Origin of the sequence: Sulfurihydrogenibium sp. YO3AOP1 (assembly GCF_000020325.1) — a bacterium.
Classification (GTDB): Bacteria; Aquificota; Aquificia; order Aquificales; family Hydrogenothermaceae; genus Sulfurihydrogenibium.
This window is the reverse complement of sequence record NC_010730.1, coordinates 1,288,874-1,402,475: the sequence shown is the minus strand read 5'-3', so window position 1 is coordinate 1,402,475 and position 113,602 is coordinate 1,288,874. Positions and strand designations below refer to the sequence as shown.

The window sequence follows — 113,602 nt, the reverse complement described above, 5'->3', positions numbered from 1 at the left end:
GTTGTAGCAGATAAAATTTCTCAAGCTACCGGTCTTCCTATGAATATGTCTAAATTTGGTGGTATGTTTTGAATATAGTTCCGGAGACTATTCAGCAGGTTATATCGGAAATATCTAGACTACCAGGTTATGGAGAAAAGACAGCCCAAAGATTAGCTGTCAATCTATTAAAAATGCCCAAAGGTGAAGCGGTAGACCTTGTAAGACACTTGGCTTTAATGCTTGACAAAGTTCATCTTTGCAGAGAATGCGGAATTTTTACAGAAAAAGAAATTTGCGATGTATGTAGTGATGAAAGTAGAGATAGGTCTGTTATCTGTGTAGTTGAAGAGTCTTTTGATGCTTTTATGATTGAAAATACAGGCAAATACAGCGGACTTTATCATGTTTTAGGCGGAAGGCTTTCTCCATTAGAGGGAATAGGTCCAGAAAAGCTAAACATAAAATCTTTGATTGACAGAATAAAAAAATTAAATGTAAAAGAAATTATCTTTGCAACAAATCCAACAGTAGAAGGCGAAGCAACAGCAAATTATATACATAATTTGATAAAAAACTATCCTATAACCATCTCAAGATTAGCTTATGGCTTACCTTTTGGCGGAGTATTAGAAAATGCAGATGATTTTACATTAGCCAAAGCATTGGAAAATAAACAGATTTTGAAGTGAGAAGTATTAAAAGAAGTATCAGGACTTGATAAAAAGATGATGACTTTAACAGAAAATGGAAATTGGACGGTAAATTAGAAACTTTAAGAGAGAATATAATAAACCTAATGGATGTTAGGTTTGGAGCGGTTGATGAGACAATAGTAGAAAAGATTAATAAAACAAACAATATAGATACTTTAAGACAGATTTTAAGATTAATCGGAAGAAGTCAAAATTTAGACGAGGTTGTAGAAAAGTTAGAAAGTTTGTAAATCTTTTTTGAGTATATTTGAGAGTGCTTTAAAATTTTGATTAAGTCAAAAAATTAATTGACTTTCTGATCGTCCTTCTAAGCATAAGCGAAGAATCATCTCCCTTTTTTACATCTCACTTCTTATTTTCCCGGTTTTTAAAAAAAGAAATCCTTCGGACTAAGGTCCTCAGGATGTTCTATGTTAAATGTCAAGTACAAAAATTTTCATCAAATGGTCTTCTGCTTTTTAATACACCATATGCTTGCCTTAATAACTTATGTGCTACAGCCACTAATGCTAACTTTTTAGCCTTACCTTTACTTACTAATCTTTCGTATAATTCTCTGCAGTATTTGTTAAACCTTATTGCTGATAATGCTGCCATGTATAATATTTTCCTTGCATATGGATTTCCCATCTTCTTTATCCAGCCACTTTTCTTTACACATGCTGCACTTTCATATGGGCTTGGACTGATTCCTATAAAACTCGATATATCTTTTACACTCTTAAATCTTTCAAAATTTCCATATACTGATATTATCATTCCTATAGTCCTATCACTTATACCAGGTATGCTTTTTAAAAGTTTGTATTCCTCTTGATAATTCTTCTTAGACAATTCTTTTATCTCTTTCTCAAGTTCTTTTATGTTTTTTTCTATTTTTCTAATTAGCTCATCGTAATATTCTAAATTCTCTTTCAATTTTTTCATTGGTACATGACTTAATGATTCTCTTTGGGAGTTAAAATAATGTTGTGTCTAAATAAAATTATAAGGAGGAGTAGTAATGGATAAGAAAGAATACTTTGAAAAAATATTAGACAGATCTACCGAAGAATTAGTAAAAGAACTTTTCCCAAACGGTATAACAACTCAAGAAGAAAAGATAGGTATAAGAAAGCTTTTAGAATCTGTTGTGGAACTGATTATGAATCAGGAAAGAAATTTCTTCCTTGAAAATGATGAAGACAACAAAGCAAACGGATATTATGAAAGAAGCCTAAATACTGGTTCTTTCAAGCTTAACATAAATGTCCCAAGAGATAGAAAGGGTAAATTTAGACCACAAATATTACCTGACCCTTATAAAAGAGTTAATGAAGATTATATAGACCTTCTTATGAGTTTGGTATCCAATGGATACTCAGAAAGCAAGATAGATTCTACATTAAAAAGCTTGGGCTTAAACTACTCAAAACAACATATGGATGCAATCAAAAAACAGCTTATAGAAAGACTTAATGATTTTAAAACAAGAGAGCTTCCATCGGATGCATTTGTACTGTATATAGACGCATATCACTGTGATATAAAAGAGAAAAACAAAATCAGAAAGGCTTCTGTCTATGTAGTTCTTGGAATAGATTTACAAGGAAATAAAGATATATTTGGATTTTACACATTTTTCAGTAGTGAAAACAAAGCAGACTGGATAAAAGTATTCAATGATTTAATAGATAGAGGACTAAAAAGGGTAATGCTTATAGTAAGTGATGATTTTCCTGGGATAACAAAAGCCATAGAAACACTATTTCCTTATACAGACCATCAGCTATGTTTAGTCCATTTACAAAGAAACGTTAGAAATCAGATGGATAAAGAAGATTCACAAGTATTTAACAAAGAACTGAAAAACATAAAAGAAAACAGCTTAGATTATGAAGATGGATTAGAAAAATTAGATGATTTATGCGGTAGATTTAAGTCTAAATATCCAAGCTTTATAAAACATATTCAATCTAACAAAGAGAGATACTTATGTTTTTTAAAATATCCAGAAAATCTAAGAAAGCACATATACACAACAAATCCAGTTGAAAGTGTTAATAGCATGATAGAAAAGGTAAGAATAAATTTAGGTGGATATTTTCAATCTGTGGACATTCTTGAGATAAATCTGCTTATACAAAGAGACAATTTAAAGAATGGAAAATGGAAAAAGCCTATACCTGCTTTTAAAGGAGTCTCTTATGAAATTTTACAATTGTTTAATAAAAAGTTTTCAATCCAGACACAAAATTATTGACAAGTCTCTTCTCTTTTGTTTCTTAGCATTGTAAGCTGCTGTTGTAAGTCTTCCAATATCTTTAGTTTTACTTCTATTTCTTTTTCTACATCTGATTTTGGTTTATAAAGCTCTCCATCGAAAAACGTTCTTCCATACTCTGCTATAAAGAATGAATCAGCTTTATCTGTTTTAACTCTTGTCATTTTAGCTTCCATAAATTTCTTTATTGAAAATGGATTTACTACTGCTACTTTATAACCATTTTCATACAGATAATTAGCAAGCTTTAAATGGTAAACTCCCGTATGTTCCATTATGATAAGCATATCTGACTTTTTAAACTTCTTAAGGTAAGGCTTTATTTTCATTTCAAACTCAACCGGGTCAGATTTAACTTCAAAAGTTTCTTTCTTGTTATCATACAAAACTGTAGCAGTGAATGAGTTTTTAGATACATCAACTCCTATAACAATTTTGTAGCTGTTCATAATAGTACCTCCTTTCATAAAATACTTGACATGAAAGAAACTTCCTGATAACCTATCATCGTAGTTAAATACAGGCTTAAAAGCCTAATGTTCTGATTCAGGTTTTAGGAAGTAGAGGAAGGACAGTCTAAAACATCCTGATCGGTCTTAAAAGACCAATGACAGAAACTTGATCTGTCCTTCTTTTTTTCTCCCATGTCTATAATTATTATAAAACTTATTCTCTTATAGTTTAAAAAATTTTTAGTATATTTAATATACGATGACAAAGAAAGTGAAAGCCATACGTTAACAGTCCTCATATTCGTCATTCTGAGCGTTAGTGAAGAATCTCCTACCTTTCTAAATATTACTTCTCACTTTTTTGCCTCCTCACTTTTTAAAAGAGGAGAACCTTTGGACTAAAATCCTCAAGATGACGTAATGAAGATAAACTTGCTAAAATTTTAGAACATCCTTAAAGTCAATTTACATTTCCACATCCTAACATGATAAAATATTATCTTAAAATGATTGAGGTTGTTTAATGGAAAGAGCGATTTTAGCACTTGAAGATGGTCATTTTTTCTATGGTTATGCATTTTCCGGCTTTAAATTAAAAGAAACAGACGGAGAAGTAATCTTTAATACATCAATGACAGGATATCAAGAAATCTTAACAGACCCATCTTACAAAGGTCAAATTGTAGTTATGACAGGTGCAGAAATTGGAAACTACGGGATAAACGACGAAGACAGTCAATCTGACAGAGTTTGGGTTAATGGCTTTGTTGTAAAGGATGTCCCTGCTATTTATTCAAATTATAGAGCAAAAAAAAGCTTAAAAGAGTACTTGGAAGAAAGCAACGTAATTGGAATTTTTGGCGTAGATACAAGAGCTGTAGTTAGAGTTTTAAGAGACTACGGAGTAATGAAAGGATACATCGGCATTGGTGATATTTCACCCCAAGAAGCAGTAAGAAAAGCAAGAAGCATTCCGGATATTTCAGAGCTAAATTTAGTTAAGGAAGTATCAACATCAAAAGTTTATAGATGGACTCAAAAAAGTTGGAAATGGCCAGAAGGTTATACGGAGCAAACAGAATTTCATTATAAAGTTGCAGTAATAGACTATGGCGTTAAAAAAGATATTTTAAGACTTCTTGCCGATAGAAATTTAGAGCTAATATGTTTTCCTCACAACGTTTCAGCAGAAGAGGTGTTAAGCATAAATCCGGATGGAATTTTCTTATCAAATGGACCGGGAGACCCGGCGATTTTAACCTATCAAATACAGCAGATAAAAAAACTTATTGCTTCAGAAAAGCCAATTTTTGGTATATGTCTTGGACATCAGCTTTTATCTTGGGCTTTTGGAAGTAGAACTTATAAGCTTGAATTTGGTCATCATGGTGGAAACCATCCAGTCAAAAATCTAAAAACAGGAAAAGTTGAAATTACAGCACAAAACCACAACTACGCAACGGATGAATCTAAACTCCCTCAAGATGTTGAAATTACCCATATTAACTTAAATGATAACACAGTAGAAGGAATGAGACATAAAAATTATCCTGTATTTTCAATCCAGCATCATCCGGAAGCAGCACCGGGACCTCATGACTCATTCTATATTTTTGATGAATTTTACAATTTGATTAAAGCGTGTAAGAAGTAAGAGGTAAAAAATTAGAAAATGAATAACAATCATCACCAAACCTTAAAAGAGCGTTGGATACTTGGCTCTCTAACTTTAAATCTTTTTTTATCGATTTTAAAACTTGTTGTTGGACTTATCACAAATAGTCTTGGGCTTATTGCTGAGGCTATCCACTCTTTTTCTGACCTCATAGCATCTGTTATATCATTTATCAGCGTAAAGATTACAGCAAAAAAATCAAAAGATTTTCCCTACGGTCTTTATAAAGTAGAAAACATAGCAGCTGTAATAATATCTTTTTTCTTATTCTTTGCAGCTTATGAAATACTTAAAGAAGCATTTTTATCACATGAAAGCCATCAAGTAAAAAATCCAGAGTATGCAATCATTGTTATGTTGATTGCGATGGTTTTAACATTTTTCTATTCAAGATTCGAAAAGAAAGCCGGTGAAAAACTAAACTCTCCTGTTCTTGTTGCAGATGCTGAGCATATTTGGGCTGACTTTCTTTCTTCCATTATAGTTTTGATAGGTCTAATCAGTGTTTATTTTGGTTATAACTTAGATAAGTATGCAGCAGCAATCGTATCTGTATTTATTTTTAAAAGCGGATTTGAAATTTTAAAAGATTCAATAAAAGTTTTGCTTGATTATTCATTAGACTTAGATGAGCTTAATAAAATCAAAAATTTAATTCTTAAAAATCCGGCAGTAGTTGATATAAAAGAAATAAAAGGAAGAACTGCGGGAAGTTATAAATTTGTTGAAGCAGAAATACTTCTTCATAATATGTCTCTTAGAGAGGCACACAGAATCGTTGATGAAATTGCAGAGGAGATAAAACAAAAAATACAAAACATAGAATCTGTCGTAATACATTACGAACCGGCAAGACAGGAAGGTTTAAGAATAGGCGTTTTATGTGATGAAAATCAAAACATAAAAGATTTTGAAACAGCAAGAGTCGTATGCATTTACGATATTAGCCAAGATTTAGAAATTCTTAGCAGTTATAATATAACCATAGAAGAAAGCAGTCTATCTAAACTTCTTTCAAAGCTTGGATTAGATGTTTTAGTATCAAAAAATCATCCACTTGATTTTAAAGTAAGATTTTTACTATCAAAAAGTAGTATCATGGTATGGGAAACAGAAAAAAATAAAGTAGATGAATCAGTCAATGAAGTGGTAAAATCTTGGAAAGAATTTATAAAAGGAGAGGTATAGTCATGATTGGCAGAATTCTTGTTGGATTAGATGGTTCAAAAATTAGTAAAGTAGCAGGAGAATACGGAATTTATCTGTCAAAAAAATTAAAAAGACCGGTTGTAGGTATTCATATCATTGATATAAGACTATTAGAAGGACCTTTCTTATCAGATATAGCAGGCGGTCTTGGTTTTACTGTTTACGGAGATTTAACAGCTAAAATAAAAGAAGTTCTTGATGCAAAAGCAGATGCAATTTTAGATGAATTTGCTGTAAGATGTAGAGAAGAAGGCGGTGATTGTTCTATTGCATCAGCTTATGGCGTGGTTGTAGATGAGCTTATTAACATGGCTGACCCGGAGGATATATTGATAGTTGGAAAGAAAGGTGAGCATGCAGGATTTGCTCCACTTTTCCTTGGCTCTACAGCTGAAGCAGTAGCAAGAAAAGCACACTGCCCAGTGATGGTAACACCACCAGAATTTAGAGAAATAAAAAATATTTTACTTGCATTTGATGGAAGAGAAAAATCAGTCCATGCTGCAATCTATGTAAACTATTTAGCAAAAACATTACAAACAAATGTAAAAGTTATCTCTGTGTTTAAGGATAAAGTAGAAGACCAACCATTAGCAGAAAGCTTTAAAGAAAGGCTTGAGTCTATTCTTGAAGTTCCGTTTGAATTCATTGATAAATACGGCTTACCGGAAGATGTATTAGATGAATACATAACCACAAATAAAGACAATCTTGACCTTATTGTAATGGGTGCGTTTGGTGAAAGTGTCGTTAAAGAGCTTATTCTTGGAAGTACAACAAACTATATAATGTCAAGGTCTCCTGTCCCCGTATTGCTTGTTAAGTAAGAGGTGATACAGTGGAAAAAGATTTTGGTGGATTTAAGGGAATTTTAATCATTGGTCTTGGACTAATTGGAGGTTCTTTAGCCTTAGCATTAAGAAAAGAAGGTTATAAAGGCAAAATCTACGGGTTTGATTTAAATAAAAACAGAATAGAGAAAGCATTAGAGCTTAAAGCAATCGATGAAGGTTATGATTTTTATGAAAAGATTCCTTGGGAAAATATAGATTTTGTAGTTTTATCAACACCTGTTAAAACCTTTGAAAGCATAGCATTAAAAATAAAACCTTTTTTGAAAGATGATACAGTTGTATCTGATGTTGGCAGTGTAAAAGGTGATTTGGTACTAAGATTGTATGAGATACTAAAGCCACATGTTTTTGTAGGAGTCCATCCAATAGCAGGAACAGAAAAAGAAGGCATAGAAAATGCAAAGTATGATTTATTTAAAAATGCAAGATTGATATTAACTCCTGTAGGAGAAGATAGAGAGAAAATAGAAAAGGTTGAAAAGTTTTGGAAGGACATTGGCTCAAAAACAGAAATAATGGACCCACATTTACATGATTTTGTCTTTGCCAGTGTATCACATCTGCCCCATGCAATAGCTTTTGCACTTGTTGATAGCTTGATAGATTTATCAAAAGAGACAGGAATTGATTTATTTAAATATCCGGGCGGAGGATTTAAAGACTTTACAAGAATAGCAGCAAGCTCACCAACGGTTTGGAAGGATATATTCTTAGAAAATAAAGAAAATGTTTTACATACAATAGATGTTTTTCAAAAATCCTTAGAAAGGTTAAAAGAGGCTATCAAAAAAGAGGATGAGAAAGAGATTTTAAATATCTTGTCAGAAAGTAGAGAAAAGAGAATGTCGTTGGATTAGTTTTAGAAATGAAAGAGAGTAAAGGGTTTAAAGAAACTGAGATAGGTTTAATTCCAGAGGATTGGGAAGTTGTGAGATTGGGAGAGATATTAGAAGAGAAGAATGAAAAAGTCAAGAATTATGATTTTAAAAATATTGTAGTTCTTTCAATTACAAGTAAAGATGGACTTATTGAACAAAATAGGAAATTTAAGCATAGAGTTGCATCTCAGAATATATCAGATTATAAACTTGTTAGAAAAGGTGAATTGGTTTATGGATTTCCTATAAATGAGGGTGTAATAGCTTTTCTTTGGAGATATGAAATGGGTGCAGTTAGCCCAGCTTACTATACATGGAAATTAAAGTATCCAGAAAAAACTTATTATATTTTTTTAGATTACTTATTAAGAAGTCCTATTATCTTAAATTTATTTAAGCCGTTTATTTCAAATACAGTCCATAGAAGAAAAATTATAAAACCTCACGATTTTAAACAAATCCCAATCCCCCTACCACCACTTGAAGAGCAAAAAGCTATTGCTGATATTCTTTCTACTGTCCAAAATGCTATAGAAAAAACAGAAAAAGTTATAAATGCTACAAAACAGCTTAAAAAGTCTATGATGAAGCATCTTTTTACATATGGAGCTGTTGTAGTTGATGAGATTGATAAAGTTAAATTAAAAGAGTCTGAAATCGGATTAATTCCAGAGCATTGGGAGGTTGTGAGGTTTGGGGATATAGTAAATTTCAAAATTGGTAGAACTTCGCCAAGAAAAAATAAAGATTATTGGACAAATGGAAAGTATTATTGGGTTAGTATTTCAGATATGAAAAATCGATATATTAACAATACATCTGAGATGGTTTCCGAAAAAGCACATAAAGAAATATTCAAAGAGAAATTAACTCCAGCAGGAACGTTATTAATGAGTTTCAAGTTAACAATCGGAAGAACAGCAATATTAAACGTGGATGCTTACCATAACGAGGCTATTATCTCAATCTACCCAAAAGAAAATAAAGTTTTAAAAGAGTTTCTATTTTACTATCTACCAGCCGTTGATTACTCCAATTTGCAAGACAAAGCGATAAAAGGAAATACTCTAAATACTTCTAAGCTAAATAAAATCCCAATCCCCCTCCCACTCCTTGACGAACAACAAAAAATAGCTAACATTCTAACAACCATAGACCAAAAAATCCAAGCAGAAGAAAAGAAAAAAGAAGCTCTGCAAAACCTATTTAAAACACTACTACAACAGCTCATGACAGGAAAAATTAGAGTTAGATATCCATCTTGAAATAACTTAAAATTTGATAAAATTATCATTTCAAAAAATTCTTTAAAGGTGCAGCGATGATAGTAGAAGAAATAAAGACTAAATGGGAAGAGATAAAAGAGAAGTGGGATAATTTAAAAGAGATTTTAAAGCCAGAAAAGTTAGAAGAAGAGATAAAACAACTTGATGATTTAATGGCAGACCCTAACTTTTGGAACGATACGAAAAAAGCTCAAGAAATTTCATCAAGGAGAAACTATTTAGGAGAAAAATTAGAAGAAATTTTAACAGTTGATAAAAAAGTCAATAATCTTTTAGACTATATCACACTTCTTGAAATGGAAGAAGACCAAGAGCTTTATAACGAAGTTGAAAAAGAATTAAAAGAGATAGAAAAAGAAATCAGCAGATTAGAGCTTGGCAGTCTGTTATCGGATGAGATGGATTCAAAAAATGCAATTCTTACTGTTCAGGCTGGCTCAGGTGGAGTTGAGGCTTGCGACTGGACAGAGATGCTACTTAGAATGTACACAAGATGGGCAGAAAAGAGAGGTTATCAAGTTGAGCTTGTAGACTTTCAGCCGGATGATGTAGCAGGCGTTAAAAGTGCAACGCTGATTATAAAAGGACCTTATGCTTATGGGTATTTAAAGGGAGAACAAGGAGTTCATAGACTTGTAAGAATTTCTCCATTTGATGCAAACAAAAGAAGACATACATCCTTTTCAGCTGTTTCAGTAATTCCAGAAATTGATGAAGATATAAAAGTAGAAATAAACGAAGAAGACCTTAGAATAGATACATACAGAGCAAGCGGTGCGGGTGGTCAGCATGTAAACAAAACAGATTCAGCTGTTAGAATTACACATATTCCAACCGGTATTGTAGTTGCTTGTCAGAGTGAAAGGTCTCAGCTTCAAAACAAACTTAAAGCTACGAATATGCTTAAAGCAAAGCTTTATCAGTTAGAGCTTGAAAAAAGAAAAGAAAAACAAAAAGAGCTTGAAGGCGAGAAAAAAGACATCACATGGGGAAGTCAGATAAGGTCTTATGTTTTCCAGCCATATCAAATGGTCAAAGATTTAAGAACAGGATTTGAGACTGGAAATATAGAAGCCGTAATGGATGGAGAAATAGACGACTTTATAGAAAGCTATCTAAAATGGAAAGCAAAAGGCGGACAGTAAAATGTTAAAGAAAGAAAATATAATCGTTTTATTGTCCGGTGGAATGGATAGTGCTGTTTTACTATGGCTGTCAAAAACTATATTTAAAGATGTATATACTATATCTTACTCTTATGGACAAAAACACAGTATAGAGCTTGAATATGCAAAAGAACTTTCAAAAATTGCAGGCGTAAAGGAGCATTTTATCGTTGAAGTGCCACACCTAAAACAGCTTAAAGGAAGTGCTTTAACAGATGAGAATTTAGAAATTCCATCAGAAAACTATCCGGATGAGCCACCGATAACAACTGTACCAATGAGAAATTTAATATTTTTGTCAATAGCAGCATCGTTTGCTGATGTTTATGAGATAGAAAATATAGGAATTGGCATACATTCCTTAGACTCACCATATCCAGACTGCAGGGCGGAGTTTGCATCATCTGCAGAAGCGGTTATAAATGCAAGTTCTGTGATGGTAGCAAAGAAGAAAAACAGAATAAAGATTTTTACTCCATTCTTGGGCATGAGTAAAACAGATATTGCAAAACTTGGCAGGGAGCTTGGAGTTCCATTTGAAAAAACATACTCTTGTTATAAAGGAACCGTTCCACCCTGCGGAGAGTGTGCAACCTGCAGACAGAGAGAAGAGGCTTTAAGAGAAACTTTTTCAGATACCACAACTTAAATTAAAGATTGTTTCAATTTGTCATTCTGAAGCCGTGTAAAGAATCTTCCACCTTTTTACCTCTACAGTGTCATTCTGAGCGTCAGCGAAGAATCTCCTGTTTTAAAAAAAACATTAAAAGGAGTAGATCTTTCAGCTTTACAGCCTTAGGATAACGAAGAAAGGATGTCTCATTCTTAGCTATACCAAAATCTCAGATTCCACAGCTTAACTCATCATTTGGCTTAGCTTTCCTAACTTTTAACTTTAAACCTTCTACTTTTTCTATGATTACCGTTTCATCTTTCTTTATCTCTTCATCTGAGTAAGCAAACCAAAGCTCGCCGTGATACATCACCTTCCCGCATTCTTTATTAATGTCTGTATAAGCCACTGCCTTATCTCCAATCATAGCCTCTGAGCCTGTTTTTGGTTTTTCTCTTTGAATTTTTGCACCTTTGTATGCCACTAAAAAGAAAAATACAGCACTGAAAATTACCGTTGGAATGATTACTTGCAATGATATATCACCATAAGCTGAATCGGAAGGGATTAAAATAATAGACCCAAGAGCTAAGGATATAACACCGGCAACAGCAAGCCCACCAAACAACGGAGTTATCATCTCTAAGATAAAGAATAAAACACCTAAACCTATCAAAATCACACCAAGCCAGTTTGCAGAGATGATATTAAGAGAATATAAAGCCAGTGCAAGAGAGATTGCTCCAACCGTTCCGGGGATGATAGAGCCGGGATTGTAAAGCTCAAAGAAAATTCCATAAAATCCTATCATCAATAAGAAATATGCAACCGTTGGATTTGATAAAATTGTTAAAAGTTTTTCTTTAAAATTAAGCTCTACAAATTCAATCGGCTGATTTTTTAGATTAAGAGTAATCTCTTTATTATTTTTTATAACTTTTTTACCATCAAGCTTTAAGATTAAATCATTTAAATCTTCTGCTATTATGTCTATTATTTTACTTTTTAATGCTTCTTCTGATGTAAGGTTTATGCTTTCTGTAATCATTTTTTCTGCAATTTCTTCATTTCTTCCTTTTTCTTTAGCAATGCTTTTAACAAATGCTACCATATCGTTCATTACTTTCTTTTTCATTGTCTCTTCTATGTCTTTGCCTTCCATAGACACAGGGGATGCTGAGCCTATGTTTGTTGCCGGAGCCATTGCTGCTACATCTGCCGATATTGTGATGATAGCACCGGCAGATGCCGCCCTTGCACCTTTTGGATACACATAAACTATAAACGGAATATCTGTTTTTTGGATTGTTTTTATTATCTCTCTTATTGATGTCTCTAATCCACCGGGTGTATCAAGCTGTAGGATTATAGCCTTTGCTGATTTTTCTTCTGCTGTATTTACTATTCTATTGACATAATCTATCGTTGTTGGTGTGATTGGGTCATTCCATTTTCCAACTATGATAGTTGCATATGAAAAGTTAAAAATCATTAACAAAGCTGTTAAAATCTTAACCATTTTGTTCTCCATGTATTAAGTTATTGGTAATCATACTTTTTCTAATGAATGTATAATATATTTTAGGGTGAGAAATTTAACAAAAACATGAGATTCTTCGCTTCGCTCAGAATGACAAATAAGGTAATTGTTAGCATGCTTTTGCTTTCTATGTCATCCTGAGGCCATCCTGAGGCCATAAGGCCGAAGGGTCTCATTTTTAAATTCTATAAAAATCACTAATTTCTCACCCCAAAACATTGGTAATCACACTTTCTAATGTATAATGTTTTGAGAAGATAATCAAGGATTTTAGATTTATGTCAGAAAATGGGGGAAATATAGTTTTTAAATATGGTAAAAAAATGGGTGATTACTCAAAATAACCATCTCACTCCCTGCCGGACCGACGGGGGTTTTTTCAATCATACACAAAAACTTTTAAACTGCTATCTAAAATATTCAAAAATCTTTTTACAGTGTTTGCATGACCTTTGCCAATTAAAACAATGATTTTATAATCAGGATATTTTTTATATGTATCATATATTTTGTATGCCATGCCGTAGTCCCAGGCAAGCTGGATATCATAAAAAGCCTGCTTATTTTTAATGTTTTTATGCTCTTTAATTGCTTCATCAATAAACTTTATCTCCTCCGGTGTGTGCTTTGGAATTGGCTTTGGCAAATATGCAGAATCTATATTTTCCAATCCTTTCTTTCTAATTTCAGACAGTAGCTCAGACGGAATGTTTAAAGCAACGATTCTTATCTTGTTTTCTTTTGCAAACTCTAAAATATCTTTGTATAGATTAATATCAAAGCCCCATCTTTTTTTATACTCTGTTTTTTCTATAAGCTGGTTTAAATCTATCTCACCTTGAATATACTTATCCAAATACTCCTGAAAAGGTTGCTGGAACATCTCCATTGCAATGATGATTTTTTTATCATATTTATAATAATCTTTAATTACTTCAAGCTGCTTTTTATGGTCAAGCTCATCTGTGTGATTTTCTCCAACAATGATAATGTTATAGCTTTTAAACGTTGAAAATACTAAAATAAAACCTATCATAAAAACTGCTATTGGAGATAAATATAATTTCATAATCGTAGAATTATAACACAGTGAAGATGGACAGCAATTTAACATCGATGATAGCTCAGTATTATAAGATTAAAAATCGCCGGGTGAGAAATTCAATAAAACAGGAGATTCTTCGCCGGCTTCAGAATAACTATCAAAAAAAATTAACCAGTCTTTAGATTTAGTTAAAATTTGAAACACCTTTCATGTCTGCAAAATACTAATCAATCGTGATAAAATTAAATTTCTATAAATCTACGGAGGCAAAGATTGATTAATATGTTTGATGTTGATGGAGTGCTGATTGATGTTACAAAATCTTATCATTACTCAATAAAAGACACAGTTGATTACTTTTCGCAAAAAAACAACAATCTAAAAGATTTATTAGATATTAAGCTAACCTTTGGAATAAATAACGATTGGGACGCCTCTTTAGCTGGAATAATTTATGCTAAATCTGGTTTAGATTTAGAAAATTTTAAAAAACTTTTTACAGCCTACAGCACAAAGCTTGAAGACTTTTATAAACTTGCAAAAGAGTTAAACATAAATTTACCATCTTATCAAGAGCTGGTTGAATACTTTGAAGATAGGTATAAAGTCCACAGAGATAAAGAACAGCTCATTATTCCACATGAAGTTTTAAAACAAATAAGAGAACTTTCTGATGTTGTCGGGGTAATCACAGGAAGACCTTTTCAAGATTTAGATTACACGTTCAAATTATTTGATATTTATAAATACTTTGATTTTATCATTACAGAAGATGATATACCAAATCCACATCTAAGAAAGCCATCTTCCTATCCATTAAAAACATTCTTTAAAAAATTTGATTATAAAGAGCCTGTTTTTTACATTGGAGATACAATCGCAGATTTGATGATGGTTTATAACTATAACAGAGAAGAGGGTAAAAATGTAGAGTTTATTTTGTATCAGAATAATCATAATTACAACCTTCCTGCTAAGTATAAAATAAAACAACCACAAGAGCTTTTAAATATTATTAAATATTATTAAAGGAGTATAAAAATGATTATAGCCATAGATGGACCTGCAGGGTCTGGCAAAAGCACAATTGCAAAATTTTTAGCCAAGGAACTTGGATATACTTACATAGACACGGGAGCTATGTACAGAGCTGCTGCATTAAAACTTTTAAGATTAAACATCAATCTTGAAAATGAAGAAGAAATAATGAATGTTTTAGAAAATACTCAGATATTATTAAAAGACTCTAAAGTCTTTTTAGATGGTGAAGATGTTTCTGATATTATCAGAACAGAAGAGATTGGAAATATTGCATCAATCGTTGCAAGATATCCAAAAGTTAGAAAATGGATGGTTAGCAAACAAAGGGAGCTTGGAGAAATAGCAAAGAACGTTGTTATAGAAGGAAGAGATGCGGGGTCAAGGATCTTTCCCGATGCAGACTTAAAAATATTCATGACAGCATCACCGGAAACTAGAGCACAAAGAAGAGTTCAGCAGTTAAAAGAAAAAGGTTTTATGGTAGATTATAATCATATATTACAAAAAATAATAGAAAGAGATAAATTAGATTATGAGAGGAAAGAATCACCACTTAGACCAACAGAAGATTACATCATCATCGATACAACTGACAAATCCATAGAAGAGGTGATTAATTACGTAAAGAGTTTAATAAACAAATGAGTATAATAGCACTGCTTACAGATTTTAGCTTAAAAGACGGATTTGTTGGCTCAATGAAAGGAGTTATTTTGTCTATAAATCCAGAGGTTAAAATTGTTGATATATCCCACGAGATAGAGTCATTTAACATAATAGAATGTAGTATAGTTTTAAATGCAACTTACAGATATTTTCCTAAAGGTACAATTTTTGTGTCTGTGGTTGACCCCGGAGTTGGAACAGAAAGAAAGCCTATAATTGTAAAAACAAAAGATTACTTTTTTGTATGCCCAGACAATGGCCTGCTTACACTTGTTTTGAAAAAAGAAAGAATAGAAAAGATGGTAGAAATCAAAAATAAAGAATTTTTCTTAGAATCAGACACTAACACATTTCATGGTAGAGATATATTTGCTCCTGTGGCTGCTTTTTTAAGCAAAGGGATTAAGCCGGAAAAATTCGGTGATGAGATTAAGAATATAAAAACTAATGATATATTTGAGCCAAAAGTATTTGATGGTCGTATAATCGGAAAAATAATAAAGTTTGATAAATTCGGAAACGCTATCACAAATATTGAAAAACTGCCAGAAAGATTTGAAATTATATACAAAGACTATAGAATAACAAAGGTATGTAGAAACTTTTTAGAAGGAGAAAAAGGCAAGCCAAACCTAATCAAAGGAAGTTTTGGATTTTATGAGCTTTTCCTTCCAATGGACAGCTTTAAAGTTAAATTTAATGCAAGACTATTTGAAGAGTTTGAAATCTTAAGCAAATAAATTATACTCGTACCTTTTGCTTTTTTAACTTAATTTTAACAAATTCTTAATAGAAATTTAAAATTCTTGATATAAAATTATCATACCTTAGATGAGAAATTAGCAGTTTTTATAAAATTTAAAAAGAAGATCTATCGGACTTATGTCCTCAGGATGTCCTCAGGATGACAGCTAAAGATTGATTGATAAGCATTTTTTGTCATTCTGAGCGAAGCGAAGAATCTCATACTTTTATTGAACTTCTTACCTGGTTCAAGTTATCACATCAAAAAGAGTATTGGAGGGAATTAGATGGCAATTGACGAATTTGATAACCTACAAAAAGAGTTAGAGTCTATAAAAAAAGATATGCAAAAATTATTAGAGAAAAAGAAAAATCAAGAAAAAGACAGCAGGATGTCCATTTCACTGATAAAGACAAACAGATATTGATAGAATCTTTCGTTATCGGTGCTTTGATAGAAAACGTAATTACAAAGACAATCTCAAGATTAATATGATTGACCTAAAATTTGAAAAAATAAAAAAGTTCATTTCAGAGACATCTAAAGAAACTTCGATTTACATAGGTTCAGATTCAAAACAATATAGAGATTCAACAATCTTTGTGACGGCGGTTGTAATTCACATAGATTCTTGCAGAGGAGCAAAAATCTTTTATAGTTTAAAAAAAGAAAGAAAAATAAATTCTTTAAGAGAAAGGCTGATGAAAGAAGTTGACCTATCTGTATATACTGCTTTAAATTTACTTGACTGTATTGATGGTAGAAAATTAGAAATACATTTAGACTTAAATCCAAACGAAAATCATAAATCAAATATTGTAGTAAGAGATGCAATTGGATATGTCTTATCTCAAGGTTTAAAACCTGTTTTAAAACCTAACTCTATCGCAGCATTTTCAGTTGCTGACTACCTTTTAAAACATCTTTAAAGTTCAGATAAAACGTCAAGTATATATTTTAAATTTCCTTTTACTTTTACCTTTCCAGACATCAGATATCTAATTATGTTCGCTTTATTTTCTAAAGACTTTATCAACTGCTTGTATGAGATTGTTATATGATTCTTAATATCAGATTCTTTGTGCTTTAAATGTTTTAAAATCTTGACCCCATGTTTATTAATCTCAACATCTACTTTTGCATCATTACTTAAAACAACGGTTAAGAGAATAGGCTCGCTTACGTTATTCAGCTTATGTTTATGTTCGTTATTTATTTTTTCAACAAGCTCTTCTAAATGTTTTATCTCTTGATCAATCATATCTCTGTTTTAATTTGAACTATTTTTTCTTTTCCGGCTGTTAATCTTTGAATTAATCTTTCTAATTCTTCTTCTGCTGACTCTTCGGATAAAAAAATTCCAAGTATAGCAGGATTTAGAGGCTGGGGAAGATATGCGATTATCTCAAAGACTATTTGACGTTTTCCTTCTATTTCCATCTTTTCTTCTTCAATGGCAAACCCTATTATACTATCAAGCTTTAAATATCTTCCGCTTCTTGTTTTAATAAAAGTCATAACTCCCCCCAAGTATAAAACACAATCCTGTTAAACAAAAATGCTACTATACATTAAAAATTTACTAAAAAATTAACTATATGTCGCGTGAAAAATTCAATAAAAGTAGGAGATTCTTCGCCGGCTGCAGAATGACAAATAAGGTCACCCTTTCTCTTATGTTTATCATTCAGTCTTTCTCTGTCATCCTGAGGACTTTAGTCCGAAGAATCTACTTCTCACTTATTGCTGATTCTCTTCTTTCTTCTCTGATGTAGTTTGTACTTGATCTTCTTTTATTGCTTTTTTTACACCTTCAACTGCACCTGTTGCCGCAGATGTAACAACTTTTACGGCTTTTTCTGCAATTTCCATAGCAGTTTTAGCCACTTCTGATGCTGTATCTGTAACTTTTTTTACAACTTCAAGAGGAAGCTTAGTAATATCTTTTTCCTCAGACATACCAATTTTTTTTCTTAACTCTTCTAACTCAGCTTTGATTTTCTCAAGTTCTTGTTGTAAATTTTTCTCTTCCATAATAATTACCTCCTAAGATTATTTTTCTTTAAATATAGGCTTGATAGCATTTATTCCCATTAATACCGAAGCTCCATTGTTAATAATTGTTGACATAACAGGATTAAACACACCTGTAAGGGAACCAATTAATCCAATTGTATTTACAACTTTATTAATCTTGAAGTTTTGTTTAATATTATTCAATGCATCATCAGAAATTTTGAAAGCATCAATTAACTGATGCATGCTCTCACCAATCACAACGTCGGCTACTTCTATAGAAATATCAGCACCGCTTCTAATTGATATTCCAACATCTGCAACGGATAAAGCCGGAGAGTCATTTACTCCATCACCAACAAACGCAACCTTTCTACCTTCAGCTTTAAGTTTCTTAATTATTTTTGCCTTTTCGTCCGGAAAAGCACGACCGTAGTATTTCTTGATTCCTACCGCCTGAGCTATCTTCTTGACAGCATCCTCATTATCACCACTACATAATATTACTTCTCTTCCCATACTTTGCAATATTTTTACAACTTCTTTACTTTCCGGCTTTAACGGGTCTGATATTCCAAATAAAGCAACAATTTTTCCTTCTTTAACTAAATAAAGTACCGATTCACCTTTATCATGTAATTGATCTACGATTTCTTTAATTTTTTTGCTAACTCTTATATGTTTTTTCTCAAGAAGTTTAGAACTACCAAGCATTAAGTGAGTATCATTAACCTCACCTTCTACACCAAGTCCTATATGATAGTCCGAATTTTTTCTTGGGAGTATATCAATGCCTCTTTTAATAGCAGTTGCAACAATTGAACGAGCTACAGGATGGACAATACGCTGTTCTAATGACGCTGCAAGCTGCAGAGCCTCTTTTTCAGAAATTCCAAAGGTTACAATCTCGGTTAATTCTGGATGTCCTACTGTTAAAGTTCCTGTCTTGTCAAAAACCACAGTATCAACTTGATTTAAAATTTCTAAATGTCTTCCGGATTTAATCAATATTCCTTTTTTAGCCGCTAAGGATAGATGGGATAAAATTGATAAAGGTGTTGATACATGAATTCCTGTATGATAGTCGATAATTAGCGTAGATGTAACTCTGTTTATATCTCCTGTTAAAGCGTATGCTAAACCCGCCAAGCCAAAGGTTGGAATGACAAATTTATTAGCCTCTTCTTCTGCTTTTAACTGTGCTTCGATTGGTTGGTTTGCAGCTTCTTCAATAATTTTTACAATCTTAGCTAACGCTGTTTCATCCCCAACCTTTTCAGCCTTTATATAAAGCTTTCCATCTTCTACAAATGTACCTGCATACACAGGATCCCCAACCTTTTTATGAACCGGATTTGATTCTCCCGTTAATGATGCTTGGTTTACAAGAGCATCACCGTTAATAACTACTCCGTCAACAGTTATTTTTTGACCATCGTAAACTACGATTATATCACCCGGCCTTATCTCATTTACATCTTTTTCAACCACTGTATTTTCATCAACAACTACAAATGCTTTATCGCTTTTATAATTTAAAAGCTTTTCAATCTCTACATGAGCTCTTTGCTCTGTTTTTTCCTGAATTACATCACCAAGTGATAAAAGCCATGTCATAAGCAAAGACGAGAAATGGTTTCCATTGATAATGGATAATGCTATTGCTGAAGAATCAAGAGAATAAACATCAATCTTGCCTTTTTTGAGAGAGTTAAAACCTTTGTAAAATACCGGTAGTGCAAGACCAAAAGCTATACCCGATAAAACTCCGCCCGGCAACAACCCTCTTGCCATAAATGGTATAAAAGAGAGTGTATTTAAGAAAAACCATTTTTTTGGAGAGATTATATCTTCTTTTTCTTCTGCATGTGTTTTCTCAAATCCATTTGATGAAAGAAGAGAGAGTATTAACTCTCTATCCCCGTTTTCAAAAATAGAATAAAAATTAGCTAAATCAAATGAGGCAGGGTCATAGTAGATAGTCAGCAATCCTGCCTCTTTTTTTGCAATAACCTTATTAACACCTTTTAGACTGCCAAAATAATTAATAAAAGCTTGATTTGATACTGTTAAATATCTAAATAATTCGCTGTAAATCTTTATTTTTCCAATTCTTAACTCTTTTACTTTATAGGGGATAGCCATTTTTATCCTTCAACTTGTTCTTTTGCTTCTACTGGTGGTAATTTTTTTAATTCTAAAGCTTTAACTGCTGCTTCGATCTCTCTTTGCATTTTTTTCAATTTTTCTTTGCTCTTCTACTTTATTAACTATATATAGTCCTAAAACTCCAATTCCAACGCCGAGAGCAAATGAGAATGGATTAGAGCAAAAAACCCTTCCTGCAATTCCAAGTATATTCATACCTTCTACCTCCTTTTATAAAGATGATTTTAATTTTTCTAAAATTTCTTGTTGTTTTTGAAGAATTTCTAACTTTCTTTCAATTTCAAGTTTGTACTCATGCTTTGCTTCAGCTATCACATCTTCCCAAAATTCCTTTGATTCTTCTATATTAGAATTTAACCACTGTTGGAAAGATATAGCTTCTTTTGTAGCACTTACCAAAAACGGCTTAGAATTTCTTAAAAGTTGATTTAAAATTACGATTGCACCAACTGCACCAATACCGTAAAGTAAGCTGGTTGTTGAAATACAGCCGCCAATAGTTGCAGGAATTCTTAAACCTAACAAATTCATAATACAACCTCCTATAATTTATTTTTAACGAATGGGCTCACACCTAAACTGCATATTGTAAAAATGATAAAACCTCTTTTAGGTCCAAGCATTAACATATTCCAAAATGCTTTTGTAATGTTGTTTTTTATCAAAGGATTGATATAAAAAAATATATCTTCTTTGTCTAAGTTGTAATCTATTTTCATGCTTCTAATTGAAGGCATGATAAAGTTCTTTAAAAAATAATCAAATTGTGAATCTGCTTCAAATTTAATAGTTAGTGAATTAGCCGTTTCTTTAATATCTTCAATGCCTTTTAAACCATCAATATTTTTCACAAAGTTTCTTTTTTCAAGCTGATTTTCAAACCTAAATCTAACTCTTCCGGGTATATAAGATTCAACCTTCATTGCTGTTTCTTTTCATAGAAATGTATTTTATAAATTCTATATTTTCCTTAAATTTATCCAAAATTTCTTGGATTTTAAGTACTTCTTTTAGATTTTTTGGGTCTTCTAACAGGTATGTTAAAAGAATTCTTTTGTTTCTATGTAATGTTTTTTCTGTTTGAAGCAAATACTTATTTAATAAGAAACCGTCTTTATTTCTTGAAAATGTTTGTTTAATAAGATTTCTGTAATCTTTTACTAAGTCTTTAAAATTCACCAAAAATTGTTTAACAACCTCTTTCTCTGGATTTAAATCTTTAATCATTTGTAATATAAGAATATTATCTTGAAGAGTCTTTAAAAACATTTCACTAATACTTTCTTCTAAATCTTCCATATCTTCTATACTGATATCACTGAAAATCTTATTTAGCTTATGGACTATTCCTTCCAAACTTTCGATACTTTCAATTTCATGAATCAAATATAAGGTTGCATATAGATTTTGAACCGACTGATGTCTAATCATTTCCATTTTACACACCTCTAAAGTTGATTTATTATACTTTTATTTTAGCGATTTTGTGTTAAGGAAATATTAAGACTTTGTTAAAATTTATTAAAAATACCTTTGGTGAGAAATTAGCAATTTTTATAGAATTTAAAGAGGGATCCTTCTGACTAAAGTCCTCAGGATGACAGCGAAAGGTTGATTGATAGGCATTAGACAAAGGTGATTTTATTTGTCATCGTATATTAAATATACTAAAAATTTTTTAAACTATAAGAGAATAAGTTTTATAATAATTATAGACATGGGAGAAAAAAGGAAGGACAGATCAAGTGTTTGTCATTGGTCTTTTAAGACCGCTGTAGAATGTTTTAGACTGTCCTTCCTCTACTTCCTAAAACCTGAATCAGAACATTAGGCTTTTAAGCCTGTATTTAACTACGATGATAGGTTATCAGGAAGTTTCTTTCATGTCAAGTATTTTATGAAAGGAGGTACTATTATGAACAGCTACAAAATTGTTATAGGAGTTGATGTATCTAAAAACTCATTCACTGCTACAGTTTTGTATGATAACAAGAAAGAAACTTTTGAAGTTAAATCTGACCCGGTTGAGTTTGAAATGAAAGTAAAGCCATTTTTGAAGAAGTTTAAAAAGTCAGATATGCTTATCATAATGGAGCATACGGGAGTTTACCATTTAAAGCTTGCTAATTATCTGTATGAAAATGGTTATAAAGTAGCAGTAGTAAATCCATTTTCAATAAAGAAATTTATGGAAGCTAAAATGACAAGAGTTAAAACAGATAAAGCTGATTCATTCTTTATAGCAGAGTATGGAAGAACGTTTTTCGATGGAGAGCTTTATAAACCAAAATCAGATGTAGAAAAAGAAATAGAAGTAAAACTAAAGATATTGGAAGACCTACAACAGCAGCTTACAATGCTAAGAAACAAAAGAGAATCGTTAACCTATGTACCAATGAAAAAATTGAAAGAGAATTTAGAATATTACGATGAGCTAATTAGAAAAATAGAAAAAAACATAAAAGAACTTGAGAAAGAGATAAAAGAATTGTCTAAGAAGAATTATCAAGAGGAATACAAACTTTTAAAAAGCATACCTGGTATAAGTGATAGGACTATAGGAATGATAATATCAGTATATGGAAATTTTGAAAGATTTAAGAGTGTAAAAGATATATCGAGTTTTATAGGAATCAGTCCGGGTATACATGAAAGTGGAACGAGTGTAAAGAAAAGTGGCTGGATAAAAAAGATGGGAAATCCATATGCAAGGAAAATATTATACATGGCAGCATTATCAGCAATAAGGTTTAACAAATACTGCAGAGAATTATACGAAAGATTAGTAAGTAAAGGTAAGGCTAAAAAATTAGCATTAGTGGCTGTAGCACATAAGTTATTAAGGCAAGCATATGGTGTATTAAAAAGCAAAAGACCATTTGATGAAAATTTTTGTACTTGACATTTAACATAGAACATCCTGAGGACGTAAGTCCGAAGGATCACATTTTTTGATTTTTTTGATTTGAAAAGAAAAACAGGAGATTCTTCGCTTCGCTCAGAATGACGATGTTGATTTTTGGAATAGTCTCCATGTGTTAAAATAATCATACTATCAAGAGTATAGGTTTAGAAAATGTTAGAAAATGAAATTATAAGCATCTTTGAAGAAAGTGCTAATTTAAAAAAAGAGTTTGTTTATGAATATGCAGAAGATATTGTTAATTTAGGAATACTGATAGGAAAAAGATTAAAGCTTGGAAATAAACTATTAATTTGTGGTAATGGTGGGTCTGCTGCGGATAGTCAGCATTTTGCTGCAGAAGTAGTTGGAAGATTCGAAAAGGAAAGAAAAGGTTTTTCTGCAATAGCATTGACAACAGATACTTCTGCGTTAACAGCTATAGGAAATGATTATGGATTTGATAAAGTCTTTTCAAGACAAGTTGAAGCTCTTGGTCAAAAAGGAGATATACTGATTGGAATTTCTACAAGCGGAAATTCTAAAAATGTGATAGAAGCTGTCAAAGTTGCAAAAGGTCTTGGAATTTTTACAGTTGGTTTGCTTGGTAAAGACGGTGGACAGCTAAAAGACTTGGTAGATAAAGCATTTATAGTAAGGTCTAACAACACAGCAAGGATACAGGAAGTTCATATTACTTTCATCCATGCAATTTGTAGAGTTTTAGATTTATACTTAACAGGTGAGATAGAAGAATAAATGAGAACAGATGAGTTTTTAAAAAAAGCAAGTAAAGAGATAGAAGAAACAGAAAAAAAAGATATAAATCCATTAGTTGGTATCGTAAAAGAAGAGAAAAAATCAATAAAATTTAAAATAATAGTTATTTTAGTTATACTTTCTTATATCGTTATTGGCTATCTATTTTATGATTATCTAAAAAATAGGAAGTCTGAGATTAAAATTGTTGAAGATTTCATTAATTCAGATGTGTTAATAAATGAACTTAATGAAAAGTTAAAAAATATAGACATAGCCATCAATAATGAGATAAAAACAGATGAAGAATTAATAAAAAGTATACAAGAACAAAGCTTAAATTTGCCACCAATAAATCAAGTAGTAAAGCAGCCAATAAATTTACCGCCGATAAATTTGCCTCAACCTCAAACACAGGAAGCTAAAAATTCAGTCCAAACACCGATTACAAGTAAATATGACTTTTTTAAAAATAAAGCAATCGAATACGAAAATGTTGGCAACTATAGATATGCTATTTTCTTTTATTTAAGAGCTTTTGCTGAAAATCAAAGTGATTATGAACTTAAATATAAAATAGCAACTCTTTATTATAAGCTTGGACAAATACCACTTGCTATCCAATCTGCAAAAGATGCTCTTTTAATCAAGGAAGATTACATGCCTGCCATAGAATTTTTGATTTCTTTATATAATAGTGGTTATGAGATTGATGGATTAGAGAATATTTTAAAAAAAGCTTTAGAAAAATATCCAAATGATAGAAATATAATCTTAGCCCTTGCAAAAATTTATCAAAAGAATAACAATACTACTGAGTATCAAAAATTAATGGAGAAGTTGCAAAGTAGCAAATGAACTACATAGATGAATTATATTTAATCATTACAGATGAAAATTTAAAGATAAAAAGAATTAGTGAAAGTCTTTTAGAACTTCTTGGTTATGAACATTTTGACTTAATAGATGAAAATCTTAACAAATTTACAGATAGGAACATTAAAGAATTTTTAGACCAAAAAGAATTTGTAATATTTCTAAAAAGCAAAAGAGGAATTCAATTTAAAGGCTATTTTAAAACCACAGTCTTGTATGATTATTTCAACAATCCAAAAGGATATCTATTTCAATTTTTAGAAACAAAAGATGAAAAGATAGATGAAGATTTTATGGTCTTTAACACTCAAAACATAAAGATGAAAAAAATCTTAGAAAGAGCTTCTTTGGTAGCTCAATCAGATGTATCTGTTTTGATTTCTGGAGAAACAGGGACAGGAAAATCAAAACTTGCTAAATGGATCCATTTAAACAGCGTTAGAAGTAGGAATAATTTTGTATCGGTAAACTGTTCAGCCATTCCGGATACGCTTTTTGAGTCAGAATTTTTTGGCTATGAAAAAGGTGCGTTTACTGGAGCGGTTGGCTCTAAACCCGGTAAAGTTGAACTTGCAGACGGCGGAACATTATTTTTAGATGAAATTGGAGACCTTTCTTTAACTTCCCAAGCAAAATTATTAGTTTTTGTAGATACGAAAGAATTTGAAAGACTTGGTTCAAGCAAACCAAGAAAATCTGACGTAAGAATAATCTCAGCTACAAACAAAGACTTGATTAAAGAAATTCAGAATAAAAATTTTAGAAGTGATTTATTTTATAGATTGTGCGTCGTTAGAATAGAAATTCCACCATTAAGGGAAAGAAAGGAAGATATTCCTTTGATAGTAAATAGCATTTTAGCTAAGAAAAACAAAAGAATTTCACAGCAAGCTATGGATGCTATAGTTTCAAAAGATTGGTATGGTAATGTCAGAGAGCTTAGAGCTTTCTTAGAAGCAGTTAGCATTTTTACAGCTAATAAAGAAATTATAGACGTGGAAGATCTGAACTCTGAATTTGTTTATTTTTCAGAAGAAGGAGATGTAGAAATTTCAGAAGAAGTTCTTTTTAATGAAGAAAAAAGAATAATAGAAGCATTGAAGAAATCAAAAGGAAACAAAAGTAAAGCTGCTAAGCTTCTTGGAATTAGCCCTGCTACGTTGTGGAGAAAAATAAAGCAGTATAAGATTGAAGTATAGAAGCTTTAATTATAAAAATTATACCTTGAGTGAGAAATTAGCAATTTTTATAGAATTTAAAAAGGAGATCCTTCGGACTTACGTCCTCAGGATGACAGGAAAAGGTTGATTGATAAGAGAGAAAGGGTGACCTTGTTTGTCATTCTGCAGCCAGCGAAGAATCCCTTACTTTTACTGAATTTCTCACCCGACGTATTATTATAAATATAAAATCTTATTCATCTATAGTTTAAAAAAATTTTTTGGTATATTTAATATACGATGACGGAAAGGTCAAGCCTACAAGAATTTTTGAAGCAGCCTTTCGCCTTTATTCGTTTCTGCTTTATCCAAAATGATATAATATTTTTTTAACATTTCTTAATAAATCAAGGAGAGTTTGATGAAGAAAAGAGTTGTTTTAGCTTATTCTGGTGGGCTTGATACGTCTGTTATCGTTAGATGGCTTACTGATAGAGGTTTTGAAGTAATAACCTATACAGCTGACGTTGGTCAAGGAGAAGAGCTTTCTGAGATTGAAGAAAAAGCCAAAAGAGCCGGAGCTGTAAAAGCTATAATTGATGATATAAATGAAGAGTTTGCAAGAGATTACTGTATGCCACTTATGAGGGCCGGAGCTTTGTATGAAGGAAAGTATCCGTTAATCTCTTCTTTATCAAGACCATTGATTGCAAAAAAATTAGTAGAAGTTGCACATAAAGAAAATGCCCATTATGTAGCTCACGGTTCAACGGGAAAAGGAAACGACCAAGTAAGATTTGAAGCATCTGTTTGGGCATTAGACCCGGATATTGAAGTCCTTGCACCGGTTAGAGAATGGGAATTTAAATCAAGAGAAGAGGAGATAGACTATGCTCTAAAACACAATATACCGGTTAAAGCAACAAAAGAAAAACCTTACTCTTATGATAGAAACCTTTGGGGTGTTGCAATAGAAGCAGGATCACTCGAAGACCCATGGACTGAGCCACCGGAGGATGCTTTTGAGATTACAGTTTCTCCAGAAAAAGCACCGGATACACCAGAGTATATAGAAATAGAATTTAAAGAAGGAACGCCTGTGAAACTCAATGGCAAAGAGTATGACCAACTTTGGAAGCTAATTTGGGATTTAAATGAGATTGCAGGTAAACACGGTGTTGGAAGAATTGACATGATTGAAAACAGGCTTGTTGGAATTAAAACAAGAGAAGTTTATGAATCACCGGCCGGACTAATTTTAATTTCAGCTTACGATGAGATAGAAAGCATCGTTTTAGATAGATTTACCTATCACTATAAGAAAGACCATGTATCACATCCTTATGCTGAGCTTGTTTACGAAGGTTTATGGTTTTCAAAACTAAGAGAGTCTTTAGATGCATTTAACAATGAAATCGCAAAAATAGTAAACGGTACAGTGAGAATAAAATTATACAAAGGTTCATTTAAAATTGTTGGAAGAAAGTCTCCAAACTCACTTTACAGCGAAGATTTAGCAACTTACAGTCCAAAAGATGCATTTGACCATAAGGCGGGTGGAGCATTTACAAAGGTTTGGGCTTTACCATTAAAAGTGTTTGCAAGAGCAAACAAGAGGTAAAATATGCTAAAAGAGTATAACCACCAAGAAATAGAAAATAAATGGGCTGATATATACAAAAATTCTGAATATTTTAAAGCACAAACAGGCAAAAAACCTTATTTTTCTGTTGTGATGCCTCCGCCAAACGTAACCGGAAGCCTCCACATAGGACATGCCTTGAACGTGACTTTACAAGATATAATGGTCAGATACAAAAGAATGCAAGGATACAATGTTTTATGGCTTCCGGGATTTGACCATGCCGGCATTGCAACTCAATGGGTGGTAGTAAGGGAGCTTCAAAAAGAAGGAATAAGTAGATTTGACCTTGGAAGAGAAAGATTTATAGAAAAAGTCTGGCAGTGGGTTCCAAAATCAAGAGATAGTATAAAAAATCAGCTTATAAGAATAGGTGCATCTTGTGATTGGTCAAGACAAAGATTTACCTTAGATGAAGGATTTTCAAGAGCGGTTAGATATGCATTTGTAAATCTTTATAAAGAAGGTTTAATCTTTAAAGCACCTTACATAGTAAATTGGGATCCAAAAGAGAAAACAGCAATATCAGACTTAGAAGTTGAGTACCAGGAGCATAAAGGCAAAATCTGGCATATTAAATATCCACTGGAAGATGGTTCTGGTTATATTGTAGTCGCAACAACAAGACCGGAGACAATGCTTGGAGATACAGCTGTAGCGGTCAATCCAAACGATGAAAGATATAAAGATTTAATAGGTAAAAGAGTAAGGTTACCACTTGCACCTGAAAAAAGAATAGATATAAATGGTAATGAAGTCTCTAATCTAATTCCAATAATTGCTGATGAGTATGTAGACCCAGCCTTTGGTTCCGGAGCTGTAAAAATCACTCCTGCCCATGACCCAAATGACTTTGAAGTCGGAAAAAGACATAACCTTCCAATGGTCATTGTTATGGATGAATCTGCACACATCAATGAAAACGGCGGAGAGTTTAAAGGTTTATACAGATACGAAGCACGTCAAAAAATTGTAGAAAAGTTAAAAGAACTTGGACTGTTAGAAAAAGAAGAAGATCATATTCATAATGTAGGACATTCTCAAAGGTCTAAGGAAATAGTAGAGCCATACCTTTCAAATCAATGGTTTGTAGATACTAAAAAACTTGCAGATAAGGCTATTAAAGTTGTAGAAGATGGTCAGATAAAATTTATTCCGGAAGGATGGGTAAAAACTTATCTAAACTGGATGTATAACATAAGGGAATGGTGTATATCTCGCCAAATCTGGTGGGGACACAGAATACCAATCTGGTATTGCAAAGACTGTAATCATACAAACCCATTTAACGATGACAGCTATACTTCTTTAGAAGAAAAAATAATATTTAATCTTTATGCAGATGGAAAAATCGGACAAATTTTCTGCGTAGATGATGTTTTAAACATACTAAAAGACAAAAACTTTACACATCCGGAAAAAACAAATTTAGAATTTTATGAAAAAATAGTATTTGGAGAAAAAACAAGTCAGTTTGAAAGTAAAGATAGTTTAATTAAGTTATTGGAAAATTCAAATAAGTTTGAAAAAGTGTACAACGAAAGATATAAAATCAAGCTAAAATGTGAAAAATGCGGGTCTGAAAATCTTCATCAAGAAGAGGATGTGCTGGATACTTGGTTTTCTTCTGCATTATGGCCATTTGGTACCCTTGGCTGGCCATCAAGAAAAGATGATTTAGAAACATTCTATCCAACATCCCTTTTAGTGACAGGATTTGACATCATATTCTTCTGGGTTGCAAGAATGATAATGATGGGTACTAAGTTTACAAACGATGTTCCATTTAAAGATGTTTACATTCATGCACTTGTTAGAGATGAAAAAGGCGAAAAAATGTCTAAAACAAAGGGTAATGTGATAGACCCGCTTGAAATGGCTGAAAAATACGGTTCAGACGCTTTAAGATTTACCTTAGCATCATTGGCTGCACAAGGTAGAGATATAAGACTTTCTGAAAAGAGAATAGAAGGATATAAGCATTTCTCAAACAAAATCTGGAACGCATCTAAGTTTGTTTTAATTAACAGTGAAGATTACGACGGAAAGACAAATTTAGAAAGTTTAAGCTTGTCAATAGAAGACTACTGGATTTTAACAAAATTAAACAAAACTATCGAAAGCTCTACAAAAGAGCTTGAGAATTATAGATACAATGAGTATGCAAATATTCTTTACGACTTTTTCTGGCACGACTACTGCGACTGGTATATTGAACTTTCAAAAGAAAGAATTTATAAAGGTAGCTCAGAAGAGAAAAAAACAGCTTTAACAGTTTTAAACTTTGTATTAAGAGAATCTTTAAAACTTCTTCATCCTATAATGCCATACATAACAGAGGAAATATACAGCTACTTAAAAAATAAAGACTCCGAAGTTTTAGCAGTAGCACCATATCCAAAAGTTTTAGAGAGTTTTAAAAATGAAGAAAATTATCAATTCATCGAAGACTTAAAAAATCTTATATCTTCTGTGAGAAATGTTAGAAGCGACTTTTCAATAGAGTCAACCAGAAAATTAAACATCAAAATAAAAGCAAAAGATTTATCAGTAAAAGAAAAACTAAAATGGCTACAAAATCAGATAAAAACACTTATTAAAGCTGAAAGCTTAGAAGTTAGTACTGATATAGAAAAAACATCTACAGAAATAGCTGTTGTAAGCGACCTGGGGGAAGTCTTTGTAGACCTTCAAGGTATCGTTGACATAGAAAAAGAGATAGAAAGGCAGAAAAAAGCTTTAGCTGACATTGAAAAGTCTATAAAAATAGCAGAAGGTAAGCTGTCTAATGAAAATTTTGTAAACAAAGCACCGTCGCAAGTTGTAGAAAAAGAAAGACAGTTATATCAAGAATTGAAAGAAAAAAGAGAAAAGATTTTAAATCTTATAAAAATGCTTGAAAGTAGTAGGGTTTAAAAAGTCTTGAAAAATTTTTTAAATTGAATTATAATAACTATCCCTTTTGTGGAGGAGTGGCAGAGTGGACGAATGCGGGTGATTTGAAATCACTTGTGGGTTGACAGCCCACCGGGGGTTCGAATCCCTCCTCCTCCGCTTTTATATATTATTTATAATTTCTCAAAAAAATGCAACGCTTTCCCAGGCTGCAAATCCTTATCAATCGGTCTTAAAAAAGTTATTGCATTACACATTTTTTCATGCAAAGATTTTATTCCATTTAAATTCAACATCATAAAAATGAAAAAATTTATTTATTAAATATACCTTGGGGTGAGAAATCAGTAGTTTTTACAGGATTTAAAAAGAGATCCTTCGGACTTACATCCTCAGGATGACGAGGAAAGACAAACTTACAAAAATTCTGGAACAGTCTCTATTGAATATTAACGTATTACATCTCATCTTCTACCTCTCACTCCTCATCCCCTTACATACAGGTAGTTCATGAACTGTTCCAACATCCATCAATCTCTTACATTCTCACTTTTAACATTCTATAGCAGAGCGGAGAATTTTATATTATTATTTAAATTTTATATTATTATTTAAATTTTATATTATTATTTAAATTCTCACTCGACGTATTATTGTCATATTAGGTTAAAATAATACATAAGAATTACATAGGAGGAAACTGTCATGGCGGTTAAGTACACTGAATTGCTTGAAGAATTTATTAGAGACTCTGGGGCAGAGGGTGCTGTATTAGTAAGCGTTGATGGATTAGCTATTGCATCTGTACTTCCAAGTTCAGCAGATGAAGATAGAGTTGCAGCTATGGGTGCTGCTATATTATCCCTTGGTGAAAGGGTTACTTCAGAATTAAACAAAGGAAATCTTGAACAGTTATACATTAAAGGTTCTACTGGATATGTTATATTTACAGGAATTAAGGATGTTGCTGTTCTTGGAGTTCTTGCCCCAGTAAATGCAAAACTTGGACTGCTACTGATGGAAATTCAAAGAACAATTAAGAAGCTAGAACAAGAATTAAGTTAAAGTTAATTATTTATCGAAAAAGAAAAAATAAGGAGGTAATTAATATGGAGATTTTATTCGACAATGGAGTACACAAGAACATCTTATTAGAAGATTTTGGTCATGGAGAAATGGTTCAAGCAAACGTTCATTTGATTGTCGATAACGGCAAAGGCATGATTTTAGACCCAGGCGGTCATAAAGTTTTTAAACACCTACTCCAAGAAATAGGAATTTTAATAGGAGTTGATAATCTTCAATGGATATTTTTCTCACATCAAGACCCGGATATTGTTGCGGCTGCAAATGGATGGTTAATGACAACAAAGGCAACTGCCATAGCTTCAAAATTATGGCTTAGATTTATTCCACATTTTGGAGTAGATAGGCTTGTTGCAGATAGAATTAAAGGATTAGATGATGGAGGTACTATAATTACACTTGGAAATACGGATATGTATATAATTCCTGGCCATTGGCTACATTCCCCAGGAAATTTCCAAGTATACGATCCAGTATCTAAAATCTTGTATTCAGGAGACCTTGGTGCATCATTAGGACAAGATTATCAGTTCGTAAATGATTTTGAAGAACATATTAAATATATGGAAGGATTTCATAGAAGATATATTCCAAGCTCAAAAGCTTTTAAACTTTGGGCAAAAATGGTAAGACAGCTTGATATAGAAACTATCGCGCCACAGCACGGAGCAATCTTTAAGGGAAAAGAAATGGTTAATAAATTTATAGATTGGGTTAGTAGCTTAGAAGCAGGATTGGATATAATGGACGATGTTTATAAAATACCTACTAATAGGTTTGTAGTTTAATTGGTTGAGCATTATTCGGTCTTACATAAAGAAGTATTAGAATTTTCTAAGCTTATAGAAGGAGAAGTTTTTGTTGATGCTACTGTAGGGGGTGGTGGGCATTCATACCTTATTTTAAAGCAAAATCTAAACTTAAAATTAATTGGTTTAGATAAAGATGATTATGCATTAAAAGTAGCAAAAGAAAGACTTAAAGAGTTTGAAGATAGAATCACACTTGTTAAATCTTCATTTAAAGATTTAGATAAAGTTTTACAATCTCTGCAAATTAAAGAAATCAATGGAATCTTGTTTGATTTTGGGGTTTCAACCTTCCAGCTTAAATTAGAAAGAGGTTTTTCTTTTCAAAGAGAAGAGTTTTTAGATATGCGTATGGATACAACTCAAAAACTAACTGCCTATGATATAGTTAACTACTATAGAGAACAAGACCTTTACAACATAATAAAAACGTATGGTGAAGAAAAGTTTGCAAGCAAAATAGCTAAAAGTATAGTAGAGTATAGAAAAAAGAAAAAAATAGAAACCACAAAAGAGCTTGCAGATATAGTGTATAGATGTTATCCACCGAATTTAAGGCATGGAAAAATTCATCCAGCAACAAGAACATTCCAAGCTATAAGAATAGAAGTTAACAATGAGCTTAAAGATATTGAAGAAGGGCTTGAGAAAGCTATTAATCTACTGGCAAAAAACGGAATAATAATGGCAATCTCCTTCCACTCCTTAGAAGATAGAATCGTCAAAAATATGTTTAAAAAATATAAAGAATTAAAGTTTTTAGAAATTTTGACGAAAAAACCAATAACTCCATCAGATGAGGAAATTAAAGAAAATCCTGCATCAAGGAGTGCTAAACTAAGAGTTGGAAGGAGGATTTAAATGACAAGAAGTATAACAATAAATAGAGAAGAGCTGATTCAAGATATAAAAATTGGTTTAGGTAAATATAAACTTTATTTTGCAATCTTTTTCTCTTCTTTAATCATGCTTGTTGGATATAGTCAGCTAAATTATAAAATAGATAATGAAATCGTTCAGCTTAATCAAGAAAAAAATTACTTAATTGCAGAAAATTTTAAATTGAAAAAAGATATAGCTATATTATCATCGCCAGAAAGAATATCTCAATTGGCAAAAAATCAGCAAGGAATGAAATCTGTTGATTATAAGAGTGTTAAGTTTATTGAAAATAAACCTTAATGGATGAAAAAAGAACAAAAATAATCCTGTCCCTACTGCTTTTTGCATTTTTAATAGCAGGATTTAGAATACTTCAACTAAAACTTTTCCAAAGAGAAGAGTATCTTTCATACATTGAAAAACAATATTACACAGTAGAAGAAATTAACCTTCCAAGAGGCAGTATTTACGATACTAAAGGAAATTTTGTAGCCATAAGCGTTCCAACTCTTACCGTTTATGTAATTCCTAAATTTATCAAAGACAAAGAAAATGTAGCAAAACAACTATCTTTCCTTTTAAAAATTCCTTACGAAGAAATATATAACAAGCTAACATCAAGAAAAAACTATACAGTTATTTCAACAAATGTAGATAAAGCATTAAAACCTCAAATACTAAAATTAAGGTCGGATTTAAAAGAATGGAATATAGGTATTATTGATAATAGTATAAGGACTTATCCTTACGGACAAACAGCGGGTAGTACTATAGGATTTGTGAGTAAAAAAACAGGACTTGGTATGGAAGGGTTAGAAAGACAGCTTAACGACTATCTTGGTGGTGGTAAAGCAAAAATTCAGCTTTTAAAAGATGCTCAAGGTAATTTAATCTCTATAGAAAAAGTTGAATTAGGAAAATTAACATATAACGCGGTGTTGACAATAGACATGAACGTTCAATATATAGCTGAAGAAGCATTAAATGAGCTTGTAAATGAAAGAAATCCATTAGAAGCTGCCGTTTTAATCATGAACTCACATACTGGAGAAATTTTAGCTTCAGCTACATATCCAAACTACGACCCTAACAATTATGAAAAATATAAAACTTATAAAAATATAATTTTTCAGCATGCTTACGAGGTAGGTTCTGTAGCAAAGCCTATTTTTCTTGCAGAAGCCATTGATGAAAAAAAGGTTGATTTAAATGAAATAATTGACTGTCAAAATGGTGCTATTTACGTAGACGGAATTAGAATTAAAGACCATAAAAGATTTGGTTTATTAACACCGGTTCAGATTATACAGCATTCTTCTAACGTAGGTGCTATAAAGATTTCTTTAAGATTGGACCCGAAAAAAATATATCAGAAACTAAGAGATTTAGGATTTGGACAAAAAACAGGTGTTTTCCCTGGCGAGGCATACGGATTTTTAAGGGAGGATTTTAGACCTGTAAACATAGCCTATGCATCGATTGGACAAAACTGGACTGCAACCCCTCTTCAAGTTGGGTTAGCTTATTCAGCTTTTGCAAATGGTGGTTATCTTATAAAACCATTGCTGGTTAAAGGTCTGACTGATAATAGCGGAAACTACGTAAAAGTTTATCAGCCAGAAAAGATTAGAAAAGTTTTGAGTGATGAAAGTATACAAAAATTAAAACCGGTATTACAATTAGTTGTAGAAGATGGAACGGCTAAGTCTGGTAAATCTGATTACTTTACTATTGCAGGAAAAACAGGAACAGCTCAAAAATATGACCCAGCAATAAAGGCTTTGTCTAATTCTAAATGGTATACGTGGTTTGCAGGATTTTTTCCTGTCTCTGACCCAAAATTTACAGTTGTTATATTTGCAAATGAGCCTAAGCCAAAATTTCCGGGTGAACATATAGGTGGTGGTGTATCTGCTACAGTGTTAAAGAATTTAGTTGATAGGGTAATGTTTTATTATAAACAAAAACCAGATAAGGTCGTTAGTGAGAATAAGAAGTGAACTAACCCATCTTATGGAAGGAGGGGTTTTCCTGCTTCGACGCACGATGGCTTTTTTACGCTATAGGCAAGAATTGAAACATAAGTTTTTTATAAAGGATAATTTTTACGCTTTACGTTCAACATACACCTCACGTATCCCAAATCATGGTTCACAAACTTAAATTTTGGCTGTCCCATCCCCCTTCTCTATGTAAGTTTATAGATCTAAGTTTTCCGTTACCATGGCTTGGTTATGGTTAATAGTAGTTATGAATAATACGTCGGACGAGAAATTTAATAAAAGTAGAAGATTCTTTGCCGGCTTCAGAATGACAAATAAGGTTATCTTTTCTCTGATGTTTATCATTCAACCCTTAACTGTCATCGTATATTAAATATACCAAAAATTTTTAAACTATAAGAGAATAAGATTTTATAATAATTATAGACATGGGAGAAAAAAGGAAGGACAGATCAAGTGTTTGTCATTGGTCTTTTAAGACCGCTCAGGATGTTTTAGACTGTCCTTCCTCTACTTCCTAAAACCTGCAGTAAGAACATTAGGCTTTTAAGCCTGTATTTAACTACGATGATAGGTTATCAGGAAGTTTCTTTCATGTCAAGTATTTTATGAAAGGAGGTATTCTTATGAATGGCTACAAAATAGTCATAGGAATTGATGTATCTAAAAACTCATTTACTGCTACAGTTTTATATGATAACAAGAAAGAAAATTTTGAAGTTAAATCTGACCCAGTTGAGTTTGAAATGAAAATAAAGCCTTACCTTAAGAAGTTTAAAAAGTCAGATATGCTTATCATAATGGAGCATACAGGAGTTTACCATTTAAAGCTTGCTAATTATCTGTATGAAAATGACTATAATGTAGCAGTAGTAAATCCATTTTCAATAAAGAAATTTATGGAAGCTAAAATGACAAGAGTCAAAACAGATAAAGCTGATTCATTCTTTATAGCAGAATATGGAAGAACGTTTTTCGATGGAGAGCTTTATAAACCAAAATCAGATGTAGAAAAAGAAATAGAAGTAAAACTAAAGATATTGGAAGACTTACAACAGCAGCTTACAATGCTAAGAAACAAAAGAGAATCGTTAACCTATGGAGACTTATCAATAATTTTGTGTCTGGATTGAAAACTTTTTATTAAACAATTGTAAAATTTCATAAGAAGCTCCTTTAAAAGCAGGTATAGGTTTTTTCCATTTTCCATTCTTTAAATTATCTCTCTGTATAAGCAGATTTATCTCAAGAATGTCTACAGATTGAAAATATCCACCTAAATTTATTCTTACCTTCTCTATCATGCTATTAACACTTTCAACTGGATTTGTTGTGTATATGTGTTTTCTTAGATTTTCTGGATATTTTTAAAAAACATAAGTATCTCTCTTTGTTAGATTGAATATGTTTTATAAAGCTTGGATATTTAGATTTAAATCTACTACATAAATCATCTAATTTTTCTAATCCATCTTCATAATCTAAGCTGTTTTCTTTTATGTTTTTTAATTCTTTGTTAAATACTTGTGAATCTTCTTTATCCATCTGATTTCTAACGTTTCTTTGTAAATGGACTAAACATAGCTGATGGTCTGTAAAAGGAAACAGTGTTTCTATGGCTTTTGTTATCCCAGGAAAATCATCACTTACTATAAGCATTACCCTTTTTAGTCCTCTATCTATTAAATCATTGAATACTTTTATCCAGTCTGCTTTGTTTTCACAGTGGTATGCGTCTATATACAGTACAAATACATCTAATGAAAGCTCTCTTGTTTTGAAGACACTCAAGTCTTTCTATAAGTTGTTTTTTGATTGCATCCATATGTTGTTTTGAGTAGTTTAAGCCCAAGCTTTTTAATGTAGAATCTATCTTGCTTTCTGAGTATCCATTGGATACCAAACTCATAAGAAGGTCTATATAATCTTCATCAACTCTTTTGTAAGGGTCAGGTAATATTTGTGGTCTAAATTTACCCTTTCTATCTCTTGGGACATTTATGTTAAGCTTGAAAGAACCAGTATTTAGGCTTCTTTCATAATACCCATTTGCTTTGTTATCATCGTCATTTTCAAGAAAGAAATTTCTTTCTTGGTTCATAACTAACTCTACAACGGATTCTAAAAGCTTTCTTATACCTATCTTTTCTTGGGTTGTTATACCATTTGGGAAAAGTTCTTTTACCGCAGCATGTGTAAAGAAAAGTGGCTGGATAAAGAAGATGGGAAATCCATATGCAAGAAAGATATTATACATGGCAGCATTATCAGCAATAAGGTTTAACAAATACTGCAGAGAATTATACGAAAGATTAGTAAGTAAAGGTAAGGCTAAAAAGTTAGCATTAGTAGCTGTAGCACATAAGTTATTAAGGCAGGCATACGGTATATTAAAGAATAAAAGACCATTTGATGAAAATTTTTGTACTTGACATTTAACATAGAACATCCTTAGGACTTTAGTCCGAAGGGCCTCCTCTTTTAAAAAAGGTGAGAAAGTGAGTAAGTGAGAGGTGAGAAAGGACGGAGATTCTTCGCCGGCTGCAGAATGACGACGTGGATTTTTGAAATAATCTCTATCTACTTTACAATCTCTTTTGGATAAATTATTCTATCCCTGTAAACAAATACAGGCTTTAATTTCAATTCTAAATTTTCAATGTCTGTTTTATATTCTTGCATGATGAATTCATCTTTTAGTTTAAATGCTATTAAGTAGATTAGATATCTTGATAAGTCATCGTTTACAAGCTGAAACCATTTTATAGCTTCTGTATAGTGATTCTCATACATATGTTTTAAGCCCCTGTAGAACCATTTTTCTTTTGGCTCTACAGAGTTGTTTAACAATCTGTCTATTTCTTTTATGGTTAGCATATCATCGTCTTCTTTTAAAATTCTAATTTTAAGCTGTTTTAAATCCATCATCCAAAGTATTCTAAAAATCTTTCTAATCTAAATTTGACTCTTTCTATGCCTATAACTTCAACGAGTAAATCAAGCCCAACCCCGGAAGGTTCTCCCGTTAATGCGATTCTTATAGGATGGAACAAAGCCTTTCCTTTGTAGCCATACTCTTTTTGAATCTCTTTTGTGATGTTTTTAAAATCTTCTTTTGTAATAGCTGATAGGTTTTTAATTTTGTTATAAAAAATCTCTACAACTTTATAAACATTCTCATCAGATTTTACTTCATTAACTATCTCTTCTGTGTATGGAAATTCATCAACAAAGAAGACTTTAGCCCTTTCTTTGATTTCCATCAATGTTTCGATGCTATCTCTGATTGCAGACATAACTTTTTTGTAAAATTCATAGTCAGCTTTGTATCCAAAGCCTTCAAAAAAGGGAATAGCTCTTTTTGTTAAGTCGTCTAAATCAAGAATTTCTCTTATGTATACACCGTTCATCCATCTTAGTTTTGTTCTGTCAAATATTGCCGGAGATTTATTCACATCTTCAATTCTAAACTGCTTGATTATCTCCTCTTTTGATAAAATCTCTTTTTCTTCTTTTGGATGCCATCCAAGTAATGATAAATAGTTAAATACTGCCTCTGAAATAAATCCATCATCTTTTAATGCTCTAACAGATACAGCCCCATGTCTTTTTGATAGCTTTGTTCTATCTTCTCCAAGAATTATAGGCAGATGTGCAAATTGTGGAATCGCAAAACCAAGAGCTTCATATATTACTATCTGTTTTGGAGTGTTTGATAAATGGTCTTCTCCTCTAATTACGTGAGTTATTCCCATTAAAGCATCATCTATAACAACTACAAAGTTATAAACTGGCATGCCATCTTGTCTTACAATCACAAAATCTCCAAATTCCTTTGTATCTATCTCTACATGGCCTCTAATGATATCTTCAAATACCACCGTTTTATCCGGAACTTTAAATCTTATAACCGGTTTTATACTCTTACCTTCATAAAAGGCTCTTTCTTCCGGTGTTAGATTTCTGCATTTTCCGCTATATCTGTAAGGTCTTCCTTCTGCAATAGCTTTTTCTCTTTCCTGCTCTAACTCCTCTTCTGTACAGTAGCAGTAATAAGCATCACCTGACTTTAAAAGCTTATCAACATACTTCATGTATATTTCTAATCTTTCTGATTGTCTGTATGGACCGTGAGGACCTCCCGCATCCGGACCTTCGTCCCACTCAATCCCCATCCATTTTAAATCTTCCATAAGCATTTCTTCGTATTCTTTTTTAGACCTTTCTAAATCCGTATCTTCAATCCTGAGTATAAAAGTAGCGTTTTCATGTCTCGAAAATAGGTAATTAAAAAGTGCTGTTCTTGCATTCCCAAGATGTAAATAACCTGTTGGACTTGGTGCAAATCTAACTCTCTTCATTCATTCCTCCATTTATATTAATTCGCAAAAATATTTTATCTGTCGATATGTTGAGTAAGAAATTTAATATTCAATAAAAGTCAATATTCAATAAAAGTAGGAGATTCTTCGCCGCCTTCAGAATGACAAATTAGGTTATCCTTTCTCTGATGCTTACCATTCAACCTTTCTCTGTCATCCTGAGGCCGCAAGGCCGAAGGATCTCATTTTTAAATTTTATAAAAGTCTCTATTTTTACCCAACGTATTCATCAAAAATCAATCTTTATCCATCTTCTTGCGTAAACTGTGTCGGTTTAGAATATACTATATTTCTGTTTCTTCATCAAAAACAAAAAACAAACTTTGATACAAAATAAGCAGCTGCCATTCCAAGAACAAGGCTTATGATAGTCAATATTATTTTAGCACTTCTTTCTATTTCTTTCTTTTGTAGCTCTTGAATTTTATCTTTTTCATCATCAAAAATTTTTAAAATTTCAGATTTACTTAAGTTGTTTAAAATCTTTTTATCTTTTAAATCATATGTAGCATACAAGATTTTGTTAGAGTTAAACGGTTTTAAGTATAAATAAAGAATATCTTTTTCTATATCGCCTTCAATGGTTATAAATTCTATTATGTCTCTATATTCATCATAGATTGATTCACCAAGAATTTGTTTTAAGATTTGGTAAGGAATATAGTCAAGATTTTCTCCAAAAAAAGCATTTTTCATGCCTTAACACCAAACTTTTTACGTTTAGCTTGAATAAATTTTTTAATCTCGTTCCAGCTGTAAGTATTTAATATATCTTCTTTTTTTGCCCAGCCCCTTCTTGCATTTGCAACCCCTATTTTCATATAAGCAAAGTTTCCAAGATTGTGGCTATCTGTTGAAATTACTAATTTAACTCCATTCTCAACTGCTTTTTTTATCATCACATCCGGTAAGTCCATTCTTAAAGGCTGTGCGTTTATTTCAAGTGCGGTGTTTGTCTCTTTTGCAACTTTAAATATCTCATCAGATAAAGGATAACCTTCTCTAACACCGATGGTCCTTCCTGTTGGATGCCCTATTACACATACATAAGGGTTTTCCATTGCTTTTATAATTCTGTCTGTATTGTCTCTGTTAAAATGTGTATGAATAGATGCAACTACCCAATCAAGCTTTGCGAGTATCTCATCCGGCAAATCAAGAGAGCCATCAAGCATAATATCTACTTCTATTCCCTTTTTTATAAAGTCAAATCCAAGTTTTTTATTTATTTTATCTATCTCTTCAATCTGTTTTAAAACATCTTCTTCTGTTAGTCCATGGGCTACTCTTACGGCTTTTGAGTGGTCTGTAATCGCGAAATATTCATATTTATAGTTTTCAAGTAAAAATTTTGCTATTTCTTCTATTTTGTTAAATCCATCCGTCCATGTTGAATGACAATGCAAGTCTCCTTTAATATCTTCAAGCTCTACCAATCTTGGAATGCTCTTTTTTAAAGCAAGCTCAATTTCTCCTCTGTCTTCTCGCATTTCAGGGGGAATCCACTGCATTCCTACTATCTCATATACTTCTTCCTCAGTAGCTCCTGCAAGCCTTTTTTCTGTCTTTGCATCAAAAACACCATATTCACTGACCTTTAATCCTTTTTGCTTAGCTATTTCTCTAAAATGTACGTTATGCTCTTTTGAACCTGTAAAGTATTGAAGACCACTACCCCATTCTTCTGGTTTTAGTACTCTTAAATCTACCTGTCTATCTTTTTCTTTTATAATAACACTTGCTTTTGTATCACCTTTAGCAAGAACTTCTTTAACATCTTCTAAATTAACAAAATAATTTATAATCTTATCTCTGTCTTTATCATCACAGGATATAAGAATATCAATGTCTCCAATAGTTTCTTTCCTTCTTCTTAAACTTCCTGCAAGCTCAATATTTTTAATCTCTTTAAGCTGTTTTAATTTAGCTAATAATGTTTCTCCTATTTGTAAAGCTTCCCACAGTAAAAGTCTATTCTTAGAAGCTTCGTAAAGCTCAAGACCTTTTAGCATATTTTGAACTTTCTTTTCTCCAAAACCCTTTAGCTTTGCAACTCTTCCATCTTTTAATGCTTCTATTAAATCTTTTTTATTGTTAATACCGAGCTCCTCATAAATTCTTTTTAAAGTTTTTGGTCCAAAGCCAGGTACTTCCATAAGCTCTAAAAAATCTTCAGGTATTAATTTTTTAAGCTCTTCATATTTTTGTATTTTTCCTGTTTTGATATACTCTAAGATTTTATCGAAAGTATGAGAACCAATTCCTCTTATATCGTTTATTTTACCGGTAGCAATATAATTTCTAATATCATCAGGCAAATCTTCTAATATCTGTGCTGCTTTAACATAAGCCAATGCTCTGAACTTGTCGTCTAAAAATTCGTAAATGTGAGACATATTTTTAAAGATTTTTGCTAATTCTTTGTTGATGTTTTGATACATCTTTTTTACCCTTCTATAAACTCTCTTAACTTCTTTCCTACATCTGCTTCTTTCATTAAAGATTCTCCTATTAAAAATGCGTCAACTTGATAATTTTTCAACTCAAGCAGCTGTTGTCTGCTCTCTAATCCGCTTTCTGCAACTACAACTTCAGATCCGATCTCTTTTAGATACGGTGCAAGCTCTTTTGATAGATTTATATCAACTGTAAAATCTTCCAAATTTCTATTATTTATTCCAATAATTCTTGCTCCTGCTTCTACAGATTTTTCACCTTCTTCTCTACTGTGAACTTCTACCAATGGCTCCATGTCAAGCTCTCTTCCAAAATCTATAAGTCTCTTTAAACTTTCTTTATCCAAGACTTTTGCTATTAATAGATAACTATCAGCACCATATGCATAAGCTTCCAAAATCTGCCTTTCATCTATGATAAAGTCTTTTCTAAGCAATGGAATATTTACTTCTGTTGAAATTTGATAAAGATACGCAATATCTCCTTGAAAATACTGTTTATCTGTTAGTACAGAAATTGCTTTTGCTCCATTTTTTTCATAAGATTTTGCTATATCAACAGGGTCAAAATAATGTCTGATTATTCCTTTAGACGGAGAAGCTTTTTTAACTTCTGCAATAATATTGATACTCTTTCCGGAAATGGCTTTTTTAAAGTTTAAGACTTTTTTATTTCTTTCTATTGCCAGTTTTTCTAAATGTTTTAAATACTGAGAAGTGTAATTTTCAAGCTCTTCTCTTTTTGTCTGAATAATCTTGTCTAATATATTCATTTCCTACCTCAATACCATAAGTAGTATAAAATTCCTAAAATAATTCTATAAATACCAAAGGGAATAAATGAATGATTTGAAATAAATTTTAAAAGCCATTTTATCGCAAATAAAGCAGATATAAAAGCAACTACAAAGCCTACTATTAGATTTTCCCAATCTGAAAGATTAAAATTTGAACGATTTTTGTAAACATCATAAAAAGTTGCCATAAACATCGTTGGAACTGCAAGCATAAAAGAAAATTCCGCCGCTGTTTTTCTGTCTAATCCAAGAAGTAATCCACCTACAATAGTAGCACCAGACCTTGAAGTACCAGGAACCATAGCCAAAGATTGAAAAACTCCTATCAAAAACGCTTTTTGATATGGCACTTCATATATTGAGTTAATATCATAACTTTTATTTTTATGATAAAGTTCTATCAATATTAAAAGCAGTCCTCCAAAAACAAGCATGAAAACAACTATATAAGGATTAAACAAACTTTTGATGATTTTGTATAAAACAAATCCTAAAATACCCGTTGGAATAAATGCTATCAGTATTCTTTTCATTAAATTTGTATCTAAAAACTTCTTAAAGTATAAAAATACAACTGCCAATATTGAACCAAGCTGAATTGATACTTCAAAGGCTTTATGTTGTTCTGTCTGCTGTATTCCAAGCAGATTTGAAACTAATATTAAATGGCCTGTTGATGAGATAGGTAAAAACTCTGTAAGACCTTCCACTATTCCTAAAATAACAGCTTCTAAGGTTGTCAATAGATACTCCCAAATTAGTTTTTAATCAAATTTTACCATAATATCATGAGGAAGTGAGAAAATGAGTAGGTGAGTAAGTGAAATGTTTACCTCTTACCTTTCACATCTGGGGCTGCTTTAAAAATTTTTGTAAGTTTATCTTTATAACTTCATTGTGAGGACTTTAGTCCGAAGGATCACCTCTTTTAAAGAAGGTGAGTAAGTGAGCAGAGGCAATTCATGAATTGCCCATACATTGAATAAGAGAGAGGTAAAAGAATGGAGATTCTTCCCACGACTTTAGAATGACGATCAAAAGGTAATTAATTTTCAGACTTAGCTAAAATTTGCTTCTTATTCTTCACGTCTCACCATCTAACCACCAAAACTTTGGTTGTGATAGAATATTATTTTTGTTAAAGTTTTTTAATGAAGTTTTCTTTTTCTGAGTTAAATTTATTTTAAATTCATCTTTTGTAAGGAGTCTAAGAATGATTTTGATAAAGAACGGACATATTGTAGACCCACAAAACAATCTGAATGATAAATTTGATATATTAATTGAAAAAGGAGAAATTAAAAAAATAGAAAAAAATATTCAACCTTTTGCAGGTTGTGAGGTTATTGATGCAGAAGGAAAGATTATAACTCCATCTTTTACAGATATACACGTTCATTTTAGAGACCCTGGTCAAACTTACAAAGAAGATATAGAATCTGGCAGCAAAGCAGCTGTTGCTGGTGGATACACAACCGTTGTATGTATGCCAAATACTATACCTGCTATTGATGACGTACCAATCGTAAGATACATTATAGAAAAAGGTGAAGAAATAGGATTATGTAGAGTTCTTCCATCTGCTGCAATAACAAAAGGAAGAAAAGGAAAAGAGCTTACAGAAATGGCACTGCTTAAGGATGCAGGAGCTGTCTACTTTACAGATGATGGTGCTCCTGTCATGGATTCTTTCATAATGAGAAAAGCGATGGAGTATGCCGGCTCTCTTGGAACCTTTGTTGCTGACCACTGTGAAGACTTAAACCTTTCACAAAACGGCGTTGCCCACGAAGGAGAAATAGCAGCTGCACTTGGACTTCCACCACTTCCACCAGAAGCAGAAGATACAATGGTAGCAAGAGATTGCATATTATCCATACAAACAGGAATGCCAGTTCATATATGCCATATATCCACAAAGCTATCTGTTGAGATTGTGGCTTGGGCTAAAGCAATGGGAGCAAAAGTAACCGCTGAAGTAACCCCACATCACTTATACCTGACTGATGAAGAATTTTTAGATTTTTCTTGCATAGCAAAAGTTTCACCACCACTAAGAACCCATGAAGACATAGAAGCAACCAGATGGGCTCTTGCAAGCGGTATTATTGATTTTGTAGCAACCGACCACGCACCACATGCACATTATGAAAAGATGCAAGAATTACAGGCTTGTCCACCGGGAATGCTTGGACTACAATTTGCACTCCCTATAGTTTTAGAACTTGTTAAGAAAGACTACTTTGATTTAAACAGAATGGTTGAAGTAATGTCAATACAGCCAGCTAAAAAAATTGGATTAAAACCACCACAAATCAAAGAAGGCGAGATTGCCGAGTTAACTATCTTTGACCCATTTGAAACTTGGGAAGTTAATAAAGAAACAATATTATCAAAAAGTAAAAACACACCATTGCTTGGCAGAAAATTAACCGGCAAAGTTAAATATACATTCTTTAAGGGAAAAATCGTTTACAGAGATTAACTATGATAAACAAAATTTATGATTCATTAAAAGAAGTTTATGACCCAGAAATTCCATTAGACATTGTAAATTTAGGTTTAGTAAAGGCAATAGATATAAAAGATAATTGTATAAATATTGTCTTAATGCTTACATCTCCAACCTGTCCTCTTCAAAACGTAATAGTCTCTCAAGTAATTAATAAACTTAAAAATGATTTAAACATTGAAAACATTAACATCACTCTTGATTTTACAACGTCTTGGTCTACTTCTCTAATTACAAAAGAAGGTAAAGAAAAACTACAAAAACTTGGCTGAAGATTTAACAGAGAAAAATTCGGTCAATTGTTTATGAGTATATTGATTTAAAAAAATACCTTGGGTGAGAAATAAGTGATTTTTATAGAATTTAAAAAAGGAGATCCTTCGAACTTACGTCCTCAGGATGACAAAGAAAGTGAAAGTAGAGGCAATTCATGAATTGCCCTTACACATCGTACGTTAAGGTTGCTTATTTATCATTTTGCAGCCGGCGAAGAATCTCCTACCTTTACCCAATTTCTCACCCGACGTATTTTTAGAAATTCTCACCGGATGAATATCAATTAATGATATTAATCATAGAGTTAATTTCAGAATTTAAGATATATTTATCTTAAATTAATATCAGAGGCTTGATAATGTTTGAAAAAGAAATAGAAGAGTTGATTGATGAACATAAGGCAATTAATAAAGTTTTAAGAGAATTTGAAAAGAAGTTAGATAATTTTACAGTTTTAGATGCAGAAAATTTACTCAATTTTGTATTAACAGAAGTTGAAAATCATGCGAATAAAGAAGATGAAATATTCTTGCCGAAAGTCTTAAAAATTTATCCAAATTATGATGCAGAATCATTTTCTTTTGCACATTCAACTATTAGAGAAGAAGCAGATTATCTAAAACAAGCTATTAAAGATGTTAACCTTGGAAAATCTAAGGAAGATATCTTAAAGACATATGCCAAAAAGTTGATAAAAATGATTTACGACCATTTTCTTGAGGAAGAAAATTTCTTTTTTCCAGATATAAAAAGAATCAAAGAAAAAGATGGAAAATATATCATGGAAGAAATAGATTTAAAAGAAGAAAAAGAATGGCTGTAAAGGAGATAACATGAGTTTGATAATCTACAAACATAATTTTAATACCAAATTTTCTGATGAAAAGGTTGTCATAGAAAAAGTAGCAGATACTCAAAATGCAAGAATTTTACTATTCTTTTTAAAGAAAGGTCAGATTGTAAATTTACATCAATCACCATCTGATGTTATTTTAACTGTTTTAGAAGGTAATGGAAGGTTTTTTATTGGAAGTAAAGAAGAATACAGAGATTTAAGTACAGGAGAAACCATAATTTACGAGCCTAATGAACCTCATGGATTTGAAGCATTAGAAAATTTAGTTGTACAAGCTATAATTACACCTATTCCAACTAAAAAGATTAGCTTGTAATGTTTTACGTATCAAAGATATCAACTTACTTCTTTATCTTAGGATTTTTAAATTTATTTTTATCTTTGTATTACAAATATCAAGAGAATCTTTTAAACACTGCCATTATTTCTGTATTTGGTTTTATTCTTTCAATTATATTAGGCGGACTATATCAAATATTTCCAAACTCTCAAAATGTTAAGCTTAAATATGAAAAACTTTCTTATATTGTTTTATCGCTTTTAATTTTTTCAACCGTCAGTTTTGTATTAAATCAGATTAAAATAGCCGGATTTCTAATTTTATTTGGAATTTTGATTTTTTTATTTCAAATTTTTACAACTTTGAAAACTATTAAACCGCTTACTATAAGATTTATATTTACTGGAATTTTAAATTTATTTTTGTCAATTTTATTTCTTAATCTTTATTTATATAGCAACATTTTGACTCTCAAGCTTTCAATCCATACATTTACCTTAGGAGTTTTATTAAACCTTGTTATTGGTGTTCAATTTGCTTGGATACCGATGTTGACCATGAAAGTTTTAAATTTAAAATTAGCTGAAAAAGTTTTTTATTTATATCAGTTTTCTGTATTGATGACTATTATAGCTTTTTTCTATGGAGATTATAATTTAATAGCACTTTCTGGCTTTTTGATTTTAATAGGAGTATTTGGCTTTTTATATACCATTTATATTTCTGTTTTTAAAGGTGGAAAAATATTAAGCATTCCTGTTGTTATAAAATATTTTTTAACTGCATGGCTGATTTTCGTTATTGGTGGTGGAATTGGTGTATATTTGGCAAGTTTTGCTGATTTTAGTTTAATTTTTTATCATATTAATATAATGATTTATGGTTTTGCATATTTAACTATTCTTGGTGGCATTCTTCATTTACTGCCGAGAATTATTTGGAATTTAAAATATATAGAAAAAGCAAGACAGGGGAAAGAAGTTCCGCAGATTTCTAAAATGATAGATGAAAATTATGCTCTTTTATATCTAAAAATCTTTATCATTCTGTTAATTTCATCATTTATCTTGGAACTTCTTAATTTTAAAAATCTTTCTGTTTTAATCATAGGCTATTTAGTTTTAAGTAGCTTATTTTTATTTAAGAATGTTTTCAGATTCTATTTTATAGATTAGAATTTACTGATTGTTGATTTTAAGGAAAATTGAAATAATCTTTAAGTGACTTATATTTAAATCATCATATCAAACAAAAAGGCTTAAATAATGAATGAGAAAGAAATAATCAAAGAATATCTTAAGCTTTCTGAGATTGCTCTTCATAATGCAAATTTCATTTACTCATTACCAGCTCTGGCTAATATACTTGCTGGAGAAGCTTTTAAAAGTTATATGCTTGAAGAGATTTTAACAGAAGAAGAAGCAAGAATGCATAAAGAAGGTTGGTGGTATCAACATCAGTTAGCTTTACTCAGTCCTTATTGTCTTGGTTATTCTGCAAAGGATATTTCAATTTATGGAATTTCTTCCACTTCAAATGTAACTCCGAAATCAAGACCGGCTAAAAGATTAAAAACATTTCTTGATCAATGCTCAAATTTTATTTGTCTTATGGCTCAAGAGTTATCCGGTGCTGTTGCATTAAATGATATTATTACTATAGCAACATCTTATGTTTGGTATGAAGAAAATTTAAAAGATAGAAAGTACTCAGACGAAGATTTATACCATGCATTTCAAAGCTTTTTATATAATGTAAACCTTCCTTTTAGAAGTGGTAATAGCCCTTTTACAAATGTAACTTTAGAGTTTGGAAGACCAGCATATCATTTAAAAGATGAATTTATAACAATTGACGGAGAAGTACTTGATAAAACCTATTCAGAAATTCCTTCTGATTATTACAACAAAACTGTTTTAGGATTTCTAAGAGCAATGTGGGAAGGTGATGCAGAGGGAAGACCTTGGACGTTTCCATTAATAACTGTTCAGATAACAGATGATTTTGATTTTGAAAATCCAATATTTAAACAATTTTTAGACAACTTAGATAAACACGGTGGTGCTTACTTTGAAAACTTTATGAGTAAACCTTTTATTGAAGCTGGTTTAGAGCCAAGAGACCCTGCTTTACAAAGAAGTTTTTGCTGTAGATTTCAGATAGACATCAAAGATATTTTAAAAGTTTCCAATCTAAGGTCAATTTTTGGAAGTGTTTCAGGTGTTGGTTCTATTGGGGTTATTTCAATAAACTTTAATAGATTAGGCTATATTCACAGAGGTAATAAAGAAAAGCTTTTTGAACATTTGAAGGATATTTTGTCAAAAGCAAGAAATGTTTTAAATAAAAAAAGAAAGTTTATAGAAGAATACAAAAAACTTTATCCAACATTCTTTTACTACATCAAAGACTTATCAACTATGTTTAATACAATCTCTATACAAGGTGGTCATGAAGGATTAATAAACTTTGGTTTCGTAAAATATGATGAATCAGGTAAAATGATTGAAGAAGATTCTGGAATATTTCATCCGGAAGGCATTAATTTTGCAAAAGAAGTAGCCGATTTTATTTTAAAAACCTTGGATGAGTTCATGAAAGAAGACGGCATTCCTTGGAATTTTGAATATGCTCCTGGAGAAACTGCTGCTCCAGTTTTGGGTCAAAAAGATTTAGAATTTTATAATGCAATCAAATCGGGTGATAATTCTAAATTTTTGTTATATAAAAATTATCAAAAAATTCATGATTTTCCACCATTTGTAAAAGGAAGTCTTGAAGGCTCTGGAGTATTTTTAACTTCTGGATTTCAGCCACCTTTTGATGGTTCATCCTTAGCTAAGCAGATAGATGTGTCTGCAAAAACTCAAAGGTTTGCAACAGGTGGAAGCATCCAGCATATTTTCCTAAACGAAAAAACAGAAGGAGATGTTTTAGCAAGATTTATCAAAAATCTTTTCAGTAAAAGAACAATAATTTATATAACAATAACTCCAACACTAACAATATGCAATAATTGTGGCAGAAAAATAGTAGGTGAAAGATATGTATGTCCTTACTGTGGTTCTGAAGATACGACCATATATTCAAGGGTAATTGGTTATTACAGACCTATTGCGAGAAAAGTTATTAAAGCGGAAAAGGATAAATATCTTTTTGAAGGTGAGGAAAATTATTGGCAGGGCGGAAGAAGGGCTGATTGGATTACAAGAAAAAAAGTATTAGAGCCTGAACTTTTGGAGATTATGCAGTGGCTGGAATAAAAATATCTGGCTTTGTACATTCAACGAAAGATGTTCCGGGTAAATGGTGTTTAATTTTATTCCTTGCTGGGTGTAATTTTAGGTGCTTACATTGCTATAATTGGCGTGTAGTGCTTGATATTGCAGGGAATATTCCGATAGAAAGAGTATTGGAAGAAATTGAAAAAAGTCCATTTTTAGAATGTATAGTTATTTCTGGTGGCGAACCTACCATACATGAACCTGAAGAATTAATAGAATTGGTTAATACTATTAAGAAGGTTAATCCTGAGCTTAAAATTAGGATAGATACTAACGGCAGTAATCCAGATGTTGTAGAAAAATTAAAACCTTATGTTGATGGTTTTGCAGTTGATATAAAATCTCCTTTAGAAAATCCTGAAAAGTGGAAATTTACAACAGGCGTTGATATTGACCCAAAAGTAATAATTAGAACAATTACTCTTGTGGATGGAATGCCTTTAACTTTGTTTAGAACAGTTAAATATCCTTGGCTTTCTGAAGAAGATATAGAAAAAATAAAAAATTTTACGTCTAAATTAAAATCTCCTTGGTTTTTAAATCCTTTTTATGCGGTAGAAGACTGTCCATTTAATGAAAGGTTAAAGGAATAATTTTTTAGTATGTAACGGAAATGGTGACAAAGTCAATTCATAAGTTGTCCGTATTTAAAGAATTAGAAAGTTGAAGCCATATTTTTTAACTTAATTAAATAGAAATTCAAGGAAGATAAGAGTGCTGTAAAAATTTTCGTAAGCTTACCTTTCTGTGTCATCCTGAGGCTGTAAGCCGAAGGATCTCCTCTTTTGATTTTTTGATTTGAAAAGGAAAACAGGAAATTCTTCGCCGGCTGCAGAATGACGATATGGATTTTTGGAACAGTCTCAAGGAAGATTGCTTAAGAGGAAGAATAATTATTTTTATTTTTATTGTTAATTTTTAAAAGACTCTTCTACTGACCAGCGTTTTTAGCCAGCCAGAGAAGAATCTTTAAAATGTATTTAATCGTCTAATCCCATCTTTCCAGGATTTATTAAGTTTTCCGGGTCCCATGCTCTTTTGATTTTCTTCATCAATTCCATTTCTTGTGGAGAAAATTGTTTTCTCATAAATTCTGCCTTTGTTATACCAACCCCATGTTCACCAGTGATAGAACCTCTGTAAGATAATGCTAAGTCAAAAACTTCTTCAACAGCTTTTTCTGCTCTTGCTACTTCATCCGGGTCTAATCCATTTATCATAAAGTTAGCATGAACGTTTCCATCTCCAATATGTCCAAAGTTCACCATTTTTAAGTTATATTTTCTTCCAATCTCTCTAAGCTTTGGAAGTGCCTCTGGTAAATAGCTTCTTGGAAATACTATATCTTCGTTTATTTTTGTTCTTCCAAGTTTTGCAACTGCTGGAGATAAAGACCTACGAGCTTCCCAAAGTTTCTCTGCTTCTCTGTCTGTTTTAGCAACTTCAACTTTTGCACCGTTCATTTCACATATCTTAGCAACTTCTACAATCTCATCTTCAAGAGCTTTTGGATGACCGTCAACTTCTATTAAAAGTATAACTTCTGCGTCTCTATCTAATCCAAAATGCCCGAAATCTTCTACTGCATTTATTGCAAGATTATCCATAAATTCAAGAGCTGACGGTGAAATTCCGGCTTTAAATATATCTTTAACTGTTTTTCCTACAGATTCTAAGTCCATATATACAGCTTTTACTGTTTTCTTAGCTTTTGGTTTTGGAATTAATTTGACTGTTATTCCTGTAAATATTCCAAGCGTTCCCTCACTGCCGATTAAAAGTCTTGTTAAATCATATCCAGCAACATCTTTTAATGTTATTCTTCCTGTATGGATTGTTTCTCCTGTATAAATTACAGTGTCAAGCTCCATGATATACTCTCTTGTTACGCCGTACTTAACACATCTTGGACCACCTGCATTTTCAGCTACATTTCCACCCATCGTGCAGAATTTATAACTTGCCGGATCTGGTGGATAGAATAATCCTCTTTTCTCTACTGCCTGCTGAAGTCTATAAGTAATTACACCCGGTTGAACTTTTGCAACTGCGTTGTCCTCGTCAATCCATAAAATTTTATCCATCTTTTCAAAAGAGATTAATACTCCACCTTTTACCGGAATAGCACCACCGGTATAGCCCGAACCTGCTCCTCTTGGAGTTATTGGTATACCTTCTTCATAACAAATTTTTACTACTTTTTTAACATCTTCTTCACTTTCTGGTATTACAACCACATCCGGCGGAAAGCTTAATCTCGTTGCATCATATGAATATAACATTCTATCCATTTCATCATCTAATACATTATGCTCTCCAATTGCTTCTTTTAATGCTCTTTTAACCCTATCCGGTACCAGTATTTTTTCAACCTGTTTAACTTTAAACATGCCAACTACCTCATTTTAAAATTGTTTAAAGAATAATTTAGACTATGTTAACATAAATCTTCAATAGAGTAAGTCATAATTTTAAGTGAGAGAGTGAAATAAGCAATGTATGATTAGCAATAAGCAAAAAAACTGAGAGTAATGTTAAGTACGTAATTGATTTGACTCAAGCAACAAAGTAGTAAATATGTTTTACCTTTTGTGTCTGATGCTTTACATATCATGTTAATTATTTAAGAGTAATGTGAGAGTGTTCCAATTTGTAATTGACAATAATTTTTTAAGTTTACTTTGTCCGTCATCTTGAAGACATAAGTCTGAAGGATCTCTTTTTTTGAAGAGAAAAATAGGAGATTCTTCACTTCGTTCAGAATGACACCGTTATGGTATAAGGAGGAGATTCTTTGCTTCATTCAGAAATGACGATCAAAAAGTTAATTAATTTTTAGACTTAGTTAAAATTTGGAACGCCCTCTGTTGGTTTGCAAGCCTTAAATAAAATTATAAGATTAACTTCAAACCTTCTAATCCGCCAACTTTTAAAGAAACTGTATTAATATTAGTAGGAACATGATAATCTCTTGGATTTATTCTTATCAAAAATCCATTTAGTAATCTTGCTATTCTTTCACTTGTTAGCCTTACAGTTGGTACTGCCTTCCCGGCCCCAATTTCAATAATTACTAACTTTTGATTTCTATTTTGAACTTTTTCAAGCCATAGATTAAATCTAAATTTTTGTGCCTCTGTTCTGTGAGGAATCCATTGAAAATCATTAAACATCAGAACATTTGGTCTTGCCAAAGAGCCGCAATTTTTACATGTAGGTAGTGGTGGAAGAGCTTTAAAATTTTCCATATCAATATTAACATCAATTCCTTCAGCACTCCATATTTCATCGCTACAAGGTTCTATACATTGTAGATAATGAATACTGCCGTGAATTTCAACAATCTTATTTTCGTCAAAACCGGCTTTTTGAAATTGTCCATCAACGTTTGAAGTAAAGATAAAATAGTTTTCGTTTTTCTTTTTCACCAAATCTTTTAGAAGATAAAATCCTTGGTGTGGCTGTGTTTCTCTATATAGCTTTAATCTATGCCCATAAAATGCCCAAGCTAATTGGGGGTCTTGTTTAAACCATTTTGGATTTGCAAGCTCTTCAAACCTTAGTCCAAGCTTCTTGGCTATCGGATATGCTCTCCAAAACCCTTCTGTACCTCTAAAGTCAGGAAGTCCAGAATCTACACCCATACCTGCTCCGGCAGTAATCAGTACCGCTTCTGCCGCCTCTATTTGCTGCTTAGCTATCTTTATTTCTTCCATTTTAGAATCCTATCATAATCAAACCTCTAACTTTGGATATTTTTTCTCCCTATCTATTATATGTATGTCCTCTACAGCATATTTGTTTTCTTTTAGAAGATTGTAAATCTTAGCAGCATCATCTTTTGATTTTAAACCAAAGACAAGACCGCAATGTGGATAGATTTCTTTTGGAACTGGTAGCATTATAAAATTTTCAATGCCTTTGCTTTTTAAGAAATCTGCTGCTCTTAAGCCTTCTGCAACAGATACAAAGGTTATTAAATACTTTGGCTTGTTAAATGGAATGATATCAAGAAGATGTTTTATAAAGTGTAGCTTAACACCCAAGGAGATAAACTTTATTTTATCCCAAATACTTTCACCTTTAAAACCTTTTCCTCTTTCTATAACTGCAACGTAGTAGCCGTTTTCTTCTTTAAACTCCAAAAGCTTATTACCTGTTTCAAAAGCCCATATTTCTATATCTTTCTTAAATGCTTTATCATCTGCTAAAACTTTTAATCTTTCGCCTACAGGTATTTCTTTTAACTTTCTTGATACAAATGTCAGTGGCAAAGGGCAAAATAATCCTCTTGTATCAACTGTTTCTAATTCTTTATTTACAGATGAGTTTTCCAAGTGGCTCGCCTCCTAATAAATGCCAATGTGCATGAAAAACTTCCTGTCCTGAATCCGGACCTGAGTTTATTATCAGTCTAAACCCTGTTTTGTCTATTTCAAACATTTTAGCAATTTCGTTTGCTTTTAAGATAATATGACCGATTAATGCTTTATGTCTTCCTTCAAAATAAAGGTTGTTTGGTATATGCTCCTTTGGAATTATAAGTATGTGAACTTTTGCCTGTGGTCTTATATCATGAAAAGCCATTATCAACTCATCTTCATAAACTATTTTAGCCGGAATTTCTTTATTGACTATTTTGCAAAAAACACAATCCATGGTTTTCCTCCTTTTGTTTTGCATATTTTTTAAGTATATCAAAAAGTTTATCTATATTCCATCCTTTTTCTGCCGATATAGTTATGGTATTTTCCATCACATCTTCTTCGATCAAATCTTTTGATGGAACGACTTTGTCAATCTTGTTAAAAACTGTTATAATTGGTTTATCTTGAAGTTTTAACTGTTTTAATACGTTTTCAACGGTTGTTTTCTTTTTCATGCAATTTTTATCTGAAATATCAATTACATGAAGAATAACATCTGCATCTTCTATTTCTTTTAAGGTTGTCATGAATGCATCCATAATTTCAGATGGCATATCTTCAACAAATCCAACTGTATCTGTTATTAAAACTTTCTTTTTTATATCCGGAAAGTAGATTAAAGATGTTTTTGTGTCAAGAGTTGCAAAAAGTTGGTCAGATATGAATACATCTCTTTTTGTAAGTCTTTTTAAAAGTGAAGACTTGCCTGCGTTTGTATATCCTACAAGAGAAACTTTTAGTATGTTTGGATTATCTTCTCTTGATTTTCTCTGCTCTTCTCTTTGTTTTTCTATTTCTTTAAGTTGTTTTTTAATTTTGTTTATTCTGTCTTTGATAGTTCTTGTTTTTATCTCTCCGAGTTTTTCACCGGCTCCTTTTGTCTTCATACCACCGCCAATTCTTGAAAGCTCTTTTCCTTTTCCGCCGTAAACTCTTGGAAGCTGATGCTGCAGGTATGCAAGCTCTACTTGGAGTTTTGCCTGTTTTGTTCTTGCATTATTCAAGAAAATTTTAAGAATTAAATCTGTTCTATCAAGAACTTCAACATTTAATTCCTTAGATAAGGTAGATATTTGAACAGGAGATAAATTTACATTAAAAACAACAGTATCTGCTCCTATCCCTTCAACAAGCTGGGCAATCTCTTTTACTTTTCCACGACCAATAAAATAAGCAGGGTCTGGAGATTCTCTTTTTTGATACACTTTACCTGCAACAGTTCCACCTGCTGCCTCTACCAAACCCTCAAGCTCTTGAATTTTATATTCAAAATCTTCTTCTTTATCGTTTAGATTTACTGCTACTATAACTGCCTTCACGCTTACTCTACAACGATTGTACTAATTGCATGTTTATAGATTAGTTGCTGTTGTCCGTTGACATCAACAAGAATAGTAAATTGGTCTGCATCAATTATTTTTCCAACAATTCTCGTTCCTCTAATTAAGTAAATTGTCACTTCTTTACCTTCTTTTCTATACTCGTTTAAAATTTCATCTTGTACTGACATCTCTTACCTCCTGGTTATATTTTCTATAAATATAGTCTAACATTTCATTAACTTCAAATTTAGATGCTTCTATTTTTTCAAAATCTGTTTTATTTCTAAAGGTTCTGATTTGTCTTTTTGCAAAATCCTTAGTATTTTCTATTATACATTTTTTAGCATCTTCAAGTGAGATTTTTTTATCTAAGTAAGGTAAAATTTCCTTGTATCCTATTGCCTGCATTGATGTTAAGCTATCTTTAAATCCCATATCTACAAGCTTTTTAACTTCTTCAACAAGACCTTTTTCAAACATTTTCTCAACTCTTATCTCTATTCTATCCATAAGCTCCTGTCTGTCTCTTTCAAGAATAAAGCCTAAAAAGTTATACCTTTTTGATTTAAAGTTATGCTGATTTATGAAAAAAGAAAACGGTTTTCCTGTAAGGTAATACACTTCTAATGCTCTAACAATTCTTCTTTTGTCATTTACGTGTATTTTGTTTGCATACTCTGGGTCTACTTTTTGCAACTGTGTATAAAGCTCTAAATTAACTAAGCTGTATAATTTTTCTCTTAAAGTCCAATCACTTTCTGGTGCATCTGATAAGCCATATAAAGCTCCTTGAATGTATAGCCAAGTGCCGCCCACTACTATTGGTATTTTGCCTTTTTCTCTAATTTTTTGGACAGCTTTATCAAAATCTTCAATATAATCTTTTACAGAGTAGTTTTGAGAAGGTAAGACAACATCTATAACATAATGCTCAATTCCTTCTCTTTCTTCAACGGATGGCTTTGCCGTTCCAATATCCATATACTTATAAACCATCATGGAGTCCGCACTAATTACTTCTCCATCTAAAAGTTTTGCAAGCTTAATACAAAGCTCTGTTTTTCCTGTTGCTGTTGCTCCTGCTATAACTATCATCAAAGTTTTTTCCTTAGTTTTTGATTAATAATATAAGCTAAAACAATTAAAAATGGATGATTTTTATTTTAGATTTTACGTATTAAGTGGCTGTAGTATATAAGTTATTGAGGCAAGTTGATGAAAATTTTTGCACTGAGAGTGCTTTAAAATTTTGACTAAGTCTAAATTAATTAACCTTTTGAACGTCATTCTGCAGCCGATGAAGAATCTCCATCCTTTACGCCTCTATGGTGTCATTCCGCAGCCGATGAAGAACCTTCGTCCTTTATACTCCTTCCTGTCATTCTGCAGCCGGCGAAGAATCTCCATCCTTTCTTACCTCTCACTTACTCACTTTCTCGCCTTTTTTAAAAGAGGAGGCCCTTCGGACTAAAGTCCTCAGGAGGATGACAAAAAGGTAAACTTACAAAAATTTTAGAACACTTTCATTAGAGATAAATTTAGCTTTTAAATCATTCTGAACGTAGTGAAAAATCATATATGCTAATGTTTTTTTGGATTTTAAGTATTTGAGTTTGAGACTGTTCCAAAAATCCACATCGTCATTCTGAGCGAAGAATCTCCTGTTTTTCTTTTTAATCAAAAAATCAAAAGAGAAAATCCTTCGGCTTACAGCCTCAGGATGACACGGAAAGGTATGCTTACGAAAATTTTGGAACACTCTGATTTGACTTTTGACAGATTTTAAAGATTTATAAATTTTAATTGAACTCCCGAGATTTTAATCCCGGGAGAAAAATATTTTTTAATTAAGCGTTAGCTTTTTTTACTGCTTCTAAAACTTCGTCGTAGTTTGGTTCTTCTGTTATTTCTGGAACGATTTGTTTGTAAACAACTTTTCCGTCTTTTCCAACAACGAAAATAACTCTTGCAAGGATTCCTGCTAATGGACCTTCAGCTATCAAAACACCGTATTTTTGACCAAATTCTTTGTTTCTAAAGTCAGATGCACAAGTTAAGTTTTCAATTCCTTCCGTAGAGCAGAATCTTTTAGATGCAAATGGTAAGTCCATAGAGATTACAGTTACATCTACACCTGGAATTTGAGAAACCGCTTCATTGAACTTTCTTGTTTCTGTTGCACAAACTGGTGTGTCTAATGATGGAACTGAAATTAAAACTTGAACCACACCTTTTGCTCCACCTACTTTTTTCTCAGATAAATCTGTAGCTACAACTGTAACTTCTGGAGCTGCATCTCCTACGTTTACTTCGTTGCCTGTTAATGCTACTGGGTTTCCTTTGAGTGTTACTGTTGCCATACTTAATTACCTCCTAAGTTTTTTTTATTTTTTGACATAAAAATTTTACCTAAGCTTAAAAGGGTTTATTATGATTTTTTTCTTAAAGAATTTATGATTTATTTCAATAAAATTTGACGATTTATAGCTTTTAATAGCTTGCCTTTTGCTTACTTGATGTTCATCTATATCAAATTATTAACATTTTTTAAGCTTTATATTGATTATAATTATTTTTAACAAACGTTTTATTATAATTTTACAAGCCCTTTTTGGTATTGATTTTCTAAACAGATGCCGTGATTGGATAGAGAGATTGATCATAAATTTGCAAATTTAAAGATGTTTGATTTAATGCATACAGGATCCTTAATATGGTTCAGGACAATGAAAAATAACTTTTTAAAATAAAAAAAGCCGTAGGCTACAAGCCCACGGCGTTAGTTAACTTTTATGCAGTTAAGTATTCTAACTCTTCTTCTGGTATTTCGTGGAAGTTTAAGTATCTGTAGATTTCATCTTCTTTTCCAGCTATTTTCTTAGCCATGATGTTGTGATACTCTTCTAAGGTCGGAAGTCTTCCAAGGACAGCACATATCGCCGCAAGCTCAGCACTTCCTAAGTATACTTTCGCATCTTTACCCATTCTGTTGTCAAAGTTTCTTGTACTTGTAGAGAATACTACAGCTCCATCTTTTACTCTTGCTTGGTTACCCATGCATAAGCTACATCCGGGCACTTCTGTTCTTGCTCCTGATGCTGCGTAGATAGCATAGTATCCTTCTTCTATAAGTTGTCTTTCATCCATTTTTGTAGGTGGAACAATCCATAATCTTGTAGGAATTTGTCCTTCTCCTCTTAATATCTCTCCAACAGCTCTAAAATGCCCTATGTTGGTCATACAGCTACCAACAAATACTTCATCTATTTGTTTAGGTCTTCTTTCATCTGCAAGAACTTCTGATAATGTAGCAACATCATCCGGGTCGTTTGGACATGCAACAATTGGCTCTTTTATTTCATTTAAGTCTATTTCAATAACCGCTGCATATTCTGCATTTTCATCTGGCTCTAAGAGAACTGGATTATCAAGCCATGCTTTCATTTTATCAGCTCTTCTTTGAAGTGTTCTTGCATCTTGATAACCTGCCTTAATCATAGCTTCAATGAGTTTAATGTTAGATTCAATGTATTCAATTACTGGCTCTTTATCTAATCTTACTGTACATGCTGCTGCACTTCTTTCAGCAGATGCATCTGAAAATTCGAATGCTTGTTCAACTTTTAAGAATGGCAATCCTTCAATCTCCAAAATTCTACCGGCAAAGATATTTTTCTTTCCTTTCTTCTCAACTGTTAAAAGACCTTGTTTTATAGCAAAGTAAGGTATAGCATTGACAAGGTCTCTTATTGTAATACCAGGCTGGATTTCTCCTTTAAATCTTACTAATACAGACTCTGGCATTACTAATGGCATTGTACCTGTTACTGCTGCAAATGCTACAAGTCCAGAACCTGCTGCAAATGAGATTCCAATTGGAAATCTTGTATGGCTATCTCCACCTGTTCCTACAGTATCAGGTAATACCATTCTATTTAACCACGAGTGAATGATGCCATCTCCAGGTCTTAAAGATACACCGCCTCTACTGATAATAAATTGTGGTAATGTTCTGTGTAGTTTAACGTCTGCTGGTTTTGGATATGCAGCCGTATGGCAAAAGCTTTGAAGTACAAGGTCAGCACCAAAGCTTAAAGCAGAAAGTTCTTTTATTTCATCTCTTGTCATTGGTCCGGTTGTATCTTGGCTACCCACTGTTAAAGTTTGTGGCTCAACATACATACCCGGTCTTACACCCGGCATTCCACAAGCTTTACCTACCATTTTCTGAGCAAGTGTATAACCAACACCTTCTTTTTCTGGTGGTTGTTCTGATCTGATGAATATGTTTTCTTCTGGCATTCCAAGAGCTTCTCTTGCTTTTCTTGTTAATCCTCTACCAATGATTAATGGAATTCTACCACCAGCTCTAACTTCATCAGTAATTGTGTTTGGCTTTAATTTGAATGTAGATACAACTTCACCATTTTTAACGATTTTTCCTTCGTATGGATATATTTCAATAACATCCCCTGTTTCTAATTTTGTTACATCAGCTTCGATAGGTAATGCTCCAGAGTCTTCAAGTGTGTTAAAGAATATTGGAGCAATGATACCACCGATTACAATACCACCTGTTCTTTTGTTTGGAACGTGCGGAATATCCTTTCCTATATGCCAGATTAGAGAGTTGGCAGCGGACTTTCTGCTTGAACCTGTACCGACAACATCACCAACAAATGCAACTGGGTATCCAGATTTTTTGAGCTCGTTTATCTTTTCAATTGCATCTGGCATTTTTGCTCTGAGCATGCTTAATGCGTGAAGCGGAATATCACTTCTTGTTTGCGCTTCTGTTGCTGGAGAAAAATCGTCAGTGTTTGTTTCACCAGGAACTTTAAAGACAATTGCAGTTATTTTTTCTGGAAGTGGGTCTTTGTTTAAAAACCATTCTGCATTTGCCCAAGACTCTAAAACTTCTTTGGCATACTTGTTTGTTTTTGCAAGTTCAACTACATCGTTAAATGCATCATAAACAAGTAAGATATTTTTTAAAGCATTTGCAGCTTCTTGTGCAACTTCTTGGTCTTTATAGCTAATTGCGTCAATTAACGGCTTAATGTTATATCCGCCCATCATTGTTCCAAGGATTTGAACAGCTTTTTTAGGTGTGATAGCCGGTGAGTGGGCTTTTCCTTGAATGATATCATTTAAAAATGATGCCTTAACAAAAGCTCCTTCATCAACACCAGGGTTAACTCTGTTTTCAAGAAGGTCCATCAAGAACTCTTCTTCTATAATAGGAACTTGTTGCAGTAGCTTTACCACTTCTTTTACTTGGTCTGCTGTGAGTGGTAAAGGTGGAATTCCAAGCTTTGCTCTTTCTTCCATATGCTTTTTATACTCTTTCAAAAATCCCATTTTCTTCACCTCACTTTTTAGTATTAAATTTAGTATTAAATATATTATACATAAATGAATTAAAAAATCAAACAGTGTTTGATTATTAAAATGCTGATATTTATCAGAAATGTTTCATAGCCTATGCTTGAATGTACCCTTTAGCTATTGTAAATCTCTTACTGATTTATGCCTTCTTTTGCTTCTTTAATAGTTTATACTAACGGGATAAAATTTTTCAATTTTTGATTGCATTTTGCGAGGATGTTATAACGATTTTTTTATCTCCAGCAGCGAATTAAGAATCTCCTCTCAAAATGGAGAAAGATAAAAATGATACTTTACTCTGATACTTAGAATGACAACATTAAATAGTTTTGTCGTCCTAAGGTCTTTATTCCGAAGAATTTCTTCTTTTTAGAAGAAAACAAGAAGAGAAAGTTAAGAAAGGGAGGAAATTTTTCCCATTGTTGGTAGAATAACAATCGAAAGGTTAATTAATTTTTAGACTTAGTTAAAACTTTAAAGCACTCTCTATTAAATCTTGACTTTTACTTTCTAGCTTAATCACATTCCGATTATCTTTATAATAACACGCTTTGACCTTTGACCATCATATTCTACATAAAAAACCTCTTGCCATGGACCAAGGTCTAATTTACCATTTGTAATTGGAAGCACTACCTGCAAATGAGTTAAGAGATTTTTTAGATGTGCATCTGCGTTATCTTCACCTGTTAAATGATGTTTATAATCTTTTTTAAATGGTGCTAAGTTATCAAGCCAATTCCAAATATCCTCATGAAGCCCTTCTTCATCATCTTGAACAATTACCGAAGCAGTCAGATGCATTGCAGATACAAGACAAAGCCCTTCCTTAACTTCAGATTCTTTAACTGCTTTTTCTACTTCTTCAGTAATTCTTATTATTTCACGCCTGTTTTTTGTATTAAAAGTCAAATACTTAGTATAGCTTTTCATAAGCTTTATACCCTAATAGCCTTTTTCATAACTTCTATTGGTGCTGGTTTGCCAGTCCAAATTTCAAAAGATTTTGCCCCTTGATAGATTAACATAGGATATCCATTTTGATATTTAGCATTTTTTTCTTTTGCTTTTCGTAGCAGTTTAGTTTCTTTATAGATAATATCCACGACTGTATGGCTTGAATTAATAAGATTATAATCAAAAATTTCTGGGTCATCTTCATTTAAACCTACGGAAGTTGTGTTAACTATAAGTTCAACTTCGTTCAAAATACGGTTTATCTCCTCTAAACTAATTGGCTTTATAATCATTTTAACAATTCTATAAAAGTTGGAAAAATCTTCTATCAAATTCTCTGCCCGTTGGATAGTTCGGTTGGCTAAATAAATTTTTCCGGCTCCTTGATTTAACAGTCCATAAATAATTGCCCTTGAAGAACCACCTGCACCAATGACTAAAACTCGTTTACCGGCTATATCCGGCATGATTTCTTTTAAACCTTCAATAAATCCATACCAATCTGTATTGTACCCAATAAGATATCCATCAATATTTTTGATCGTGTTAACTGCTTTGATTACTTTGACTTCTTCTGAGATTTCATTAAGATATGGAATTACGTTTTCTTTATGTGGGATTGTGACATTGACGCCTTTGATATCTAAAACTCTTAAAGATTCTACCGCTTTTTCTATATCTTCCGGTTTTACTTGAAATGGAACATATACAGCATTTATACCAAGATGTTGGAATGCTGCTGTTTGAAACGTAGGAGACTTTGAATGTTTTACAGGATAACCAAATATTCCATAGACTAAGGTATTTCCGTCTAAAGTCATGTTATTTGATATTTTTCTTCTCCAATGTTTACAGCCTTAACCCATGGAAGAGATTCTTTTATAGTATAAATTACCAAATCTTTCATCGTCATATCAGCAACCGGGCATGTTTGGCATGTGCCGTATAATTTTAAAAACACTTCGTCGTTTTCAACTTTAACAAGCTCAATATTACCAGCATCCGCAAGTAAAGCAGGTCTTACTTTGTCTAAAATCTCTCTGACCTCTTGTTCTCTGTCAAAAGCCACCATCTTACTACCTCTTAATGTTTGTTTACTATTTTATAAAAATCTTGTATGATTTTTTCTTTTTCTTCTTCAGGCACGTTTAAAAGTTTTAACGCTCCAATTAAGCTCAACTTTTTAAAAAGTATTGCATCTAATCTTTCTTCATAAAAATATTTTAAATAAGGTTTATACCTATCTTCAAGCTCAGGAAATTCTTTAAAAATATCTGAAATTTTACTTTCTATTGTCAATCTCATTACACCTTCCTGATGTAAAAGTGCAATATTCCGTCTTCTTCTTTGTACCCTAAGAATTCATTTCCAGTGGTTTGACACCAAGCCGGTACATCTTGGATAGCTCCTTCATCGTCTGCTAAAAGCTCTATAATCTGACCTTTCTCTGCCTTTTTTGCTACTTTGGCAAGTTCTGTTATAGGGATTGGACAGTAAGTCCCTGTTGCATCATGGACTATGTCTGCTTTTATTTCCATTTAAGCTAACCCTCCATTGATTAATCGTTTCATCATCAAAAGGAAATCCGGTTAAAATTTCCTCTCTATCCATGAAAGAATATTTTACATCAATTTTACCGTCAATTGTCTTTGAATATCTTGCAATTATATTGGCAATTATTTGTTTATCATCCTCATCTAAGATTTCGCCGTTTATGGTTTTTGCAATTGCTACCGGACCTTTTCCAAGTGGTTCAAAGAAATGATAGTTTTTCTTAAATCCTGATAAGAAATTATTTTCTCCTTCATTTCTTGATACGATTAACTTAATTCCTGAGTCTAATCTAAAATGTCTTCCTACTGTAAATAAAACTAGATCATCTTGTGTAATCTTTCCTTCAATTTCCATTGTTTCTTTATACTTATAAGCATAATTTTCATCGGTAAGATAACAGCAACCACCAGCCGGTGATTCATACTCATCTATTTCAAGCTCTTTTGCAAGCTCTATTTGTCTTTTTCTGCTTCTTCCGACTATGCCTTCTAACTTTTCTCTATCTACCCATCCATTTATTTCTGGAATTGTTGGGGGAAGCTTTTTAGCTGATAATGGTCTAAGAATAAGACCCTCTAAACCTGACTCTTTTTCTATGATTTTTAAAGGAATAGATTTTTGACTTTTTGGTCTTTGTCCAAGAACTTCACCTGAAATTACAAAATCTGCTCCTACTTCTTGCATAATTTCTTTTGCTTTTTTAAACATATAGATTCTGCAATCTATACATGGATTGATGTTTGCCCCATATCCATATTTTGGATTTAGAATAACATCCATATAACCATCTGATATGTCCACTATTTCTAAAGGAAATCCGTATTTTGCAGCATATTTTAAGGCAGGATTCATATAGTGAGAGCCGTCTTCTTTTTTCTCGCCTCTCCTTCTTTTGGTTTCTGTTATACAGAACCCAGTGTAAAAGTGAAGTGCTAAGACATCAATACCTTGGTTTTGAACGAGCTTGATAGCAAGAGTACTATCAAGCCCACCGGAATATAGCGCTACCGCCTTTCTTTTCATTATCCCATATGCTCTAAGGATACTGCTTCTTCTTCATGGTCTTCTTCTATACAGTCAGGTATTTTGCTTGCCTCTTCCACTCTACCTTGTTTTAAAAGATAGTCTTTAATAGCTACATGAAGAGTTTCTAATCCTAAGTTTGTGCAGTGAATTTTTTGTGGTGGTAATCCGCCAAGCTCTTCAAAAATTTCTTTATAAGTTAAGTTTAAAGCATAATCAATAGGCTTTCCTTTTACCATTTCTGTTAAAACAGAAGATACCGCTATCGCTGAACCGCAACCAAATGTTTTAAACTTAACATCTGTAATCGTGTCTGTCTCTTTGTCTACTTTTATAGTAAAGAGCATAGCGTCACCACAAGATGGATTACCACATTGTCCTATTCCATCCGGGTTTGGTATTTCTCCTAAGTTTCTTGGATTCATAAAGTGATCCATTACTTTTTCTGTATATTCAAACATGTCTAAAACCTCCTAATAGATTTTAAATTAAAATAAGCCTATATTACTCTTATTCCAATGATATTAATCACGTAAATCGTGAAACTGTTCCAAAAATCCACACAGTCATTCTGAGTGAAGCAAAGAATCTCATATTTTTCTTTTCAAACCAAAAAATCAAAAGAGTAGATCCTTCGGACTAAAGTCCTCAGGATGACAAGGAAAGTAAAAGAGTTGCACGTTAACGGTAGCCTTATTCGTCATTCCAAAGCCGGCGAAGAATTTTCTACTTTTACTGAATTTCTTACCCGACGTATAAAATAAATAAACAAAACTTCTCATCTTCTTACTTAAACTTTGATGCTTTTTTTGTAAACTCTTCCCAGTTTTCTGGGTTAAATGGAGATATCTCTCTAAGTCTTGCAATTACCTTTGGATATTCTTCAATAATATAATCTATGTCCTCTTCTGTATTATCTCTTCCAAGAGAGAAAACGATAGAACCGTTTGATGCTTCCTTTTCTACTCCTATTGCTGCTAAAACGTGAGACTGTTTTAACGCATAAGATACACAAGCAGACCCTGAAGCTGTGTATGTCTTTTTAATATTTAACATTAAAAGCATTGCTTCACCTTCAATATACATAACAATCAACGAAAGATGGTTGGGAAGTCTTTTTTCCGGATGACCTGTAAATCTTATGTAAGGTATTCTTTCTTCAATACCTTTTTTAAGTTTATCTCTTAAGTATCTTAATCTGTTTACTCTGTCATCCATTTCTTTTATTGCAAGTTCAGCTGCTGCACCCATTCCTACAATTCCAGCTACGTTTTCTGTTCCTGCTCTTCTTCCACCTTCTTGTATTCCACCTTCTATAAGTGGTTTTAATCTAATTCCTTTTTTAACATACAATCCACCTACACCTTTTGGAGCATAAAAGTAATGACCTGTAAATGAAGCCATATCAAGACCCCATCCTTCAACATCAACAGGCATATGGCCAACAGCAGCAGCTATATCTGAATGGAAAACTACTCTTGGATTTTTTTCTTTCACTGCAGCAACCAATGCTGGCATATCTTGAAGGGTTCCTATTTCTCTGTTTGCAAATCCAACAGATACAAGAATAGTATCTTCTCTAACAGCAGCGGCTAATTTTTCTGGGTCTATGATTCCATACTCGTCAGGCTGAACTTCTGTAATTTCAAATCCTTCTTTTTCAAGTGTTTTACAAGAATGCAATATAGAGTGGTGCTCTATCGCAGAAACAACGATATGTTTTCCTCTTCTTCCAGGCGCTTTTGCATATCCTTTTATTGCAAGGTTATTGGCCTCTATAGCTCCTGAAGTAAAAACTATATCTTCCGGATTTGATACATTTAAAAGTTGTGCTACTTGCTCCCTTGCTCTGTTTATAGCTTTTTTTGCTTCTATTCCCATTTCATGAAGAGATGTTGGGTTACCAAACTTTTCTTTAAAATAAGGCATCATTGCTTCTATGGCTTCATCGCAAACTGGCGTTGTTGCTAAATGGTCTACATATATTCTTCTGTTCATAATTAATACCTCCTATTTATTAAGCTTTTCTACAACTTTTTTAGCAATATTTATAAATTCTTGTGCTGATTGTGAATCCTCCTTAGCAAATACTATTGGTATTCCTAAGTCTGAAAACTCTGCAACTTTTGGCTCTATTGGTATTTTCCCAAGCAGTTCCACACCGTAATTTTTTAACAATTCTCCCGTTTTGCTTTTTCCAAATATTTCATAAGCTTTACCACTGTCTGGACACACAAAATAGCTCATATTTTCTACCACACCAATTATTGGAATCTGAACTTCTTTAAACATTTGTATACCTTTTTTAACGTCAATCAATGCTACGTCTTGAGGTGTAGTTACAATAATAGCTCCATCTACTTCTGCCGTTTGTCCTATGGTTATTTGAACATCTCCTGTTCCCGGTGGTAAATCTATAACTAAGTAATCAAGTCCTTCTTCTCCCCAATCAATATCAAATAAAAACTGTGTTAAAGCTTTAAATAATACTGGACCTCTCCAAATTACAGGTGTATCTTCTGACGGTAATAAAAATCCAATAGACATAATTTTTACGCCGTGAGCTTCAGGTGCAATGATTTTATCTCCTTCTGGAGTTTGTCTTGCCATAACTTTTTTATCTTTAGCTCCAAACATGGTTGGACCACTTGGACCATACATATCAGCATCTAAATAACCTACGTTATAACCAAGTTTTTTTAATGCAGATGCTAAATTAACTGCAACAGTTGACTTTCCAACGCCACCTTTTCCAGAGGCTACCAGTATAACTTTATTAACATTTGGAATTCTTCTTCTTGTTTCAAAAGGATTAGCTTGTGGTGGTGGAGGTGGTGGTTGCTGTTGTTGTCTTTGAGGTGGTTGGTCTGAAAACTCAACGTTAACATTTTTTGCACCAATAGATTTTAATGCTTTTTCTATCTTTTCTCTTAAAAATTGATGATATCTTTCACTTGGAGAGAAAATAACTAAATATACATCATCTCCTTCTATTTTTAAATCCTTTAATAAATCAGCTAAAGAAAAACTAATGCCAATTTCTTCTAAAGTAGTCTTTTTTAATACATCCATTACACCTTGTAGAGCCATAAAATAACCTCCGTTTTTATTATGATATAATACTTAAATAAAATTATTATACTATGACACCAATCACTTTAAGGATTTAAATGTCTGGAATTATGAGATAGAGGTAAGAGGAAATGGAGCCATTTCAGGGAGCTGTAAACTTTATGCATAGCTATTCAGCGATGCAAGGAATAGTGCATTTTATTGGCTGGACGATTGCAATTATTGTATTGGTTTATATGTTTAAATTTATGAAGAAACATGTGCAAGAGGATGAAAGAGCTAAAAAATATCAAAACAGAAATATTTTAGAAGAATTAAAGAAGGAGGAAGAAGATCCCCCTTCTAACTAAGATTTTTAATCTGCAAAAAGTTCTTTTAAGTGTTTTGGTAAATCTCCGATAATATCTTCAATCTCTCCTTCAGTTACATGTTTCTTAAGAACTCTAAACACCGCTTTTATAACTTGTTTTGCATGTTCTTCATTCCCAAAATCTTTACCTGCAGACCTTTTGTCTTCTTCTAAAACTTCGCGAATAAAATCTTCTACTGTTTTGATTGATTTATCTGGAAATAGGGTAGGTTTCCATCCATCAACGTAAACAGCTTTAATACACATTGGTAGTTGTGCTAATAAGTCAAAAGATTCATCTAAACCTAACCTTCTTCTTAAAACATGTAAGACAGTTCTTAATACTCTGTAAGCCTTTTCTCTGTTTTCAGGCTCCCCAATTTCTTGAGCTAAATCCTTCAGAAATTCATTTCCTTTTGCTGAAAATTTTTCGAAGTGATGCATCTTGAATACCTCCTTATTTTATATTGATTTAAATTTAAATATACGTTAGAAAGAATTTTTTGCAAGTATCTTAAAATTTTCTATAATCTTATTTCAAAATAAAGTATATGCTTGATGTTTAGTTAAGGTATTGAAACAAACTTATAAACAAGGATACTGATTAATTAGAAAGTCGCTTTCAAAAAATTCAGTTATTGATTATTCTTTTATAAAAAATAACATTATTATCACTACTATGTAGCGCTACTATGTAGTAATAATATCAAGGAGGTGTTTTAAAATGAAGTCCTATTTATCAACTATTGCTTTATTATTAATTGGAATAGTTAGCTTTTCTTATTCGGATGAATTTAAAGTTAAACCTGATGTTTACAGAAATTGGCATCATGTAAAAAGTATGGTTATATTTGATGAAAAACATCCTCTGTACAACCCATTTAATGGTATCCATCACGTATACGTTAATGACAAAGGATTAAATTCAATTAAAAATCAAAACAATAGAAAATTTCCTGACGGAACAAAAATAGCGATTGTATTTTACGAACATGTAAATTCAAATGGAGCATTTATTGAAGGAGCGAAAAGAATTGAAGCATTTATGGTGAAAGATTCTAAAAAATTTAAATCAACTGATGGTTGGGGTTATTACGGATATGATGGCAATGGTAAAAATCTTATAAAAGATATGAGTAAAGATTGCCATTCTTGTCACATGCAGGCAAAAGATAAAGATTTTGTATTTTCTATTTGGACAAAATGATATGATAGGCCCTTCTCAAAGTGGGAAGGGCTTTTCTTCCATAAAAAGTTAATCTATATTTAATAGTTATTGGTCTCGTATTATATACTAATCTTTCTATCATTTTTATTTCCTCAAGCTCCTTTATTCTTTCATATAAAACTTTTTCTTTCAAACCATTTATTCTTGCTAATATTTCTTTTGGAGCAACTTCGTTATTTAACACTTCCAAGATATCTATAACCCATTTTTTTGATAAGACATCTATTAATCTATCGACAGGTAAATTTAAATTATAAAGAATCTCATTTATATCATTTACAAAATCATAATCTAATAATTTGTATTTCCATCTGAAGGATAAATGTTATTAGAATTTTTCGATTAAACCAATATCTATTAAAGCTTTGAGTCTATTGCATTAAATCCTTTCACTAATGCCATTAACTTCTTTTTTAGTTTACTTGATCTTTTTGGTAATTCTGAGAGGTTTAAAAGAATCATTTTAAATCAACTTTACAAAAAGTTTCTACTAATCAAAATCTATTATTACTATCTACAAAAAGATATTATTAAAAATTTCATTTCACTTCATGGATAAATCTGTTAAGAATAGCTTCAATATCTGATTTTCTTAAAATTCCAAGAAAAGTATTATTATCAATAACAGGAATTTCTTCTAATTTATTTCTTTTTAAAAGATTATAAACTTTTGATAACCTTTCTTCCGGAAGGACATAATATTTTATTGGTTTTACTATATCTTTTAAAGTCATCTCTTCTTGTTTAAAGTACGGAATTTTATCTAAGTCTCTTGTGTCTATAAATAAAATTCTTCCATCGGAGGTCAAGACAGGATATAAATAAGTCCTTATATAAGGTCTATAAAACATACTAAAATCTAAGATGCTTAGATTTTCATCTAATGGATTCATTGTATGCATAATATTAAAGACTTTAAGCTTGGATAATAAAACAGCTAATTTAGTATTAAATAGAGCATCCTTGGAAGCTTTTATTATAAAAGTTCCTAAGAATATAAGCCAAAAGCCGTTAATCAAGTTTCCATTGAATAAAGAGTAAATTCCAAAACCAATAAGCATAAAACCAAAATATTTTCCAAATTTAGAAGCTACTTCTGTTGCTTTTAGAATTCCATACTTCTTCCATAAAATGGATCTTAAAATACGACCACCATCAAGCGGAAATGCCGGGATTAAGTTAAACGCTCCAAGAGCAAAATTTACCATAAACATATAGTTTAAAAAACCATTGAAAATATCATCTATTGGATATAGACTTATTGCAGTAAAAAATATTAATGCTAAGAAAAAGCTCATAAGAGGACCGGCTATTGCAATTTTAAACTCTGTAGAAGGGGAGTCTGGTTCTTGTTCTATCATTGCTACCCCGCCAAAGATAAAAAGATAAATATCCCGAACTGGTATGCCGTGTTTTATGGCTACAAGAGAATGAGAAAGTTCATGAAGTAAAACGGATAAAAAAAGCATAATAGCAGAAACTGCTCCGGCTAATATATATTCAAATTGACTGAGATTTTTATAAAGCATAGGATAAAATCCTTGAGATAAAGTTAATGTTATCAAAGTAAAGGCTATAAACCAGCTATAATCTATATATACTTGAATTCCAAAAATTTTAAATAACGGTATAGCGTTCATTTTCTTTTTTTCCTTTTTGGTTTTAACTTTTTAAAACTACTATAAATTATATCTGTTAATATATGCACAAATTCAGCCAAAATTAGACCAAAGAAAAAGGATAAAAATGAGACATTGTTTAAAAAACTGCTTAAATCTAAGTTATCAAATCTTGAAACTTGAAAATTATTATCTGGAATTAAAAAGTTTATCAAAAGCTTTAAAAGAAACAAAAATATAAATGCTATAAAAGATAAGTAAAAAATTTTTGTAATTGTTCCATATATTGGAATATGAGAAATTCCACGATGGCTAAAAAGTTTGGTATAAGGTAGCCATATGAACTTTAAAATTTTCCATCTGCTATTTGGTTTAGAGAGGTATAAATCATTATCAGGAGTAAGAAAAAAAGTCCCGATAAAATAGCCAGTAGAAAAAGATATAAAATCTGATGGATGAAGGTAGTAAATAAGAGGAGGAAGAACGGCGAAATTTATTAAGTCATGCGTTCTTCCCTTTGCCAATCTATTCTGCCAAATTTATTATGTAAAATTCGGCTCTTCTATTTGTAAATCTATCTAATTCATTATTATTAGAAACAATGTATTCAGATTTTCCAACTCCGTCTATCATAATTCTATTTGGAGAAACACCAAGTTTAACTAAATACTGCTTGACAGTCTTGGCTCTTTTTAAAGCTAATTTATCATTATACTTTTTAGAACCTATATTGTCAGTATAACCTTTAATCTTAACTTTTACATCTGGATGGGTTTTTAGATACTTAGCAACTATATTTAAGTATGGCAAATACTCCTTCTTTATTTTTGAACTATTTAAGTAAAAATGAACTCTAACTGGTTGAGTAATAGCGTCTGTACTTTTATAAGTTTTTGGAGATTCTTTCTCTTTTGCGCCAATATCTAATTTCTCAGGTTTTTTGTTTTGAGCAATTTTTGCTTTTTCTATAGCATCAGGAATTTTTGGATTAAGACCAAGCTCTATTTCTTTATAGCATGGAATACCATCGTTATCTTTATCAGAATTTATATTTTTTTTTATTTTTGTTAATAAATCTTCTATTTTTGTTATAAGTCTCAATGAATCTACAGATTGATTGTTTTCAATTTTTATACTTTCTAAGTAACTTTCGAGTATTCCGTATTCTTCTGGAGAACATTCAAGAGCATGTTTTTCTTTTAATTTATCAAATCTTTCTTGAATTTTACTCATATCAACGTTTTGCTCTGCAAATACATTACTTGTAAAAGCCAAAATAAATGTAGAAGTAATAATTTTCTTTTTCATTTTGTCTCTCCTTGAGATACTTTTTCAATAGCTTTTAAAGAATATTCAATAGATTTTTTAGCTGCTTCGTTAGATTTATCTACATTAAAATTAGAAGATTCTTCAACAGCTATGTTATAGAATCCTTTTGCTTTCCCATATTCATAAGGTGCTTTTAAGTTTGCTCCAGACTCGTAAGCTGTTTTCAAAGCTGACCTTGCAGCATCTAAATACTCTATATTAGAATTATTTAAAACATCAGCTGCATTCGTTATTCCAATAAAACACAAAACAGTGACTAAAAATTTTCTTACCACGTTAAAGCCTCCACTAACATTTTATATACTCTTTTTCGTAAAAATTTAAATAAAGTTTAAAATATTATATAACTAAAATACGTTGATTGAGAAATTTAAAAAACGATGGGATTCTTCGATTTGCTCAAAATGACAAGAAAGGCTTTTCTTTTTGGTGTTTGATTATTAAGCTTGATTTGTCATCCTCAGGACGTAAGTCCGAAAAGATCTCCTATTTAAATTATAATTTCTTGTCAATCTCTCATTCGATGTATAAAGTTTAAAATTTATATCTTAAATACATCTTGGACTGCTCGTAAAATTTCTGTTTTACTACAGAAACATCCCGCAGTCTGAAACAAAAGCTAATTCCTTCTTGCCACCCTATCCCACGTCCCGCCAAATCATTAACGACTTCAGAGAGGAATAGTCTCTTACAAAAGACTTTCCAAGAATAGGAAAGACAAGGGCTATCTTCAAAATTTGCCAAGTCTTTTTAATCTATTTGGAATTCCTTCCATCGGCTCCCTCACAGAAACTTGACTCACTTTTAAGGCTTTCTATCTTCTATTTTTATATTCTCTAAACTCCTCTAAATAATCTGTTTGCAAATATTGCTGGAAGGCCTGCATTCAATATATCTCTTGCAGCCTTTTCAACATTATACACTACTCTATAAAATTCAACAACATTATCTTCAGAATCAAATATAATATAAGACAATCTTGGATCTTTATCTCTTGGCTGACCTATACTACCAGGATTGATCAGATATTTATTTCTTTTTTTTAAAAATATCTTATTATCTCTTTTATAAAAAACTTCATTATTTTCTTTCTCAAAAATTCCCGGCAAATGTGTATGACCATAAAAACACAAACTTTGATGAAAAGCGGAAAATGTATCGTAAGCTTCTTTGATTTTAGTTATATACTCCATACTACCAGGAATACATGGTTCATCATGAGTCAAAACCATTAAATCGTTTTCAAAATCTTTTGGAAGAGATCTTAGATATTCTTTATGTCTATCTTCTAAAACTTCCATGTTGTAATATGCAGCTTTTAGAGTGTATGGATTATGCATATCTATTGGTTCTGCTTTTGAAATTAAGGTGTCATGATTTCCTCTTAGTGAAAAATCTACATTTTCTATTACCCAATCAACAACTTCTTTTGGATTTGCTCCATATCCTACAATATCGCCTAAGCAGTATATGTAATCATAACTTTTATTTTTAAGCTCTTTATCTAAGGCTTCAACAGCATAGATATTACTGTGTAAGTCCGATATGAATACTATTCTCATTTTGTTCCAATTCCTTATTTATTTTTCCTAAAATACCGTTTACAAATTTAACAGACAACTTAGAGTTTGTATAACATTCTACTAAATCAAGTAAATCTAAGAATAATATCCTTATTTCTTTATCTTTTAACTCTTTGCTTTCTTCTTTTGAGTGTATAATTAAAAGCTCAGAAACACCAAGCCTTAATACTGCTCTTTCGATGTATCCAATCCTCTCAAAACGCCAATTTTTAAGATGGCTCTTGATAATGTCATCTATTTCTTGTGAGTTTTCATTGTAAAAGTTTACAACTTTTAATACATACTCTTTTATTTCTGGAGAAAATTTTTTAGTGTTTAGAAATTCTTCTAAAACATTGAATAGATCTTCTTTTCTAAAATCATATGCAAAAAGAATTCTCATAGATAAATCTCTTGCTGCTTTTAACAGTCTTTTTCTTAAAAATTTTAGACTCTTATTTTTCTTCTTCATTCTATCATCCTATACTTTTTAAAACATTTGCCATTTCTATTGCAACCATGGCTGCGTCAAATCCTTTATTTCCCATTTTTGTTCCAGCTCTCTCAACTGCTTGCTCTATTGTGTCTGTTGTCAAAATTCCATAGCCTATTGGCACTTCTGTCTCTAAACTAACTTGTGCTATTCCTTTTGTTACTTCATTGGCTACATAATCAAAGTGTGGTGTAGAACCTCTAATAACCGCACCTAAGCATATAACAGCATCATACTTACCAGACTTTGCAAGTTTTTTAGCTGTTAACGGAATTTCAAAAGAACCAGGAACTTTTACAATTTCTATATTCTCTTTACTGCCACCATGTCTTAAAATACAGTCAATAGCTCCCTCCAACAATCTTTCAGTGATAAAGCTATTAAACCTGCCGACTACAATACCAAACTTTAAACCTTCAGCTGATAGTTTGCCTTCTACAATGTTCATAACATCCTCCATTATAAACTTTATCAATCCCAATCTTTATGATGTTTCTCGCGTTTTTCCATTTCTTTCCAGAATTTTTTTTCAGCATTTCTTTCATGAATATACATCTTTCTAATTTGTCCAGGTGGTATTCTAAAAGGAGGTGGACCGTTCAAGATAATCCATGGACCCTCCCATCTTTCTGCTACATACCATCTACCATTATTAAACCAATACCATCTTCCTCTGAATTGATATACCTCTATCCTTGGGTCATCAACAATATATACATCATAATCTGGGATCAAAACGACCCTTGGATTTACAATAATTTTGTTTGGAGTATCAACCACAACAGCCCCCGGTTTGGTATATACTGCACAAGAAGATACCAAAGATACTAAAAACATTCCAAAAATAAGCTTTTTCATAGTTAAACCTCCTTAACAATTTTTTTAACAGTGCTTACAATATAATCTACTTCGCTTTCTGTTAAAGATGCATGAACAGGAATTGCAAATAGCTCTTGTGTGCAAAGCTCTCCAAATTTACAATTTAAATGTTCAGCGTTTCTTAACTGATGAAGTGTATATTCGTAGTATACTCTTGCTCCAATTCCATTTTCAATAAGCTTTTCAACGATTTTATTTCTTTCTGGATGTCTTAATGCGTATATATGATATACATGCTTTCTATCCGGCAATTCTTGCGGAAGGACTAATCCAGGCAAATCTTTAAACTCTTCGTTATAGATTTTTGCTATTTTTCTTCTTTTTTCATTTGTTTCGTCTAAGCGTTTTAACTGCCAGTATCCTATTCCTGCTTGAAATTCTGTTATTCTTAGGTTTAAAGCTGGATGGTCTCCAAATTCTATCCAGTTTGATATTTTTTCATCAATTTCAGGATTGTTTGTTAGAATTGCTCCACCTTCACCCATTGCAACGTTTTTAGATGCGTAAAAACTAAATGCTGATATATCTCCAAGACTTCCGGCTTTTTTTCCTTTAAACTCAGCTCCGTGAGCTTGTGCTGCATCTTCTAAGATTAAAACATTATTTTCTTTACATAAAGCTTTTATTTTATCCATATCAGCAGTTTGACCAAAGAGATGAACAGGTATGACTGCTTTTGGTTTGTATTTTTTAATAGCCTCTTCTAACCATGCAGGATCCATAGTATAGCTTTCATCAACATCTATAACTACCGGAGTACCACCGGCTAAAATAACTGCATCAATAGTAGCCATAAAACTCAGTGACGGGACGATAACAATATCTTCTTTTTTGGATATACCTATGGCTTTCAATGCAATATATAACGCAGCAGTTCCACTACATACAGTATGACAAAAACCTACACCTATATACTTTTTAAACTCTTCTCTAAACTTTAAAGTCCACTGACCTCTTGTAATTTGCCCACTTTTCATGATATCAAGGACTGTTTTTTCTTCTTCTTTTCCAAAGTAAGGCTTAATTATTGGTATCATTCCAACTCCTTTATATTTTAATTTTTTCTATTTCTTTAAGAATATTAATAGACCTTAATGTGCTATCATACGATGGCTTATTTAAAAACTCTTCTATCATAAGTTTAAGCTTGTCTTTGTTATCCTTTTCTTTTACCTCTCCGGAAGGATATATAATTTTATCCTCCGCAAAATTTAAGACTAGATCTCCATCACTTGTTTTTAAAATCCATTCCCTTCTTGTGAATGGGTTTAGCCATGCTACCTGTAGGTCAAATTCAGTATTTTCAGATTCTGCTTTAACTTTTGCAATATTATCTTCTACTTTCACATCTTTTATTTTAAAATTCCCAAATAAGTAATGAAAAATGTAAAGGTCATGCCAAGCAAGGTCAAAAAATGGATTTATATAACCTTTGCCAAGGTTTAATCTATATCCTTCTACAAAATTAACGTTTTTAACTAATGAAAGGTTTCTAACTGCGCTTGATTTTAACTCAATTTCTGAAACTGACAAATAAACATTTTTTTTGTATGCTAAATCAAGTGTCTCTTCAAGCTCTTTTCTGCTTAAAGATGGTGGTTTTTCTACCATTACATTAATGCCAGCATCTAAAAATTTTCTTGCTATTGGAAGATGCGATTGTGGAGATGTTGCTACAAAAACAGCGTCTAAATCCTCATTTAAAGCCTTTTCTATATCTTGATATTTTTTAACATTATCAGGAAATTTTGAAAGTTGTTCAGGATTTGAATCTATAAGAACATAATCCAGGTTTAACTCTTTAAATTTATTAACATACTTACTGCCCATATTTCCAATGCCAACTATTCCTACCTTCAAGACCGTCTCCAAATTTTTTTATAAAAAATATGCAAAAATTATACCTAAAATTTTAGATAAAATCATTTGAAAACTCAGTTAACCTTTTTTGATTTTTGCAAAATTGAGAAAAAATTTGGGATATTTTATTAAGAGTGTTCTAATACATGTCATCGTATATTAATATAATAATAACAAAAAATATGTCAGGTGAGAAATTTAATAAAAGTAGTAGATTCTTCGCACGGCTTAAGAATTACAACTTTACTTTCGTAAGGGCGATTCATGAATCGCCCCCTACTCTTACACTTTTCCACTTTATTTTTTATCCTGAGGACGTAGGTCCGAAGGATCTTCTTTTTAAATTCTATAAACCACTAATTTCTCATCCAAGGTGGGATATGGTAATAAGTAAATTGAAAAATATTAATAGTGTTTACCATTTATAAAGTTGATATAGACTTTATTTAAACAAACTTCTTACCTTTGAAAATTCTTTAATATACTATTCGTTATTCTACTGACCAACTCATCTAATTCAATCTCAATACCTTCATTGATTAAGGATGTTGCAACGTAACCATCTAAATTACATGGTTTTATTAGATTAAATTTATCTAAATCAACTGAATGATTTACAGCTACGCCGTGCAAAGAATAACCCTTGCTATACTTAAACCCTATTGACGCAAGCTTTCTATTTTCAATGTAAAATCCAGGATTTTTAAAATCATGATAAATTTTTTCACAAAGGGGTTTAAAAATCATATCAAAAGACTTAACTACTTTTTTATAAAAAACAATTGGACTTTTAACTTTAAAAATAAAATAAAAAATTGGCTGACCGGGTCCGTGAAACGTTATAGACCCGCCCCTATCTGTTTTTATCACATTTACAGGAAAATTTTTATTTTCATTTTGACCTACTGTATAAACATCATAATGCTGACATATCAAAAGATAGTTTTTATTATTCTCTAATGCTTTTTTGTGAAAATCTTTCATAATATTCAAACCATTTTGATAATCAATCAATCCAAGATTTACAATTTCTATCATAATTTTACGTTGCTAATTTTCCCTTGTTTTATATCTTCCACTATATCTTTAAGAGATGTATTAAAAAGATTATACAAATGATTTCTTTCAACAACCCATCTATTATGAATGGCACATGGATTTTCATCACTACATTCTTCAAACCCTAAAATACAAGATTTGAATAACCTATCATCATCTAATGATTTAATAATATCTATTATTTTTATGCTTTCTATTGGCTGTTTAAAAACTATACCACCCTTTGGACCTCTATAAGATTCAAGAATTCCAGATTTCACAAGTTTTTGAACGTTTTTTGCCAAATAATGAAAAGGAAGATTTAATTTTTCAGCTATTTCTTTTACGGAAACATAGTTTTTCTCTTGATTTATAGCAAGATAGATTAAAGCTCTTATACAATCTTTAACAGATTCTGATAACATTTTAACCCCCAAATCTCAATTTTGCTGCATAATAGATAATAACCACTCCAATTATGAGATTAATTATTCCAATAATTCGTGTCATTATCCTAAACTTTTCATTTAAATGGGATTTTGGACCAAAGTATAGGTCATGCAATACTGCTAAAAAGAAAGTTAGCAAGAAAAGATGAATTTTGTCATGAAGCGTTGATGCATACGCGGAAGTCCTGTTTATCAAATCGTTAAAAGAAATACCTAAATTATGCATATTTCCTATTCCGGTAATAAAAAGCAAAGGTAAACCTATAAACGTACCAATAATAGAAAATCTTTTTCCAACTTTTTGAAATACCTCAACACTGTTTGGTAGATTTCTGACGTATGGAGATAGTACAAAAACCATAAAAAGCATACCGCCTATCCACAATGTAGCTAAAATTATATGAATTGTTAAGACTAATTCTTTCATAGGAAACTCCTTAAAATTAAAGACAATTTTATCCTAAAATTAAATTCAATGCAAGAAGGACAAAAGGATGTTCCAAAAATCAACATCGTCATTCTGAGCGTCAGCGAAGAATCTCCTGTTTTTCTTTTCAAATCAAAAAATCAAAAGAGGAGATTCTTCGGACTAAAGCCCTCAGAATGATAGCGAAAGGTTGAATGATAAGCATCAGAAAAAGAATAAGCTCATTTGTCATTCTGCAGCCGTGGGAAGAATCCCCTACTTTTATTGAATTTCTCAACCAATATTAAATCATTAAACAATGAAAAATTTAGTAGATTCGTAGCTCAAGCTTCGTGAGGTATGGTTAACATTTATCTTATCTTTGTTACTTTTTACTTTACATTTATGATGTTTTGCATACAAAAGCTATTGAAATGATTGAATATATATTATATATTAAGTTGCAATAAGCCGCGGGGGTGGTTGTCTTAAAAAGACAGCCTGAGAATATACCCTTAGAACCTGATGCAGGTAATGCTGCCGTAGGGAAGCGGGCTTGAGAAAACCTCCAAGCCATCTTCCTTAATGCAGAATTATTTATTAAACTTGGAGGTTAAAAAACATGCGTGTATATGTATCAAAAAGGATCGGAAAGCCAAATGTTACTCAAATGCACTTTGCACGCCAAGGAATCATCACTGAAGAGATGGAGTATGTGGCCAAAAGAGAAGACCTTCCTGTAGAGCTGATCAGAGATGAAGTTGCTCGTGGAAGAATGGTTATACCTGCTAACATCAATCATATCAACTTAGAGCCTATGGCTATTGGCATTGCTGCAAAATGTAAAGTCAATGCAAACATCGGTAATTCAGCAGTAGTCTCAGACATAGAAGGGGAGCTTGAAAAATTAAGAGTTGCTCTTAAATATGGTGCAGATACTGTAATGGACCTATCGACAGGTGGAAATATTAATGAAATCAGAAAAGCAATTATAGAAAACTCTCCAGTACCTGTTGGAACAGTGCCTATTTATCAAGCTTTACAAGAAGTTAGAAGTATAGAAAAACTAACAGAACAAGATATTCTTGATATCATCGAACTACAAGCTCAGCAAGGTGTAGATTATATGACAATTCACGCGGGCTTACTTAGGGAATTTTTGCCACTTGTAAATCATAGACTTATGGGAATTGTTTCAAGAGGTGGCTCTATAATTGCTCAATGGATGGTTGTTCACGGAAAACAAAACCCACTTTATACAAACTTTGACAAAATCTGCGAAATCTTTAAGAAATATGATGTTACATTCTCTCTTGGTGATGGTCTTAGACCGGGATGTATAAATGATGCATCAGATGAAGCTCAGTTTGCAGAATTAAAAGTTCTTGGAGAATTAACAAAGAAAGCATGGGAGCATGACGTTCAAGTCATGGTTGAAGGACCGGGTCACGTTCCTATGGATCAAATAGAAATGAATATCAGAAAACAACAAGAATGGTGTCATGAAGCTCCATTCTATGTTTTAGGTCCGTTAGTAACAGACATTGCTCCTGGTTATGACCATATTGCATCTGCCATCGGTGCAGCTATGGCTGGATGGTATGGTGTGTCAATGTTATGTTATGTTACACCAAAAGAGCACTTAGGACTTCCAAATGCAGAAGACGTAAAACAAGGATTGATAGCTTACAAAATAGCAGCTCATGCAGCAGACCTTGCAAGACACAGAAAAGGTGCTAAAGAATGGGATGATGCAATGTCTAAAGCAAGATATGAATTTGACTGGGAAAGACAGTTTGAGCTTGCAATTGACCCAGAAACTGCAAGAAAATACCATGATGAAACATTGCCACAAGAGGGATATAAATCTGCTAAATTCTGCTCTATGTGTGGTCCTTCATTCTGTGCATACAGAATATCTCAAAACATTCAAGAAGCAGTTAATGAAGACTTTTTAATTCCAATAGAAGAACTTAAGAAGTAATTAATCCACCAAAGGGAGCTAAAGACTCCCTTTCTTTTTAGATTAGATTTTTCATTTATTTGTCAATTTTTTAAGATGGGTTGAAAGTGTTCTAAAATTTTTTAAGTTGTAGAATGTATATGTAGATATAACTTTACATTTTTCTCTCATTCTGAGAACTTTAGTCCGAAGGATTTCCTATTCTTTTAAAGAGAAAAACAGGAGCTTCTTCGCTTACGCTTAGAATGACATTGTAGAGGCAAAAAGTAGGAGATTCTTCACCGGCTGCAGAATGACAAATAAGTAAAAATAAAATGTTTCTTACAAATATAAAACGATAACATAACCCATACAATTATAAATCTTAAATTTTTTTAGTAGCACTCTTTTAAATTTCAATAATAGGAATAAGCTTATCATTCATAATTTGAACCATCTTATCAAACAGCTCTCTTGCAGTTTTTCCATCTTCTGGATAAGAAACTACTCCTTCTACAAAATTTATATCTGTAAATTTTTTTAATCTTTCTACCAATGTGCCGACTTGTTTTTTATCTGTTTCCGGTAAAAATAAGAAGACAAAATCTTCATCAACAGGTGAAATTACATCTACACTTCTTAAATTTTCTCTTAGTTTAAAGACTATATCAATATCTTTTGGTTTTTTTTCCATTAATAGATTTGTAATAGCTGGAAAATATAAAAAAGCTATAGAGAATTGTGATGATTTTTTGTATCTATTAATTCTTTCAATCTCTATTTCTATCAATGCTTTAAAAACTTCAAAATCATAGAATTTTAAATCTTTTTCCTTGTTCATAGAATATCCCCCATTAGCTTTTTAAAAGTATCTCCTACTTCTTCCCATGTGTATTCATCCGAATTAATTCCAAAATGTCCTTCCATAGAACATTTTCTATATTTAGGCTTTCTTAAATCTAACATCTCTATTATATCATTAACAGAAAATTTGTAAAGATTTTTTACAATTTTTTCATCTTCAAAATTCGAAATATTAACAACAATTGGATATTCCATACCTATTGCAAAAACCATTTCTACTTTACATTGTTCAGCTAATCCGTTTGCTACAATGTTTTTAGCTATATATCTTGCGAAATAGGAAGCAGACCTATCTACCTTTGTCGGGTCTTTACCGGAAAAGGCACTTCCGCCATTAGGACATGCTGTTCCATATGCATCTGCAGATATTTTTCTTCCAGTTAGTCCTGTATCTGCCATAGGTCCACCTATTATAAACTTTCCAAGTGGGTTAATGATAATATTAGTCTTATTGTCAATATAATTACTATACTTTAACTTTTTTATAACTTCTTCCATAATCACTTCTTTTATTTCTCTTTCTGTTATATATGGCTCATGTTGGACCATAACTGCTATGCTGTTTACTCTTTTAGGTTTTCCATTTTCATATTCAACAGACACAATAGCTTTACCATCCGGTCTTAAAAATGGGACTATATTTTCTTTTCTTAATGTATTTATTCTTTTTGTTATTTCATTGGCAATATTAGACGCAAGCGGCATGTAGTTTTCTGTTTCGTTGGTAGCATATCCTACAACTATACAGCTATCCCCGGCTTTATCTGAAGGAAGTCCAAGGGATAACTCCGGGCTTTGATCGTTTATGGTTGTAATTACTCCTGCCGTGTATCCATCAAATCCATACTCGGGTTTAGTGTAGCCTATCTCTATCAATGTATTCCTTACGATAGTTGGTATATCAGCGTATGCATCTGTTGAAATTTCTCCTGCAACATGTACAAGCCCCATCGTTACTAACACTTCTACTGATGCTCTTGTATAGGGGTCTTTTGAAATAAGGTCGTCTAATATAGCATCTGCTATTATGTCTGCTATTTTATCCGGATGTCCAAGACATACACTTTCTGCGCTTTGAATGGTTTTCATCTATCGCTCCTTAACTGCATTCATCGCTTAAAATTGCACCTTTGTTTGCCGATGTGACAAATTTAGAGTATCTTCTTAGCCATGGGCTTGGTATTTCTTTTTTCTTTGGTTTAAACTCTTTCATTCTTCTTTCAAACTCTTGCTCAGATATTAAAAGTTCAATTTTTCTATTTGGTATATCTATTAAAATTTCGTCTCCGTTTTGGACAATTCCGATAGGACCACCTGCTGCAGCTTCTGGAGAAACATGTCCTATACAAGCTCCTCTTGTAGCCCCAGAAAATCTTCCATCTGTGATTAATGAGACTTTATCTCCAAGTCCCATTCCCATGATTGTTGAAGTAGGAGCCAGCATCTCTCTCATTCCTGGTCCACCTTTTGGACCTTCGTATCTAATCACAACAACATTTCCTTCTTTTACCTTTCCGTTTGTAATGCCTTCTATTGCCTCTTCCTCACTGTCAAATACTACAGCTGTTCCTCTGTGGACTAAAATTTTTGGGTCTACTGCGGCAGCCTTTACAACTGCTCCATCCGGTGCAAGATTTCCAAACAATACTGCAAGACCGCCTGTTTCATTGTAAGGATTTTCTAAAGGTCTTATTACATTTGTGTCTTTTATTTCTGCATCTTTTATTGCTTCTCCGATAGTTTTCATCAAAACTGTTGGTCTGTCTAAATGTAGTAAATTCTTTTTAGAAAGCTCTTTTAAGATTGCATAAATTCCACCAGCTTTATCTAAGTCTTCCATATGATACTGGGAAGCTGGGGCTAATTTACAAAGAGTTGGTGTTTTTCGTGAAATTTCATCTATTTTCTCCATCGGAAATTCTATTCCAGCTTCATGCGAAATGGCAAGTAGGTGTAAAACAGTATTTGATGAGCCACCCATTGCAATATCAAGAGTAAATGCATTTTCAATAGTTTCTTGATTAACTATATCTCTAAATTTTAATCCAGCTTTAACAAGCTCTACTATTTGCCTTCCTGCTTGTTTTGCCAATTCTTTTCTTCTTGGGTCTATAGCAAGAATTGAACCATTTCCAGGTAATGCTATTCCAAGAGCTTCTGCAAGACAGTTCATAGAGTTTGCAGTAAACATTCCAGAACAAGAACCACATGTAGGACAAGCATGAGTTTCTATGTCTATCAATTGTTTTTCATCTATCAATCCTTTTTTTATTCCACCGACAGCCTCAAAAACCGTAGCAAGGTCTATTGGTTTTCCATCTGATGTATGACCTGCTGCCATAGGTCCACCGCTTACAAGGATTGTAGGAATATTGACCCTTGCAGCAGCCATTATCATTCCAGGTACGATCTTATCACAGTTTGGTATTAAGACTAATCCGTCTAATTTATGTGCTTGAACAACCGTTTCTACACTATCAGCTATTAGCTCCCTACTTGGCAGCGAATAAAACATTCCAGAGTGTCCCATTGCTATTCCATCATCAACGCCGATCACGTTAAACTCAAATGGAACTCCCCCTGCTTCTCTGATAGCTTCTTTAACGATTTTTGCAAATTCTTGAAGATGAACGTGTCCGGGTATTATATCTATGTAAGAGTTAGCAATGCCGATAAATGGTTTTCCAAAATCTTCTTCTTTAAGTCCACAGGCTCTAAGCAAGCTTCTGTGTGGTGCTCTTTCTATCCCTTTTTTAATCTCATCACTTCTCATGAAAAACTCCGTATTTCGTATTTTTATGTTAAATTTTAGCATAAATTCAATTTAACGGTGATGTTTATCGTTATAAAATTTCATCTAATAAAGTGAAAATGATGACTTTTAAATACTTCTCACCTTCCACCTAAATTACTATTTTTAAATCCGTATAAAGCATAAATAAGCAATCCGATAAAACTCCATATAAAAAATCTTAACCACGTATCCATTGGTAAACCTGCCATTATTAAAAGCAAGAATACAACGTTTAAAGGAAGGAGTAAATTCGGGGCAGGAACTTTGAATAATGGATTATAGTTTGAATCCTTTCTAACAACTATTGCTGCAATTCCTACCATGAAATATGCAAATAATGTCCCAATATTTACAAGCTCTGCTAAAACTTTTAAAGGCAAAATTCCAGCCAATATAGATAAAAATAAACCACCAACAATAGAAGCTTTATACGGAGTCCCAAATTTAGGGTGAACATCCGAAAAAGTTTTAAAGAAAAGTGCGTCTCTTGATAATGCATACATAACTCTTGTAAAACCAAGTCCCATAACAATCATTACACTTGTAATGGTTATGACCGCACCAATAGAAATAAAGTCAGCAACCCATTTTTCATTTACTTGATACATAGCATAGGCAAGAGAATCAGGCTTTCCTTCATAAGATTTATAATTAAGCATTCCTACCAGTACAAAAGAGACAGCTATATATAAAACAGTACTAATTCCAAGAGCTGTTATTAAGCCTTTTGGCATGGTTTTTTGTGGGTCTTTTGTCTCTTCTGCCAATGTAGAGATAGCATCAAATCCAAGATATGCAAAAACTATTAAAGACGCTGCAGTCCAAACACCTTTCCATCCGTATGGTAAAAAGTCAGAAGTGATATTTTCTAATTTTACATACTTAATTCCAACAATGATAAAAGCAATCAAAATTGCTAATTTAAGTATTACTATTGCAGAGTTTACTTTTGCACTTTCTTTAATTCCAATTGTCAGTAAAACAAAAACACCGATAACACCTAAGAAAGCAAATAGGTCAATAACAGTTCCTTTACTTGGATCAAAAGCACCTGTTAGTTCAACCGGTAGAGTAAATCCAAAGTTTTTTTCTAAAAAGGTTCGTAGATATCCAGACCAACCTGTAGCAACCGCCGCAGTAGCAACTCCATACTCCAGTAAAATATTCCAAGCAACAAGCCAAGCTATAATCTCTCCAAGTGTGGCATATGTATAACTGTAAGCACTTCCAGAAACTGGAAAAGATGAGCTAAATTCTGCATAGACAAGAGCTGTAATTCCTATAGCAATAGCAGAAAAAATGAAAGATAAAACAATTGCAGGTCCTGCATAACTTGCTGCCGCTTGTCCCGTGATTACAAAAATACCTGCACCTATAATTCCACCAACTCCAATAAAAACTAAATCCCAAAAGCCCAAACTTCTTTTTAATTTGGTTTCTACTTGTTTATATTCTTTTTTCCTTAGAAATTCCATTGCTTACCTCCTCTCGTATTTTGTAAAATTTTAACATAACTCTAAAATAGAGGAAAATTATGGACTTAAAAACATTTGAAAAAGCTTTTAAAATACTAAAAAAAGAAAGTAAAAATTGGAATGCACCTGTAGTTGCATTTATGGGTAGAAATGGAAATGACCCATTTAAAATATTGATTTCTACCATTTTAAGCCTTAGAACAAAAGACCAAATAACAGCTCAAGCAAGTGATAGACTTTTTAAAGTTGCAGATACACCAGAAAAAATTTTAAAACTATCTGAAAAAGAAATAGTAAAATTAATCTATCCAGTAGGATTTTATAGAAATAAAGCAAAGATTATAAAAGAGATTTCAAAAATACTTGTTGAAAAATTTAATTCTAAGGTCCCTGACGATTTAGAAACGCTTTTGTCTTTCAAAGGTGTTGGAAGAAAAACCGCAAATTTAGTTTTATCGGAAGGTTTTGGAAAACCTGCTATATGTGTAGATGTTCATGTTCACAGAATATCAAACAGGATTGGCTTAGTAAAAACCAAAAATCCAGAAGAGACCGAGTTTAAGCTGATGAAGATATTACCTAAAAAATATTGGAAAGATATAAATTTTGTTCTCGTTGCCTTCGGACAAACCATTTGTAAGCCTGTTAAACCTAAGTGTAAAGAATGTCCGATTGTAAAGTACTGTGAACATGATAAAAAGAGTTAAATGCAAAATGAAAATATTCAAGTAAAAACTTTAGTCCGACGGTTTTCTTTTTATATTTTGAATCAAGGCTTATTTAAAAGTAAGACATAAAAAAATGACTTCTAATTAGAAGAAAGTTTGTTTGTTTCGTTTTGAGCCTATTGTAAAGATTGGTAGTTGATTATTAAGTAGATAAATTTAATACATTTTAACTTAATTCTTAGAAAGCAAAGGGGGCTGTTTTTTTGCCCCCCATAAATCTAATTAACTGTTTTGAGTTAAAGCTTCCATTAATTCTTGTGTAGAGCCATCGAAAGCATAAACATTTGTGTATCCAAGAGCTTCTAAATATCCCATAACTCTGTTTGCAAATTTTACCAAGTTGCATGTAGTTATGATAACAGCATCTTTATTTTGTGGAAGTCTGTTTAAATGTTTTGTAAATTCTACTACTGGTATATACATAGCATTTTTAATGCCTGCTTCTTCCATAGTTTTTCCGCTTACTTTTTCTGGTGGTCTAACATCTAAAATGATTGCACCGTTATTGTAGAGTTCTTTTGCCTTTTCAAGGTCTATCATACCAAGATTTGGCTTTTGTTTGTCAGCCTCAATTGCTTTTTCAATGTTTTGAATTAAGTTTTCTACCATCCTACAACCTCCTTATAAAGTTTTTATAATTTTATGATATCAATGTTAAACTTTTATTAAAATGAGGTTAATCATTATTAACCATTATAACCAAATCTTGATTTTTAAGTTCAAAAACTTTTCCATCAACAGCCAAAATTGGATTTATCCATTTTTTATAATGAATATTTTCAAAGCTAATTTGATAAATAAAATCTTTTACAATGTCAAACTCTGATAAAAATTCATCTGAAAACTTTTCTCTTTTTTCTGTAAGTAAAACTTTATACTCACAGCCTTCTTTATTCATAATATTTAAAATCTTTTTTGACTCAAAATCTGCAAAAAGATAGCATTTTCCATTGTTTGTGAATAAAACTACTGGATAAACTTTATTTTCAAATAAATAGATTTTTGGAGATAAATCAGATTTACTGAAAATCAAAAATACAACTGCTAAAGCCGTAGATATTATAATCTTTTGAGTTTTATTAAATATTGTAAATTAAAATAAAAGTTAGTATAGCAAGATAGATAAAAATAAGCAATATGCTTGGGCTAAATCCTGTAAAGTAAAGTCCTAAGCTGCTGAAAAATTTCACTATCTGGATAAATACTACTGTGAAAAAGTCCATAATCTTAACTAAAAAAGAAATTTCAAATCCTGTAAGTAAATTTAAAACTGAAATTGTAAGTAGTGGATAAAGAGGTAGTGAAGCTATCGGCGTTGCAAAGATTGTTGTAGGTGAGAAATTGCCAAAGTAGTAAAGTATTATCGGCAGAGTAAATAGCGTTGCAAAAAGTGAAGAAATTAAAACTTTTTGCCAATTTTCTAAATCTTTAAAAACTTCAAAAGTTAGTATTATTCCAAACACTGCCAAAAAAGAGAGCTGAAAAGATACAGAAAATAAACTTTCCGGATTAAAGAAAACAAAGATAAAAGCAGTAAAAAACAGAATGTTTATACTGTTGTTTTTTAGATAAAAGAGCTTAGAAATTATGTAAAATAAACTCATAAAAACAGCACGGACGACCGGAATAGCAAGTCCTGTTAAAACTCCATAAACAGGCAAAATTAAGCCAAGAATCATAAGTCTTTTTCTTTCAGATAAAAAGAAAAGTATAAAGCTTAAAGATAAAAATAATATTGCAATATGAGAGCCTGAAATAGTTATTAGATGGGCTAATCCTGTTTGATAAAACGGCTTTTTAGCTTGTAAATCTAAATATCTGCTTTCACCAAATACTAGAGCCGAGCCAACCTGAAATGTTTCATAACTAATTGCATTTTGTCTATAATTACTAATACAGTTTTCACGATATTTTAAAATCGGATATAAAAAGTTGTCAGAATTATCAACTTTTAAAAAATATCTCGTAGGCATTAAAACTAAATTTCCGTCTTTTTCTTTAGCTCTCCCTAAGAAAGCAATCCTTGATAAAAAATATATATTCTCTTCATACTTTGCAAAAACTGGAAAAGTTTTACTTATAAGCTGTTTTTCTGATGAGTTTATTACTTTACAGTCAAACTTACTTCCAAATCTTGTATAATCAGGAAAAGAACTTACTGCACATTCTACAAAAATTGGTTGATTTGTCTGTACCATTGGTTTTTCTTTGTAAGAAATACTAATTCCAAGTAAAAATACTGCAAGGTTTAATACTAAAAATCTTATAATGCCATTAAAGACAAAGGATAAAATTATTACTAAAATTGATATTAGGGCGGAGATGTTTAAATTCAGATATTTGTTTAAAATTACAGCTAAGGACAGATTTATAAATAAAACTGCCAAAGGGTAAATCATTTTTTAATTGCTTTTACAACTGCCGGTAAGATCGAAATTATAATAATTCCGTATATAAATAAGCTAAAGTTTTCTTTTACAAATGGTAAATTACCTGTAAAGTATCCAAGAGTTAAAAACAGTGTAATCCACAAAAAACCACCAATAAAGTTATAGACAAAAAATTCTCTTTTGTCCATCTTACCAATTCCTGCAACAAATGGAACGAAGGTTCTAAAAATTGGTAAAAATTTTGAGATGGTTACAGCCTTTCCACCGTGTTTTTGAAAAAACTTTTCAGTTTGAATTATGTACTCTTTTTTAACAAGATTTTTCTCTATAAGCTTATTTCCAAAATAGTAGCCTATGTGAAAGTTAACTAAATTTCCCAAGATAGCTGCAATTAATAGCAAAAAATAAACAGTCCAAAAATTTAAACTTCCCTTTCCTGCAAAGCTTCCAACTACAAATAAGAGAGAGTCTCCGGGTAAAAATGGAGTAATTACGAAGCCCGTTTCAGCAAAGATTATAAAAAATAAAATTAGATAAACTAAACTGCCGTAATTTTGTATGATTAAGTCTAAATATTTGTCTATATGAAGAATAAAGTCCAAAAATTCCAAATTGGCTCCTTAAACTTTAAAATTTTAAATTTACATAGTCTCGTAAAGCAGGAGAACTGACCTGTTAACTACGCTATCCAATCCCCTTTTTGCAATAAGCTTAAATTAAAGTTTGGTATATATGATAAGATATTGTAGCATGAAAATTTAAGGTTATTAATCAAAAATGAGACTGTTCCAAAAATCAACGTCGTCATTCTGAAGCCGGTGAACAATCTCAGCCTTCATGCCCCTATTCTGTCATTCTGAGCGAAGCGAAGAATCTCCTCCTTTTTACCTCTTGCTTATTCACTTTCTCACCTTCTTTAAAAAAGAAGATCTTTTGGACTAAAGTCTTCATGATGACAAGAAAAAGTAAACTTACAAAAATTTTTCAACACTATTATCACCAAAAGCTTAACTTCTATTGTGATAAAATTATAATTTCTAATTTTTAAATGACTTAAGAGGTTAATCTTATGCCGGAGAGATTATATCAAGAAGAAAAACAAAAGGCTGTAAATGTTTTAAATGATTTAAAAATCAAACTATACAATAAAGGATTTTTTCCTGCAACAAGCGGAAATTTATCTTACAAGCTTCATGATGACCCGCTTATATTTGCAGTTACTACATCAGGTAAAGATAAGGGAACTGTTACACATGAAGATGTGATTTTTGTTGACAAAGATGGCAAACCTGTTGAAAAAACAAAAATGAAACCTTCGGCAGAAACGATGGTTCATTCTTATATATATCAAAAAACTGATGCTGGTTGTGTTATTCATGTTCATACGCCAGCAAACAATTTTATATCTTATGTTTACTTTGAAGATGGAAAAGTAAAAATAAAGGATTTAGAGATGATAAAAGCACTTGATATTTGGAAAGAAAACGCAGAAATAGAAGTTCCGATAGTTGATAACTTTTTTGATTTAAAAAAGCTTGCTGAAGAGGCTGGAAAAGCTATAAATCCGGATGTTCCGGCAGTATTGATTAAAACTCATGGAATTTATTGCTGGGGAAGGGATGAATTTGAAGCAAAAAGACATGTTGAAGCATTTGAGTTTATGTTTGAGCTGATGAAAAATTTAATTATATTTAAAGGTAGTAAAGATATTTGGTAAGAGGTAAAAAATGAAAACTTTAGCAAATTTAAAAGAGTTGTATGAGAAAGACTTTTATCAGTGGATTACAGAAAATATAGAACTTCTTAAAAATAAAGAGTTTGATTTGGTAGATTGGGAGAATGTGATTGAGGAGCTTGAAAGTATAAAAAGAAGTGAGCTTAGAAGCGTGATTAGTTTTATGGCTGTTATTTTAGAGCATTTATATAAATGGGAAAACTTTAAAGAAAATAATAGTATGGGTAATGGTTGGGTTAGAAGTATAAACACTTCAATAATTCAATTAAAAGAGCTGTTTGATAATAGTCCTTCTTTAAAAAGAAAAGCTAAGGAAGAAATTGATTTAGCATGGAAAAGTGCCGTAAGAAGATTGGTAAATTGGTTTGAGGATCCAGAGAACTTGTATTTAGCAATAAAATATTTTGGTAGAATTCCAACAGGAAAAGATTTTCCAGAAAGGCGTCCTTATACGATTGAGCAGATTTTAGACTATAAGCCGTGGTTAAAAGATTTGGAGGAGTAAAAAATGGGTACACAAATTGTAAACAAAGAAGAATTGAAACAGCTTTATGATAGAGATTTTTACCTATGGGTAATGGAAAACTTAGAACTTCTTAAAAACAAGGAGTTTGATTTAGTAGATTGGGAAAATCTTTTAGAGGAAATAGAGGATATGGGCAGAAGATATTTAGATAGTGCTGTCAGCTTTATAGCTATTGTTTTGGAGCATCTATACAAGTATGAACATTTTAGAGAAAATGAAAATATGGGAAATAGCTGGATTAATAGCATAGATAATGCAAGAGTTGAATTGGAATGGTTATTTAAAGAAATACCTTCCTTAAAAAGAAAAGCACAGCAAGAGATAGATTCAGCTTGGTATAAAGCTGTTAAAAAGCTGGTTAAATGGTTTAGAAAACCAGAGAATTACCATTTAGCTAAAAAATATTTTGACAAATTACCAACAGAAGAAGATTTTCCAAAAAAATGTCCATATACATTTGAGCAAATTTTAGAACATGAACCGTGGCTTGAAAATAATACTTAGGAGGTTTAGATATGGCAAGATTAGTTTTCAGAAAAAACGGTAAGGTAATAGAAAATCCCGAAGAGATAAAATCATTTTTGTCTCAGTATGGTGTAGTTTATGACGTTTGGGGCGTTGATAGACTTCCGGAAGATGTTAGAAAAAATTACGACATAGATGAAGAAAACTCAAAAGCCATAATCCAAGCATACGAAAAAGAATTAAAAGAATTGAAAGAAAAAATGGGATACATTACAGAAGATATAGTTGTTTTATCTGAAAAAACTCCAAATCTTGATGGTCTAATGGCTAAATTTAAAAGAGAGCATCACCATATAGATGATGAAGTTAGATTTGTAGTTGATGGTAGTGGTATATTTCCGGTAAAAATAGAAGATGATATTGTAGATATTCATGTAGAAGCTGGGGAGTTAATCGTTGTGCCGGCGGGAGCAAGACACTGGTTTGAGCTTGACGAAAACAGAAAAATAAAATGTATAAGAGTTTTCAAAACACCTGCAGGTTGGGAAGCTATTTACAATGAAAATGAAACAGCAACTATGAGGGACTAAATGACCCAGCAAGAGAGAGAAGAGCTAAGAATATTTGTTGGGAAAAATGCAGATTACTATATATCTAAATGGGAAGAGATTTCAGAAAATAAAATAAGCTGGAACTGGGCAGCTTTTTTCTTTGGTCTTTTGTGGTTTGGATATAGAAAAATGTATCCGCATGCTTTTGGGTTTATGATTTTCAGTCTTATACTTCAAACTATTCAAATAAAAATGAATACAGATCCTTTAATCATAGGTTTGACAAATTTAGCTATTTCAACATTCATAGGAATGTTTGGAAACTATTTATACTATGAATATGCAAAATCAAAGGTTCAAGAGATAAAAAGTAAAATAATAGATGAAAAAAATCTTTATATTGAACTTGCAAGACAAGGTGGAGCAAGTTATTTTACTGCGATCGGTATAGGATTGATGTATTTAGTAGCATCATCTATCATAGAATACGGAATGGAGGATAAAAGTGAAGATTTTAGAGAACAAAAAAGTATTGATCCTTGGAGTAGCTAACGATAAAAGTATAGCTTACGGAATAGCCAAGATTTTCTATGAAAACGGAGCTATACTTGGATTTAATTATCTTGATGAGAGGATAGAAAAAAGAGTTAGACCAATAGCTCAAGAGTTTAATTCCGACCTTGTTGTTAAATGCGATGTTTCTAAGGATGAAGAGATTAAAAGTTTGTTTGAAGCTGTTAAAGAAAAGTGGGGTAGCGTTGATATAATCGTTCACTCAATAGCCTTTGCGAACAAAGAATATTTAAAAGATTACTATTATACTGTTAATAGACAGTCATTTTTACAGGCTATGGATATAAGCGTTTACTCATTTACAGCCATAGCAAGGGAATTTTTACCAATACTAAATGAAGGTGCAAGTTTATTAACGCTGTCATATTACGGTGCTGAAAAGGTTGTTTATAATTATAACGTCATGGGCGTTGCAAAAGCAGCGTTAGAGGCATCTGTAAAATATCTTGCAAGAGATCTTGGAGAAAAAGGTATAAGAGTTAACTGTATATCAGCCGGACCAATCAAGACCTTAGCAGCAATGGGAATTTCAGATTTTAGCGAAATTCAAAAAATATCAGCTGAAAGAGCGCCACTTAAAAGAAACGTAAGCATAGAAGAAGTTGGGAAAGCAGCATTATTTTTATGTTCTGATTTATCGTCCGGCATAACAGGAGAAATATTACATGTTGACGCAGGTTATAACATCATAGGTATGTGAGGTGTTCGTATGAAGCTGTATATAAACGGCGTTTTAAAAGAGTTTGATAAAGAGCAGATGACAATATCAGAATTAGTAAAAGAGCTACAAATAAAAGCGCCAAATTTTGCCGTTGCAGTAGGCTTTGATGTAATTCCAAAAAGTGAGTATGATACATTTATTTTAAAAGATGGAGACAAGGTTGAGATAGTTCATTTTGTTGGCGGAGGCTAATGTTGGAAAAATTCCAAAAAATCAGAGGATTTCAGGATATATACGGAGAAAATGCAAAAAAATACAGATACATAGTAGAAACATTCAGAAAAACATTTTTAGATTACAACTTCCAAGAAATAATCCTTCCTTATGTTGAAGATATATCGTTATTCAAAAGGTCTGTTGGTGAGGCTACGGATATAGTTCAAAAAGAGATGTACATTTTTACAGATAAAGGCGGTAGAGAAGTTGCACTTAGACCAGAAGGTACAGCAGGTTGCGTTAGAGCTTACATAGAAGAAAAGATGTATGCAGAAGGTGGATACCATAAGCTATTTTATGAAGGAGCAATGTTTAGATACGAAAGACCACAAGCAGGAAGATATAGACAGTTTCATCAAATCGGAGCAGAAATATTCGGAGTTTCATCATACTTGGCAGATGTTGAGCTTATCAGCATGGTTTATAAAATACTTAAATATCTTAAAATAGATTTTAGACTTGAAATAAACACACTTGGCGATTTTCAATCAAGAAAAGAGTATATATCAAAGCTGATTGAATACTTAAAAAAATATGAAAACTCTTTATGTCAAGACTGCAGAAGAAGAATTCATGAAAATCCACTTAGAGTTTTAGATTGCAAAGTAGAAAGCTGTAAAGAGATAACAAAAGATGCACCAAAAATAACAGAAAGCCTTTCAAAAGAAGCAATAGAAAGATTTGAAAAGATAAAAGAAAGCTTAAAAGCTATCGGCGTTGATTTTATAGAAAATCCAAGACTTGTTAGGGGTCTTGATTATTACACACATACTGTTTTTGAGTTTATCTCTCAAGAAATAGGTTCTCAGGGAACAATTGCAGCAGGTGGAAGATATGATAATCTTGCAGAACAACTTGGAGGACCACCAACGCCAGCGCTTGGCTTTGCAGCAGGTATAGAGAGACTTATCTTATTAGTCAAAGACCTACCACCGGAAAAACCATTAATCGTAATCATTCCTTTAAACCAAAATTATTATATACAAGCTTTAAAACTTTCAGAAAAGACAAGAGAAAAGCATATTCAAACAGAGCTACTCTTAAAAGAAGGAAGTTTAAAATCAATGCTAAAAACAGCAAATAAATTTAATGCTAAGTATGTAATTTTTGTATCTGATAAATTAGAGCTTAAAGATATGACATCAGGCGACCAGGAGATATTTATAAACGAAGAAGATTTAATAGATGTTTTACTTTCTAAGTTGTAAAATATGGCGAAAGGCTGAGAGTGCCGGAAAAATTTTTGCAAGCTGTAAAATACATATATAAATATAACTTTACCTTGATTCCGTCATCGTATATTAAATATACTAAAAATTTTTTAAACTATAAGAGAATAAGTTTTATAATAATTATAGACATGGGAGAAAAAAGGAAGGACAGATCAAGTGTTTGTCATTGGTCTTTTAAGACCGCTGTAGAATGTTTTAGACTGTCCTTCCTCTACTTCCTAAAACCTGAATCAGAACATTAGGCTTTTAAGCCTGTATTTAACTACGATGATAGGTTATCAGGAAGTTTCTTTCATGTCAAGTATTTTATGAAAGGAGGTACTATTATGAACAGCTACAAAATTGTTATAGGAGTTGATGTATCTAAAAACTCATTCACTGCTACAGTTTTGTATGATAACAAGAAAGAAACTTTTGAAGTTAAATCTGACCCGGTTGAGTTTGAAATGAAAGTAAAGCCATTTTTGAAGAAGTTTAAAAAGTCAGATATGCTTATCATAATGGAGCATACGGGAGTTTACCATTTAAAGCTTGCTAATTATCTGTATGAAAATGACTATAATGTAGCAGTAATAAATCCATTTTCGATAAAGAAATTTATGGAAGCTAAAATGACAAGAGTTAAAACAGATAAAGCTGATTCATTCTTTATTGCAGAATATGGAAGAACGTTTTTCGATGGAGAGCTTTATAAACCAAAATCAGATGTAGAAAAAGAAATAGAAGTAAAACTAAAGATATTGGAAGACCTACAACAGCAGCTTACAATGCTAAGAAACAAAAGAGAATCGTTAACCTATGTACCAATGAAAAAATTGAAAGAGAATTTAGAATATTACGATGAGCTAATTAGAAAAATAGAAAAAAACATAAAAGAACTTGAGAAAGAGATAAAAGAATTGTCTAAGAAGAATTATCAAGAGGAATACAAACTTTTAAAAAGCATACCTGGTATAAGTGATAGGACTATAGGAATGATAATATCAGTATATGGAAATTTTGAAAGATTTAAGAGTGTAAAAGATATATCGAGTTTTATAGGAATCAGTCCGGGTATACATGAAAGTGGAACGAGTGTAAAGAAAAGTGGCTGGATAAAAAAGATGGGAAATCCATATGCAAGGAAAATATTATACATGGCAGCATTATCAGCAATAAGGTTTAACAAATACTGCAGAGAATTATACGAAAGATTAGTAAGTAAAGGTAAGGCTAAAAAATTAGCATTAGTGGCTGTAGCACATAAGTTATTAAGGCAAGCATATGGTGTATTAAAAAGCAAAAGACCATTTGATGAAAATTTTTGTACTTGACATTTAACATAGAACATCCTGAGGCTACAAGCCGAAGGATCTCCTCTTTTAAAAAAAAGTAAAGTGAGTAAGTGATAGGTAAGAAAGAGAGGAGATTCTTCACTTCGTTCAGAATGACGATCAAAAGGTTAAATTAATTTTTGGATTTAGTTAAAATTGGAACACCTCAGCGAGAGATGAGGAGATGAGAGGTAATATTATTGCTATTCCGCAGTCGGCTAAGAATTTTATTATTTTAATAAAAATTTATAAAAACGGAGGTTAAAGCTGTTTAAGTTTGAGCTTTTAAAAGAAGATGGCAACGCAAGACTTGGAAAGATATACACACCTCACGGGGAAATAGACACACCTATCTTTATGCCGGTAGGTACCCAGGGAACAGTTAAAGCTATAACTATGAAAAATCTTGAAGAGATAAACGCACAGATAATTCTTGGAAATACATACCATTTATATTTAAGACCGGGCCTTGAAGTTTTAAAGAAATTCGGCGGACTTCATAATTTTTCATCTTGGCAAAAACCGATTTTAACAGACAGTGGAGGGTTTCAGGTTTTTTCTTTAGCAGCCGGAAAGGAGAAAGAAGGTAAACAAAAGGCACAGGTTGTAATTACAGAAGAAGGCGTAAAGTTTAAATCTCATTTAGATGGTTCATGGCATTTTTTCACACCAGAGTTTGTCGTTGAAATTCAAGAAATAATCGGCAGTGATATCATGATGCCTTTAGATGAATGCCCACCTTATCCTTCCAGCCATCAATACGCTTTAGAAAGTCTTAAAAGAACTATCAGATGGCTTGAAAGGTCAAAAAAAGCAAAGAAAAATCCAAATCAAGCATTATTTGGAATAATTCAAGGGTCAACTTACGAAGATTTAAGAAGAGAAAGTGCACTTAGGACTGTAGAGCTTGATATGGATGGATACTCTATCGGCGGTCTATCTGTTGGTGAACCAAAAGAATATATGTATGCAATGACCGAGATAATAGCACCACTTCTTCCAAAAGACAAACCAAGATACTTAATGGGTGTTGGAACTCCGGAAGATTTGCTTGAAAGTGTAGATAGAGGCATTGATATGTTTGACTGTGTAATGCCTACCAGAAATGGCAGAAATGGAACGCTTTTTACTCATTTTGGAAAAATCAACATAAAATCAGCAAAATACAAACTTGACGAGACGCCAGTAGACCCATTATGTGATTGTTATACATGTAAAAATTTTTCAAAAGGATATTTAAGACATCTTTACAATGCAGAAGAGATAACAGCCTACATACTCGGAACCATCCATAATTTAAGATTTTACCTCAGGCTAATGGAAGATATAAGAGAAGCTATAAAAGAAAATAGATTTAAACAGTTTAAAAAGGAGTTTTTAGAAAGGTACAATGGGCAGTCCGTTTAAGACCGCCCTTTTTATATTTTAAACTTTTACTTTTAAAGCATTTTCAAATCTCTGATTGATCACATCCCAGTTAAGATTTTTGAAAAATGCATCAATATATGGTGGTCTTTTATTTTTTTGGTCTACATAATAAGCATGTTCGTATACATCCAGAACTATCAATGGAATAGAGCCAACAAACCCATATTGATTGTGAGCATCAAAACCGTTTACAAATAACATTTTGTTGTACAAATCATAAGATAAAGTAGCCCAACCTCTGCATGCTATACCTGTAGCTTTAATTTCATTTAAGCAGTTATCAACCGAACCAAACCATTCTTCTATAGCTTTTCTAAGCTGTTCGCTTGGCTCACCTTTTCCACCACCGATTAAGTTTTCAAAATAAAGTTCATGTAAAATAACCCCCATATAGTTAAAGCTTTCCTCAACTTTAAGAGCTCTGTATTCAGAGTAGTTTTGATTAGCCTTAGACCTGTCCGCAAAATTAGATGCTAACTTCTCTTGAATTTCATTGTATTTTGCTACATAACCTTTGTAATGAGCTTCAAAATGAACCTCAATTTGCTCATCTGATATTCCTACAAGACCTTTTGGTTTTAAATGGTCCTTTGGCTGAAGTTTCATAACTTTCATTTTCTTACCTCCTGATTTAGGTTTTTCTTCTTTTTCTAAAATTTCCATTGCTAAAATATTTGTGCTTGAAGCTAAAATACTGATTCCCGACAATTTAATAAAATCTCTTCTGTCCATTTAATCCTCCTATTATTGATAAAATTAATTTCAAATTCTCCTACATCTATGACTGAAATCACAAAAATATAATGACTCCTATCATTAATAAAACTCTGTTTTATAATGTATACTTCAATAATCAAAACTCATAAAGGAGGAAGAAAAATGCCAAAAGTTAACAGTTATGTAGACATTTCACAAATCGACAAAGAAGCTAAAAGAGATTTTATTGACAGACACTCTCCATTTGTACATGTAGAAGGTGAAGCTGTAAAAGGTCAAAAATTAAAAGTAAAAGTGAGAGTTGGAAACGAATACGTTCATCCAGATGATTTTGACCACTATATCGCTTACGTTCAATTATGGGATGGCGATACTTTACTCGGACAAGCTACATTTACACCGGGTTCTCTTGGAAACAAGCCAAACCAAGCTGAAGTAGATTTTTATATTGTTCCGACAAAAGACAAATTAAAATTAAACGCAATGAGTTACTGCACAAAGCACGGTTTATGGCAAAGTGAAACTGTTGAAATAGACGTTTTATCACCAGAACCAGCTACAGCATAACATAAACAAAGGCACCTACAAGGTGCCTAAATTCCTCAAACTGCAAATATATAAAACATTAGAAAATAAGTGATTTTTACAGAATTTAAAAATGAGTTCCTTCACTACATTCAGGATTACAAAATAAAAATCTATCATTCTGCAGCCGGCGATGAATCTCATACTTTTATTGAATCTTTCATCCGACACATACTCTAAACAAATACATAAAAACATATTCTGATAAATTTAGGATTACGAAACTTCTTGCTACGGTATAGTAAATAAATTCCTAATTTTCATGAGACATTTTCATTCGTACTCGTTCCACTCCCAAATTGACTTGCATATATGCCAATAAAGCTTACCAATTCATTTGCTTTTAGGACTATTCTTTATCCTTCTTATTTAAATCCTTTAACACAAAGCTAACGGGTTGTTGTGGTGAGCAACAACTTTTTATATTAATATTCATTCTGTTTATAATTTCATTATAAGCATCTATGAAGTTTAAAACTTTACCGCCAAAGCCTTTTGAAAATTTTTCTGCATCATCTTTATTTATAAATGGAATAACACTTGGACTGCAACATGGAACTGCAGAACTTCCTACTACATAATAAGCATCAAGGGCGTTAATAGGCTTTTCTGTTATGAAATCGTAAGTTAATGCAGATACATTCTTTTCTGCATAATTTTGATGAAGCATTAATCCGCAGTGTTCACAGCAAGCTTCTACAATCTTACTACCTTCAACTATTATTTTATAAGGATGAGACCTTGTAATAGGCTTTTCACAGATTGGACAGGATTTAATAGGGATAGTTTCTTTATTTTCAACTGTATTTAAAGTTACAGAACCATGCTTTCTCTTTACTTCCCCTTCTCTTTCAAGCTCTCTTATATCACGGTAAATAGTCATCGCAGAAACGCCAAATATATGACTAAGCTCTTTAACTGTTACTTCCTTTTTTTCTCTAAGTATTCTTAATATCTCTGCCTTTCTTTCTTTATCTGTTAGCATCCCTAAATAGCTCCTTTTGTTGATGGAACTTCCAATCTTCTTGGGTCTATTAATACTGCTTCTTTTAACGCAATTGCAAAAGATTTTGTTAAACATTCAGCTATGTGATGAAGATTATGACCTGTCAAAGCTTTTAAGTGCATGGTTACTCCGGCTGAAAGTGTAAAACCTTTAAAGAATTCTCCCATTAGTTCAAAATCAAAATTGGTTATCTTACCTCTTAGTCCAAAATCATCATAAAAAAGTAATGGTCTGCCAGAAAGGTCAATGCTACACATTGCCAATGCTTCATCCATTGGAATTATACTATATCCAAATCTTTTTATGCCCCTCTTATCCCCAAGTGCTTCTTTTACGGCAAGACCTAAGACTATACCAACGTCTTCTACTAAATGATGATGGCTAACATGAACATCTCCTGTTGCCATGATTTCAAGGTCTATCATGGAATGAAATGAAAAGCTTTCAAGCATATGAGATAAAAATCCAACTTGCGTATCTACTTTATGTTTACCTGTACCATCTAAATTTATTGATAACTCTATCTGTGTTTCTTTTGTCTCTCTTTTGATTAAAGCTTTTCTGCTCATTTCTTACCACCTTTCCAAAATTCTTTAAACGGACTTTTTCTTTGGTCTTCTCCTTCAACCTTTATAGGAATACAAATCTCATTTAATCTTGATGCTATACCTTTTCCAAATTTACTTTCAATACTATCTACGATTTCTATCTCATCTTCTTCATCTAATGATATATTAGATGTTATTATAACAGGAAGTTTATCGTTATATCTACTGATAATTATATAATGCAAAATATCCTTCGCCCAGTCAGTAAGCCTTTCGCTTGCCAAATCATCTAAAACCAAAATTGGAGCTTTAATCACACTATCTAAAAGATATCTTGTACTACTGCTTCCTTCAAACGTAGATTTTAAATCGTATAATAGTATTCTTGTATCATAAAACAAACCTGTAATACCCCTTTTAAAATAAAACTCTTTTAAAATACTAACTGCTAAATGTGTTTTTCCTACGCCATGCTTTCCATAGAAGAAAATTCCCTTTCCTTCTAAATAATCATCACTATAAATATACTCTTTAATCTTTGTTAAAATAATATGATGTGAAGGATGATTTGGGATAAAATTATCAAGGTTTGCATGGTAATATTTTTTTGGAATATTAAGAGCTTTATTTAATTTTTCTGTATTTTTAAAAAGCTGACATTCACACCTAATAACTTCATTATCTTTAAAAATCCAGCCGATATCATTACATATCGGACATTTTATCTCTTCTTTAACTTTTTCCATGAAGACCTCTCGCTAAGATTTTAAAATAATAGAAAATTAAGCCAAAGATATTATATAATAAAGATATATAAGTTCAATATGACATTGAAACCATGTTGTTAGAATTTTTAAAATGTGATCTTTCGGACCAAAGTCCTCAGGATGACAATATAGGTGAGAAGTTTGAATTCTAAGCAAAACGAGGATCTCATAATTATGTTAAATTTTTTGCTCATAATATATAATCAATAATATAATCAATATTAAAAAACTGAGGGACAAGGTGTTAAAAAAACTTATTTTTAGTTTTTTAGCAGTCATAAACATAGCCTTTGCAGAAGAAATAACCATTATTGGTGATAGTTTAACCGTTGGTGCTGAAAAGTATATTAGATACTATATTCCAAATGCTGTAATAGATGCAAAGGTAGGAAGGAAATTTCAAGAAGCAATGGATAGAATATTAGATTTAGAAAGCAAAGGATTATTAAAAGATATAGTAGTGATAGCCCTGGGTACAAATGGCTATTTTACAGTTGAAGAGGGTTTAAAAGTTATAGATTATCTACAAAGTAGAAATAAAAAAGTGGTTTTTGTAAATACAAAAGTTCCTCGTTGGTGGGAATCGGATGTTAATAATACTTACGAAAAGTTAAAAAGATTAAAACCAAATATTATAATAATTGATTGGAAAACAATAAGTAATGTAATATGTTTAAGAAATGATATCCCAGAATGTTTTAGAAAGGATGGTTATCATCTAACAGACATGGGAAGTTATCTATTTTCATTGCTAATATACAAGTATACACATGAATAAGCTAACTAAGATTGACGGTTTAGATGGTTTCAGAGGAATTTTAGTCCTTTCTGTAATTGTATTTCATGCTTTTCTGGTCTTTTCTCCAGAAAATTTATCCAAGTTTAACGGTGGATTTTTAGCTGTAGAGTCTTTTTTTGTATTATCAGGCTTTCTGATCACAAAGTCATTGATAATAAAAAATAAAAAATTAAATAATTTTTTTGAAGTTTATTTGGACTTTCTAAAATCAAGACTTTTAAGATTATTTCCAGCTTTTATACTTCTTTCTATTATTGAAATATCTTTTATTCATCTATTTTTTCCAGAAAAACTAAAAAATCTCCTAAATGAATTACTTTTTGGCTCTCTAAATGTTTATAACTGGTGGCTAATAAAAAGAGAAGTTCCATATTTTGAAAGATTTCAAGAAACTTTATTTAATCTTCATTTTTGGTCATTATCAATAGAATGGCAGTATTATTTAATTTGGAGTGTTATATTTTTAATTCTACTTAGATTTAGCAAAATAGTTGCAATAATATTTACAATTATGCTTGCTTTACTTTCAGTATTAGATATGTACATCTTTTATAAAATGTATGAAAACATAGATAGAATTTATTTTGAAACAGATACAAGATTCTCTTCTTTTATGATTGGCTCACTTTTAGCTTTAGCTGAAAATAAGATTGAAAAAAGAAATTGGATATTTTTAACCACAGGAATTATTTCTTTATTTCTTTTATTAGCATCCTTTTTTTTACTTAACAATTACGAAAGCTATATGTATCCATTTGGATTTTTAGTAGTTTCAATTATTTCAGCTTTATTTATATTATCGGTGTTAAAATCGGAATATTTTGACAAATTATTGTCTTTTTATCCGCTTTCTTATGTCGGTGTAAGAAGCTATTCACTGTATCTTTGGCATTTTCCAATATTTTCTTTTTTAAGTTTGTTTTATGCAAAAAATATTCAAGAAGCTGTAATTTTAGGTTTTATTTTAAGCTTTTTAATCTCAAACATTAGTTATCTTCTTATTGAAGAACCTTTTAGAAGGTTAAATTTCTTAAGTTTATATGATTTGAAAGTTGTTTTAAATCTTTCTATCAGCTCTGTTTTGTTAGGTTTGGTTTTTGGTTATTTATCTTTTTCTACAGATGCAAATCTTGCTAAAGAAAGAAATGTAGAAAAAGCTGCATTTTTATCTATAAGCAATGATAAAGTTGTATCTGAAGAGGTAAAAGTTAGCGGTATAGATAAAAAATCTCAAAAAGATAATACTAAGGAAAATGAAGAAAATCCTTTGGAGGAGATAAAAAATATTGAAGTTGGAAATCTAAATGGGGAAGTAATCTTGATAGGAGATTCTGTTTTACTTGGTGCATCAAAGTATGTTCAAGATTTTTTAAAAAATGCATATATAGATGCTAAAGTAGGAAGACAGTTTAAAGAAATTTATTCTTTATTAGAAAGCGGAAAGTTGGATAAGTATAACAAAATTGTCATTGCTCTTGGCAATAATGGTTATGTTAGTAAAAAAGATTTAGAGAATGTGATAGAAAGACTTAAAGATAAAGAAATATACTTAATTACTTTAAAAGTTCCAAGACCATGGCAAAATCAGGTTAACAATACATTTAAGGAAATTGCATCAGAATATAAGAATGTTAAAATCATAGATTGGTATAGCTATAGCAGAGAAAAGGAGGAATTGTTTACAACAGATAAAGTCCATCTAAATAACAAAGGTGCTAAATACTTTGCAAGTTTAATTGCTAAAAATTTAGGAATAGAATACAAAAACTATAAACCACAGCAAAAGACAGATGACGAGCAAAAATATGATAAAGTTGAAGCAAAAATCAATAAAAAAGAATCTTTAGATAATAAAGAATCAGATATTTCTGAGAAACTTTCAAATAAAGATAAAGAGACAAAGGGTAAAAATGTGGAAAATATTATTCTTAAAGAACAAAACAACCCAAATGATGAAATTGAAAATTTAATCTTATCTGCTCCTGGTGAATAATATAATTAAATAAAAAGTCATCAAGCATCTATCTAAGACTTAGGAGAGTGCTTTCAAATTTTAACTAAATCTAAAAATTAATTAAACTTTTTATAGTCTTCCTAAAGCCATACTAAGAATCTCTCTGCTCTTTTTGTCTTCCTTTTAAAAGACATTAAAAGAGGAGATCCTTCACTTCGCTGCTGGATGACAGAGAATTTTCAAAAGTGTCATTCTGAGCGTTAGCGAAGGATCTCAGCCTTACAAATCTTTTGAAAAATCATTGAAGAATAAGATCTCAAGAATAAGATTTTACTTATTGGATGATGAACAAAGATAAAGTTATATCTACATAGACATTCTACAGCTTACAAAAACTTTATTCATTCTGGGAGCAGTTTGGGCTAATTATTCTAACTCGCTCCCTAATTTATTAAAAATACTATCTAAAATTAAATACGATGCCCTCTCTTTACTTTCTGCCTTAATCTCTATTTTTCCGCCGTCTTTAAAGATTATATAGCCTTCATATATATCTTTGCTAAATACTTTAACAGGATTGGCAATGATTACATCAAGATTTTTTCTTTTTAATTTATCTATTGCATTTTCAAAAATGTTTTCACTCTCTGCCGCAAATCCTATTAAAATCTGATTTTCTTTTTTATTTTCTCCTAAGAATTTAAGGATATCTGGATTTGGCTGTAATTCTACTACTGGATTTTCTTTTGTTTTTTTAAGTTTATTTTCACTGTAAGCTTTTGGTCTAAAGTCTGCAACCGCTGCATTCATTATGATTATATCAAAGTCTTGGTAGATATCTTTTATAGCTTCAAACATATCAATTGCAGTTACTACATCTATTTTTTTGATTTGTGAAGGTAATTTTAAGCATGTTGGTGCAGAGATTAAAGTAACTTGGCTTCCAAATCCGTAGACTTCCTTTGCGAGAGCATATCCCATTTGTCCTGAAGATGCGTTTGATATGTATCTAATAGGGTCAAAAAATTCTCTTGTAGCTCCTGCTGTAATTAATACTTTTTTACCTTTTAAGAATTTTGGATATAATGCATATTTTACTGCAAGCTCTATATCTTCCAAATCAGCAAGCTTACCGCTTCCTTCTTCTCCACAGGCTAACAATCCTTCACATGGATTTACAAAAATATCTCCTTTTTCTTTTAGAATATTTATATTCTTTTGGGTTATTGGATTTTCTAACATTTTTGTGTTCATTGCAGGTGCTATTACTAATGGCTTATCATAAGCTAACGCTGTGGAAGTTAAAAAGTTGTCTGCCATGCCGCTAGCAAGCTTTGCTATAGTGTTTGCTGTTGCCGGTGCTATTAAAAAAACATCCGCCCATCTTGCTACATAAATATGCTCTAATCCTGTTTTACCATCTTTCCAAGAAGAATAAACTTCACTGTTTGTTAATGCTTGAAATGTAAGCTTTCCAACAAAATCTTCTGCTTCTGGTGTCATACAGACTTTAACTTCCATTCCTTTTTTCTGAAAATGTCTCACTATCTCACAAGCTTTATAGCTTGCTATTGAACCACACACTCCAACTAATAATCTTTTCCCTTCAAGCATAATTTTTCTCTTTCAAAATTTTTATTCTTTCTTTTATAAATTCCCTAGGTAGAACGCCCGTTGGAAAGCTGTTTATAAAGTAAACTCTGCAGTTATAAGTAAACCCTTCCGGTTTTTCCATCGTGTAAATATCATATCCATTGTATAAAATAGTTGGTGAGCCTTGGAAATTTAACTCCTTAGCTTTTTCAGGACTTTCTACATTAACTATTTTAATTTCTTCTGAAATAAACCCTTCGTCTTTTAAAGATATTAGATTTTTAAGAGTTTCATCTGCATTGGGACAGCCTTCAAAGTATTGAAATTCTATCATTTTATCTCCTATCATTCAAAAATTTGTCTAAAAAATCATACAGATATGTCTTTAAATTAGGAATATAAATCTCAGCGTCTTTGATTATCTCATCAGGGTTTAATTTTTCTTCTAAAATCTCGTCTTTATACTCTTGTATCCATTGTTTTATCATATTTTGCGAAACTTCTATATGAAACTGTAGCCCTACTGCATTTTTACAAATAAATCCTTGGTTTGTGTATATATCGTTGCTAAAAACTAACTGTGCATCCTTGGGTAAATCAAACGTGTCTCCATGCCACTGAAAAGCTTTAAAAACTTCCGGAAACCCTTCAAAAATTTTATTGTCAGACACTTTTTTAATGTCATAAAAACCTATTTCTTTTCCATTTTCTCCTTTATAAATTTTTGAACCTAAAACTTTTGCAAGCATCTGACACCCAAGGCAAATTCCAAGTAAAGGTATCTCTTTCTTTAAAGCTTGCTCCATTATTTTAAACTCATAACTTAAAAATGGATACTTACTTTCTTCATAAGCACCCATGTATCCTCCAAGAACGACAATAAACTGATACTTATCTAATTCTCTTTTTAAAAGTTGACCTTCCGATGTATCTACATAATCAATCTCAAAATTTTTTTCTTTTAAATAATTTTCAATCAGCCCTAAATGCTCTATCTTTACATGTCTAATTGCCAATGTTCTCATTGTCTTTCCTCCTTATATCTCAACTCTAACAACAACACCATGAACTTTTTGAGCCGGTAGTTTATAAAACTCTGCAAAGTTAGAGAATATTCTTTTTATTAAACCAAAGATTTTCCAAATAATATTATCAGAGTAAACATTGTCTACGCCATAGAAAACAACCCTTTCGTTTATGTCTAAATTTCTAAGTTCTTTTTCAACGTTTACAATCTCTTGATATCCATATTCTATAACTGCGTATTTAATGCCTGGACACAAATCTTCTGCAAAATAGCTTCTAATACCAAAAGGTCGGTCTAATTTTTTAAGCGAAAGGAAAATATTTTCTTCATAAACTATACCATGCTTAATCATTGTTTCAACAATATAAGGCGGAATTCTCTCAATGCTTCTAACAAGAAATACTGCTGAACCTTTTATATGACATTTTTTAGGATAGATTTTATTGAAATTCTCAATAAAGTTTTCTTTTGGCATAAATTTACCAACTTTACCAATTCTACTTTGACCTATTGTATAAAGAGAAATTATGAATATAGGCGGAATTGCAAATAAAATAGGCCAATAAGCACCATGAGGAATCTTTAATGTATTTGATGATAGGAATGTTAAATCTATCAATAACAACAATATACTTCCTAAGAAATAACCGTATTTTTTCAAATTAAAATAGATATAGATTAAAAATAAGCTTGTGATTACCATATCAATATTTACAGCTAAACCATAAGCTGATGCCATCTTTTCCGATTCTCTAAAAATGAAAAACATGATAAGGACGCCGATAAATAAGAAAAGATTAACTATTGGTATAAATATTTGTGTACTTATTTCTGTTGAGGTATGTCTAACAAGAAGTAATGGAACCAATCTTGCGTTGATTGATTGAAAAATTAGAGAGAATACACCGCTAATAAGTGCTTGAGATGCAATAATGCCGGCAATTGTTATTAAAATTAAGAAAAGAATGTATAAATCATTTCCAAGCAACAAATTAGCTCCATGGAAAAATGGATTATCTTCTTTTATGTTTCCTAAAAGTATAGAAGCTTGACCTAAGTAGCTCATAACTACTGCAAAAAATACAAAGACCCAAGCTGTTCTTATTGCATTTTTACCGATATGACCCATATCTGCATACATTGCTTCTCCACCTGTTGCAGCCAGAATAATTTCAGATAAAGCCAAAAACGCAACAAATGGATGGTTAGAAATAAAATTTATAGCTTCTAATGGATTAAAAGCTTTTAAGACTATTGGATTATGTGAAATATAATAAATTCCTATTGATGCAATGGTTATAAAATATAAAGTCATTATTGGTCCAAAAGCTATACCAATTTTACCTGTTCCATATCTTTGAATAAGAAACAACATTGTTGTTATAAAAATAGCAATACCTAAAATAATTTCCTGACTTAAACCTTCCAAACCATGAATTAACCTTAAACCTTCTGTTGAGCTTAAGATAGTTATGGCAGGTGTAATAATTCCATCTCCAAGTAAAAATCCAATACCAACTATTGTTAAAGCACGATGGATTAGCCTTATCTTAGGATTTTTAGTTATAGACTGGGCAATTTCTCCCAAAACTATAATACTACCTTCACCTCTTAAACTAAGATTCATCGCAAACCAAGCATACTGGACCGTTGGAATCAATATTAACGTCCATATTATTAACGATGCAATACCAAGAATTTCATCTGGTTTTGGCTTTGTTACTAAAACTATAACGGCAAATGTATAAAGTGGGCTTGTTCCAATATCTCCAAAAACTGTCCCTATAGCTCGAATAACATTACTTAAGCTTACTTTATCACTATTGGCAGACACTTTTAATCCTCCTGCATTATCTTTAAATTTATTATACAACCATTTTTTAGCTGTGTTATAATTTTTTGATTATGAAAAAACTAACATTCATCTTATTATTTTTGATATCTTCTTTTTTATTCTCAAATGCTGAAGTAATCACAACGTTAAAAACAGATGATAAAGTTGTTGCTCTTACATTTGATGCCTGTGAGACTAAAACACCATCATATTTAGACCATAAAATAATTGATTTTTTGGTTTCTCAAAAAATTCCTTTCACACTGTTTGTAAGTGGAAAGTTTATTGAAAGAAATTTTCAGGATTTAAAAAATCTTTATAATACTGGTTTGGTCTCGATTCAAAATCATTCTTACAATCATAACAATCATATGAACCTTCTAAACGAAGAAGAGATTAAAGAAGATGTACTGAAAAATGAAAATTTAATCATTGGGATAACGGGAATTAAACCAAAATATTTTAGGTTTCCTGCTGGCAATTATAATGAAAGAGCTTTACGCTTAGTAGAAAGTTTAGGTTATAAAGTTATTCATTGGACTTTTCCAAGTGGCGACCCGGATAAAAAAATAACAAAAGAGATGTTGATAGACCATGTGATAAGAAATACAAAACCTGGCTCTATTTTAATATTCCATGCAAATGGTAGAGGTTACAAAACAGGCGAAGCTTTACCCGAGATTGTTAGAATTTTAAAGCAGAAAGGTTATAGATTCGTTAGATTAGAAGATTATTTATAGTTAAATTATATGCGGGTGAGAAATTCAACAGATTACACGTTTCTTCAGACCGATGTTAAAAGTGAGAGGTTGATGTTGGGGCAATTCATGAATTGCCCGTACATGTAGTAATTAATGAAATGTCATTACTTAGCGGACGTTCCTGTGATAGAATAGGAATTTTGGAACAGTCTGAAGCCCACCAATTTTTCACCCGATGTTTTAGAAGATTATTATTGTTTTTAGTGAGAAATCAGCAAAATGAATATATCCTTACACACTGACTCTCTAATCCTCAACCACTTCAACCGCTTTCATCATAGCCTTTGCTTTGTTTACTGTCTCAAGCCATTCTTTTTCCGGCACTGAGTCTGCAACAATTCCAGCTCCGGCTTGGATATACACAGTATCGTTCACTACTACCGCAGTTCTGATTGCTATCGCTGTATCAAGATTGCCATCAAAGGATATATATCCTACTGCCCCTGCATATACTCCTCTTTTCTCCGGTTCAAGCTCTTCTATTATCTGCATTGCCCTAACTTTTGGAGCTCCACTAACAGTTCCAACAGGAAAAACTGATTTTAAAACATCAAGTGGATGTAAATCCTCTCTTAAAATTCCAGAAACATCGGAAACTATATGCATAACATGAGAATAATTTTCTATATACATAAATCTATCTACTTTAACACTACCTTTAACAGCTACCTTGCCTACATCATTCCTTGCAAGGTCTACAAGCATTAAATGTTCTGCCCTTTCCTTTTCATCACTGAGTAAATCTTCTTTAAGTTTTAAGTCTTCTTCTATAGTCTTTCCTCTTGGTCTTGTGCCGGCTATAGGTTTTGTAAGTATTTTTTTATCCTTCACTGTAACAAGTATTTCGGGAGAAGATCCGATGATTTTTAAATCTTTAAAATCTAAATAAAATAGATACGGAGAAGGGTTTATTACTCTTATAGCTCTGTAAATGTTTAATGGGTCTGTCTTTATCTTCTTTGAAAATCTTTGAGATAGTACAACCTGTATAATATCTCCTTCTTTTATGTAATCTTTTGCCTTTAAAACTACTTTTTCAAAATCTTCTTTTTTAAAGTTAGAATTCCAGTTTTCAAGGTTTACTTCTTTTTCTTTTAATGTTAATCTTTTTTCTTCTATTGTTTTATTAAGCCTTTCTTCAATCGCATTTAGTTTACTTACAGCTTTATCATACTGGATTTTTAAATCTTCATTTTTGTTTATTATTGCACATACAATTATTTTGATCTTGTTGGTAAGATTATCAAAAGCGATAACTTCATCACTTAAAAACATAAATAAATCTGGGATTTTTAAAGTGTCTATTTTTACGTCTGGAATAGGTTCGTAAAAATGGATAACATCATAGCCTATATACCCAACGAATCCCCCATAAAATGGCGGTAAGCTTTCATCTTTATATGGCTTAAATTCTTTAACTAAGTTTTTTATTTCTCTGATTGGGTCTGTTGTTTTTTTATACTCTATCTGTCCTTTGTTGTAAATTTCAACTGTATCCTTTTTTGTTCTGATGTAAAAGTTTTCCGAAGAGCCTATAAATGAATATCTGCCTATCTGCTCTCCTCTTTCTACACTTTCAAGAATAAAATTAAATCTATCCGGTGATGAAATTTTAAGATAAACAGACAATGGTGTATCTATATCAAGTAAGATTTCTTTGTAAATTGGAATTACATTAAATTCTTTTGCTAATCTTTCAAATTCTTGGAAGGATATTAAACCCATTAGAGCCTCACAATTTCAGATATAAAGTTTTCTTTATCTAAAATATCGATGGCTTTGTGATCTGTAAGGTCTAATCTAATTGGTGTTATAGATACATATCCATCTTTTACTGCCGTGTAATCTGTGCCAGGTGAGCATTCTTCCAATAGTGCTTCTTCTCCACCTATCCAGTAATACTCTTCCTTTGAAGGCGATAGATACTTAACGATTTCCTCTTTATAAGCTCCTCTTCCTTGTTTTGTAAGCAAAAATCCTTTTATTTTTTCTGCTGGAATTGTTGGAATGTTTACGTTGAGGAATGTTCCTTTTGGAAGGTTTTTAATAAGCAATGCTTTTACTATTTTAACAGCTACTTTTGATACATCTTCAAAGTTTGGATTCTTAGAAGAACCTACAGAAAAGGCTACAGATGGAATGCAAAAAAGTGTTCCTTCTCTTGCCGCTCCAACCGTTCCAGAATAAAAAACGTCATTGCCTATGTTTGGTCCAGTATTTATACCGGATATTAATAAATCCGGCTTTTGATTTTGAAGAATTACATTCAATCCAAGATGGACACAGTCGGCAGGCGTTCCATCTACGATATAGTAAAAATCTTCTTCAATTTTTTCTATTTTTAATGGTCTTGTAAATGTTAATGAATGGCTTGTTCCGGACATGTTTCTATCCGGTGCTACTGTAATTACTCTAAAATTTTCTTCTATCAATCTATTTCTTATTGCCTGTAATCCTTTTGACTGATAACCGTCATCATTTGTAAGAAAAACTATTTTTTTCACTATTTTCTCCTTTTACTTCTCACTATCTCACATACAAGTCGGAGCGACCCGATTCGAACGGGCGACCTCTGGCCCCCCATGCCAGTGCGCTACCACCTGCGCCACGCTCCGATTATTTATTTTGAATTAACTTTTTTCTTTAAAAGCTTGCCAGGTTTAAAAGTTATGCCAAGCCTGTCGGGAATCAACTTCTCTTCACCGGTTTTTGGATTCCTGCCGATTTTACTTTTTCTTTTTTTAATGACAAACGTCCCAAAGCCTGAAATCATCACTTTTTTTCCTTCATGTATATCATTTGTTAAATAGTCAGAGATTAAGTCAAATGTTTCATTTACGATAGTAGCTATCTCTTTTTTATCTAACGTTATTTTTTCATTTCTTGCTATTTTGTTAACTATGTCTGCTCTTTTCATCTCCTACCTCTCTACCATAGTATTTTTTATCTCTTTCATCTACAACTGTGTTGTTTTTACTCCAATATACCATCAAACCAACAATTACTAACGCTGCGATAATAAAAATTACAATTGCAAGTAAAAGCTCAAACGTTTCATTCATCCTAATCCCTCTTCTAAATAGCTATTTTTATATTTTACATAATTTTCAGCAGATTTTTCTAACCAAGCTATCTCTTCTTCTGTTAATTTTCTTACAAATTTAGCAGGAACTCCGGCCCACAAAGAGTAAGGCTCTATAACTTTACCGGGTGTGACCAATGCTCCTGCTGCAACTATTGAGTATTTTCCTACAATTACACCATCCATAACAGTTGCAGACATCCCAATTAAACAGTAATCTTCTATCGTGCAGGCATGAAGCATAACTTTATGACCCACTGTCACATTATTACCTATTATCGTTGGATATCTTTTATGGTCTACGTGAATAATAGTTCCATCTTGAATATTTGTTCTTTCGCCAATTCTAATGTAATTAACATCACCTCTTATAACTACATTATACCAAATGCTTGAATCTTTGCCTATCTCAACATCTCCAATGATTACAGCATTTTCAGCAATAAAAACTGTTTGGTCTATCTTTGGATAGATTCCTTTGTATGGCTTAATGATTGCCACCTTTTTTCCTCCACTTTTTTATAAACTTAACACCAACAAAAAAGTATAAACTTGTGAAGATTAACATAATAAATATTCCAGGTAAAAGTTTTATTATTTCCAAATACTACTCACCTTTATAAGTTGCTTTACCTGTTGCTGTTTCCCAAAGTGTGATCTGAACTACTTTTATATCTTCCTCAAGATTTGCTTCTTTAAGCTTTTGAACTAAATAATCATAGAAGTATTTAGCCATTGCTTCAGCTGTTGGACAAAAATCAACTTCGGTAATCTTTAAGTCTTTAAAATGCTCTTTAAATATTGGGTAAAGTGGGTCGTTTATGTCTATTATAAAAGAATGGTCAAATACG

Annotated in this window: 126 protein-coding genes, 2 tRNA genes, 4 pseudogenes and 1 riboswitch (2 of these 133 cut by a window edge); of the genes and pseudogenes, 55 read left to right on the top strand and 77 right to left on the bottom strand. The window is 31.8% G+C overall.

Going from position 1 to position 113,602, the window contains the following annotated elements; translation table 11 throughout:
- The 3 genes from SYO3AOP1_RS07030 to SYO3AOP1_RS07020 form a co-directional block, all read left to right on the top strand.
- On the top strand, positions 1 to 72 hold the final stretch of the coding sequence (locus SYO3AOP1_RS07030) for a YbaB/EbfC family nucleoid-associated protein (RefSeq protein WP_012460031.1). Its footprint begins 261 nt before the window's first position; 72 of the gene's 333 nt are visible here — the last part of the coding sequence; the start codon falls outside the window, past its left edge; it ends in the stop codon at positions 70 to 72.
- The gene (gene recR, locus SYO3AOP1_RS07025; protein ID WP_012460030.1) at positions 69 to 671 is read left to right on the top strand and encodes a recombination mediator RecR; all 603 of its coding nucleotides are present in this window, start codon (positions 69 to 71) and stop codon (positions 669 to 671) included. Before SYO3AOP1_RS07030 ends, recR begins: the two co-directional genes overlap by 4 nt.
- 62 nt (positions 672 to 733) lie before the next feature.
- Entirely contained in the window at positions 734 to 925 is a 192-nt protein-coding gene (locus tag SYO3AOP1_RS07020) for a hypothetical protein (RefSeq protein WP_012460029.1), read from the top strand.
- 190 nt (positions 926 to 1,115) lie between these two features.
- On the opposite strand, the pseudogene SYO3AOP1_RS07015 reads toward SYO3AOP1_RS07020, so the two are convergent.
- Positions 1,116 to 1,652 (bottom strand): annotated as a pseudogene (locus SYO3AOP1_RS07015) (IS110 family transposase); the annotation flags it as partial.
- A gap of 46 nt (positions 1,653 to 1,698) precedes the next feature.
- On the opposite strand from SYO3AOP1_RS07015, the gene SYO3AOP1_RS07010 reads away from it, so the two are divergent.
- The gene (locus SYO3AOP1_RS07010; RefSeq protein ID WP_012458828.1) at positions 1,699 to 2,937 is read left to right on the top strand and encodes an IS256 family transposase; all 1,239 of its coding nucleotides are present in this window, start codon (positions 1,699 to 1,701) and stop codon (positions 2,935 to 2,937) included.
- Positions 2,938 to 2,945: 8 nt separating this feature from the next.
- Here the strand turns inward: SYO3AOP1_RS07010 and SYO3AOP1_RS07005 are convergent.
- Positions 2,946 to 3,407 (bottom strand): annotated as a pseudogene (locus SYO3AOP1_RS07005) (transposase); the annotation flags it as partial.
- Positions 3,408 to 3,933: 526 nt separating this feature from the next.
- Between SYO3AOP1_RS07005 and carA the strand changes: the two are divergent.
- From carA to queC, 7 genes are read left to right on the top strand one after another with little or no spacing between them, the layout of a single operon-like run.
- Positions 3,934 to 5,064, top strand: a complete 1,131-nt coding sequence (gene carA / locus SYO3AOP1_RS07000; protein WP_012460028.1) for a glutamine-hydrolyzing carbamoyl-phosphate synthase small subunit — start codon at positions 3,934 to 3,936, stop codon at positions 5,062 to 5,064.
- A gap of 18 nt (positions 5,065 to 5,082) precedes the next feature.
- A complete protein-coding gene (locus tag SYO3AOP1_RS06995; protein WP_012460027.1) occupies positions 5,083 to 6,273 on the top strand; it encodes a cation diffusion facilitator family transporter in 1,191 nt (396 codons plus the stop codon).
- Between the two features lie 2 nt (positions 6,274 to 6,275).
- A complete protein-coding gene (locus SYO3AOP1_RS06990; RefSeq protein ID WP_012460026.1) occupies positions 6,276 to 7,121 on the top strand; it encodes a universal stress protein in 846 nt (281 codons plus the stop codon).
- Positions 7,122 to 7,132: 11 nt separating this feature from the next.
- Complete coding sequence (locus SYO3AOP1_RS06985) at positions 7,133 to 8,005, top strand: prephenate dehydrogenase/arogenate dehydrogenase family protein (protein ID WP_012460025.1); 873 nt, start codon at positions 7,133 to 7,135, stop codon at positions 8,003 to 8,005.
- 8 nt (positions 8,006 to 8,013) lie between these two features.
- Positions 8,014 to 9,291: a restriction endonuclease subunit S gene (locus SYO3AOP1_RS06980; RefSeq protein WP_012460024.1), complete on the top strand. Its 1,278-nt coding sequence runs from the start codon at positions 8,014 to 8,016 to the stop codon at positions 9,289 to 9,291.
- Positions 9,292 to 9,347: 56 nt separating this feature from the next.
- A complete protein-coding gene (prfB, locus tag SYO3AOP1_RS06975) occupies positions 9,348 to 10,457 on the top strand; it encodes a peptide chain release factor 2 (protein WP_012460023.1) in 1,110 nt (369 codons plus the stop codon).
- 1 nt (position 10,458) lies between these two features.
- Entirely contained in the window at positions 10,459 to 11,127 is a 669-nt protein-coding gene (gene queC / locus SYO3AOP1_RS06970; RefSeq protein WP_012460022.1) for a 7-cyano-7-deazaguanine synthase QueC, read from the top strand.
- Between the two features lie 193 nt (positions 11,128 to 11,320).
- Here the strand turns inward: queC and SYO3AOP1_RS06965 are convergent, their stop codons facing one another.
- Both SYO3AOP1_RS06965 and SYO3AOP1_RS06960 read right to left on the bottom strand, forming a co-directional pair.
- Positions 11,321 to 12,610 (bottom strand): nodulation protein NfeD, encoded by a 1,290-nt coding sequence (locus SYO3AOP1_RS06965; protein WP_012460021.1) that lies wholly within the window; start codon positions 12,608 to 12,610, stop codon positions 11,321 to 11,323.
- A gap of 400 nt (positions 12,611 to 13,010) precedes the next feature.
- Positions 13,011 to 13,700: a ChaN family lipoprotein gene (locus SYO3AOP1_RS06960; RefSeq protein ID WP_049751928.1), complete on the bottom strand. Its 690-nt coding sequence runs from the start codon at positions 13,698 to 13,700 to the stop codon at positions 13,011 to 13,013.
- A 258-nt stretch (positions 13,701 to 13,958) separates the two neighbouring features.
- Here SYO3AOP1_RS06960 and SYO3AOP1_RS06955 point away from each other — a divergent pair, with 258 nt between their 5' ends.
- The 5 genes from SYO3AOP1_RS06955 to SYO3AOP1_RS06940 all read left to right on the top strand — a co-directional run bounded on the left by SYO3AOP1_RS06955 (position 13,959) and on the right by SYO3AOP1_RS06940 (position 17,057).
- On the top strand, positions 13,959 to 14,705 hold the full coding sequence (locus tag SYO3AOP1_RS06955; protein ID WP_281340837.1) for an HAD-IA family hydrolase: 747 nt from the start codon (positions 13,959 to 13,961) through the stop codon (positions 14,703 to 14,705).
- Positions 14,706 to 14,717: 12 nt separating this feature from the next.
- Complete coding sequence (gene cmk, locus SYO3AOP1_RS06950; protein ID WP_012460018.1) at positions 14,718 to 15,362, top strand: (d)CMP kinase; 645 nt, start codon at positions 14,718 to 14,720, stop codon at positions 15,360 to 15,362.
- The gene (locus SYO3AOP1_RS06945; protein ID WP_012460017.1) at positions 15,359 to 16,123 is read left to right on the top strand and encodes an S-adenosyl-l-methionine hydroxide adenosyltransferase family protein; all 765 of its coding nucleotides are present in this window, start codon (positions 15,359 to 15,361) and stop codon (positions 16,121 to 16,123) included. Before cmk ends, SYO3AOP1_RS06945 begins: the two co-directional genes overlap by 4 nt.
- Positions 16,124 to 16,414: 291 nt before the next feature.
- Positions 16,415 to 16,555: a hypothetical protein gene (locus tag SYO3AOP1_RS09370; protein ID WP_012460016.1), complete on the top strand. Its 141-nt coding sequence runs from the start codon at positions 16,415 to 16,417 to the stop codon at positions 16,553 to 16,555.
- Between the two features lie 64 nt (positions 16,556 to 16,619).
- A complete protein-coding gene (locus SYO3AOP1_RS06940; protein WP_012460015.1) occupies positions 16,620 to 17,057 on the top strand; it encodes a ribonuclease H-like YkuK family protein in 438 nt (145 codons plus the stop codon).
- Here SYO3AOP1_RS06940 and SYO3AOP1_RS06935 read toward each other — a convergent pair.
- The 8 genes from SYO3AOP1_RS06935 to SYO3AOP1_RS06905 form a co-directional block, all read right to left on the bottom strand.
- Positions 17,054 to 17,389 carry an SCP2 sterol-binding domain-containing protein gene (locus SYO3AOP1_RS06935; RefSeq protein ID WP_012460014.1) on the bottom strand — a complete coding sequence of 112 codons (336 nt, stop codon included), beginning with the start codon at positions 17,387 to 17,389 and terminating at the stop codon, positions 17,054 to 17,056. The two genes, SYO3AOP1_RS06940 and SYO3AOP1_RS06935, sit on opposite strands and share 4 nt — an antisense overlap.
- A complete protein-coding gene (locus SYO3AOP1_RS06930; RefSeq protein ID WP_012460013.1) occupies positions 17,386 to 17,646 on the bottom strand; it encodes a hypothetical protein in 261 nt (86 codons plus the stop codon). Before SYO3AOP1_RS06930 ends, SYO3AOP1_RS06935 begins: the two co-directional genes overlap by 4 nt.
- Positions 17,647 to 17,868: 222 nt before the next feature.
- The gene (locus SYO3AOP1_RS06925; RefSeq protein ID WP_012460012.1) at positions 17,869 to 18,162 is read right to left on the bottom strand and encodes a hypothetical protein; all 294 of its coding nucleotides are present in this window, start codon (positions 18,160 to 18,162) and stop codon (positions 17,869 to 17,871) included.
- A gap of 18 nt (positions 18,163 to 18,180) precedes the next feature.
- A complete protein-coding gene (locus SYO3AOP1_RS06920; RefSeq protein WP_012460011.1) occupies positions 18,181 to 20,289 on the bottom strand; it encodes a heavy metal translocating P-type ATPase in 2,109 nt (702 codons plus the stop codon).
- 60 nt (positions 20,290 to 20,349) lie between these two features.
- Positions 20,350 to 20,508, bottom strand: coding sequence for a hypothetical protein (locus SYO3AOP1_RS09365; protein ID WP_012460010.1), 159 nt, complete (start codon positions 20,506 to 20,508; stop codon positions 20,350 to 20,352).
- A gap of 15 nt (positions 20,509 to 20,523) precedes the next feature.
- Positions 20,524 to 20,844, bottom strand: a complete 321-nt coding sequence (locus tag SYO3AOP1_RS06915) for a hypothetical protein (protein ID WP_012460009.1) — start codon at positions 20,842 to 20,844, stop codon at positions 20,524 to 20,526.
- A gap of 11 nt (positions 20,845 to 20,855) precedes the next feature.
- Entirely contained in the window at positions 20,856 to 21,236 is a 381-nt protein-coding gene (locus SYO3AOP1_RS06910) for a hypothetical protein (RefSeq protein ID WP_012460008.1), read from the bottom strand.
- Positions 21,226 to 21,750 carry a hypothetical protein gene (locus SYO3AOP1_RS06905; RefSeq protein WP_012460007.1) on the bottom strand — a complete coding sequence of 175 codons (525 nt, stop codon included), beginning with the start codon at positions 21,748 to 21,750 and terminating at the stop codon, positions 21,226 to 21,228. The genes SYO3AOP1_RS06910 and SYO3AOP1_RS06905 overlap by 11 nt, the downstream gene beginning before the upstream one ends.
- A gap of 478 nt (positions 21,751 to 22,228) precedes the next feature.
- Here SYO3AOP1_RS06905 and SYO3AOP1_RS06900 point away from each other — a divergent pair, with 478 nt between their 5' ends.
- From SYO3AOP1_RS06900 to SYO3AOP1_RS06840, 13 genes and pseudogenes are all read left to right on the top strand, one after another.
- Complete coding sequence (locus SYO3AOP1_RS06900; RefSeq protein WP_012460006.1) at positions 22,229 to 23,215, top strand: IS110 family transposase; 987 nt, start codon at positions 22,229 to 22,231, stop codon at positions 23,213 to 23,215.
- A 174-nt stretch (positions 23,216 to 23,389) separates the two neighbouring features.
- On the top strand, positions 23,390 to 23,974 hold the full coding sequence (gene gmhA / locus SYO3AOP1_RS06895; RefSeq protein ID WP_012460005.1) for a D-sedoheptulose 7-phosphate isomerase: 585 nt from the start codon (positions 23,390 to 23,392) through the stop codon (positions 23,972 to 23,974).
- On the top strand, positions 23,975 to 24,832 hold the full coding sequence (locus SYO3AOP1_RS06890; protein ID WP_012460004.1) for a tetratricopeptide repeat protein: 858 nt from the start codon (positions 23,975 to 23,977) through the stop codon (positions 24,830 to 24,832). It begins immediately after the preceding gene.
- The gene (locus SYO3AOP1_RS06885; protein WP_012460003.1) at positions 24,829 to 26,049 is read left to right on the top strand and encodes a sigma 54-interacting transcriptional regulator; all 1,221 of its coding nucleotides are present in this window, start codon (positions 24,829 to 24,831) and stop codon (positions 26,047 to 26,049) included. Before SYO3AOP1_RS06890 ends, SYO3AOP1_RS06885 begins: the two co-directional genes overlap by 4 nt.
- 382 nt (positions 26,050 to 26,431) lie before the next feature.
- Positions 26,432 to 27,631 carry an argininosuccinate synthase gene (locus SYO3AOP1_RS06880; protein WP_012460002.1) on the top strand — a complete coding sequence of 400 codons (1,200 nt, stop codon included), beginning with the start codon at positions 26,432 to 26,434 and terminating at the stop codon, positions 27,629 to 27,631.
- A gap of 3 nt (positions 27,632 to 27,634) precedes the next feature.
- The gene (locus tag SYO3AOP1_RS06875) at positions 27,635 to 30,568 is read left to right on the top strand and encodes a valine--tRNA ligase (RefSeq protein WP_012460001.1); all 2,934 of its coding nucleotides are present in this window, start codon (positions 27,635 to 27,637) and stop codon (positions 30,566 to 30,568) included.
- Positions 30,569 to 30,618: 50 nt separating this feature from the next.
- Positions 30,619 to 30,706 (top strand) — tRNA-Ser (locus SYO3AOP1_RS06870).
- Positions 30,707 to 31,252: 546 nt separating this feature from the next.
- Complete coding sequence (locus tag SYO3AOP1_RS06865; RefSeq protein WP_012460000.1) at positions 31,253 to 31,612, top strand: roadblock/LC7 domain-containing protein; 360 nt, start codon at positions 31,253 to 31,255, stop codon at positions 31,610 to 31,612.
- A gap of 44 nt (positions 31,613 to 31,656) precedes the next feature.
- Positions 31,657 to 32,421, top strand: coding sequence for an MBL fold metallo-hydrolase (locus SYO3AOP1_RS06860; RefSeq protein WP_012459999.1), 765 nt, complete (start codon positions 31,657 to 31,659; stop codon positions 32,419 to 32,421).
- Positions 32,422 to 33,303 (top strand): 16S rRNA (cytosine(1402)-N(4))-methyltransferase RsmH, encoded by an 882-nt coding sequence (gene rsmH, locus SYO3AOP1_RS06855; RefSeq protein WP_012459998.1) that lies wholly within the window; start codon positions 32,422 to 32,424, stop codon positions 33,301 to 33,303.
- The gene (locus SYO3AOP1_RS06850; RefSeq protein ID WP_012459997.1) at positions 33,304 to 33,624 is read left to right on the top strand and encodes a septum formation initiator family protein; all 321 of its coding nucleotides are present in this window, start codon (positions 33,304 to 33,306) and stop codon (positions 33,622 to 33,624) included.
- Entirely contained in the window at positions 33,624 to 35,324 is a 1,701-nt protein-coding gene (locus SYO3AOP1_RS06845; protein WP_012459996.1) for a penicillin-binding protein 2, read from the top strand. Before SYO3AOP1_RS06850 ends, SYO3AOP1_RS06845 begins: the two co-directional genes overlap by 1 nt.
- Positions 35,325 to 35,953: 629 nt before the next feature.
- Positions 35,954 to 36,427, top strand: a pseudogene (locus SYO3AOP1_RS06840) (transposase); the annotation flags it as partial.
- 9 nt (positions 36,428 to 36,436) lie between these two features.
- On the opposite strand, the gene SYO3AOP1_RS09765 reads toward SYO3AOP1_RS06840, so the two are convergent.
- The 3 genes from SYO3AOP1_RS09765 to SYO3AOP1_RS09755 are packed head-to-tail and all read right to left on the bottom strand — an operon-like array spanning position 36,437 to position 37,428.
- On the bottom strand, positions 36,437 to 36,631 hold the full coding sequence (locus SYO3AOP1_RS09765) for a hypothetical protein (protein ID WP_281340554.1): 195 nt from the start codon (positions 36,629 to 36,631) through the stop codon (positions 36,437 to 36,439).
- A 13-nt stretch (positions 36,632 to 36,644) separates the two neighbouring features.
- Positions 36,645 to 37,118, bottom strand: coding sequence for a transposase (locus tag SYO3AOP1_RS09760; protein WP_281340617.1), 474 nt, complete (start codon positions 37,116 to 37,118; stop codon positions 36,645 to 36,647).
- Positions 37,048 to 37,428 carry a transposase gene (locus SYO3AOP1_RS09755; RefSeq protein ID WP_343122254.1) on the bottom strand — a complete coding sequence of 127 codons (381 nt, stop codon included), beginning with the start codon at positions 37,426 to 37,428 and terminating at the stop codon, positions 37,048 to 37,050. Before SYO3AOP1_RS09755 ends, SYO3AOP1_RS09760 begins: the two co-directional genes overlap by 71 nt.
- A gap of 82 nt (positions 37,429 to 37,510) precedes the next feature.
- Here SYO3AOP1_RS09755 and SYO3AOP1_RS06830 point away from each other — a divergent pair.
- Positions 37,511 to 37,759 (top strand): annotated as a pseudogene (locus SYO3AOP1_RS06830) (transposase); the annotation flags it as partial.
- Between the two features lie 148 nt (positions 37,760 to 37,907).
- On the opposite strand, the gene SYO3AOP1_RS06825 reads toward SYO3AOP1_RS06830, so the two are convergent.
- From SYO3AOP1_RS06825 to SYO3AOP1_RS06800, 6 genes are all read right to left on the bottom strand, one after another.
- Positions 37,908 to 38,255 (bottom strand): hypothetical protein, encoded by a 348-nt coding sequence (locus SYO3AOP1_RS06825; RefSeq protein ID WP_012459995.1) that lies wholly within the window; start codon positions 38,253 to 38,255, stop codon positions 37,908 to 37,910.
- Positions 38,252 to 39,688 carry a glutamate--tRNA ligase gene (gene gltX / locus SYO3AOP1_RS06820; protein WP_012459994.1) on the bottom strand — a complete coding sequence of 479 codons (1,437 nt, stop codon included), beginning with the start codon at positions 39,686 to 39,688 and terminating at the stop codon, positions 38,252 to 38,254. Before gltX ends, SYO3AOP1_RS06825 begins: the two co-directional genes overlap by 4 nt.
- Positions 39,689 to 40,012: 324 nt before the next feature.
- Complete coding sequence (locus tag SYO3AOP1_RS06815; protein ID WP_012459993.1) at positions 40,013 to 40,405, bottom strand: hypothetical protein; 393 nt, start codon at positions 40,403 to 40,405, stop codon at positions 40,013 to 40,015.
- A complete protein-coding gene (gene polX / locus SYO3AOP1_RS06810; protein ID WP_012459992.1) occupies positions 40,402 to 42,150 on the bottom strand; it encodes a DNA polymerase/3'-5' exonuclease PolX in 1,749 nt (582 codons plus the stop codon). The genes SYO3AOP1_RS06815 and polX overlap by 4 nt, the downstream gene beginning before the upstream one ends.
- Positions 42,151 to 42,155: 5 nt before the next feature.
- Positions 42,156 to 42,938 carry an indole-3-glycerol phosphate synthase TrpC gene (gene trpC, locus SYO3AOP1_RS06805; RefSeq protein ID WP_012459991.1) on the bottom strand — a complete coding sequence of 261 codons (783 nt, stop codon included), beginning with the start codon at positions 42,936 to 42,938 and terminating at the stop codon, positions 42,156 to 42,158.
- 8 nt (positions 42,939 to 42,946) lie between these two features.
- Positions 42,947 to 43,705 (bottom strand): undecaprenyl-diphosphate phosphatase, encoded by a 759-nt coding sequence (locus SYO3AOP1_RS06800; RefSeq protein ID WP_012459990.1) that lies wholly within the window; start codon positions 43,703 to 43,705, stop codon positions 42,947 to 42,949.
- A gap of 470 nt (positions 43,706 to 44,175) precedes the next feature.
- On the opposite strand from SYO3AOP1_RS06800, the gene SYO3AOP1_RS06795 reads away from it, so the two are divergent.
- The 7 genes from SYO3AOP1_RS06795 (at position 44,176) to SYO3AOP1_RS06765 (ending at position 50,763) form a co-directional block, all read left to right on the top strand.
- Positions 44,176 to 45,447, top strand: coding sequence for a dihydroorotase (locus tag SYO3AOP1_RS06795; RefSeq protein ID WP_012459989.1), 1,272 nt, complete (start codon positions 44,176 to 44,178; stop codon positions 45,445 to 45,447).
- Between the two features lie 2 nt (positions 45,448 to 45,449).
- A complete protein-coding gene (locus SYO3AOP1_RS06790; RefSeq protein WP_012459988.1) occupies positions 45,450 to 45,746 on the top strand; it encodes a metal-sulfur cluster assembly factor in 297 nt (98 codons plus the stop codon).
- A 362-nt stretch (positions 45,747 to 46,108) separates the two neighbouring features.
- Complete coding sequence (locus SYO3AOP1_RS06785) at positions 46,109 to 46,573, top strand: hemerythrin domain-containing protein (RefSeq protein WP_012459987.1); 465 nt, start codon at positions 46,109 to 46,111, stop codon at positions 46,571 to 46,573.
- Between the two features lie 10 nt (positions 46,574 to 46,583).
- Positions 46,584 to 46,922 carry a cupin domain-containing protein gene (locus SYO3AOP1_RS06780; RefSeq protein WP_012459986.1) on the top strand — a complete coding sequence of 113 codons (339 nt, stop codon included), beginning with the start codon at positions 46,584 to 46,586 and terminating at the stop codon, positions 46,920 to 46,922.
- Positions 46,922 to 48,061, top strand: coding sequence for a hypothetical protein (locus SYO3AOP1_RS06775; RefSeq protein WP_012459985.1), 1,140 nt, complete (start codon positions 46,922 to 46,924; stop codon positions 48,059 to 48,061). The genes SYO3AOP1_RS06780 and SYO3AOP1_RS06775 overlap by 1 nt, the downstream gene beginning before the upstream one ends.
- Positions 48,062 to 48,151: 90 nt before the next feature.
- Positions 48,152 to 50,149 carry an anaerobic ribonucleoside-triphosphate reductase gene (nrdD, locus tag SYO3AOP1_RS06770; protein WP_012459984.1) on the top strand — a complete coding sequence of 666 codons (1,998 nt, stop codon included), beginning with the start codon at positions 48,152 to 48,154 and terminating at the stop codon, positions 50,147 to 50,149.
- On the top strand, positions 50,137 to 50,763 hold the full coding sequence (locus SYO3AOP1_RS06765; RefSeq protein ID WP_012459983.1) for a radical SAM protein: 627 nt from the start codon (positions 50,137 to 50,139) through the stop codon (positions 50,761 to 50,763). The genes nrdD and SYO3AOP1_RS06765 overlap by 13 nt, the downstream gene beginning before the upstream one ends.
- A 387-nt stretch (positions 50,764 to 51,150) precedes the next feature.
- Here SYO3AOP1_RS06765 and SYO3AOP1_RS06760 read toward each other — a convergent pair whose 3' ends face one another.
- From SYO3AOP1_RS06760 to SYO3AOP1_RS06675, 18 genes are all read right to left on the bottom strand, one after another.
- The gene (locus SYO3AOP1_RS06760) at positions 51,151 to 52,560 is read right to left on the bottom strand and encodes an FAD-linked oxidase C-terminal domain-containing protein (protein WP_012459982.1); all 1,410 of its coding nucleotides are present in this window, start codon (positions 52,558 to 52,560) and stop codon (positions 51,151 to 51,153) included.
- A 501-nt stretch (positions 52,561 to 53,061) separates the two neighbouring features.
- Positions 53,062 to 53,886 (bottom strand): Sir2 family NAD-dependent protein deacetylase, encoded by an 825-nt coding sequence (locus SYO3AOP1_RS06755; protein WP_012459981.1) that lies wholly within the window; start codon positions 53,884 to 53,886, stop codon positions 53,062 to 53,064.
- 18 nt (positions 53,887 to 53,904) lie between these two features.
- Positions 53,905 to 54,507 (bottom strand): sulfurtransferase TusA family protein, encoded by a 603-nt coding sequence (locus tag SYO3AOP1_RS06750; protein ID WP_012459980.1) that lies wholly within the window; start codon positions 54,505 to 54,507, stop codon positions 53,905 to 53,907.
- On the bottom strand, positions 54,485 to 54,829 hold the full coding sequence (locus SYO3AOP1_RS06745; RefSeq protein ID WP_012459979.1) for a histidine triad nucleotide-binding protein: 345 nt from the start codon (positions 54,827 to 54,829) through the stop codon (positions 54,485 to 54,487). The genes SYO3AOP1_RS06750 and SYO3AOP1_RS06745 overlap by 23 nt, the downstream gene beginning before the upstream one ends.
- Positions 54,798 to 55,916 carry a GTPase HflX gene (gene hflX, locus SYO3AOP1_RS06740; protein WP_012459978.1) on the bottom strand — a complete coding sequence of 373 codons (1,119 nt, stop codon included), beginning with the start codon at positions 55,914 to 55,916 and terminating at the stop codon, positions 54,798 to 54,800. Before hflX ends, SYO3AOP1_RS06745 begins: the two co-directional genes overlap by 32 nt.
- A gap of 2 nt (positions 55,917 to 55,918) precedes the next feature.
- Positions 55,919 to 56,107: an RNA chaperone Hfq gene (gene hfq, locus SYO3AOP1_RS06735; protein ID WP_007546292.1), complete on the bottom strand. Its 189-nt coding sequence runs from the start codon at positions 56,105 to 56,107 to the stop codon at positions 55,919 to 55,921.
- The gene (gene miaA, locus SYO3AOP1_RS06730) at positions 56,091 to 57,014 is read right to left on the bottom strand and encodes a tRNA (adenosine(37)-N6)-dimethylallyltransferase MiaA (protein ID WP_012459977.1); all 924 of its coding nucleotides are present in this window, start codon (positions 57,012 to 57,014) and stop codon (positions 56,091 to 56,093) included. The genes hfq and miaA overlap by 17 nt, the downstream gene beginning before the upstream one ends.
- 752 nt (positions 57,015 to 57,766) lie before the next feature.
- Positions 57,767 to 58,279, bottom strand: a complete 513-nt coding sequence (tpx, locus tag SYO3AOP1_RS06725) for a thiol peroxidase (protein ID WP_012459976.1) — start codon at positions 58,277 to 58,279, stop codon at positions 57,767 to 57,769.
- A 430-nt stretch (positions 58,280 to 58,709) separates the two neighbouring features.
- Positions 58,710 to 61,280 (bottom strand): bifunctional aconitate hydratase 2/2-methylisocitrate dehydratase, encoded by a 2,571-nt coding sequence (acnB, locus tag SYO3AOP1_RS06720; protein WP_012459975.1) that lies wholly within the window; start codon positions 61,278 to 61,280, stop codon positions 58,710 to 58,712.
- Between the two features lie 546 nt (positions 61,281 to 61,826).
- Positions 61,827 to 62,240: a secondary thiamine-phosphate synthase enzyme YjbQ gene (locus tag SYO3AOP1_RS06715; RefSeq protein ID WP_012459974.1), complete on the bottom strand. Its 414-nt coding sequence runs from the start codon at positions 62,238 to 62,240 to the stop codon at positions 61,827 to 61,829.
- A gap of 5 nt (positions 62,241 to 62,245) precedes the next feature.
- Positions 62,246 to 63,085, bottom strand: a complete 840-nt coding sequence (gene aroE / locus SYO3AOP1_RS06710; RefSeq protein ID WP_012459973.1) for a shikimate dehydrogenase — start codon at positions 63,083 to 63,085, stop codon at positions 62,246 to 62,248.
- Positions 63,082 to 63,336: a NifU family protein gene (locus SYO3AOP1_RS06705; RefSeq protein ID WP_012459972.1), complete on the bottom strand. Its 255-nt coding sequence runs from the start codon at positions 63,334 to 63,336 to the stop codon at positions 63,082 to 63,084. The genes aroE and SYO3AOP1_RS06705 overlap by 4 nt, the downstream gene beginning before the upstream one ends.
- A gap of 11 nt (positions 63,337 to 63,347) precedes the next feature.
- The gene (locus SYO3AOP1_RS06700) at positions 63,348 to 63,569 is read right to left on the bottom strand and encodes a hypothetical protein (protein WP_012459971.1); all 222 of its coding nucleotides are present in this window, start codon (positions 63,567 to 63,569) and stop codon (positions 63,348 to 63,350) included.
- Complete coding sequence (locus tag SYO3AOP1_RS06695; RefSeq protein ID WP_007547323.1) at positions 63,569 to 63,802, bottom strand: sulfurtransferase TusA family protein; 234 nt, start codon at positions 63,800 to 63,802, stop codon at positions 63,569 to 63,571. The genes SYO3AOP1_RS06700 and SYO3AOP1_RS06695 overlap by 1 nt, the downstream gene beginning before the upstream one ends.
- Entirely contained in the window at positions 63,774 to 64,841 is a 1,068-nt protein-coding gene (locus SYO3AOP1_RS06690; RefSeq protein WP_012459970.1) for a hypothetical protein, read from the bottom strand. Before SYO3AOP1_RS06690 ends, SYO3AOP1_RS06695 begins: the two co-directional genes overlap by 29 nt.
- Positions 64,841 to 65,302 (bottom strand): iron-sulfur cluster assembly scaffold protein, encoded by a 462-nt coding sequence (locus SYO3AOP1_RS06685; protein ID WP_012459969.1) that lies wholly within the window; start codon positions 65,300 to 65,302, stop codon positions 64,841 to 64,843. The genes SYO3AOP1_RS06690 and SYO3AOP1_RS06685 overlap by 1 nt, the downstream gene beginning before the upstream one ends.
- Before the next feature lie 325 nt (positions 65,303 to 65,627).
- Positions 65,628 to 66,839 (bottom strand): cysteine desulfurase family protein, encoded by a 1,212-nt coding sequence (locus SYO3AOP1_RS06680; RefSeq protein WP_012459968.1) that lies wholly within the window; start codon positions 66,837 to 66,839, stop codon positions 65,628 to 65,630.
- A gap of 12 nt (positions 66,840 to 66,851) precedes the next feature.
- A complete protein-coding gene (locus SYO3AOP1_RS06675; RefSeq protein WP_012459967.1) occupies positions 66,852 to 67,931 on the bottom strand; it encodes an Mrp/NBP35 family ATP-binding protein in 1,080 nt (359 codons plus the stop codon).
- A 113-nt stretch (positions 67,932 to 68,044) separates the two neighbouring features.
- On the opposite strand from SYO3AOP1_RS06675, the gene SYO3AOP1_RS06670 reads away from it, so the two are divergent.
- Positions 68,045 to 68,263 carry a hypothetical protein gene (locus SYO3AOP1_RS06670; RefSeq protein ID WP_012459966.1) on the top strand — a complete coding sequence of 73 codons (219 nt, stop codon included), beginning with the start codon at positions 68,045 to 68,047 and terminating at the stop codon, positions 68,261 to 68,263.
- Positions 68,264 to 68,268: 5 nt separating this feature from the next.
- On the opposite strand, the gene SYO3AOP1_RS06665 is transcribed toward SYO3AOP1_RS06670, so the two are convergent.
- On the bottom strand, positions 68,269 to 68,706 hold the full coding sequence (locus tag SYO3AOP1_RS06665; RefSeq protein ID WP_012459965.1) for a DUF2267 domain-containing protein: 438 nt from the start codon (positions 68,704 to 68,706) through the stop codon (positions 68,269 to 68,271).
- 280 nt (positions 68,707 to 68,986) lie between these two features.
- On the opposite strand from SYO3AOP1_RS06665, the gene SYO3AOP1_RS06660 reads away from it, so the two are divergent.
- Positions 68,987 to 69,469 carry a cytochrome P460 family protein gene (locus SYO3AOP1_RS06660; protein WP_012459964.1) on the top strand — a complete coding sequence of 161 codons (483 nt, stop codon included), beginning with the start codon at positions 68,987 to 68,989 and terminating at the stop codon, positions 69,467 to 69,469.
- Here the strand turns inward: SYO3AOP1_RS06660 and SYO3AOP1_RS06655 are convergent.
- From SYO3AOP1_RS06655 to SYO3AOP1_RS06585, 14 genes are all read right to left on the bottom strand, one after another.
- Positions 69,453 to 69,716: a winged helix-turn-helix transcriptional regulator gene (locus SYO3AOP1_RS06655; RefSeq protein WP_281340834.1), complete on the bottom strand. Its 264-nt coding sequence runs from the start codon at positions 69,714 to 69,716 to the stop codon at positions 69,453 to 69,455. The genes SYO3AOP1_RS06660 and SYO3AOP1_RS06655 overlap by 17 nt on opposite strands.
- A 313-nt stretch (positions 69,717 to 70,029) precedes the next feature.
- Positions 70,030 to 71,130 carry a site-2 protease family protein gene (locus SYO3AOP1_RS06650; protein WP_012459963.1) on the bottom strand — a complete coding sequence of 367 codons (1,101 nt, stop codon included), beginning with the start codon at positions 71,128 to 71,130 and terminating at the stop codon, positions 70,030 to 70,032.
- Positions 71,127 to 71,633 (bottom strand): metal-binding protein, encoded by a 507-nt coding sequence (locus SYO3AOP1_RS06645; protein WP_012459962.1) that lies wholly within the window; start codon positions 71,631 to 71,633, stop codon positions 71,127 to 71,129. The genes SYO3AOP1_RS06650 and SYO3AOP1_RS06645 overlap by 4 nt, the downstream gene beginning before the upstream one ends.
- Position 71,634: 1 nt before the next feature.
- Positions 71,635 to 72,417: an OmpA family protein gene (locus tag SYO3AOP1_RS06640; protein ID WP_012459961.1), complete on the bottom strand. Its 783-nt coding sequence runs from the start codon at positions 72,415 to 72,417 to the stop codon at positions 71,635 to 71,637.
- Positions 72,414 to 72,713, bottom strand: a complete 300-nt coding sequence (locus SYO3AOP1_RS06635; protein WP_012459960.1) for a hypothetical protein — start codon at positions 72,711 to 72,713, stop codon at positions 72,414 to 72,416. The genes SYO3AOP1_RS06640 and SYO3AOP1_RS06635 overlap by 4 nt, the downstream gene beginning before the upstream one ends.
- 561 nt (positions 72,714 to 73,274) lie before the next feature.
- Positions 73,275 to 74,000 carry a metallophosphoesterase family protein gene (locus SYO3AOP1_RS09280; RefSeq protein ID WP_012459959.1) on the bottom strand — a complete coding sequence of 242 codons (726 nt, stop codon included), beginning with the start codon at positions 73,998 to 74,000 and terminating at the stop codon, positions 73,275 to 73,277.
- Positions 73,966 to 74,472, bottom strand: coding sequence for a transcription antitermination factor NusB (gene nusB / locus SYO3AOP1_RS06625; RefSeq protein ID WP_012459958.1), 507 nt, complete (start codon positions 74,470 to 74,472; stop codon positions 73,966 to 73,968). The genes SYO3AOP1_RS09280 and nusB overlap by 35 nt, the downstream gene beginning before the upstream one ends.
- A gap of 4 nt (positions 74,473 to 74,476) precedes the next feature.
- Positions 74,477 to 74,941 carry a 6,7-dimethyl-8-ribityllumazine synthase gene (gene ribE / locus SYO3AOP1_RS06620; protein ID WP_012459957.1) on the bottom strand — a complete coding sequence of 155 codons (465 nt, stop codon included), beginning with the start codon at positions 74,939 to 74,941 and terminating at the stop codon, positions 74,477 to 74,479.
- A gap of 23 nt (positions 74,942 to 74,964) precedes the next feature.
- On the bottom strand, positions 74,965 to 75,351 hold the full coding sequence (locus SYO3AOP1_RS06615) for a hypothetical protein (RefSeq protein WP_012459956.1): 387 nt from the start codon (positions 75,349 to 75,351) through the stop codon (positions 74,965 to 74,967).
- Positions 75,352 to 75,353: 2 nt separating this feature from the next.
- Positions 75,354 to 76,409: a DegT/DnrJ/EryC1/StrS family aminotransferase gene (locus SYO3AOP1_RS06610; RefSeq protein ID WP_012459955.1), complete on the bottom strand. Its 1,056-nt coding sequence runs from the start codon at positions 76,407 to 76,409 to the stop codon at positions 75,354 to 75,356.
- 10 nt (positions 76,410 to 76,419) lie between these two features.
- Entirely contained in the window at positions 76,420 to 77,232 is an 813-nt protein-coding gene (locus SYO3AOP1_RS06605; protein ID WP_012459954.1) for a Gfo/Idh/MocA family oxidoreductase, read from the bottom strand.
- 459 nt (positions 77,233 to 77,691) lie between these two features.
- Complete coding sequence (gene lipB, locus SYO3AOP1_RS06595) at positions 77,692 to 78,270, bottom strand: lipoyl(octanoyl) transferase LipB (RefSeq protein ID WP_012459953.1); 579 nt, start codon at positions 78,268 to 78,270, stop codon at positions 77,692 to 77,694.
- On the bottom strand, positions 78,267 to 78,695 hold the full coding sequence (locus SYO3AOP1_RS06590; RefSeq protein WP_012459952.1) for an Rrf2 family transcriptional regulator: 429 nt from the start codon (positions 78,693 to 78,695) through the stop codon (positions 78,267 to 78,269). The genes lipB and SYO3AOP1_RS06590 overlap by 4 nt, the downstream gene beginning before the upstream one ends.
- 1 nt (position 78,696) lies before the next feature.
- Complete coding sequence (locus SYO3AOP1_RS06585) at positions 78,697 to 79,146, bottom strand: CopD family protein (RefSeq protein WP_012459951.1); 450 nt, start codon at positions 79,144 to 79,146, stop codon at positions 78,697 to 78,699.
- Positions 79,147 to 79,590: 444 nt separating this feature from the next.
- A riboswitch (TPP riboswitch) is annotated at positions 79,591 to 79,692 on the top strand.
- A 55-nt stretch (positions 79,693 to 79,747) separates the two neighbouring features.
- Here SYO3AOP1_RS06585 and thiC point away from each other — a divergent pair.
- Positions 79,748 to 81,109: a phosphomethylpyrimidine synthase ThiC gene (gene thiC, locus SYO3AOP1_RS06580; RefSeq protein WP_012459950.1), complete on the top strand. Its 1,362-nt coding sequence runs from the start codon at positions 79,748 to 79,750 to the stop codon at positions 81,107 to 81,109.
- 367 nt (positions 81,110 to 81,476) lie between these two features.
- Here thiC and SYO3AOP1_RS06575 read toward each other — a convergent pair whose 3' ends face one another.
- The 4 genes from SYO3AOP1_RS06575 to SYO3AOP1_RS06560 form a co-directional block, all read right to left on the bottom strand.
- The gene (locus SYO3AOP1_RS06575) at positions 81,477 to 81,908 is read right to left on the bottom strand and encodes a hypothetical protein (RefSeq protein ID WP_012459949.1); all 432 of its coding nucleotides are present in this window, start codon (positions 81,906 to 81,908) and stop codon (positions 81,477 to 81,479) included.
- Positions 81,905 to 83,020 (bottom strand): methionine adenosyltransferase, encoded by a 1,116-nt coding sequence (gene metK, locus SYO3AOP1_RS06570; protein ID WP_012459948.1) that lies wholly within the window; start codon positions 83,018 to 83,020, stop codon positions 81,905 to 81,907. Before metK ends, SYO3AOP1_RS06575 begins: the two co-directional genes overlap by 4 nt.
- Before the next feature lie 10 nt (positions 83,021 to 83,030).
- Positions 83,031 to 84,704 (bottom strand): dihydroxy-acid dehydratase, encoded by a 1,674-nt coding sequence (ilvD, locus tag SYO3AOP1_RS06565; protein WP_012459947.1) that lies wholly within the window; start codon positions 84,702 to 84,704, stop codon positions 83,031 to 83,033.
- Between the two features lie 119 nt (positions 84,705 to 84,823).
- On the bottom strand, positions 84,824 to 86,200 hold the full coding sequence (locus tag SYO3AOP1_RS06560) for an amino acid permease (RefSeq protein ID WP_012459946.1): 1,377 nt from the start codon (positions 86,198 to 86,200) through the stop codon (positions 84,824 to 84,826).
- A 59-nt stretch (positions 86,201 to 86,259) separates the two neighbouring features.
- Here SYO3AOP1_RS06560 and nth point away from each other — a divergent pair, with 59 nt between their 5' ends.
- Positions 86,260 to 86,907: an endonuclease III gene (nth, locus tag SYO3AOP1_RS06555; RefSeq protein ID WP_012459945.1), complete on the top strand. Its 648-nt coding sequence runs from the start codon at positions 86,260 to 86,262 to the stop codon at positions 86,905 to 86,907.
- A gap of 243 nt (positions 86,908 to 87,150) precedes the next feature.
- On the opposite strand, the gene SYO3AOP1_RS06550 is transcribed toward nth, so the two are convergent.
- The 4 genes from SYO3AOP1_RS06550 to SYO3AOP1_RS06540 form a co-directional block, all read right to left on the bottom strand.
- Complete coding sequence (locus SYO3AOP1_RS06550) at positions 87,151 to 87,537, bottom strand: rhodanese-like domain-containing protein (protein WP_012459944.1); 387 nt, start codon at positions 87,535 to 87,537, stop codon at positions 87,151 to 87,153.
- A 67-nt stretch (positions 87,538 to 87,604) separates the two neighbouring features.
- Entirely contained in the window at positions 87,605 to 87,961 is a 357-nt protein-coding gene (locus SYO3AOP1_RS09750; RefSeq protein ID WP_012459943.1) for a hypothetical protein, read from the bottom strand.
- A gap of 46 nt (positions 87,962 to 88,007) precedes the next feature.
- Positions 88,008 to 89,315: a ComEC/Rec2 family competence protein gene (locus SYO3AOP1_RS06545; protein ID WP_281340605.1), complete on the bottom strand. Its 1,308-nt coding sequence runs from the start codon at positions 89,313 to 89,315 to the stop codon at positions 88,008 to 88,010.
- 8 nt (positions 89,316 to 89,323) lie between these two features.
- On the bottom strand, positions 89,324 to 89,929 hold the full coding sequence (locus SYO3AOP1_RS06540; RefSeq protein ID WP_012459941.1) for a VTT domain-containing protein: 606 nt from the start codon (positions 89,927 to 89,929) through the stop codon (positions 89,324 to 89,326).
- 458 nt (positions 89,930 to 90,387) lie between these two features.
- Here SYO3AOP1_RS06540 and SYO3AOP1_RS06535 point away from each other — a divergent pair, with 458 nt between their 5' ends.
- From SYO3AOP1_RS06535 to tgt, 10 genes are all read left to right on the top strand, one after another.
- Entirely contained in the window at positions 90,388 to 91,035 is a 648-nt protein-coding gene (locus tag SYO3AOP1_RS06535; RefSeq protein ID WP_012459940.1) for a methylthioribulose 1-phosphate dehydratase, read from the top strand.
- Positions 91,036 to 91,045: 10 nt separating this feature from the next.
- A complete protein-coding gene (locus SYO3AOP1_RS06530; RefSeq protein ID WP_012459939.1) occupies positions 91,046 to 91,558 on the top strand; it encodes a DUF29 domain-containing protein in 513 nt (170 codons plus the stop codon).
- Between the two features lie 3 nt (positions 91,559 to 91,561).
- Positions 91,562 to 92,083 carry a DUF29 domain-containing protein gene (locus SYO3AOP1_RS06525; RefSeq protein ID WP_012459938.1) on the top strand — a complete coding sequence of 174 codons (522 nt, stop codon included), beginning with the start codon at positions 91,562 to 91,564 and terminating at the stop codon, positions 92,081 to 92,083.
- Between the two features lie 11 nt (positions 92,084 to 92,094).
- Complete coding sequence (locus tag SYO3AOP1_RS06520; RefSeq protein WP_012459937.1) at positions 92,095 to 92,634, top strand: cupin domain-containing protein; 540 nt, start codon at positions 92,095 to 92,097, stop codon at positions 92,632 to 92,634.
- A complete protein-coding gene (locus tag SYO3AOP1_RS06515; protein ID WP_012459936.1) occupies positions 92,635 to 93,147 on the top strand; it encodes a DUF2628 domain-containing protein in 513 nt (170 codons plus the stop codon).
- Entirely contained in the window at positions 93,101 to 93,868 is a 768-nt protein-coding gene (locus tag SYO3AOP1_RS06510; protein ID WP_012459935.1) for an enoyl-ACP reductase, read from the top strand. Before SYO3AOP1_RS06515 ends, SYO3AOP1_RS06510 begins: the two co-directional genes overlap by 47 nt.
- 9 nt (positions 93,869 to 93,877) lie before the next feature.
- The gene (thiS, locus tag SYO3AOP1_RS06505; RefSeq protein WP_012459934.1) at positions 93,878 to 94,081 is read left to right on the top strand and encodes a sulfur carrier protein ThiS; all 204 of its coding nucleotides are present in this window, start codon (positions 93,878 to 93,880) and stop codon (positions 94,079 to 94,081) included.
- On the top strand, positions 94,081 to 95,313 hold the full coding sequence (gene hisS, locus SYO3AOP1_RS06500) for a histidine--tRNA ligase (protein WP_012459933.1): 1,233 nt from the start codon (positions 94,081 to 94,083) through the stop codon (positions 95,311 to 95,313). The genes thiS and hisS overlap by 1 nt, the downstream gene beginning before the upstream one ends.
- A gap of 350 nt (positions 95,314 to 95,663) precedes the next feature.
- Positions 95,664 to 96,650 carry an IS110 family transposase gene (locus SYO3AOP1_RS06495; RefSeq protein ID WP_012459932.1) on the top strand — a complete coding sequence of 329 codons (987 nt, stop codon included), beginning with the start codon at positions 95,664 to 95,666 and terminating at the stop codon, positions 96,648 to 96,650.
- A 267-nt stretch (positions 96,651 to 96,917) separates the two neighbouring features.
- The gene (tgt, locus tag SYO3AOP1_RS06490; RefSeq protein ID WP_012459931.1) at positions 96,918 to 98,057 is read left to right on the top strand and encodes a tRNA guanosine(34) transglycosylase Tgt; all 1,140 of its coding nucleotides are present in this window, start codon (positions 96,918 to 96,920) and stop codon (positions 98,055 to 98,057) included.
- 18 nt (positions 98,058 to 98,075) lie between these two features.
- Here tgt and SYO3AOP1_RS06485 read toward each other — a convergent pair whose 3' ends face one another.
- On the bottom strand, positions 98,076 to 98,693 hold the full coding sequence (locus SYO3AOP1_RS06485; RefSeq protein WP_041674766.1) for a superoxide dismutase: 618 nt from the start codon (positions 98,691 to 98,693) through the stop codon (positions 98,076 to 98,078).
- Between the two features lie 264 nt (positions 98,694 to 98,957).
- Here SYO3AOP1_RS06485 and SYO3AOP1_RS06480 point away from each other — a divergent pair, with 264 nt between their 5' ends.
- Complete coding sequence (locus SYO3AOP1_RS06480) at positions 98,958 to 99,362, top strand: desulfoferrodoxin family protein (RefSeq protein ID WP_012459929.1); 405 nt, start codon at positions 98,958 to 98,960, stop codon at positions 99,360 to 99,362.
- Between the two features lie 367 nt (positions 99,363 to 99,729).
- Here the strand turns inward: SYO3AOP1_RS06480 and SYO3AOP1_RS06475 are convergent, their stop codons facing one another.
- From SYO3AOP1_RS06475 to SYO3AOP1_RS06465, 3 genes are read right to left on the bottom strand one after another with little or no spacing between them, the layout of a single operon-like run.
- Positions 99,730 to 100,365 (bottom strand): DeoR family transcriptional regulator, encoded by a 636-nt coding sequence (locus tag SYO3AOP1_RS06475; RefSeq protein WP_012459928.1) that lies wholly within the window; start codon positions 100,363 to 100,365, stop codon positions 99,730 to 99,732.
- A 2-nt stretch (positions 100,366 to 100,367) separates the two neighbouring features.
- Entirely contained in the window at positions 100,368 to 100,955 is a 588-nt protein-coding gene (gene hisB / locus SYO3AOP1_RS06470; protein WP_012459927.1) for an imidazoleglycerol-phosphate dehydratase HisB, read from the bottom strand.
- Positions 100,952 to 101,680 (bottom strand): ATP-binding protein, encoded by a 729-nt coding sequence (locus tag SYO3AOP1_RS06465; protein WP_012459926.1) that lies wholly within the window; start codon positions 101,678 to 101,680, stop codon positions 100,952 to 100,954. Before SYO3AOP1_RS06465 ends, hisB begins: the two co-directional genes overlap by 4 nt.
- A gap of 262 nt (positions 101,681 to 101,942) precedes the next feature.
- Between SYO3AOP1_RS06465 and SYO3AOP1_RS06460 the strand changes: the two genes are divergently transcribed.
- Positions 101,943 to 102,479 (top strand): acyltransferase, encoded by a 537-nt coding sequence (locus tag SYO3AOP1_RS06460; RefSeq protein ID WP_012459925.1) that lies wholly within the window; start codon positions 101,943 to 101,945, stop codon positions 102,477 to 102,479.
- A complete protein-coding gene (locus SYO3AOP1_RS06455; protein ID WP_012459924.1) occupies positions 102,472 to 104,493 on the top strand; it encodes an acyltransferase family protein in 2,022 nt (673 codons plus the stop codon). The genes SYO3AOP1_RS06460 and SYO3AOP1_RS06455 overlap by 8 nt, the downstream gene beginning before the upstream one ends.
- A gap of 387 nt (positions 104,494 to 104,880) precedes the next feature.
- Here SYO3AOP1_RS06455 and coaBC read toward each other — a convergent pair whose 3' ends face one another.
- Genes coaBC through SYO3AOP1_RS06435 form a run of 4 tightly spaced genes read right to left on the bottom strand, consistent with a single transcriptional unit; the run spans position 104,881 to position 108,947 of the window.
- Positions 104,881 to 106,068: a bifunctional phosphopantothenoylcysteine decarboxylase/phosphopantothenate--cysteine ligase CoaBC gene (gene coaBC / locus SYO3AOP1_RS06450; RefSeq protein WP_012459923.1), complete on the bottom strand. Its 1,188-nt coding sequence runs from the start codon at positions 106,066 to 106,068 to the stop codon at positions 104,881 to 104,883.
- On the bottom strand, positions 106,061 to 106,396 hold the full coding sequence (locus SYO3AOP1_RS06445) for an alkylmercury lyase (RefSeq protein WP_281340596.1): 336 nt from the start codon (positions 106,394 to 106,396) through the stop codon (positions 106,061 to 106,063). Before SYO3AOP1_RS06445 ends, coaBC begins: the two co-directional genes overlap by 8 nt.
- The gene (locus SYO3AOP1_RS06440) at positions 106,383 to 107,072 is read right to left on the bottom strand and encodes a type 1 glutamine amidotransferase (protein ID WP_012459921.1); all 690 of its coding nucleotides are present in this window, start codon (positions 107,070 to 107,072) and stop codon (positions 106,383 to 106,385) included. The genes SYO3AOP1_RS06445 and SYO3AOP1_RS06440 overlap by 14 nt, the downstream gene beginning before the upstream one ends.
- Positions 107,073 to 107,084: 12 nt before the next feature.
- A complete protein-coding gene (locus SYO3AOP1_RS06435; RefSeq protein WP_281340595.1) occupies positions 107,085 to 108,947 on the bottom strand; it encodes a KUP/HAK/KT family potassium transporter in 1,863 nt (620 codons plus the stop codon).
- Positions 108,948 to 108,979: 32 nt separating this feature from the next.
- On the opposite strand from SYO3AOP1_RS06435, the gene SYO3AOP1_RS06430 reads away from it, so the two are divergent.
- Entirely contained in the window at positions 108,980 to 109,648 is a 669-nt protein-coding gene (locus SYO3AOP1_RS06430; RefSeq protein ID WP_012459919.1) for a polysaccharide deacetylase family protein, read from the top strand.
- A gap of 267 nt (positions 109,649 to 109,915) precedes the next feature.
- Here the strand turns inward: SYO3AOP1_RS06430 and trpE are convergent, their stop codons facing one another.
- The 7 genes from trpE to SYO3AOP1_RS06400 form a co-directional block, all read right to left on the bottom strand.
- The gene (trpE, locus tag SYO3AOP1_RS06425; RefSeq protein ID WP_012459918.1) at positions 109,916 to 111,394 is read right to left on the bottom strand and encodes an anthranilate synthase component I; all 1,479 of its coding nucleotides are present in this window, start codon (positions 111,392 to 111,394) and stop codon (positions 109,916 to 109,918) included.
- A complete protein-coding gene (surE, locus tag SYO3AOP1_RS06420) occupies positions 111,394 to 112,173 on the bottom strand; it encodes a 5'/3'-nucleotidase SurE (protein WP_012459917.1) in 780 nt (259 codons plus the stop codon). The genes trpE and surE overlap by 1 nt, the downstream gene beginning before the upstream one ends.
- A gap of 38 nt (positions 112,174 to 112,211) precedes the next feature.
- Positions 112,212 to 112,284: transfer RNA gene (locus tag SYO3AOP1_RS06415), tRNA-Pro, on the bottom strand.
- A gap of 5 nt (positions 112,285 to 112,289) precedes the next feature.
- Complete coding sequence (locus SYO3AOP1_RS06410) at positions 112,290 to 112,586, bottom strand: HU family DNA-binding protein (protein ID WP_007547163.1); 297 nt, start codon at positions 112,584 to 112,586, stop codon at positions 112,290 to 112,292.
- Positions 112,564 to 112,731 carry a hypothetical protein gene (locus SYO3AOP1_RS09445; protein WP_007547161.1) on the bottom strand — a complete coding sequence of 56 codons (168 nt, stop codon included), beginning with the start codon at positions 112,729 to 112,731 and terminating at the stop codon, positions 112,564 to 112,566. The genes SYO3AOP1_RS06410 and SYO3AOP1_RS09445 overlap by 23 nt, the downstream gene beginning before the upstream one ends.
- A complete protein-coding gene (locus SYO3AOP1_RS06405) occupies positions 112,728 to 113,252 on the bottom strand; it encodes a gamma carbonic anhydrase family protein (protein WP_012459916.1) in 525 nt (174 codons plus the stop codon). The genes SYO3AOP1_RS09445 and SYO3AOP1_RS06405 overlap by 4 nt, the downstream gene beginning before the upstream one ends.
- A 106-nt stretch (positions 113,253 to 113,358) precedes the next feature.
- Positions 113,359 to 113,602, bottom strand: partial view of a 6-carboxytetrahydropterin synthase gene (locus SYO3AOP1_RS06400; RefSeq protein WP_012459915.1) — the 3' portion only. It continues 242 nt past the right edge of the window; only the last 244 of its 486 coding nucleotides appear in the window; its start codon lies beyond the right edge, outside the window; its stop codon occupies positions 113,359 to 113,361.

Bases quoted from the DNA above. Each gene is read 5' to 3' on its own strand.
- SYO3AOP1_RS06525 (WP_012459938.1), top strand. From the start codon at position 91,562: ATGGGTACACAAATTGTAAACAAAGAAGAATTGAAACAGCTTTATGAT.
- SYO3AOP1_RS06880 (WP_012460002.1), top strand. From the start codon at position 26,432: ATGAAGAAAAGAGTTGTTTTAGCTTATTCTGGTGGGCTTGATACGTCT.
- SYO3AOP1_RS09365 (WP_012460010.1), bottom strand. From the start codon at position 20,508: ATGAATATACTTGGAATTGCAGGAAGGGTTTTTTGCTCTAATCCATTC.
- SYO3AOP1_RS06940 (WP_012460015.1), top strand. From the start codon at position 16,620: ATGATTGACCTAAAATTTGAAAAAATAAAAAAGTTCATTTCAGAGACA.
- SYO3AOP1_RS06795 (WP_012459989.1), top strand. From the start codon at position 44,176: ATGATTTTGATAAAGAACGGACATATTGTAGACCCACAAAACAATCTG.
- queC (WP_012460022.1), top strand. From the start codon at position 10,459: ATGTTAAAGAAAGAAAATATAATCGTTTTATTGTCCGGTGGAATGGAT.
- SYO3AOP1_RS06760 (WP_012459982.1), bottom strand. From the start codon at position 52,560: ATGTTTAAAGTTAAACAGGTTGAAAAAATACTGGTACCGGATAGGGTT.
- SYO3AOP1_RS06690 (WP_012459970.1), bottom strand. From the start codon at position 64,841: ATGAAAAGAAAGGCGGTAGCGCTATATTCCGGTGGGCTTGATAGTACT.
- prfB (WP_012460023.1), top strand. From the start codon at position 9,348: ATGATAGTAGAAGAAATAAAGACTAAATGGGAAGAGATAAAAGAGAAG.
- SYO3AOP1_RS06585 (WP_012459951.1), bottom strand. From the start codon at position 79,146: ATGAAAGAATTAGTCTTAACAATTCATATAATTTTAGCTACATTGTGG.
- SYO3AOP1_RS06915 (WP_012460009.1), bottom strand. From the start codon at position 20,844: ATGAATTTGTTAGGTTTAAGAATTCCTGCAACTATTGGCGGCTGTATT.
- SYO3AOP1_RS06410 (WP_007547163.1), bottom strand. From the start codon at position 112,586: ATGAAAAGAGCAGACATAGTTAACAAAATAGCAAGAAATGAAAAAATA.
- hisS (WP_012459933.1), top strand. From the start codon at position 94,081: ATGTTGGAAAAATTCCAAAAAATCAGAGGATTTCAGGATATATACGGA.
- SYO3AOP1_RS09370 (WP_012460016.1), top strand. From the start codon at position 16,415: ATGGCAATTGACGAATTTGATAACCTACAAAAAGAGTTAGAGTCTATA.
- SYO3AOP1_RS06590 (WP_012459952.1), bottom strand. From the start codon at position 78,695: ATGTTATCAGAATCTGTTAAAGATTGTATAAGAGCTTTAATCTATCTT.
- SYO3AOP1_RS06990 (WP_012460026.1), top strand. From the start codon at position 6,276: ATGATTGGCAGAATTCTTGTTGGATTAGATGGTTCAAAAATTAGTAAA.
- SYO3AOP1_RS06475 (WP_012459928.1), bottom strand. From the start codon at position 100,365: ATGCTAACAGATAAAGAAAGAAAGGCAGAGATATTAAGAATACTTAGA.
- metK (WP_012459948.1), bottom strand. From the start codon at position 83,020: ATGAAAACCATTCAAAGCGCAGAAAGTGTATGTCTTGGACATCCGGAT.
- SYO3AOP1_RS09445 (WP_007547161.1), bottom strand. From the start codon at position 112,731: ATGAATGAAACGTTTGAGCTTTTACTTGCAATTGTAATTTTTATTATC.
- ilvD (WP_012459947.1), bottom strand. From the start codon at position 84,704: ATGAGAAGTGATGAGATTAAAAAAGGGATAGAAAGAGCACCACACAGA.
- SYO3AOP1_RS06995 (WP_012460027.1), top strand. From the start codon at position 5,083: ATGAATAACAATCATCACCAAACCTTAAAAGAGCGTTGGATACTTGGC.
- thiS (WP_012459934.1), top strand. From the start codon at position 93,878: ATGAAGCTGTATATAAACGGCGTTTTAAAAGAGTTTGATAAAGAGCAG.
- SYO3AOP1_RS06530 (WP_012459939.1), top strand. From the start codon at position 91,046: ATGAAAACTTTAGCAAATTTAAAAGAGTTGTATGAGAAAGACTTTTAT.
- nrdD (WP_012459984.1), top strand. From the start codon at position 48,152: ATGAATGAGAAAGAAATAATCAAAGAATATCTTAAGCTTTCTGAGATT.
- SYO3AOP1_RS06925 (WP_012460012.1), bottom strand. From the start codon at position 18,162: ATGGAAGAGAAAAATTTACAACAAGAACTTGAGAAAATCAAAGCTGAG.
- SYO3AOP1_RS06700 (WP_012459971.1), bottom strand. From the start codon at position 63,569: ATGAGATTGACAATAGAAAGTAAAATTTCAGATATTTTTAAAGAATTT.
- SYO3AOP1_RS06660 (WP_012459964.1), top strand. From the start codon at position 68,987: ATGAAGTCCTATTTATCAACTATTGCTTTATTATTAATTGGAATAGTT.
- SYO3AOP1_RS06520 (WP_012459937.1), top strand. From the start codon at position 92,095: ATGGCAAGATTAGTTTTCAGAAAAAACGGTAAGGTAATAGAAAATCCC.
- SYO3AOP1_RS06885 (WP_012460003.1), top strand. From the start codon at position 24,829: ATGAACTACATAGATGAATTATATTTAATCATTACAGATGAAAATTTA.
- polX (WP_012459992.1), bottom strand. From the start codon at position 42,150: ATGTATCAAAACATCAACAAAGAATTAGCAAAAATCTTTAAAAATATG.
- SYO3AOP1_RS06815 (WP_012459993.1), bottom strand. From the start codon at position 40,405: ATGAAAAATGCTTTTTTTGGAGAAAATCTTGACTATATTCCTTACCAA.
- SYO3AOP1_RS06965 (WP_012460021.1), bottom strand. From the start codon at position 12,610: ATGGTTAAGATTTTAACAGCTTTGTTAATGATTTTTAACTTTTCATAT.
- SYO3AOP1_RS06695 (WP_007547323.1), bottom strand. From the start codon at position 63,802: ATGGAAATAAAAGCAGACATAGTCCATGATGCAACAGGGACTTACTGT.
- SYO3AOP1_RS07010 (WP_012458828.1), top strand. From the start codon at position 1,699: ATGGATAAGAAAGAATACTTTGAAAAAATATTAGACAGATCTACCGAA.
- miaA (WP_012459977.1), bottom strand. From the start codon at position 57,014: ATGATAGTTATAGCAGGAGCAACAGCAACAGGAAAAACAGAGCTTTGT.
- SYO3AOP1_RS06705 (WP_012459972.1), bottom strand. From the start codon at position 63,336: ATGGTGGCTTTTGACAGAGAACAAGAGGTCAGAGAGATTTTAGACAAA.
- SYO3AOP1_RS06780 (WP_012459986.1), top strand. From the start codon at position 46,584: ATGAGTTTGATAATCTACAAACATAATTTTAATACCAAATTTTCTGAT.
- SYO3AOP1_RS06560 (WP_012459946.1), bottom strand. From the start codon at position 86,200: ATGGAATTTCTAAGGAAAAAAGAATATAAACAAGTAGAAACCAAATTA.
- coaBC (WP_012459923.1), bottom strand. From the start codon at position 106,068: ATGCTTGAAGGGAAAAGATTATTAGTTGGAGTGTGTGGTTCAATAGCA.
- SYO3AOP1_RS06825 (WP_012459995.1), bottom strand. From the start codon at position 38,255: ATGATGGATTTAAAACAGCTTAAAATTAGAATTTTAAAAGAAGACGAT.
- SYO3AOP1_RS06845 (WP_012459996.1), top strand. From the start codon at position 33,624: ATGGATGAAAAAAGAACAAAAATAATCCTGTCCCTACTGCTTTTTGCA.
- hisB (WP_012459927.1), bottom strand. From the start codon at position 100,955: ATGAGCAGAAAAGCTTTAATCAAAAGAGAGACAAAAGAAACACAGATA.
- SYO3AOP1_RS06665 (WP_012459965.1), bottom strand. From the start codon at position 68,706: ATGCATCACTTCGAAAAATTTTCAGCAAAAGGAAATGAATTTCTGAAG.
- SYO3AOP1_RS06495 (WP_012459932.1), top strand. From the start codon at position 95,664: ATGAACAGCTACAAAATTGTTATAGGAGTTGATGTATCTAAAAACTCA.
- SYO3AOP1_RS06860 (WP_012459999.1), top strand. From the start codon at position 31,657: ATGGAGATTTTATTCGACAATGGAGTACACAAGAACATCTTATTAGAA.
- SYO3AOP1_RS06650 (WP_012459963.1), bottom strand. From the start codon at position 71,130: ATGAACGCTATACCGTTATTTAAAATTTTTGGAATTCAAGTATATATA.
- SYO3AOP1_RS06685 (WP_012459969.1), bottom strand. From the start codon at position 65,302: ATGTTTGAATATACAGAAAAAGTAATGGATCACTTTATGAATCCAAGA.
- SYO3AOP1_RS06960 (WP_049751928.1), bottom strand. From the start codon at position 13,700: ATGAAATTATATTTATCTCCAATAGCAGTTTTTATGATAGGTTTTATT.
- SYO3AOP1_RS09755 (WP_343122254.1), bottom strand. From the start codon at position 37,428: ATGAACCAAGAAAGAAATTTCTTTCTTGAAAATGACGATGATAACAAA.
- SYO3AOP1_RS06515 (WP_012459936.1), top strand. From the start codon at position 92,635: ATGACCCAGCAAGAGAGAGAAGAGCTAAGAATATTTGTTGGGAAAAAT.
- SYO3AOP1_RS06575 (WP_012459949.1), bottom strand. From the start codon at position 81,908: ATGAACAAGGAAAAAGATTTAAAATTCTATGATTTTGAAGTTTTTAAA.
- lipB (WP_012459953.1), bottom strand. From the start codon at position 78,270: ATGATAGAAATTGTAAATCTTGGATTGATTGATTATCAAAATGGTTTG.
- cmk (WP_012460018.1), top strand. From the start codon at position 14,718: ATGATTATAGCCATAGATGGACCTGCAGGGTCTGGCAAAAGCACAATT.
- acnB (WP_012459975.1), bottom strand. From the start codon at position 61,280: ATGGGATTTTTGAAAGAGTATAAAAAGCATATGGAAGAAAGAGCAAAG.
- SYO3AOP1_RS06715 (WP_012459974.1), bottom strand. From the start codon at position 62,240: ATGAAAAGCTATACTAAGTATTTGACTTTTAATACAAAAAACAGGCGT.
- SYO3AOP1_RS09280 (WP_012459959.1), bottom strand. From the start codon at position 74,000: ATGAGAATAGTATTCATATCGGACTTACACAGTAATATCTATGCTGTT.
- SYO3AOP1_RS06980 (WP_012460024.1), top strand. From the start codon at position 8,014: ATGAAAGAGAGTAAAGGGTTTAAAGAAACTGAGATAGGTTTAATTCCA.
- SYO3AOP1_RS06640 (WP_012459961.1), bottom strand. From the start codon at position 72,417: ATGAAAAAGAAAATTATTACTTCTACATTTATTTTGGCTTTTACAAGT.
- SYO3AOP1_RS06900 (WP_012460006.1), top strand. From the start codon at position 22,229: ATGAACAGCTACAAAATTGTTATAGGAGTTGATGTATCTAAAAACTCA.
- SYO3AOP1_RS06875 (WP_012460001.1), top strand. From the start codon at position 27,635: ATGCTAAAAGAGTATAACCACCAAGAAATAGAAAATAAATGGGCTGAT.
- ribE (WP_012459957.1), bottom strand. From the start codon at position 74,941: ATGAACATTGTAGAAGGCAAACTATCAGCTGAAGGTTTAAAGTTTGGT.
- trpC (WP_012459991.1), bottom strand. From the start codon at position 42,938: ATGAATATATTAGACAAGATTATTCAGACAAAAAGAGAAGAGCTTGAA.
- hfq (WP_007546292.1), bottom strand. From the start codon at position 56,107: ATGTCAGTACAAGATGAAATTTTAAACGAGTATAGAAAAGAAGGTAAA.
- carA (WP_012460028.1), top strand. From the start codon at position 3,934: ATGGAAAGAGCGATTTTAGCACTTGAAGATGGTCATTTTTTCTATGGT.
- gltX (WP_012459994.1), bottom strand. From the start codon at position 39,688: ATGAAGAGAGTTAGATTTGCACCAAGTCCAACAGGTTATTTACATCTT.
- SYO3AOP1_RS06935 (WP_012460014.1), bottom strand. From the start codon at position 17,389: ATGATTGATCAAGAGATAAAACATTTAGAAGAGCTTGTTGAAAAAATA.
- aroE (WP_012459973.1), bottom strand. From the start codon at position 63,085: ATGACTTTAGACGGAAATACCTTAGTCTATGGAATATTTGGTTATCCT.
- SYO3AOP1_RS06535 (WP_012459940.1), top strand. From the start codon at position 90,388: ATGCCGGAGAGATTATATCAAGAAGAAAAACAAAAGGCTGTAAATGTT.
- SYO3AOP1_RS06480 (WP_012459929.1), top strand. From the start codon at position 98,958: ATGCCAAAAGTTAACAGTTATGTAGACATTTCACAAATCGACAAAGAA.
- SYO3AOP1_RS06675 (WP_012459967.1), bottom strand. From the start codon at position 67,931: ATGGCTCTACAAGGTGTAATGGATGTATTAAAAAAGACTACTTTAGAA.
- thiC (WP_012459950.1), top strand. From the start codon at position 79,748: ATGCGTGTATATGTATCAAAAAGGATCGGAAAGCCAAATGTTACTCAA.
- SYO3AOP1_RS06550 (WP_012459944.1), bottom strand. From the start codon at position 87,537: ATGGTAGAAAACTTAATTCAAAACATTGAAAAAGCAATTGAGGCTGAC.
- SYO3AOP1_RS06790 (WP_012459988.1), top strand. From the start codon at position 45,450: ATGATAAACAAAATTTATGATTCATTAAAAGAAGTTTATGACCCAGAA.
- gmhA (WP_012460005.1), top strand. From the start codon at position 23,390: ATGTTAGAAAATGAAATTATAAGCATCTTTGAAGAAAGTGCTAATTTA.
- SYO3AOP1_RS06850 (WP_012459997.1), top strand. From the start codon at position 33,304: ATGACAAGAAGTATAACAATAAATAGAGAAGAGCTGATTCAAGATATA.
- SYO3AOP1_RS06865 (WP_012460000.1), top strand. From the start codon at position 31,253: ATGGCGGTTAAGTACACTGAATTGCTTGAAGAATTTATTAGAGACTCT.
- SYO3AOP1_RS06910 (WP_012460008.1), bottom strand. From the start codon at position 21,236: ATGAAGGTTGAATCTTATATACCCGGAAGAGTTAGATTTAGGTTTGAA.
- SYO3AOP1_RS06945 (WP_012460017.1), top strand. From the start codon at position 15,359: ATGAGTATAATAGCACTGCTTACAGATTTTAGCTTAAAAGACGGATTT.
- SYO3AOP1_RS09765 (WP_281340554.1), bottom strand. From the start codon at position 36,631: ATGATAGAGAAGGTAAGAATAAATTTAGGTGGATATTTTCAATCTGTA.
- SYO3AOP1_RS06465 (WP_012459926.1), bottom strand. From the start codon at position 101,680: ATGGAAAAAGTTAAAGAAGAGATAAAATGTCCGATATGTAATGATATC.
- SYO3AOP1_RS06440 (WP_012459921.1), bottom strand. From the start codon at position 107,072: ATGAGAACATTGGCAATTAGACATGTAAAGATAGAGCATTTAGGGCTG.
- SYO3AOP1_RS06485 (WP_041674766.1), bottom strand. From the start codon at position 98,693: ATGAAAGTTATGAAACTTCAGCCAAAGGACCATTTAAAACCAAAAGGT.
- SYO3AOP1_RS06905 (WP_012460007.1), bottom strand. From the start codon at position 21,750: ATGGAAATGATTAGACATCAGTCGGTTCAAAATCTATATGCAACCTTA.
- SYO3AOP1_RS06890 (WP_012460004.1), top strand. From the start codon at position 23,975: ATGAGAACAGATGAGTTTTTAAAAAAAGCAAGTAAAGAGATAGAAGAA.
- nth (WP_012459945.1), top strand. From the start codon at position 86,260: ATGGACTTAAAAACATTTGAAAAAGCTTTTAAAATACTAAAAAAAGAA.
- SYO3AOP1_RS06610 (WP_012459955.1), bottom strand. From the start codon at position 76,409: ATGATACCAATAATTAAGCCTTACTTTGGAAAAGAAGAAGAAAAAACA.
- SYO3AOP1_RS06445 (WP_281340596.1), bottom strand. From the start codon at position 106,396: ATGATAGGAGATAAAATGATAGAATTTCAATACTTTGAAGGCTGTCCC.
- SYO3AOP1_RS06745 (WP_012459979.1), bottom strand. From the start codon at position 54,829: ATGGATTGTGTTTTTTGCAAAATAGTCAATAAAGAAATTCCGGCTAAA.
- SYO3AOP1_RS06615 (WP_012459956.1), bottom strand. From the start codon at position 75,351: ATGAAAAAGCTTATTTTTGGAATGTTTTTAGTATCTTTGGTATCTTCT.
- SYO3AOP1_RS06775 (WP_012459985.1), top strand. From the start codon at position 46,922: ATGTTTTACGTATCAAAGATATCAACTTACTTCTTTATCTTAGGATTT.
- SYO3AOP1_RS06920 (WP_012460011.1), bottom strand. From the start codon at position 20,289: ATGGCTATCCCCTATAAAGTAAAAGAGTTAAGAATTGGAAAAATAAAG.
- SYO3AOP1_RS06430 (WP_012459919.1), top strand. From the start codon at position 108,980: ATGAAAAAACTAACATTCATCTTATTATTTTTGATATCTTCTTTTTTA.
- nusB (WP_012459958.1), bottom strand. From the start codon at position 74,472: ATGAAGAAGAAAAATAAGAGTCTAAAATTTTTAAGAAAAAGACTGTTA.
- SYO3AOP1_RS06670 (WP_012459966.1), top strand. From the start codon at position 68,045: ATGGAGCCATTTCAGGGAGCTGTAAACTTTATGCATAGCTATTCAGCG.
- trpE (WP_012459918.1), bottom strand. From the start codon at position 111,394: ATGGGTTTAATATCCTTCCAAGAATTTGAAAGATTAGCAAAAGAATTT.
- SYO3AOP1_RS06455 (WP_012459924.1), top strand. From the start codon at position 102,472: ATGAATAAGCTAACTAAGATTGACGGTTTAGATGGTTTCAGAGGAATT.
- SYO3AOP1_RS06755 (WP_012459981.1), bottom strand. From the start codon at position 53,886: ATGGAAGAAATAAAGATAGCTAAGCAGCAAATAGAGGCGGCAGAAGCG.
- tpx (WP_012459976.1), bottom strand. From the start codon at position 58,279: ATGGCAACAGTAACACTCAAAGGAAACCCAGTAGCATTAACAGGCAAC.
- SYO3AOP1_RS06930 (WP_012460013.1), bottom strand. From the start codon at position 17,646: ATGACTTTTATTAAAACAAGAAGCGGAAGATATTTAAAGCTTGATAGT.
- SYO3AOP1_RS06955 (WP_281340837.1), top strand. From the start codon at position 13,959: ATGTTTGATGTTGATGGAGTGCTGATTGATGTTACAAAATCTTATCAT.
- SYO3AOP1_RS06680 (WP_012459968.1), bottom strand. From the start codon at position 66,839: ATGAACAGAAGAATATATGTAGACCATTTAGCAACAACGCCAGTTTGC.
- SYO3AOP1_RS06785 (WP_012459987.1), top strand. From the start codon at position 46,109: ATGTTTGAAAAAGAAATAGAAGAGTTGATTGATGAACATAAGGCAATT.